The organism is Mesorhizobium sp. B2-6-2 (genome assembly GCF_006440615.1).
GTDB lineage: Bacteria > Pseudomonadota > Alphaproteobacteria > Rhizobiales > Rhizobiaceae > Mesorhizobium.
In genome coordinates, this window is the sequence record NZ_VFUG01000001.1 from 903,582 (window position 1) to 1,018,924 (window position 115,343).

Sequence of the window (115,343 nt, forward strand, 5' to 3'; positions counted from 1 at the left end):
CGCAATCAAAATCCAACCGAAAGGGAATGACCATGTCACTCCGTATCGCAGACATCGCCCCCGACTTCACCGCCGACACCACGCAAGGTCCGATCTCCTTCCACGAGTGGCTGGGCAAGGACTGGGGCATCCTGTTCTCGCATCCTAAGGACTACACGCCGGTCTGCACCACCGAGCTCGGTTACATGGCGCGCCTCAAGCCCGAATTCAACAAGCGCGGCGTCAAGGTCATCGGCCTGTCCGTCGACCCGGTCGAGAAGCATGCCGGCTGGGCGAAGGACATCGCCGAGACGCAAGGCATGGCGCCGAACTTCCCGATGATCGGCGACCCGACGCTCGCCGTCTCGCAGCTCTACGACATGCTTCCGGCGTCGGCGGGCAACAGCGCCGACGGCCGCACCGCCGCCGACAATCAGACGGTTCGCAATGTCTACGTCATCGGCCCCGACAAGAAGATCAAGCTCGTCATATCCTACCCGATGACGACGGGCCGCAACTTCGACGAGGTGCTGCGCGTCGTCGACTCCCTGCAACTGACGGCCAAGCATCGCCTGGCGACTCCGGTGAACTGGAAGCCCGGCGACGACATCATCATCGCCGGTTCGGTGTCGAACGATGAAGCAAAGCAGCTCTATCCGCAGGGCTGGAAGGAACCGAAACCCTATATCCGCATCGTGTCGCAGCCTGTGCTGACCTGACAGGTCAGGCATCGGGATCTGAGGCGACGGGCATCGGCGGCGAGGACGTGAGAGACACATCCCCGCCGCCCCACAACCGAAAGACAGTGAGCAAATTCAAATCCGGCGCTTCTGCATAGCGCCAAGACGTGGGGAACCGAGATGAGCACTGCAAACAAACCGCGCATCGTCGTCCTGGGAGCGGGCTTTGGCGGCCTGGAACTGACGACGCTGCTGTCCGAGGCAATGGGCGACGGCATCGATGTCACGCTCATCGACAAGAGCGACGCCTTCGTGTTCGGCTTTTCGAAACTCGACGTCATGTTCGGCCTGAAGGCGGCGGAGGCGGTCCGCTTGCCCTACAACCGTTACGCCAAGCCCGGCGTGAAATTGCTGAGGCGCACCATCACCGCGATCGATCCAGAAAGGCGCCGTGTCACCACCGACGACGGTGTCTACGATGCCGATTACCTGATTGTCGCGCTTGGCGCTGAATATGATTTCGACGCTACGCCTGGGCTGTCGGGCACCAACGAGTTCTATTCGGTTGCCGGCGCGGATCGGCTGCGCGGCGTGTTGCCGGGCTTCAAGAAAGGCAGGGCGATGGTCGGCGTCTGCGGCGCGCCCTACAAATGCCCGCCGGCCCCGAGCGAATGCGTGTTGATGCTGCATGACTATCTGGTGCGGCAAGGCGTGCGCGAGGCCTGTGAGATATCGCTGGTGCTCCCGCTCGGCAGCCCGGTGCCGCCGTCGCCCGATACCTCGAAGGCGCTGCTTGCGGCTTTCGCCGAGCGCGGAATCAAGTTCATTCCCAGCCGTCGCGTCGCCTCGGTCGACAATAGCCGAAACGTGGCGGTGCTCGACGACGGCACCGAAATGCCGTTCGACCTTTTCCTCGGCGTCCCCAAACATCGCGTGCCGCCGGTCGTGCTGGAAAGCGGCATGTCGGAGAACGGCTGGATCCCGGTCAACCCGCGCACGCTCGAGACGAAATACCGGAATGTCTACGCGGTCGGTGACGGCGCCAACACCGGGACGCCCAAGGCCGGCGTCTTCGCCGAAGGTGCCGCGCGCGCCGTTGCCTCAGCACTCGTCGCCAAGCTGCGTGGCAGCGGAAACGGCACGCTCTATGACGGCTTCGGCACCTGTTACATCGAATTCGGTGGCGGCCGCGTCGGCAAGGTCGAGGTCGATTTCTTTTCTGGCCCCGCGCCGACAGGCAACTACTATGAGCCTTCGGTGGCGTTGCGTGCCGACAAGGAAAAGTTCGGCTCGAGTCGACGGTCGCGCTGGTTCGGCTCGTAAGCCTGTGACAACCGCAGTGATGGGCGAGGACGCCGCCGCCAGACGGCGGCGCACCGGCAAATCCGGAGGCGGTCTGTCAGCTGCCCTCAGCCGTTTGCTGCCGACGGTAGCTCGAACAAGGTGGCGCCGTTCTCGCGCCCTCGGTCGACATAACCGATCACGCGGAACCATTTCGCGACGTCGGGCCTGTTCAGCCAACTGCGCGAATGGACGGGAAGGTTGCCGGCCAGCGCCTGGACATGGCGGATGTGGCGCTTGCAGAAGCGGACAGTCGTGGCGTTGAAGAAATCCTCCCGCGCGGCAAAGAGCGTGTCGGCGGCGTCCGCGTGCTCATGCCAGGCGATGATCGCCACCGTCCTGTCGTCCTGCACGAGCGCATGCGCCCGGCCTTCCTTCAGGTTCATCATCAGATTGTCATAGGCGCATTTGCTGTCCTTGCCGGCCGCCACATATTCGTCCGACATTCGCTTGGACAGGCCGCGGAAAACATCTTCCAGGTCTCCGACCGTCGCCGCGCGTGCTCTCATTTCTCCTCCTGACAGCCCGCTAGCAGTTTGCCCCAAGGAGCAGGGATCACCAAGAAAACCAAATTCCCGATCCGGGGTGTACGCGCAATCTTGTTCCACACGGAAGTGCCGGACCGCTGATCACGCTCGCATATCAGCGTTGGCTTGAGATCGCTTTTCCGCTGTCTGATCCCGGCGGCGGCTGCGTGCACGTTCGCAATACGGACATCTGGCTGGGCGGCCGATCTTGCCGCTGGCCTCACGCTGACGACGACGGCGAGAGAAAGCGTATCGTTGAATTCATTGCAGCCCTGCCGTAAAAGGCGCAAGTTCTCGATGGCCTGCAAGGTCTGGCTGCAGCGTTAGGGGTATGCATTGACGTCGAGCAGGCCGATCCTGGTCACCGGCGCAGCCGGCTTCATAGGTTTTCACCTTTGCCAGAGGCTGCTTGCCGAAGGCCGACCGGTTGTCGGCCTCGATTCCATGAATGAGTATTACGACGTCACCTTGAAGCAGGCGCGGCTCGAGCGGCTGAAGGCGTTCCCAGACTTTCATTTCGAGCATGTCGATCTCGCCGACCGCGATGGCATCTCGGGGGTCTTTGTGTCGGTCGCGCCGCAGATCGTCGTCAACCTCGCCGCGCAGGCGGGCGTCCGCTACTCGCTGGTCAATCCGCACGTCTATGCGCAAAGCAATCTCAACGGCTTCCTCAACATCCTGGAGGGATGCCGGCAGGCCTCGGTCGGCCACCTCGTCTATGCATCGTCAAGCTCGATCTATGGCGGCAGCACGCGCATGCCGTTCTCGGTGCATGATTCCGCCGAGCATCCCCTCAGCCTCTATGCCGCCAGCAAGAAGGCAAACGAGCTGATGGCCCACACCTACAGCCATCTGTTCGGGCTCCCAACGACGGGCCTGCGCTTCTTCACCGTCTACGGTCCGTGGGGACGGCCCGACATGGCCTTGTTCATCTTCACCAAGGCCATCCTCGCCGGCCAGCCGATCGATGTCTTCAACCATGGCAACATGCAGCGGGATTTCACCTACATCGACGACATCGTTGAGGGAGTGGCCCGCGTCATGCAGCATCCAGCGACGCCCAATCCCGATTGGACAAGCGCTGCGCCGGACCCCGCGACGAGCACCGCGCCGTTCAGGATCCATAACATCGGCGACAGCTCGCCCGTCGAGCTCAGCCGGCTGATCGACGTTCTGGAAGACGCTCTCGGGCGCAAGGCAATCCGCAACCTGATGCCGCTGCAGCCGGGCGATGTGCCTGCGACTTATGCCGACGTCGCCTCGCTCGAGGCGGTGATCGGCTTCAAGCCCAGGATCCCGATCGAGATCGGCGTCCCGCGTTTCGTGGAATGGTATCGGGATTTCTATCAGGTCTGATTGCAGGTCAGAGCAATTCCAGGAAAAGTGTGAGCGGTTGAGTTCGGCGCCTTCGCCGTAACCTTCCGTCTGGATTGCGTCAAAAACAAAGGGATAGAGCGTCGACCACCGAGCTCGCCGCTCGTTCAGTCGGCCCGGCGTGCCTGCCTGTCGATCCAAAGCGCGATCAGCGTGCAGGCGGCGCCCGAAAGCAGGTAGGCGCCGGCGGCGATGAGGCCGAAATTGCCGGCCAGGAGCAGCGCCGCGAGCGGCGCGAAGCCGGCGCCGAACATCCAGGCCAGGTCCGATGTCACCGCCGAGCCGGTATAGCGGTGCTGGCGCGAGAAGCTCGATGCGACGACGCCCGAGGATTGCCCGAAGCTCAAGCCCAGCAGGATGAAGCCGAGCACCATGAACACCGTCTCGCCAACGGTGCCGCCGTTGAGAAGTTGTGGGGCAAAGCCGCTGAAGGCTGCGATGGCGACGGCGCCGCCGCCGAGCAGGGCGCGGCGTCCGACACGGTCGGCCAGCGGACCCGATGCAACGATCGCCGCGATCCCGAACAACGCGCTCACCGCTTCGATGACCAGGAAACGTTCCGGACCCTCATTGGTGAACAGGAACACCCAGGACAGCGGGAACACCGTCACCATATGGAACAGGGCGAAGCTCGCCAGCGGCGCAAAGGCGCCGACGACGACGTTGCGTCCTTCCGTCCGAACCATCTCCCTGATGCGCGTCGGCTGCAGATCGCCGCTCTCGTAGAGTTTCGAGAATTCGGGCGTGACCACGATGCGCAGCCTGGCAAACAGCGCCACGACGTTGATGGCGAAGGCGACGAAGAAGGGATAGCGCCAGCCCCAGGCGAAGAAGTCGTCGGCCGAGAGGTTGGCGACGAAGAAGGCAAATAGCGAGCTTGCCACGATGAGTCCGATCGGCGCGCCGAGCTGCGGGATCATCGCATAGATGCCGCGCCGGTTCTGCGGCGCATTCAGCGCCAGGAGGGAGGGCAGTCCGTCCCATGTCCCGCCGAGCGCCAGGCCCTGCAGGAAGCGGGTGAGCGCCAGCAGCCAGGCGGCGACCGCGCCGACATCCTCATAGGAGGGCAGGAACGCCATGGCGACCGTCGAGGTGCCGAGCAGGAACAGCGCGATCGTCAGCTTGGCGCCGCGGCCATAGGCGCGGTCGATCGCCATGAACAGCACCGTGCCGAACGGCCGCGCGATGAAGGCCAGCGCGAAGATGGCGAAGGAGTAGAGCGTTCCGACCAGCGGGTCGTGCGTTGGGAACACAAGCTTGGGGAACACGATCACGGAAGCGATCGCATAGACGAAGAAATCGAAGAATTCCGACGTCCTGCCGATGATCACGCCGACCGCGATATCGCCCGCGCTGACCTGGCCGTGATGCGAGCCGATCAGTCTGCTGTCCGTTTCGGAAGTCGAAGTTTCAGCCATCGTTTCCGTCGAGCTAAAGTTCGGAACGCGATTGTCGTCGTCCCGATCCGATGTTGTCGTCATCCCATTATGCGTGCACACTTTCGCGAAAGCCATACCGGCTGGGCATTGGACAAATTGTCCAATGTCGTCGCCGTGCCTGCGGCAGTAGCCGTTGGTCCATATCGCATCGCAACCTGCACAGATCCTGCTGCAGGGCCATCGAGGGCAGCGTTTGATGAGACGATCCGGAGCCTTGCTTCTTTTTCCGCTCGCCGTGCTGCTGAGCGGCTGCGATCTGGTCGTGCTGGCGCCCGCGGGCGACGTGGCAGTGCAGCAGCGCGACCTGCTCGTTGTCTCGACCCTGCTGATGCTGCTCATCATCCTGCCGGTCATGGCGCTGACCGTGCTGTTCGCCTGGCGCTACCGGCAATCCAGCACCACGGCGATCTACACGCCGGACTGGGACCATTCGACCAAGCTGGAGCTGGTGATCTGGGCGGCACCCCTGCTCGTCATCATCTGCCTCGGCGCGCTAACCTGGCTCGGCTCCCATCTGCTCGATCCCTACCGGCGCATCGACCGGATCGAACCAGGACAGCCGGTCACCCAGAACCACAAGCCGCTCAGGGTCGACGTCGTCGCGCTGGATTGGAAATGGCTCTTCATCTATCCGGATTACGGCATTGCCTCCGTCAACGAGCTGGCGGCGCCGGTCAACCAGCCGATCGACTTTCGCATCACCTCCTCGACGGTGATGAACTCCTTCTACATTCCGGCCCTTGCCGGGCAGATCTACGCCATGCCCGCCATGGAGACGAAGTTGCACGCGGTCATCAACCGTCCGGGCACCTATTCCGGCTTCTCGGCCAACTACAGCGGCGCCGGCTTCTCCGGCATGCGCTTTGCGTTCCACGGGCTCTCCGATCAGGCCTTCGGCGAGTGGGTGGCGCAGACCAAGGGCGCGCAGGCCATTCTTAGCCGCGAGACCTATCTCGATCTCGAGCGTCCGAGCGAGAACGAGCCGGTCCGCCACTATGCCTCCGTCGATCCCGACCTCTATGGCGCGATCCTCAATCTGTGCGTCGAGCGCGGCAAGATGTGCATGAACGAGATGATGTCGATCGACGCCAAGGGCGGCCTTGGGCTGGCCGGCGTGCGCAACACCTTGCCGCTGCAATATGACAAGCTTGCCCGGCGCGGCGCGGTGTTCGGCAACGATCCGTCCTATGTCGCCAGCATCTGCACGGCGGAGGAAGCGGCCGCCGCCTCGCGCGCGGCCCGCGATGCCGGCGCGAAATATTGGCCCGTGCGCGATCTTTCCCCGCTGCGCGGGGCAGGGCTGCTCAGTCCAGGGGCAGGCATTCGCCGCGCCGACGCCGAGACGCCGTCGCTCGGCCTGCTGCGCTTCGAATTGTGAGGGATGGCGGATGCCTGAGACGCTGACCAAATTCATCTTCGGCCGCCTCACTTTGGAGTCGCTGCCGCTGCACGAGCCGATCGTCGTCGTCACCTTCATCGTCGTGGCGTTGGGCGGCCTCGCGGTGCTCGGCGCGGTCACCTATTTCAAGCTTTGGGGCTATCTGTGGCGCGAGTGGTTCACCAGCGTCGACCACAAGAAGATCGGCATCATGTACATGGCGCTCGGCCTCGTCATGCTGCTGCGCGGCTTCTCGGACGCCATCATGATGCGCCTGCAGCAGGCCATCGCCTTCAACGGTTCCGAGGGTTATCTCAACGCTCATCACTACGACCAGATCTTCACCGCCCATGGCGTGATCATGATCTTCTTCGTGGCGATGCCTTTTGTCACCGGGCTGATGAACTTCGTCGTGCCGCTGCAGATCGGCGCGCGCGACGTCTCGTTCCCTTTCCTCAACAATTTCAGCTTCTGGATGACGGTCGGCGGCGCCATCCTGGTCATGGCCTCGCTGTTCGTCGGCGAGTTCGCCCGCACCGGCTGGCTGGCCTATCCGCCGCTCTCCGGCATCAATTACAGTCCCGACGTCGGCGTCGATTACTACATCTGGGCGCTGCAGGTGGCCGGTGTCGGCACGACCCTGTCCGGCATCAATCTGATCTGCACGATCATCAAGATGCGCGCCCCCGGCATGACCATGATGCGCATGCCGGTCTTCACCTGGACCTCGCTCTGCACCAACGTGCTGATCGTGGCGTCCTTCCCGGTGCTGACGGCGGTGCTGATATTGCTCGCGCTTGACCGCTATGTCGGCACCAACTTCTTCACCAACGACTTCGGCGGCAACCCGATGATGTATGTGAACCTCATCTGGATATGGGGCCACCCGGAGGTCTACATCCTTATCCTGCCGCTGTTCGGCGTCTTCTCCGAGGTCACCTCGACCTTCTCCGGCAAGCGCCTGTTCGGCTACACCTCGATGGTCTACGCCACGATAGTCATCACCATCCTGTCCTATCTCGTCTGGCTGCACCACTTCTTCACCATGGGCTCCGGCGCCAGCGTCAATTCCTTCTTCGGCATCACCACGATGATCATCTCGATCCCGACCGGGGCGAAGATATTCAACTGGCTGTTCACCATGTATCGCGGCCGCATCCGCTTCGAATTGCCGATGATGTGGACGGTGGCCTTCATGCTCACCTTCGTCGTCGGCGGCATGACCGGCGTGCTGCTTGCCGTGCCGCCCGCCGACTTCGTGCTGCACAACAGCCTGTTCCTGATCGCGCATTTCCATAACGTCATCATCGGCGGCGTGCTCTTCGGCCTGTTCGCCGGCATCGCCTACTGGTGGCCCAAGGCCTTCGGCTTCAGGCTCGATCCGTTCTGGGGCAAGGTCTCGTTCTGGTGCTGGGTGCTCGGCTTCTGGCTCGCCTTCATGCCGCTCTATATTCTCGGCCTGATGGGCGTGACCCGCCGCATGCGCGTGTTCGACGATCCCTCGCTGCAGATCTGGTTCGTGATCGCCGCTTTCGGCGCCGTGCTGATCGCCTGCGGCATCGCCGCCTTCCTGGTCCAGATATTCGTCTCCATCCGCAAGCGCGAAGCGCTGGCCGATCACACCGGCGATCCGTGGGACGGCCGCACCCTCGAATGGTCGACCTCCTCGCCGCCGCCGGCCTACAACTTCGCCTTCACGCCGGTCATTCGCGACAACGACGCTTGGTTCGACATGAAGAAGGCCGGCTACCGGCGCCCGCTGTCCGGCTTCAAGCCGATCCACATGCCTCGCAACACCGGCACCGGAGTCGTCCTGGCGGTGTTCAGCGTCGCGCTCGGCTTCGGCCTGATCTGGTACATATGGTGGCTGGCGGCGCTGAGCTTCGTCTGCCTCATCGCAACCGCAATCGGCCACACCTTCAACTACCACCGCGACTTCGACATTCCGGCGGCAGAGGTCGCGCAAACGGAAGAGGCGAGAACGACGCTCCTCGCCGCCCAGGGCTAGGAATTGAGCATGGCATCGAGCGCGATCACGGCCGGCGCGGAACCGGTCTTCCACCTGGAAGAAGAGCACGAGCACGCCGAAGGCGGCAGTACCATGCTCGGCTTCTGGCTCTACTTGATGAGCGACTGCCTGATCTTCGCCATGCTGTTCGCGGCCTACGGCGTGCTCGGCGGCAATTACGCGGCGGGTCCGGCGCCGAAGGATCTGTTCGATCTTGGCCTGGTGGCGGTCAACACAACCATGCTGCTCCTGTCCTCGATCACCTATGGCTTTGCCATGCTGACCATGGACAAGGGCCGCGTCGGCGCGACGCAAGCCTGGCTCGTGGTGACCATCCTGTTCGGCCTGGCGTTCCTCTCCATCGAGCTATCCGAATTCGCGCACATGATCCATGAAGGCGCGACGCCGCAGCGCAGCGCCTTCCTGTCGTCCTTCTTCACCCTGGTCGGCACGCATGGCCTGCACGTGACCTTCGGCATCGTCTGGATGGTGACGCTGATGGTGCAGGTGGCGCGACACGGCCTCATCGAGGCCAACCGCCGCCGGCTGATGTGCCTTTCGATCTTCTGGCACTTCCTCGACGTCGTCTGGATCGGCGTCTTCACCTTCGTCTACCTGATGGGGATGCTCAGATGAGCGCTCATGATCATGCCGATCGCGACCACACCCATGGCGGCGCCGCGCACGGGTCGCTGAAGGGCTACCTGATCGGCTTCGTCCTGTCGGTGATCCTCACCGCCATCCCGTTCTGGATGGTCATGACCGGCGCCATGGACAACAAGCAGGCCGCGGCCATCATCATCATGGCCTTCGCGGTGGTGCAGATCGTGGTGCACATGGTCTTCTTCCTGCATATGACCCCTGCGTCGGAAGGCGGATGGTCGATGCTGGCGCTCATCTTCACGGTGATTCTCGTCGTCATCGTGCTGAGCGGCTCGCTCTGGGTGATGTACCACCTCAACGCCAACATGATGCCCGGGCTCCACGAGATGCGGGAGATGCCATGAGCACCATTTCGGGCGTGGGCGTGTGGCGCGCGGGGAGGGCCAAAGCCGAGGCAAAGGACATGACCGGCTCTCATGCGGCCTCGAAGGGGTCCACGTCGCGATTCTTGGCTGTGGCGCTTGGGCTTCTCGGCGTTCTGATGTTTCTCGGGCTCGGCGTCTGGCAGCTGGAAAGACGGGTCTGGAAGCTCGACCTGATCGCCCGCGTCGACCACCGCATCCATGCTCCCGTCGTCGATGCGCCCGGTCCGCAGGACTGGAGCGGGTTCAGCGCGCCGGATCATGAATATCGCCATGTGCGGCTGGCCGGGCGCTTGCAGGGCGGCGCCAACACGCTGGTGCAGGCGGTGACCGAGCTTGGCGGCGGCTATTGGGTGCTGACGCCGATGCGCGACGACCGCGGTTTCACGGTCCTCGTCAACCGCGGCTTCATCCCGCAGGAGCGCAAGGTGGAATTCGAGCGGGAGAATGCCGCGCTCGCCGCGCCGGCGACGGTCGACGGGCTGCTGCGCATCAGCGAGCCCGGCGGCGGTTTCCTGCGCAGCAACGATCCCGCAGCCGACCGCTGGTATTCGCGCGACGTCACGGCAATCGCCAAGGCGCGCGGCCTGGCGGACGTCGCGCCCTATTTCATCGATGCCGAGGCATCCGGCGCTGCTGGCTGGCCGCGCGGCGGGCTCACCGTCGTCACCTTCCGCAACAGCCATCTCGTCTATGCTTTGACCTGGTTTGCCCTGGCAGGGATGCTGGCGATGGCGCTCGCCAGGCAGGTCCTCGCCGGCCGCCGGAACTGGGATGCAGCGTGATGAATATCGCGTGGCCCTATCACGACAAGCCGTTCCTGACGCTTCCTCCGACTGGGCTGGGAGGCGCCGCCTCGGACGCCGACGTCACGAACAGGAAGAACCTGCTCCTGCTCGTCCAGCTGCGCTGGCTGGCGGTGGCGGGGCAGGTGCTGACCATCCTGGTCACGCAATACTGGTTCGCCATCCCGCTGCCGCTCGCCGAGATGGCCGGCGTGGTGCTCTTCCTGGTCGGCCTCAACATCTTCAGCCTGCTCGCCCTGCGCGGCAACCGCCGGATCTCCAACGCGCAGCTCTTCGTCGCGCTGATTTTCGACATGGCGGCGTTGACGACGCAGCTCTACCTGAGCGGCGGCGTGTCGAATCCGTTCGTGTCGCTTTACCTGCTGCAGATCACGCTCGGCGCTGCGCTGCTGGCGCCATGGTCGACCTGGCTCCTGGTGGTGGCGGCCTCTGCCTGCTTCGTCTTCCTCATCTTCGTTTTCCAGCCGATCGCCATTCCGCGTCACGGCGGCAGCGACTTCCAGGCGCTGCATCTGCGCGGCATGTTCATCTGCTTCGTGCTCGCGGCCGGCCTGATCGTGATCTTCATGACCCGAATCAACCGCAACCTGCGCGAACGCGATGCCTATCTCGCCGACCTGCGCCAGCGTTCGGCCGAGGAAGATCACATCGTGCGCATGGGCCTGCTGGCCTCGGGTGCGGCGCATGAACTGGGCACACCGCTCTCGACAATATCGGTCATCCTGTCCGACTGGCGCCAGATGCGCGGCGTCAAGCGCAACCGCGAGCTTTCCGACGACGTGGCCGAGATGCAGGCGCAGATCGAGCGCTGCAAAGGCATCGTCACGGGCATTCTCATGTCCTCCGGCCAGGCGCGGGGCGAGGGCACGATCCGCACCACGATCCGCCGCTTCCTCGACGATCTCGTCGAGGAATGGCGCGTCAGCCGCCAGCCCCTCAAGCTGGACTACAGCAACGGCTTCGAGCCGGACGAGCAGATCGTGTCCGACACGGCGCTGAAACAGGTGATCTTCAATGTGCTCGACAATGCGCAGGAAGCATCGCACGATTGGGTCGGCGTCACCGTCGAGCGGCGGGACGAGAAGCTGGTGCTCTCCGTCGAGGATCGCGGACCGGGTTTCGACAAGGATATCCTGGACACGCTCGGCCAGCCCTATATGTCGAGCAAGGGACGACCAGGCGGCGGCCTGGGCCTCTTCCTGGTGTTCAACGTGGTGCGCAAGCTTGGCGGCGACGTTTCGGCGCGCAACATGGCCGAGGGCGCCCGTGTTACCCTTTCGCTGCCGCTGGCGGCGCTGACCTATGGAGACGATCGTGAAATCTGATCGATCCTTGTTCGTCGTCGAGGACGACGCGACCTTTGCGCGCACGCTCAAACGCTCGTTTGAAAAGCGCGACTACGACGTCGTGGTCTGCCACGACCGCGAGGCGCTGCTGGTCGCGCTGGAAACGGCCGTTCCGGCCTACGCCGTCGTCGACCTCAAGCTCGGATCGGGATCGGGTCTCGAATGCGTCAAGCTTCTCAGCGCCCGCAATCCATCGATGCGCATCGTCGTGCTGACGGGATTTGCCAGCATCTCCACGGCGGTCGAGGCGATCAAGCTCGGCGCGTGCCACTATCTGGCCAAGCCCGCCAACACCGATGACATCGAAGCCGCCTTCGGCCGCGCCGAGGGGGACGTTTCGGTGCCGCTCACCAGCCGCCCCACCTCGATCAAGAACCTCGAATGGGAACGTATCCACGAAACGCTGGTCGAGACCGGCTTCAACATCTCCGAAACCGCGCGCCGGCTCGGCCTGCACCGGCGCACGCTTGCCCGCAAGCTTGAGAAGCGCGTGGTGCAGTAGGGCGCCGCATCAACCCTATTCCCGAACGGACACGGCCAGCACCGAGACGCAGTCGCCCGCCTTGACCAGGCCCGGGAAGTGACGCGCGGCGAGCAGCCCCGACATCCTTGCCCTGATCTCCTGCGGCGCTTGTCCGGTGCGCCCGACCGGATGGATGCGCGCGACAACCTGGCCGCTCTCCACAGGCTCGCCGAGGTCGAGCATCGTCTCGATCATGCCGTCATCCTCGGCGAAGGCGAAGCAATCGCCTGACGGCATGTCCAGCCACTGAGTTCTGCCCTTCTCGACCGCACCATCGACGATGCCGGCGTGGCGCAGCACGTTGAGGATGCCGCGCCGGGCGATCCGCACCGTCTCGGCGCGCGAGGTTCCGCCGCCGCCGAGCTCGGTGGTGACGAAGACCTTGCCCATCTCCTCGGCGGCCGTGTCATACATGCCGACCGCGTCGATCTCGGTCATGCGCATCGAGAACGGCGCCGAGAAAGCCTCGACGGCGGCGAAGGCCTTTTTCTCCTGGGCCTTGTCCGGCAGCGTATGCGCCGCGCAGAACGGCACGAAGTCCAGCGTTTTTCCGCCCGAATGGAAGTCGAAGACGATGTCTGCGCGCGGCAGCAGCTCGCGTTGGAAATAGTCGCCGATCTTCTCCGTCACCGTGCCGTCCGGGCGGCCGGGGAAGGAGCGGTTCATATTGCCCTTGTCGATCGGCGAGGTGCGCGTGCCGGCCCGGAAGGCCGGATAGTTCATCGCCGGCACGATGATGACCGTGCCGGAGACGTTTTTCGGATCGAGGGTGCGGGCGAGTTCGTAGAGCGCCAGCGGCCCCTCATATTCATCACCGTGATTGCCGCCGGTGAGCAGCGCCGTGGAGCCCTTGCCGTTGCGCACGACACAGACCGGAATCATCACCGATCCCCAGGCGGAATCGTCCCGGCTGTAGGGCAGGCGCAGGAAGCCGTGCTGAACGCCGTCGCGCTCGAAGTCGACGGTCGGTGCGATCGGCGAGGGACGCAAAGCGGACATCGGCTCAGTCCTTCACGAACAGTTTGCGCGGCACGTTGGCCAGGCACTCGACGCCGGTGTCGGTGATCAGGATCGACTCGGTGATCTCCAGCCCCATCGTCTCCAGCCACAGTCCGGTCATGAAATGGAAGGTCATGCCAGGCTTGAGCTCGGTGCGGTCGCCGGGACGCAGGCTCATGGTGCGCTCGCCCCAGTCCGGCGGATAGGAAAGACCGATCGAGTAGCCGGTGCGGTTGTCCTTGACGATGCCGTACTTTTTCAAGACGGCGAAGAAGGCATTGGCGATGTCCTCGCAGGCATTGCCCGGCTTGGCGGCGGCCAGACCTGCTTCCATGCCCTCAAGTGTGGCCTTCTCGGCATCGAGGAACGCCTGCGTCGGCTTGCCGAGGAACACGGTGCGCGACAGCGGACAATGGTAGCGATTGTAGCAGCCGGCGATCTCGAAGAACGTGCCTTCGTTCACCTTCATCGGCTTGTCGTCCCAGGTGAGATGCGGCGCCGAAGCGTCCGCTCCCGACGGCAAGAGCGGCACGATCGCCGGATAGTCGCCACCGATGCCGGCGACGCCGCGCGTGCCGGCATCGTAGATCTCGGCGACCAAGTCGCATTTGCGCATGCCGACCTCTATTTTGTCGACGATTCGCTGGTGCATCGCCTCGACGATACGGGCGGCGTTGCGCATATACTCGATCTCGGTCGGGCTTTTCACGGCGCGCTGCCAGTTCACCAGCGCTGTGGCATCGGCGAAGCGGGCATTGGGCAGGTGCTTCTGCAGCGCCGCGAAGGCGGCGGCCGAAAACCAGTAATTGTCCATCTCGACGCCGATGCTGAGCTTGTCCCAGCCGCGCTCGGCCAGCACGCTGGCGAGGTAATCCATCGGATGCCGCTCGGTCGACTGCACATAATGGTCGGCGTAGCCGATGATGTTGCCATGCGCGAGATAGGCGGTGCGCTTGGCGCCGTTGGCGTCCTGGCCGCGGCCGTACCAGACCGGCTCGCCGGAAGGCGGCACGATGACGGCCTGATGCACATAGAATGACCAGCCGTCATAGCCCGTCAGCCAGGCCATGTTGGAGGGATCGCTGACGATCAGCAGATCGACGCCTTTAGCCTCCATGGCTTTTCGTGTCTTGGCGAGGCGATCGGCAAATTCGCTCCGCGAGAATTTCAGGTTTGGCTGCATTTTGTTGTCCTCGTTTGTTGGGCCTGGCGGCCAGCATCAACTTTCGAAATCGAGCCCGGCATTGGCGGCGCGTGCACGGTCGCGAGCCAAAGTGGCGATCGCAGTGTCCTGCACGCCGGTGCCGGTGAGGTCGGCGATGGTGATGTCGCTGGCCGAGCGCCGTCCGGGCTTGCTGCCGGCGATGATCTGGCCGAGCTCCGTGACCTCGGCGTCGGCGGCGAAGACCGCCGCCTCGATGGCGTGATGGAGCTCGCCCAGGCGCCGCGTCTGCTTGGCGCTGTCGGCGACATAGAGATCGGCCATGCGCAGGATCGCCGGCGCGATCTCGTTCTTGTGCTCGGCATCCGAGCCCATGGCTGTGATGTGCTGGCCGGCGGTGACGAAACCAGCCTTGATCAGCGGTTCGGTCGACGGCGTGGTGGTGACGATGATGTCGGCGCCCGCTGCCGCGTTCGCCGCATCCGGCTCGGCCCGCACCAGGATACCGAGCTTCTCGCGCAGGCGCGCGGCGGTGGCTTCAGCCTTGGCGGCGTCGCGCGCCCAGATTCGTGCCTCTGCGATCGGCCGGACCAAACGCAGAGCTTCGAGCTGCAGCCCAGCCTGCAGGCCGGCGCCGAAGATCGCGGCTACGCTTGAGTCTTGGCGCGACAAATGCCTGGCCGCGACCGCGCCGGCGGCGGCCGTGCGGATATCGGTCAGATAGCCATTGTCGAGCAGCAGCGCCTCAACCACGCCGGTTTTGGCCGAAAGCAACACCATCATGCCGCCGCCGCTCGGCAGACCGAGCGTCGGATTGTCGAAGAAACCGGAGCTTATCTTGACGGCGAAACCGTCAATGCCCGGCACATAGGCGGACTTCACGTCGACCTCGCCGCGATGCTCGTGAATGTCGAGCCGCAGAATCGGCGGCATTGCCACCGGCAGCGTGGCCAAGGCGCGAAAAGCGTTCTCGACGCAGGCAACGGCGTCCAGATCGAGCGTCACGATCTTGCGAAGCTCCGCCTCGGTGAGGATTGTTATGCGGCTCATGCTGCGCGCTCCGCGATTGTCTCGCCGCAGACGATGCGACGGTGCAGGCTCATGTCGATGTTTTTGCCGGAGAGGATGAGAACAGTGGGGCCGTTCACTTTGACCTTGCCGGCAAGCAGCGCGCCTATGCCGACGGCCCCGGCGCCTTCGACAATCTCACGCTCCTCTTCATAGGCATGGCGGATGCCGGCGGCGATCTCGTCCTCGGCAAGCAGCACGACGTCGTCGAGCAGTCCCCGGCACATCGCAAAGGTCAGCCGGTTGTCGAGGCCGATGCCGCCGCCGAGCGAATCCGCCAGCGTCGGCAATTCCTCGACCTGCACCGGCCGGCCGGCGTCGAGGCTGGCCTTCATCGCAGCACCGCGCGCCATCGAGATGCCGACGATTTTGGTGCGCGGGCTCACGCCTTTGACCGCCGCCGCCACACCGGCCGCCAGCCCGCCGCCGGAGAGCGGCACCAGCACGGCCGCGGCATCCGGCACCTGCTCCATGATCTCCAATCCGAGCGTGCCTTGTCCGGCGACGATATCGGGATGGTCGAAGGGCGGCAGCATGATCAGCCCTTCTTCCGTCACCAGCCTGTCGACTTCCTGCTGGGCGTCGTCCTGGCTGTTGCCGACGATGCGGATATCCGCGCCGAGGCGACGGATGGCGTCGAGCTTGTTTTCCGGCACCAGCCTCGACATGCAGATCACCGCGCGGATGCCTTCGAGCTTTGCCGCATGCGCCAGCGCGCGGCCATGATTGCCGGTCGAGGCGGCGACGACGCCGCGCGATTTTTCTTCCGCGCTCAATGCTGCGATCGCATTGGAAGCGCCGCGCAGCTTGAACGCGCCGGTGGTCTGGTGATGCTCCAGCTTGAGATGAACAGGACGGCCCGCGCGGTCCGAGAGGCTTTGCGACAGCACGATGGGTGTCCGCTCGACCTTGCCTGCAATGCGCTCGCGCGCCGCGCGAATATGCTGAAGCCCAACAATCATTTCGATCACGGACATTTCGTTCACTGGGCCAGCGGCTTCGTCCACAGCCGGCCGAATTCGGGCCGGGGCGTTTCGTCGCCGCACAGCCGCAGGCAGTTCCAGGCGCTGGCCTGGTTGCTGGTGACGACCGGACGTCCGATCGCCTCCTCCATGCCGGGAACCGCCAGTGCGGCGCGCAACGCGGTGCATGAGACGAACAGCGCATCGGCCTGCGGATGGGTGACGTTGCGCGCCAGCTCGACCAGGGACGCCGGCGTGATGCGCGCCATCTCGCGGTCGTCCTCGAAACCGAGGCAGGTGAAGCTTTGGATATCGAAGCCGTGCGCGGCGAAATAGGCGGCCATCGGCCGGCTGGTCTCGACGGTGTAAGGAGTCAGGATGCTGATGCGCTTCACCCCAAAAGCGTTCAGGCCGCGCACGCCGGCCATCGGCGGGGTGACGACGGGCACGCCGGGCTTGGCTGCATGGATCGCCTGCTCGATCTCGGCGTCGCCGATCACCACCGACGCAGAGGTGCACGAGTAGCATATCGCATCGAGCGCCTCGTCCGGCAGGATCAGCGCCGCGCCCGCCGAAAGCGACGGCTGCATCTTGCGCAGATTATCCGGCGTCGTCGGATTGGCGTAGGGAATGCGCGCGACATAGACGCCGACCCGCTCGCTCGCCACCATGCGGCGGAAATCCACTTCGCTGGTGTGGTCGGTCGCAAGCGCGATCAGGCCGACGCGCTTTTCCAGCGGACGCGCGTCCAGCGTGGGGCGCGCCGCTTCGAGGCGAATCTCGGGCAATGCGTTCATGACTTTCATCTTTCGATCCTGCCGTAGCGATGCTCCAGCCAGCGCAACAGCACGACGGAGCAGAGGCTGATGACGAGGAAGAAGGCGCCGACCAGCGTCATCGGCTCGATGTAGCGGTAGTAAGTGTTGGCGACGCTCTTGGCCTGGTTCATCAGTTCCAGCACGGTGATCGCCGACAGCAGCGGCGTCTCCTTGAACATGGCGATGAAATAGTTGGCCAGGGCCGGGATCATCGGCGGGATCGCCTGCGGCAGGATGATATGCGTCCAGGTGTGGCGGCCGCCCAGATTGCAGGCCTTGGCAGCTTCCCACTGGCCGCGCGGCACATTGTCGATGCCGGCGCGGTAAACCTCGGCCGTGTAGGTGCCGTAGTGCAGGCCAAGCCCGATGACGCCCGCCACCAGCGGCGGCAGCAGGATGCCGATATCGGGCAGCACGTAGAAGATGAAATAGAGCTGCACCAGGAGCGGCGTGCCGCGGATGAACTCGGCGAACCAGCCGACGCTGCGCGCGACGATGCGGTTCTCCGAGCGCCGCGCCAGCGCGATCCCAAGCCCCACGATCGCCGCCAGGATCGAGCCGAGCACCGTCGCCAGGATGGTGATCTTCACCCCCTGGATCAGGGTCGGCATGATCTCCCAGACGAAGTTCCAATCCCAATCCATCAGACGCGCACTCCGTCGAGGCCGCGCGCCATGCGGCGCTCCAGCGTGCGAATGCCCCAGGAGATAATCAGCGCCAGCGCGAAATAGATGACCAGCACGGAGAGGAAGGGCATCAGCGTGCTGCCGGTCTGCGAGCGCACCACCTGCGCCTGGAAGGTCAGGTCGGCGAGCGAGATAAGCGACACGACCGAGGTTGCCTTGAGCAGCTCGATCGCGTTGTTGCCGAAGGTCGGCAGCATGACCAGCAGCGCCTGCGGCAGGATCACATGGCGCATGCCTTGCCAGCGGCCGAGATTGAGCGCCGTGCAGGCCTCGTATTGCTCGCGGCCGACCGACAGGATGGCGCCGCGCACGACTTCCGCCGCGTAGGCGCCGACATTCAAGCCCAGCGCCAGCACGCCGGCCTGCAGCGGCGTCAGCGACAGGCCGGCGAAAGGCAGCACGAAATAGGCCCAGAACAGCTGCACGAAGATCGAGGTGCCGCGGAAGAATTCGATGTAGGTCGTCGCCAACGCGCGGTTGACGAAGAAGCGCGACACGCGTCCGATGCCGGCCAGGAAGGCCATGATCAGCGCAAGCACCGACCCCATCAGCGTCAGCTCGATGGTGACAAGCGCTCCCTGCAATATCAGGCCGAGATAGCCGGACCACTGGGTCATAAAACTAGAAGTTTCCCAACATTTGATGTACTTGGCGCCTACCATCGACAGGGAGATGCCGGTTTACTCTCCGTAGCCGCAGCGCAGCTGCTGCGTAGGATGGGCAGGCAGATGAGGGGCAGCGCCAAACTTGAAATGCTGGCGCCGCCCCTCATCCGTCACTTCGTGACACCTTCTCCCCGTTAAACGGGGAGAAGGCAAAGGCCGCGTCCTACTTCGCCGCGCAGAGCTTCTCGCGCGTCGTCGACATCGCCGCCTTGGCGGAGAAGCCGTAGGGCTCGATGATCTTGGCGAACTCGCCGGACTTCTTCATTTTGGCGAGCTCGACGTCATAGGCGTCGCGCAGTGCCTCGTCGCCCTTCTTGAACGCTGCGCCATCGCAATAGACCGGCGCGCCCTGCACCGGCGCGATCACTTCGAGGTTCGGGTCGTTGGCCTTCTTCATCAGGTCGTTGATCGAGAGCACAGGCAGAGAATAGGCGTCGATACGGCCGTCCTGGACCATCTTCAGGCCGCTCTGGCCATCCGGCACGACGATGACGCGATCGCGCGGCACGCCGGCATTGAGCGCCAGCTTCTCCTCGGTGCCGCCGCCCGGCGCGCCGACCGTGGCGGAGCTGTCCTTGGCGATGTCCTCGTAGCTCTTGAAGCCCTTCGGATTGCCTTTCTTCACCAGCATCGCTTCGGCATCGCAAAGCACCGGCTCGGAATAGGCGACCGCCGCGCAACGCTCCGGCTTCATGAACAGGCCGGCGGTGACGACGTCGAAGCGGCCGGCCTGCAGGCCGGGGATCATCGCGCCGTATTCGGAGATGGAAGCGACGATGTCGTTGACGCCGAGACGCTTGAAGATCTCGCGCGCAACGTCGGGCGCCGCGCCCGATACCTTGCCGTCGGCGGCGACCGCCGTATAGGGCGGCTCGTTGGCGATGGCGACGCGGGCGAAGCCCTGCTGCTTGAGCTGCTCCAGCTTGGCGTCATCCGCCGACCGCGCGCCGGGGGCGAGCAACATCGCGGTGATCGCGAGGCCGGCGACGCCAGCCAGAATGCCAAGTTTCTTCATTGTTCCCAACTCCTTGTTTGTCTTCTTGGTTTACCTTGGTTCGGGGCGGCCTTTGGTCGCCCGTGGACGGCTTGCGCCGCCCGTTTGCATTGCGGTCAGACGCGATGTCCGGCCGCGATGATCTTCTTCAGGAAGCTCTGTGTTCTTTCCTGTTTGGGATGGCGGAAAATCTCATCGGGCTTGCCTTCCTCGACGATCCTGCCGCGGTCGAAGAACAGCACGCGGTCGGCGAAGTCGTGGGCGAAGCCCATCTCATGGGTGACCAGAAGCATCGTCATGTCGGTCTCGGCGGCGAGCTTGCGCATGACGTTGAGCACTTCCTCGACGAGCTCCGGATCGAGCGCCGAGGTGACCTCGTCGAACAGCATGATCTTGGGCGATAGCGCCAGCGCCCTGGCGATCGCCACGCGCTGCTTCTGGCCGCCGGAGAGCTGAGCCGGCATCGCCTTCGCCTTGTCCGCAAGTCCGACCATGTCGAGCAGTTCCATCGCCCGCTTCTCGGCGGCGGCGCGCGCGATGCCCTTGGTCAGCATCGGCGCCAGGGTCACATTGTCCATGACGCATTTGTGCGGGAAGAGATTGAACAGCTGGAAGACCATGCCGATCTTCTGGCGCATCCTGGCCAGGTGCCGCTCGTCGGCCGGCAGCAGCTGGCCGTTGCGCTCCATGTGGTAGAGCTGCTCGCCGTCGACCTGGATATGGCCGCCGTCGATCTTCTCCAGCGTCATCAGGATGCGCAGGATCGTCGTCTTGCCTGAACCGGACGGGCCGATCAGCGCCAGCTTCTCGCCGGGCATGACCTGCATCGATAGGCCGTCCAGCACCTTGAAGGCGCCGAAGCTCTTCGAAATCGCATCAACCTTGATGATGGGCTCGGGCAATCCATGTCCCCGTTCTGGAGAAGCCTATGCCCTTAACGATGCGAAACGCGCCAAATCATGTCAATTGAGAAAATAATATCATGACAATATTTTCGGCGCCGCACAATTTCAGGGCAATCTGGCTCCATTTGTGCATCAGATGGCGAGCAGGAGATGCTCCGGATCGCCGAGCAACAGCTTGGCGACAACGCTCAGGCCCGCCCGCAGTTCCCCCTCGGTGGTCGATCCGAGCGAGATGCGCACGGCCGGATGCCACGGCGTGTCGGCGATGCGGAACGAGGTGCCCGGCGCGATCGCCACTCCGCGCAGGCGCGCCTGCGCGACAAAGCTCTCCTCGGCCCGGTCGCCAGGCAGCTCGAGCCATAGATGCAGCCCGTCGCGGTGGACGCGGTAATCGACGCCGGCCAGCACTTCCGCAGCAATCTCCTGCCGGCGCCTCAGCGCGCCGCGCTGCCAGTTGACCAGCTCCATCGCGGTGCCGTCGGTCACCCAGCGCGTCGCGATTTCCGCCACCATCGGCGTCGCCATCCAGTTCGAGACGAGGTGGCGGTTGGCGACGGCCGCGACATAACGGTCCGGTACCGCGAGATAGCCGATGCGCAGGCCTGGCACGACGATTTTGGTGAAGGAGGTGACGTAAAGCGTCCGCTCCGGCGCAAAGGCGGCAACCGCGGGCGGCCTGCCTTCAACCAGCGGCCCGAGCACGTCGTTCTCGATGATGGCGATATCGTGCTTGCGGGCAACCGCCGCGATCTGTTCGCGCCTTGTGGCGTCCATGAGCGTCGCCGTCGGGTTGATCACAGACGGCTGGACGAACACAGCGCGGATGTCCGAGTGGCGGCAGGCCGCGTCAAGCGCTTCGGGGACCAGCCCGTTGCCGTCGATCGGCAGGCCTTCAAGGTTGAAGCCGAGATAGCGGGCGAGCGGGATCAGTGTGTGGTGGCCGATCGCTTCGGTAGCGACCGTCGAGCCGGGCGGCGCGACGCTCATCAGCGCCACCGTCATGCCGGCAGTGGCACCGTTGGTCAGGCTGATGTTCTGCGGCGAGGCTTCAAGGCCGCAAAGCTTCAGCCACTCGACCGCGACCGCGCGGTGGCGCGGGAAAACCATGTTCGGCCGGAACGACAGCGCCGAGCTCGACGGCAGGTTCTCGGAGAGCCAGCCCAGCGCCTGCTTCAGTTTCTCCAGATGCATCGGCTCGCAGACCGGCTTCAGGATGGAGAGGTCGATGACCTCGCCAAGCCGTTCCGGGATATAGGGCGGCTCGGGCTCGCGGCGCTGCGTCTGCACGAAGCTGCCGCGGCCGACCTCGCCGGAAATCAGTCCCCGGCGGATCAACTCCTCATAGGCGCGGCTGACGGTCTGCACCGAAAGCTTCAGATCGTCCGCCAGCCGGCGGTGCGTCGGCAGCCGCGTGCCGTTGGCCAGCCGCCCGTCATGGATGGCGCGTGCGAACTGGTCGGCCAGCGAGAGATAGGCCGGTCGGCGGATGAGAGCAGGATCTGGCTGCCATAATGTCATGACTTATTAGAGATCGAAATCAGTGCAATTGACAATCGAAATAATGCATCGTCATGGTGTCCGCAACGAAAGGCGGACCCCGCATGGCGGCAGCGAAACTCGACCCGATCGACCTCAGGATTCTCGACGCCATCCAGCGCGACGGGCGCATCACCAAGCTGGCGCTGGCCGAGAAGGTCGGCCTGTCGCCGACGCCGTGCTGGATGCGGCTGCGCAAGCTGGAGAAGGCCGGCATCGTCTCCGGCTATCACGCCGCGATCGCCATGCGTGCCGTCGCGCCGGTGGCGACGGTGCTGATGGAGGTGACCCTGGCCAATCATCGCCAGGCTGACTTCGACCGCTTCGAGCGGGTGGTGCGCGATATCCCGGAGATCATTGCCTGCTGGTCGGTGGGCGGCGGCGTCGACTACGTGCTGAAAGTGATGGCGCGCGACATCGACGCCTATCAACGGCTGGTCGACGGGCTGCTTGAGCGCGAGATCGGCATCGACCGCTACTTCACCTACATCGTCACCAAGACGGTCAAGGACGAAACCGTGCTGCCGGTGGCCGATCTGCTGCCGTAATAAGGGTGATGTCTCGGCGAAGGCCCCCTCATCCGGCCGCTTCGCGGCCACCTTCTCCCCGAGGGGAGAAGAGATTTGGCGCCGGGGCTCGCTTCCTCCTCTCCCCTCGGGGAGAGGTCGGATTGCCCCGAATTGCTCTTCGCAATTCGGTTGGCAATCCGGGTGAGGGGGAACTTTGCCTCAGCCGTCGAGCTAGAGAGATTGTCTGAGGCCGCCGGGCAATAGAGATAGTCTCTCTCTGTCAGCTTGCCGAAACAGCCCCTTTGTCTCGATCGTGCGACTAGTCTCTCCATATCGCCTCGGCACCGGGAGACCCGACTGATGTCCGCGCATTTTGCTCGTACCAACCACCATGACGCGCTCGACCGCCTCGCCGATCGCCGGCTGCTGCGCGCGCTCGCCTATGTCGACGGCCACTGGACGGCGAGCGAAGCGGCGGCAAGTTTTGAGGTTACCGATCCGGCCACCGGCGCTACCGTCGCCTTTGTCGCCGCGCTCGATGCTGCCCAGACGACAAAGGCGATCAATGCCGCGTCACGTGCGTTTCCCGCCTGGCGCTCGGCGCTGCCGCAGGAGCGCTCGAAAATCCTGCGAAAATGGTTCGATCTGATCATCGCCGCCAAGGACGATCTGGCGCTGCTGATGACGCTGGAACAAGGCAAGCCGCTGAAGGAATCGCTGGGCGAGATCGACTACGCCGCGTCCTTCGTCGAGTGGTATGCCGAGGAAGCGAAACGCCTCAACGCCGAAAGCGTCACCAGCCATCTGCCGAATGCGGAGATGTCGGTGCGCCGCGAACCGCTCGGTGTCGTCGGCATCGTGACGCCGTGGAATTTTCCGTCGGCCATGCTCACCCGCAAGGCGGCCGCAGCTTTGGCCGCTGGCTGCACCGTCGTGGCGCACCCGTCCTCGGAAACGCCGCTGTCGGCTTTGGCGCTGGCCGAGCTCGGCGAGCGTGCCGGGCTGCCGGCAGGCGTCTTCAACATCGTCACCGGTAATGCGCGCACCATCGTTGGCGCGATGTGCGCCGATGCGCGGGTCCGCGCCATGAGCTTCACCGGCTCGACCGAAGTCGGCCGGCTGATCGCCGCGCAGAGCGCGCCGACGATGAAACGGCTGGTGATGGAGCTCGGCGGCCACGCGCCGCTGATCGTCTTCGACGACGCCGATATCGACAAGGCCGTCAAGATCGCGCTCAATGCCAAATTCGCCACCTCCGGCCAGGATTGCCTCGCCGCCAACCGCATCTATGTGCAGCGGCCGATCTATGATCGCTTCTGCGCCGCTTTCGCCCGTCGCATCGAGCAACTCCGCACCGGCAACGGCCTATCCGCTGACGCCGATATCGGGCCGCTGATGCATGAGCGCGCGGTGAAGAAGGTCGAGGAGCAAGTCGCCGATGCGCTCACCCACGGCGCGCGCTGCCTGACCGGCGGCGAGCGCCACGCGGCCGGGCCGCTGTTCTATCAGCCGACGCTGCTCGCCGATGTGCCTGACGAAGCGCTGATCATGCGCGAAGAAACCTTCGGCCCTGTCGCCGCCGTGACGCCGTTCGACGACGAGGCGGAAGTCGTCGCCCGCGCCAATGCCACGGAATACGGCCTGGTCGCCTATGTCGTCACCGAAAACGGCGCGCGCCAGGCGCGCATGGGCCGCGCCTTGGAGTACGGCATGGTCGCGATCAACCGGGTCAAGATCACCGGCGCGCCGATCCCCTTCGGCGGCGTCAAGCAGTCCGGCATCGGCCGCGAGGGCTCGCGCCACGGCCTCGAAGCCTTCACCGATCTGAAATACCTCTGCCTCGACGTAGCCTAAGCTGCGCAGGCCTTATTCTCGTCAGGAGTCAAAAATGCTCGAACAGTCCAACGAACTCTCCGCCTGGGATCGCGACCACTTCTTCCATCCCTCGACGCATATGGGCACGCACGCGCGCGGTGAATCGCCGGCCCGCATCATGGTCGGCGGCGAAGGCGTCACCATCTGGGACAACACCGGCAAGAAGAGCATCGATGCCTTCGCCGGCCTCTATTGCGTCAATGTCGGTTACGGCCGCCAGAAGATCGCCGATGCCATCGCCGAGCAGGCGAAGAACCTCGCCTACTACCACGCCTATGTCGGGCATGGCACCGAGGCCTCTATCACGCTTGCCAAGATGATCGTCGACCGCGCGCCGAAAGGCATGAGCCGAGTCTATTTCGGCCTCTCCGGCTCCGATGCCAATGAGACCAACATCAAGCTGATCTGGTATTACAACAACGTTCTCGGCCGGCCCGAGAAGAAGAAGATCATCTCGCGCTGGCGTGGTTATCACGGCTCGGGCGTCATGACCGGGTCGCTGACCGGGCTCGAGCTGTTCCACAATGCCTTCGACTTGCCGCGCGCCCCGATCATGCATACCGAAGCGCCGTATTATTTCCGCCGCGCCGACCGCTCGATGAGCGAGGAGCAGTTCTCGCAGCATTGCGCCGACAAGCTTGAGGAGATGATCCTGGCCGAAGGCCCCGACACGGTCGCAGCCTTCATCGGCGAACCGATCCTCGGCACCGGCGGCATCGTTCCGCCGCCGGCCGGATATTGGGCAAAGATTCAGGCCGTGCTCAACAAATACGACGTGCTGCTCGTCGCCGACGAGGTGGTGACCGGCTTTGGTCGTCTCGGCACCATGTTCGGCTCCGACCATTACGGCATCAAGCCGGACCTGATCACCATCGCCAAGGGCCTGACCTCGGCCTATGCGCCGCTTTCCGGCGTGATCGTCGCCGACAAGGTCTGGCAGGTGCTGGTCAATGGCTCCGACAAGCTGGGCTCGCTTGGCCATGGCTGGACCTATTCGGCGCACCCGATCTGCGTTGCCGCCGGTGTCGCCAATCTCGAGCTGATCGACGAGATGGACCTGGTGCGGAACGCCGGCGAGACCGGTGCTTACTTCCGCGCCGAGCTCGCCAAGGCCGTAGGCGGCCACCGGAATGTCGGCGAGGTGCGTGGCGACGGCATGCTGGCCGCAATCGAGTTCGTGAAGGACCGCGACGACCGCGTCTTCTTCGATCCGGCGCTGAAGGTCGGGCCGCAGATCGCCACCGCGCTAGCGGCAAGCGGCGTCATCGGCCGCGCCATGCCGCAGGGCGACATCCTCGGTTTCGCGCCGCCGCTCTGCCTGACGCGCGAGGAAGCCGACATCATCGTCGCAAAAACCGCCGACGCGGTGAACAGCGTATTGGCGAGCATCTGAGAAGCGACATCTGAGAAGCGACATGAATGCCATGACCAGAACCGTTCCCGCCACAATGGCCGCCGTGCAGCTTACGGGCCATGGCGGCCTTGAGAAGCTCGTCTACCGCACGGATGTAAAGGTGCCGGCACCTGCCGCCGGCGAGGTGCTGGTCAAGGTCAGCGCCTGCGGCATGAACAACACCGATGTCTGGGTGCGCCAGGGCGCCTATGGCACTGAAGAGGACGCGGCTGCCGTGTCGACCTGGCGCCGGCAAGGCAACACACTGACCTTCCCGCGCATCCAAGGCACCGACACTGTTGGCACGATCGTCGCCGCCGGCGACGGCGTGCCTGCGAGCCGCATCGGCGAGCGCGTCATGGTCGACTTCTCGATCTATAACCGCGACGACGATTCGCTCGCCGACATCGACTATATGGGCCACGGCCGTGACGGCGGTTATGCCGAATACCAGGCGCTGCCGGCCGAGAACGCGCATGTCGTCGACACCGATCTGAGCGATGTCGAGCTCGCCACCTTCTGCTGTGCCTATCTCACCGGCGAGCAGATGCTGGAGCGGGCGGGCTTGAAAGCCGGCGAGCGTGTGTTGGTCACCGGCGCCTCCGGTGGTGTCGGCTCCGGCATCGTGCAACTGGCAAGGGCGCGGGGCGCCATCCCCTACGCCGTCGTCGGCAAGGGCAAGGAACAGGCCGTGCTCGACATCGGCGCCGAGAAGGTGATCACGCGCGGCGTGGCCGACCTGCTCACCGCCGTCATCGAAGCGACGGGCGGCGAGCCCGTCGATGTGGTCGCCGACCTCGTCGGCGGCGCCATCTTCAACGACCTTTTGCGCATCCTGCGCCCTGAGGGCCGCTACACGACTGCCGGCGCGATCGTCGGGCCGGTCGTGCAGCTCGACCTCCGCACCATGTATCTGAAGCAGCTCCAGCTCCACGGCTCGAGCCAGGGCACGCGGGCGGATTTCCGCCGCATCGTGCGCTACATCGAGGAAAAGAAGATCAAGCCGCTGGTCGGCGGCGTCTACAAACTGTCGGATTTCCACCGCGCCCAGACCGACTTCATGGCCAAGGACTTCGTCGGCAAGCTGGTGGTGGTGCCGGACGCGATGTGGAGCGGCGCCTGACCAGGAAAGAGGTCGGGTCGGGCTCGGCGGTTCGCCTTAGCCTTCCGTCCGGAATTGCGTAAAAGCAAGAGAAAGGATGTTTTCGCCGTTCCTGAAACGCTGTGGCGTCACAGACACGCAGCGCTGTGGAGGCGTGGCTCGCCGATGGCGATCCTGCATCGACGGACGGCGCGCGCTTACCCAGGTCATTGCGGCGCCGAGGTCTCTGCGTTATTTTAGCGGTTGATTGAATGCGCGATCTGCCTTGCCATCGCAGGCGCGTTCCTTGCCGTCTTGGCAGATTGTGAAGTCTTTAACAGACCGCGATGCCGCAAGCTGCGTTCTTGTGGCCGACGGGTGATAGCAGTTAGGGATTTTACCATGCTGCGATGCTGCGCGCTGATTGCAGCCTTTATCCTCGTGGGCCTCGCGACAGTGCAGGCGCACGCCGATCGGAGGGTTGCGCTTGTCATCGGCAATTCCGAATATCGCGAAATCCCTGCGTTGAAAAATCCGGACAAGGATGCCGACGACGTGTCGAGCACGTTCCGGCTGGCCGGCTTCGATGTGTTCGTCGCCAAGGATCTCACCAAGCTCCAGTTCGAGAAGGAATTTCGCAATTATCTCGCGGCGGCGGACGGCGCCGATCTGGCGGTCGTCTACTATTCGGGTCACGGCTTTCAGATCGGCGGCGAGAATTTCCTGATCCCGGTCGACGCGTCGCTCAAGGATGCGGCCGACATCGAGGTCCAGGCGGTCAAGCTCGACGACGTCCTGCAACAGTTGCGCGCCAAATCGAAGATCCAGGTGATCATCCTCGATGCCTGCCGCAACAACCCGTTCCCCCGCAAGGATTACTGGCTGCGCGACCAATTGATCGCGGCCGGCGGCACCGGCCTTGCGCAGGTCAAAAGCTCGCTGAACACGCTGATCGCCTTCGCCACGGAACCCGGCGCCGTCGCCTATGACGGGTCCGGCGATCTCAGCCCGTTTTCATCCGCCTTCTCCCGCCGCGCGCTGGCGCCGAACCAGGAGATACGCTCGGTCATGGCGGCCGTCCGCCGCGACGTGGTCGAGGCCACCAAGGGCGCGCAGGTCCCTTGGGAGAATTCCTCGCTGATCGACGAGGTGGTGCTGATGCGCCGCGCCAGCCGGCCGGCTTTGCCGCCGGTGCTGGAGAAGACCGTGCCGTCGGGCGTCGGTCCGGTCGCGCTTGACCTGCCGGTGCCGGTCGATGTCGATGGCGGCGCGGTCACCATCAGTATCGAAAGGCCGCCGGCGCTGGGGCGTCTGATCCTGGACGGCAAGCCGGTCGCGACGGGCGAGCCGATAGAAGGCAAGGATCTGCCGCGACTTGCGATGGATGTGCCGAAGAGCGCCGACGCCGAGGACCAGGTCGACATGCTGGCCTATGCCGCGCATGACGAATGGGGCGGCGGATCGCAGGGCATCCTGGTGTTCCGGGTCAAGAACGGCGAGGGCGCTGCAGGCAAGCAGCTTGTCGCCTCGCTGGAGTCCGAGCAGAAGCAACAGGTGCTTGAGCGCGGCATCCACATCGCCGGCGCCGCCGAGGCGATCGAGAACCGCGACGTCAAGATTCCGGTCGGTGTCGGCCCGGTGCCGCTGAAGCTGGATTTCCCGACCAAGGATCCGGCCGTAAGCGTGAAGCTTGCGAGCTATCCGGCAACCGGGACGCTGTCCCTGCCGGACCGGACCCTATCGCCGCAATCGAGCCTGATGGCCGACGAGGTCGATAAACTGCGCTACGAACCGCAGATAGGCGCGGTCAAGCCATTGATAGTCGGCGTCGAAATCAGGGCCGACAACGCACCGTCAAAGCCGGCGACGATGAAGCTGTCGCCGAGTGTCGACCCGTGCGACACGCAGGCAGGCGAACCCTTGGACCTGCAGGGCGTCGTTCCTGGCCTGTTGCCGAACGAGATCGGTGCCGGGGCGGTGGAGACCTGCCGGGCGGCGGTGAAGGCGTATCCTGATGTCGCGCGGTTCCACTACGAACTCGGGCGCGCGCTGCTCGCCGCCGGCAAGGTCGAGGAGGCCAAGAAGTCCATCCAGAAGGCCGCCGACCAGGGACATGTCGGCGCGGTGTTCGAGCTCGGCTATCTGGTCGCGTCGGGAATAGGAACGGCTGTCGATCCCACGAAAGCAAACACCTTCTATTCTGCTGCCTCCAGCAAGGGAGATCCTTACGGGATGACCGCTTGGGGCCGCGCTCTGTTCAACGGTTTCGGAGTCCAGCGCGATCCGAGCAAGGGATTGGACTTGCTGCTCAAGGGTGCGGCAATGGGGCATACCTACGCCATGAACGAGCTCGCTTCGATCTTCACAGAGGGCCGCAATGGTGTGCCTGAGGACTATGCTCGCGCGGTTGCCTTTCTCAAAGCGGGGGTAGAGCGGCAGGACATGTATTCGATGAACCTTCTCGGCCGCAACTATCTTACTGGTCGCGGCGTCGAGAAGGACCCGAAGCAGGCGCAATCGCTTTTTCAGAGAGCGATAGATCTGGGCCAGCCCTATGCACCCGCCAGTCTTGGCCGCATGTACCGCGACGGTGTCGGCGTGGTGCAGAACCTCGACGAAGCGCAAAGGCTGTTCGAATTGGCGGCCGCCCGTGGTGACTATTCCGGTGCGTATGACCGAGCAGCTCTTGAGATGCAGAAGGGCAACAAGGCCGATCAGGCTGTGGCTATCCGGTATCTCGCATACGCGGTCGGACTTGATCTTCGTGACGAGCTGCCGAGTGCAAAAACAACACTGGCGCAGTTTGGCGCAAAACCAAAGACGGCTGCCCTCAAGCAGTTGCGCTCGGAACTCAAATCGAAAATCCCCACGAGCGGGTCGGTCGACGACCAATTGATCAAGACGGCCAGAGCTGTCTGGGAGCAAGCCAACCCGCGCCGGGACTTGTTCTGATCAAAAAGGAGAAAAGGTGGTGGGTAGGGCATTGAAACAGGCAATCATCGCAACGATGCTATCCGGTGTCTTGGCGACCACTGGCTGCACCACCGTAACCCCTGAGATTGAGCCGGCACCGGCAACAAAGCACCGAACCAAGGTCGTTCGTACGACTACTGCGCCCAAGGTCATCAAACGGAAAAAGGTGACCACTAAGAAACTGATCAAGCCCGTTCAGAACGGAACGCCGCCTGTTATTACGCCTTTGGGTGGAGGTGCGGGAGGTGGTCACAGTTGGTAACGAGAGTCGATCGAGACCCTCTATCTCTCTAGATGGTGGTCCAGCTCTCATTTCCTAGAACCGCTCGCCAAGCCCGACCAATTGCTCTATGCTCCGGTCACATGCCGGTATCGAGATCGGGTTGTCCTGGCGGGGGCGTTCCATGTTCGAAGTCGTCGCATTCTGGCGAAAAATGCGAGCCAAGGCCCCGGCTTTTGGCCTAGTCGTTGCCGCGCTGCTGGTCTTCGGATCGCAGGCTGCGAGCGCCGCGCCGAACTGGACGCTCGATCCGTCCGCTTCGGTGCTCACCTACCAGTCGGTCAAGAAGAACACGATCGTCGAGACCAACAAGATCAGGAACATCACCGGCACGCTGAGTTCCGCCGGCGACGCCAGGATCAGCTTCGACCTCAATTCCGTCGACACCGGCGTCGACCTGCGCAACGTTCGCATGCGTTTCCTGTTTTTCGAGACATTCACCTATCCGACGGCCGAAGTCACGGCGAAGGTGGATCCGGCGGCGTTCGCCGATCTGCCGGCCAAGCGCCGGGTGAAGACGACATTGCCGTTCCGCCTCAGCCTGCACGGCGTCGACAAGGATCTCGAGGCAAGCGTCGTCGTCACCATGATCAGCGACACCCAGGTTTCCGTCGCTTCGGAGGCGCCCGTCGCGGTCCATGTCGAGGATTTCGGGCTCTTGCCCAACATCGACAAATTGCAGCAGGCGGCGAACGTGACCAACATCGTGCCCACGGCGTCGGTGTCCTTCGATTTCGTCTTCACCGCTGACGGCGCCAAGCCGGCCGCCGTGCAGACCGTTGCGGCCTCGACCGCCGAGGTCGGTCCCGTCGCCACCGATGCCGCGAAGGCCAATTTCAGCGACGAGGAGTGCCTCAACCGGTTTGCCGTGCTCTCGCGCACCGGCGCCATCTATTTCCGCCAGGCGAGCGCGAGGCTCGACGCCAAGAGCCGCCCGCTGCTGGCGGAGGTCGAGGGCGTCGTCGGCAAATGCCCGGCCCTCAAGGTCGAAGTGTCCGGCTACACCGATTCCGACGGATCGGCCGAGGCGAACAAGGCGCTCTCCGAGCGGCGCGCCCAGGCGGTCGCCGATGCGCTTATCGCCGACGGCGTGCCGCGCAACCAGATAAGCTCGGCCGGCTATGGCGAGGACAAGCCGGTCGCCGCCAACGACACGCCCAAGAACAAGGCGCTCAACCGGCGGATCGAATTCTCCGCCAGCAAGCTCGCCAACTGAGGTGGCGGTGGGTCCTAGTCCGATCGCCTTTTGCGGTGGCCTGCTTCGCGCTGCGGGAGCTGTGGCGCTTGCCCTGATTCTGACGATGGCCGCCGCCAATGCTGAGCGGCGCGTCGCGCTCGTACTCGGCAACTCGCAATATCAGCACGCGGCGCCGCTCGCCAATCCGGCGCGGGATGCGCAGGCCATGGCCGATCGGCTCAAGGACCTCGACTTCGAGGTGGTCTCCGGCTTCGACCTCACCAAGCAGCAGACGCAGACTACGGTGGCGCAGTTTGCCAAGCAGGTGCGGGGCGCCGACATCGCGCTTTTCTTCTATGCCGGCCATGGCCTGCAGGTCTCCGGCAAGAATTATCTGCTTCCGGTCGATGCCGCGCTCGAGGACGAGACCTCGCTAGATTTCGAGGCCGTCTCGGTCGATTTCGTCCTGCGCCAGATGTCGCGCGAGACCAGCATAAGACTGGTTTTCCTGGACGCTTGCCGCGACAATCCGCTTGCCGACGTGCTGGCGAAGACCGCCGGCATCAAGGGCGCAAGCAGCGGCCTCGCCGAAATCCCGATCGAGAATGGCGGCGCCGGCACGCTGGTCGCCTTCGCCGCAAGTCCGAACCAGCTCGCCTATGACGGTTCGGGCGACCACTCGCCGTTCACCACGGCGCTGCTCCAGCATATCGGCGAAGCCAACGTCTCCATCACCGAAGCGATGAACAGGGTGACCAGCGACGTCTTCAAGGCCACTGCCGGCAAGCAGCGCCCGTGGATCAACGTCTCGCTGACCACCGAGGTCGTCCTGCACAGGATCGATCTCAATGCGCCGCTGATCGTCGGCGAGGCGGGTACGCCGCAGGCCGAAGTGGGCTCCGGGACGCGTAACACCGGCGCGGCGTCCGGCCAGACCGACGACCAGCTTGCGCTCAATGCGCTGCGTGAAAGGATCCCGAAGCTGGCGACGGACGGCCCGATCTTCTTCGATCGCCCCGTCAAGTTCGGCGACCCGGCGATCGACGGCAAGAGCATAGCCCAACTGATCAAGGGACAACCGCTTTTCAGTCCGGTCGAAGGCCTCGACAAATCGGTCTGGCAAGGCAAGCACTGCGACGGCTGCCATGAGTGGAACGAGACCCGCCTTTGCGAGCAGGCGAAGAATTTCGCCGCCAACGACGTCTCCGTGCTGCGCCTGCAGCATCCGCTCGGTACGCGCTTCAAGGTCGCTTTGGCCAGGTGGGCGCAAGGCGGCTGCAAATGACTGTGTCCGGTAGGCCCTAGAGCAATTCCAGGAAAAGTGTGAGCGGTTTTCCGTCCGGAATTGCGTAAAAAACAAAGAGATAGGGCGTTTCGCCGTTTCCGTGAAACGGTGAAACGCACTAGTACGCGTCGACCGATTGCCGCTGCGCCTCCATCTCCACCATCTGGATGCCCATTTCGACGAAGGCCGAAAGCACGCCAAAGCGGTCCGCGGTCGAGACGCGCGCCAGCCCCGCCAGGATCCCGGCGTTGACGGCGTGGGCGGCGGGAAATCCAGTCGACAGCATATCGAAGGCCGGGTCGCGCCACGCCGCGGATAGAGCGATCCAAGCAGCCGGCGTCGTCGGCGACGGATCGACGGCGTCGCCCAGCGCCGTTCGATGGCGGGGATTGCCAGGCTCGCCGACCCAGTCGTTGACGAGCGCCAGCAATTCGAGGTCCCTATCGGCAAGGAGTTCTGAGAGATGGCTCAGGCATTCATGCCCCCACCAGACCGCGGCGCGTTCCGGCAGGAGATAGGCACAGAACGTGACAGCCTCCTCCGGCACGCGTCCGGCGAGCAGGGCGCGGCAGAACTCGAGCGGGGATTGATTGGCGGCCGGCGATTTCATGTCCCGGGCGATCGCGGGACAGGCAAGAAAGAGATCCCTTGCGGTTCTGTATCCGAGTTCGTTGGCCATGGCTGCCAAACCCCGAGAGCCAGCTGAAAACCACTCAAGCCTTTAGCCGAGAGCCGGTCAAGCCTTAGAGCCGGATGAACCCGTCTCTAAATCAAAGAGCTAGAGCATGATGTCGCCCGAAACCGCTTCACATTTTTCGGCATCATGCGCTAGCTTTTAGCAGGTGGCGGCCGTCGGCAACGTGCGCTTGTTCACAGACAATCGCTTCAAGATTTGATATGGTGCGCGTCAGCGAAACCCGCTCAAACAGGAGTGACGGTCATGCGGTGGGGCAGCTCAGCCTTGGCATTGGCGACCGTGCTTTTTTCAACGCACGTTTACGCCGATCCGCTTCAGAAATCGGAAGACATCGTGAAGTTCTTCGCCGGCCAGAGCAATCTCGGCGCGTCGCGCGGTATCTGCGTCGGCACCGAGGAAGAGTGCAAGAGCAAGGCCGACAAGAACGAGGCGCCCCAAAAGGGCAGCCTCGACATGATGATCAATTTCGCCCTGGATTCGGCCCAGCTCGACCAGACGGCGCGCACGGAGCTGGACGAGTTCGCCAAGGCGCTGAAGGACAATAGGCTGAGCACGTTCAGCTTCGTTGTCGAAGGCCACACCGACGCGACCGGTACGGATCGCTACAACCAGGACCTGTCGCAGCGAAGGGCGCAATCGGTGGCGGCCTTCCTGACGGCGAACGGCGTTCAATCTACCCGCCTCGCGCCGATCGGCATGGGCAAGTCGCATCCGCGCGTCGCCAATCCCTACGATCCGGTCAACCGCCGGGTGGAAATGCGGATCAGGACGCAATAGGCGGCCGGCCCTGTCTCCGGACGGCTCATAGCGAGACAGCCGGCCCGGCGGCCGGCCGGGCCTTTGTCCTCTGTCAGTTCTTGAGCGCGCCGCCCACCGCGATGCCGGTGCCGAAGATCAGCGCCTTGGTCATTTCCATGAAATCGGGGCAAACGCCGGGGATTGGTCGAAGCCGCCCCAACCTCGTCATTCTATGGCGGAGCAAGGAGCGCAGCGACGTGCGCAGACCATAGAATCCATTCCGTGACTTGGAAGCGTTGCTGCGATGCAGAATTCTGCTCCGTTGCACTCCATGGCGAAGGTAACGGCATGGATTCCAGGGTCTTGGCGACGGAGCTTCGCTCCTGCTCCGCCCTGGAATGACGATCGCGATGGGCGTTTCGGTCAATCTCCAACGCATGCCACCTGCCAACACAAACAGAGCCGACCGGTCAAAATCCTTTTGCAGTGCCACTAGCCGGGCTCCACCGTGTTCTGGATCGAACTTATCAGCGCAGTGATCGCCTGCTTGTATTTTTCGAATTCCGGAGACGTCTGCCGGATTTCGGTCGTGGTCGCCGCCGGCTGGCCTTGATCGGTCACCACGCGCGGCGCTTTCTGCCCCATTTTCCGCTCGGCCCAGTCTACGACATAACTGGCGGTCTTGCCGGTGAGGAACGGGTTGGCCTGGATGACGGCTGATCCGAGTACCGCAGTCAACTGCGACGAGCCCGGCGCCGCCAGCACCTGATGCGCCCCTTCCATGCCGAGGAAATGGCAAAGATAGAGGCGACCGGCGGTGATCTGGTGGCCGCGGGCGCGCAGATAGGCTTCGCCTTCGCGCGCCAGGTTGCGCACCATCTCGCGCGACAGCGTCGCGTCGTAGCGGAGCGCCAAAAGGTCGGCGGTCGAAAGCGAGCGGGCGAGATCGGGACGATACGTGTTCATCATCCGGATCCAGGTCTTGGAGATGAACTGGCCGGCGCCGGTCGCCGACGAAAGCGGGTTCTTGGCACGGGCGCTGCCGCCGCTTTCGACATGCACGATCCGGTCGGTCAGCGTCTCGACGGCGGAATCGCCTGAGCCGCCGGAGCTGACGGAAACGGCGGTGGCGACCGAAGTGACCGTGCCCAGCGGATCGATGGCCTCGCCATTCTGATAGAGTTCGAAATGCAGATGCGGGCCGGTCGAAAGCCCTGTTGTGCCGATATAGCCGATGACGTCGCCGGCCTTCACCTTGGTGCCGACCCCGCTGGCGATGGCGAATTTCTGCATATGCGCATAACGCGTCTCGCGGCCGTTGGCATGCGCGATCTTCACCAGATTGCCGTAGCTGCCGCCATCGCCCTGGAAGGAGATCGCGCCGTCGAAGGCGGCCATCACCGGCGTGCCGACCGGCGCCGCCCAGTCGACGCCCTTGTGGATTCGAACCGTGCCGAGGATCGGATGCTTGCGCGGGCCGAAGGTCGAGGTCATCACTCCGGCGACCGGCGTGACCATGCCGTTGGTGACGGTCAGCGATCGGACCTGGTCGTCGCCCGTCACGCAGGCATATTGGCCATCGCTCTGCTGGAAGACGAAGCAGTCGAGGCTCTTGTCCGTGCCCTGGACACCGACATAGAGCACCCGGCCGGAGATCTCGCCTTGGCCGCGCGGCGTCTGCGAATAGATCAGCACCAGGCGCTGGTCCTCGCTGGCAAAGGCGTCGAGGTCCTGCCCCCGCGACAGATACATGATTGCCTCGCCGATGACGCTGGTCGGCACCTTGTTGCGTGCTGCCGTCGAATAGATCGCGTCGAGCAGGCGGTACTGCCGCTTGGGCCCGCCCTGGTCGGAAGCGCCGGAATAGTTGAACAGATCCTCGCGGACCCAGGGGTCGACGCCCGACACGAATGCGCCGGCCGCATTGCGCGTCAGCGTGCCGACATAGACATTCTTGGCGTAAATCGAGACCTGCATCAGCGACATCGTCGTCGTCTCGCGGTTCGGCCGGAACCCGCGCATGGCCACCACAAAGCCGGGCTCCAGCCCGTCGCGGTTGAACAGCGTCTTCAGCGCTTCGCCCGCAAGCTTCGCATCGTCGGCGGAGAAATGCGCGTCGAGCGCCACGCTGTCCAGGCTGCGGTCGTTGAGGATCTTCACGAACGTGTCCTCGGTCGCCTCGAAGCGCTGATATTCGCTGGTGACGGTCGCAACGGTCGTGTTGTTCTCGACCGCGGTCTTCTTGAAAGCCGGGAGCGCGGCTTCGCCCTGGTCAATGGTCTCGCCCCAGCCGGCCTCGGGGTCGTCGGCGTCGGCCTTGGGCGCCGGGCCGGCGTCGCTCTCGTCCGGCGCCGCCTGGAGGTCGTTCCCGAGGTCGCCTTGCGGATCGCCCTGTTGATCGTCTGGCGCCGCGGCCGGAGCGGGCGGTGCCGGTTGCGCATCGTCGGGCGCCGTTGCCGAAGGCTTGGGAGCGGCCTGCCGCTGCGCCTGGAAGAAGGCGAAATCCTCTTGCGTCGACGGGATCGTCGTCATGAACTTCTCGCTGGCGCTCAGCATCACGTCGGACAGCGTCTCGATCTGCGGCGAAGCGCCCGAACTGTCGAGCTCGGCAGGGCGCGCGACGGTCTTGCCCTTCGTCGCGCTGTCGGCATCGGGCGCCAGCGTGATCCACATCGGATCGCCGGCGAGATCGATGATCGCCGGCACATAGACCGAGGCATCGGGGGGCACATCTTCCATGCCCTCGACGGGATGCAGCTCTTCGTCCTCGTCGCCGAACGACCAATAGTCCCTGGTCATGTAGAAGCCGGTGGCCAAAGCGACGACGGCGAGCGTTGCAGCCCCTGCAAGGATTCCGCGCCAGAGCTTGCGCCGGCGCTCGGCCAAGCGCGCCAGCTTCTTCTGTTTGAAGCTCGTGTCGATCGCGTGCGTCACGGGCTGTTTCCGGTCAGGAAATAGGTCCAGCGCACCTGCTCCTGCGTATCGACCTCGACGAAGCGCGCAGCGATATGGCCGCGCTGCCAGCACTCTTCGATGCCACGGATCGAAAAGCGCCGCCGGTCGATGCACATCTCGGTCGATCCGTTGAGGATCGCGTGGCCGAAGACGTCCGTCGCGTAGAGGTAGACGTAGCGATTGGCCAGCTCCTCGCGGATGACGTTGACGCACTGGTTGGCGCCGATGGTCCACCAGCCGTCGGTCTGGTCGGCATTGTCGACTTTCTGTCCGACCGCGAGATTGACGACGTCTAGCGTCTGGTTGCAGACGGTGAATTCGGCATGCGCCTTGCCGGGCGAAAGCATCGAGAGCAGCGCCGCGCCGAACAACGCGGCAAGCGACATGCGGCCCGGCAACAGCAATCGGAGCCGGCTACGCTGCTTGCGTGGCGAGGGCTGGTCCAAATAACGCAGGCGGCGAAGGTCCATCGGCGTTCATGCTATCCGCCGAGCCGGAAATAGGTGGCCGTGGCGGAGAACTGCGATCCATCGGCCTCGATCTCCTCGAGGATTCTCGGCAAAAGCTCCGAGGCCGGCGTCGGTCTTGAGAACATGGCGGCCTGGATGTCCTTGGGCCCGGTGATCACCAGCATGATCTGCGGCACCGCTTTGGCGGCTGCTTTGTCGGCGGCAGCGAGACCGATCGGGATGTTGAAGGTCACCTTGTCGGTCTGCGGCACCATGCGGTCGTCGAGATTGAAGGCGATGCCCTTGTGGTCGATCAGCATGATGTTCGAGACAAGCCCGCCGCCCGTATACAGCGCGCCGCTGACCGGCGATCCGTCGGGGACCGATGTCCGGTCGAGGACAAGCTGTGGCTTTGCAGCCGAGCTCCGGTCGAGGAAGCGAAGGAAGGTGGGCACGCCGCACTGGGAGAGCGTGATCAGTCGCACGCTGATGTCCGGCTCGACATGGAACCTCGCCTGGAAATCATTGAGCAATTGTTCGAAGGGCTGGACCGCGGTTCCGAATCCCTCGATCGCCGGGGAAGCGCCGGGTCCCGAGGTGACGTTCGCGTAGAAGCAACTGCCGCCGCTGAAATCGCGCACCCAGGAGCGGCGCTCCGTCCATGCTTCCGTGTCCGGTTCCGGTGACGGAACCGCCGGTTTGGGCACATTGATGGCGACGTCGGTGTTGTCCGGCTGCTTGGCCGCCGGCGGCTGCATTTGCTGCGCCGGCTGTGCCGGCGGCGTTTGCGGCGGGTTGGCCGTCGGGGTCTGTGCCTCCAGCTTGGCCGGCGGACTGACAGGTTGCGCCGGTGCCGGGCCTTCCGAACCGGGGGGTGGGGAAGCATTCGGCAGCTTGGAAAGCATGTCGACCAAGTCTTTGACGCTGTGCTTGGCTGTCGGTGGGCTTGCCTCCTGCACCGGTTTGTTTTCAGCCGTCTGGCTCGGTTCCGGCGTCTTGACCGCCGGCTCGGTTGCAGGCTGCGCCGGCTTCTGGCTTTCCACGGCCTTCGGTGCGGGAACCGGTGCAGGCGTCGGCGATTGCTCGGCTGGCGGCTGCGCGGGTTTGGTCTCGACCGGGGGGACAGGCGTCTGGTTGTTGGCCTCGCTTTGCGGCTGAGTGGCAGGCCGCGCCGGCTTCTCGAGGGGTGTCTTGGCTTCCGTATCGGATTGGACAGGTGGCTTCGCCGTCTCGATGGCGGCGGCGCTGTCAGCTTTCGGCGCCTGCGACTGAGTTGCGGACGGCATCTGCGGCTGAGGTTTCGGTTCTTCCGGCTGCTGGGCTTCTGCAACTGGTTTGGCTGGTTCCGCGATCGGCTTCGGCGTTAGCGGCCTGGATTTTTCCGCCACCGGCGGCGGCGCCAGGACGCCACTGACATAAAGGCCGCCCCCAACCAGCACAGCCAGCGCCACAACGCCGCCGGCAATGATGGGTATCCGCGAAGCTTTTCGCGGCACGGCCGGTGCAGTCGCAGGCGCCCTGGGTGAAGCGGCCGCCGGCTGAGGCCGCGGCTCCGACAGATGCGCCGGACGCACATGCTCGACGAAGCGCGGCTCGCCGGAAGGCGGCGGCGGTTTGGAATCCGGCAGTGCCGTCCAGCCGGCGCGCGGCAGGCCGGAGCGTTCGCGTGCGCCAAACGACACCGGCGGCGGCAATGTCGCCTCGAGATCCTCGCCGCGCGTCGCCCGGGCGATCTCGGCCATGCTGGCCGGCCGGTCGCGCGGATCCGGCTGCAGCATGGCTTCGATCAGCTCGCGGAAATCGGGGTCGATATCCGACAGGTCCGGCACCGTCCGGCGCTTTTCGATGACCTCGTATTGCGATCCGCTCATGTCGAGCGGCTCTCCGCGCAGCGCAGCGGCCAGCACCAGCCCGAGGCTGTAGATGTCGGATTGCTCGCTGACCTCGCCGCCATAGAGGCCGAGCTGTTCGGGCGAGACGTAATTGTATTTGCCGGCGAACTTTCCGCCGATCAGCGTTTCTCCGCCGACGGTGGCCGAACGGGCGATGCCGAAATCGATGATCTTGGCGCGCTCGACCTGCCCGCCCGGCAGAATGATGTTGTCCGGCGAGAGGTCGCGGTGCACCGCGCCAGCCTTATGCACTGCGGCGAGCCCCGAGGCCAGCCGATGGCAAAGCCGTCGCACATCTTCGCCCGGCATCGGCCCGCGCCGCATGATGTCGAACAGCGACTGGCCGTCCACGAACTCCATCGCAAGATAGGGGCGGCCGATCCCCGGGTCGATGGTGAAGACGTGGTAGCGCACCACCGCGTCATGCGACAGATGGTTGAGGATCGACGCTTCCTTGCGGAACAGCGACAGGATCGTCTGGTCGCGGGCGAATTCGGGCAGCACGATCTTGATCGCCACATGGTCGCCGGTCTGGATGTTGTGGCCGCGATAGACTTCGCCCATGCCGCCGGAGGCGATCCTCTCGTCGAGCTCGTAGATGCCGCTGAGCTGCGTGCCGACACCCGTATAGGTGACGTTCCTCGCCAGCCGTGTCTTGTCGTCGTCGCTCATCTGGCCAGGCCCTCCGCTGCGGACCGATCCGAATGGTGCGCGCCGCTCTGTCCGCCGCCGATCTTCACGAGCACGATGGTCACATTGTCGGTTCCGCCGCGCGCCAGCACGGTTTCCAAGAGATTCTCGCATGCCGTCCGCGGCGTGGCGGATCTGACCGCGACCTCGATCTCGGCGTCGCTGACATGCGCGGTCAATCCGTCGGTGCCCAGAACGAAGACATCGCCCGCCATCAGCTCGCCCTGCTGGAAATCGATCTCGAGCTCGTCGCTGACGCCGATCGCATGCGTGATCACGTTGCGGCGCGGCCAGACGCGCGCTTCCTCCGCGCTGATCATGCCGCGGTCGAGCAATTCCTGCACCTCGGTGTGATCCTTCGAAACCTGGAAGATCGAGCCGTTTCGGACGAGATAGATGCGGCTGTCGCCGGCCCACAGGCAGGCGAAGCGCCCATCCATGGCAAGCAGGGCCGCGAAAGTGGAGCCGATGGTGATGCCGCGCGAGCGCGATATGTTGCGGATCTCGGCGTTGGCGCGGCTGAGCCGGTCCTCGAAGCGGGCGCGAAGATCCGGCGCCGAGCTCGCAATGCCAATCGTCGCCAGGTGATCGACGATGCTGGCCGAGGCGACTTCGCCGGCCTCATGCCCGCCCATGCCGTCGGCCACCACCCACAGCCCGGTCAGCGGTTCGATGAGGTAGTTGTCCTCGTTGTGATCGCGCACGCAGCCCTTGTGACTCACGCCGAAGCTGTCGATGGGGAGGGCGACAGTGCTCAATTTGCCACCAAGCGCTCAGCAGGCGTCCTCTGTGACCAGCCATGGGCCGCGTGCCCAGGCCACTCTGCCACAAGCGTATGTATTAGAGTACCGAAATGAAGGCTGGGACCGACCATCTCAGAACGCCTTCGGACAGCTGAAGCCGGACAAGGCCGGCAGCAGCAACGGATTGGCGCCCGAGCCGGCCTGGATGGTGTAGGCGACATCGCGTCCGCCGATCACGAAGCGCGCTTCGGTGTTGGCGCCGTCGCCGGTGAGGGTCGCCTTGTCGAACAGCCGCTTCAATGCCCATGGCCCTTCGAACTTCAGCACCGACTCGCGGCCGGGCATTTCCGGCACGAGGCTGAGACTCGCCGATCCGGAAGCGGCGCCGCTCGGCCATGTCACGATGCTCGGCGCGTTGCCGGCCTGGGCGCTCTGGACCGTCTGCCCGTCGACGTCGAGCAAAGCGCTGTCGACTTCGCTGTTCAATGAGGTGGGCGTTATCGTGATCGACACCGAGGGCACCGAGCCACCGGATGGGAAAAAGGCGCTGCGGATTTCCGCCGCCGACTGGAACGCCTTCAAGGTTGATTTTGCAAGGTCCTTGCTGGAACGCGCATCCTGCTTCCAGGTCCATTCCTGGCCGGTCATGTCGATCAGCGGCGCGAGGTTCTGCGCGAAGAAGCGGTCCATCAGGCCGCCCGGCGCGAACAGCTTGGTGAAATCCGCCATTGAGATCTCGTCGCTGCCGTCGCGTGTGAAGGGATAGCGGCCGTTGACTGCCTCTTCGCAGACGCGCGTCACCGTCTGGTCGAGGCTCTGGTTGAGGTTGGCGACGGAGGCCTCGGCGACGTTGCCTTCGAGCTCGTCCGCCGCCGCGTTGACCATGCGCGCCAGCGGCTTGGGCAGACGCGAGACATTGGCTCTTAGCGTCGAGATCTGCAGTTGCAAATTGGCGTTGACGCGTTCGGTCTGTGTGGGGACATCGGCCGCGAGTTTCAGGCTCTGGAAGATGTCGTGGAAGTTCTGCGTCAGCGCATCGAGCGGCCGGTGCCCGGCGGCCCCGCCGACCAGCGCCTGGAACGAGCGGAACTGCGCCTCGACGCTCGCGCCGGCATTCTGCGCAAGGGCCGAGCTTGCGCCGGCGCGGCTCTGCGACTTGCCGCCGGCGATCTGCAGGCCGATGCGGGCCAAGCCCTTGGCCATGCTGGCTGGATCCTGCTGCGCCGTGCCGATATCGCCCTCGGTGCCGCTGTCCTTCGTCAATGCGGTTTCATCGCCAATCGCGGTAAAGAGCTGGTCGAGGGGCGAGTCCGGTGCCGCGAGGGCGGAGAGCGCCAGATATTGCGGCTTGTCCTTCAGCATCGCCTTGAGCCTCAGCTGGTCGAGCACGCCGTTCCAGGCGGCGGCGAACTCCTTGCCGTAGCGGTCGATGAGCTCGGGACCGAGCTTGGGCAGGTCCTGGTCGATGCCGCCCTGTTCGCCGCCGCCGCCGAGCACCCATTGGTCGTCGACGAGCATCTGCGCGATGCGCGAGAGCTGCGGCAGGAAGAAGCGATTGAAGCCGGCACGCGTGTAAAGGCCGGGGACGTGAAGATCGGCGAGCTCGCTGCCATCCGTGCGCTCGAACAGCAGCTGCGCTTCCGGACCGGCTTTCGCGGCGATGAAGAAATCCTGCAGCCTAGCGGCGTAGACCGCCGACTTGATCTGCGCCGAGGCGCGGTCGGCGAGGCTCATGCGTCCGAGCGAGCGCTGCGCGGCTTCGACCAGCGGCTGGTTGAGCGCAAAGGTTGGATCATAGGCGTCGTCAAGCGCAAGCATGGCGCGCAAATGCTTTTCGAGCTGCGCGCGGCCTTCGCGGTTGTTCTCGCCGGGGTAGCGGTTCTCTTCCCAGTCCTGCCTCATCCAGGAAACGATCAGCTCGTCGTCGACCTTCGGCGCCTTGCCGCCCAGCATCAGGTAGATCTTGAGCGGCTCGTAAAGCGCGATCGGATCGGCCATCCTGGCCTGGATCGTCCGCTCGGCCTGAACCAGCAGCCGCGAGCGGAAGGTCCGCTCCAGCGCTTGCCGATAGGCCGTCTTGGAGGCCGACAGCAGCCGCTCGCGCTGGCTAAGCCCGAACGTCTCCTCGACAGGCTTTCCCTGCTCGCCGTTCTCGAAGCCGGCCGGCAGGCTGCGCAACTGGTCGAGCGGACTGATGACGTTCTCGAGGTCGACGTCGGTCACCGTCGTGCTCTTGAGCAGGCTATCGGCGCTGTCGCGATAATGCGCCATGGCTTGGCGTGTGGAAGCGATCAGCGCCTTGTTGGCGAAGAAGCTGAGACCAAGCATGCCGAGCGTCGCCACTGCCGCCAGCGCGATCGCGGCCAGGCCGCCGAACCTGGCGAGCTTCGCGCGCCGCTCGGCCGCCCGATCGAACGACACCCAGCCCGATTCCGGGAAGATCACATTGGCAAGCAGGTCGTGCAGGAAGAAGCTCTTGCCGGCGCCGGAAAGATGCGCCTTCGAGGCACTGCCGAAACTGCGGCCGATCGCGCCCAGCACCTGGTCGAAGGGTGTGCCTTCCTGTGTGCCCGACGAGAAATAGAGGCCGCGCAGGCTGACATTGACCTGCGACCTCGAGGTGTCGAACAGGCCACCGACAAACTGCGTTATCCGGTTCTTCAACGTGCCGAACTGGGCGGGGAAGCCGAACAGCGCGATCCGCGCCACCGGGTCGGGCTCTTCTTGCAAGCGATCCGCGACTTCTTCGGCGAGCCGCTTCGCCAGTTCGTCGAAGGCCGCGGGCGCCTCGCCGGCCATGTTTTTGGTGCGGTCGGCGGTCTGGAATGTCGCGCCCCACACTTTGCGCCTGCGCGCTTCGTCGAAATCGCCGAAATAATCCATGAAACCGGCGATGAGATCGGCCTTGGTGAACAGCAGATAGACCGGGAACTGGACCTTCAGCGTCTCGTGCAGCTCGCGCAGGCGGCTCCTGATCTCGGTTACATGCGCGTCGAGCTGCCGGTCGTCGAAGCCGATCAGGTCGGCAAGGCTGATGGCGAGGATCACGCCGTTGATCGGTTGCCTGGTGCGGTGCTTCTTGAGCAGTCCCAGGAAGGCGAGCCAGCTTGCCTTGTCGTGCTCGCGGTCCGATTCCTGCGTCGTATAGCGGCCGGCCGTGTCGATCAGCACCGCTTCGTCGGTGAACCACCAGTCGCAGGACCGCGTACCGCCGACGCCGGCCAGCGGCTGCGCGCTGCCGGAGCCGGCCAGCGGGAACTTCAGTCCGGAATTGACCAGCGCCGTCGTCTTGCCGGCGCCTGGCGGGCCGATGATGATGTACCAGGGAATGTCATAGAGGAAATTGCGCTTGCCGCTCGTCCGCTTCAGCGTCGCGATCGCTTCGCTCATGCGCGCTTCGAGCACCTGGGAATCGTCGTTGCGCTCATCGCCGCGCACGATGGCCGTTTCGAGCGCCTTCTGCGCCCCGCGCCGCTGCCAAAAGCGGATCCCGTAGAACAGGACGAGCACCGCAACGCTGGCGCCGATGATCGTGGCCCTGAGCCACACCGGTCCAAGCGGGCGTGTATCGGCGAAGCGGATCAGCGGCCCGGCATACCAGACTGCCGCGGAGAAACCGGCAAGCGCAGCCAAGCTGAAGATCCGCAGCATCCAGCGCATCAGTTGCCGTTCTCCGCCGCCGCGCTCGTCTGCAAGGTCTCCTGTTTCGGGATCATCACGTCGACGCGGCGGTTCTTGGCGCGGCCTTCCGCCGTGCCATTGTCGGCGATCGGTTCGTCCTCCCCCTTGCCGTCGGCGCTCAGCCGCGACGGGTCCTTCAATTGCTTGGCCATCGTCGCCTGGACGGCCTTCGCCCGGGCAACGGAAAGATCGAAATTCGATTTGAACGTGCTCGATTTCTTCGGCTTCACATTGTCGGTGTGGCCGATGATATTGATGGAGCCCGGTTCAGCGTCGAGCGCCGTGGCGATGTCGGCCGCGACAGGCTGGAACTGCGGCTTCACCTCCGCCTGGCCGGGCGCAAACAAAAGCTGGTTGTTGATTTCGATGACGATGAACTCGCCCTTCTCGCCGACGCGCAGTCCGCCGCCGGCGATCTCCTTGGCAAGTGCGGCGCGGATGCGGTCGATCTGGGTGGTGTCCGGAACCGCGGGCGGCGGCGGGCTGGCTAGCACCGGCTCAGTGGGCGCCGCCACGCTGGCGCGCTCGATGGTGACGGGCGTCGACGGGTTGAGCGCCAGCAATTCGCCGGCGGTCGCGTCGCCTTCATCGGTGATCAGCACCCGCAATCCGAAGAAGGCCGCCGTCACCAGCGTCGCCGCGGCGGCCGCTGCCGCCCAGAGCGGCAGCCGCGCCCTTGGCTTCGGCAACGCCGCCGCCATGCTTTGCCAGCGTGGCGAGACGTCGTCGTTGGCGCGCGGCTTGAAGTAGCGCAGCGTGTCGTAGACGTCGCGCCGGACGCGTTCGAGCATGTTTCGTTCGCCCGCCAGCCCCCGATACTGGCCTTCGAAGCCAAGCGACAGGCAGGCATGCATAAGTTCGAGCAGGTCGTAATGCGCTTCCGGCCTCGCGAGAATCTTGTTCAACGCTTCGTAGAAGCCCGTGCCCGTCGGTTGGGTGTGGAAGAATTGCGCCACCAGGCTGTGCTGAAGCCAGCTGTCCTTGTCCGGCCAAGGTATATTGCCGACGAGGTCGTCGGCGGTTTCGCAAAGGGCGAATTTGGCGATGCGTGCGTCTTCCTCGGCTACGCCGGCTTTGGCGATCGCGTGGTCGAAGGTCTCGATCGCGTCGGCGATACGCTCCGCCAAGGGCGCGGCTTGCCGTTCGACCGGCATCAGCCGCAATTGGCCGAAGAGCATCAGCAGCGGCGCCGCCGAGGCAAGGATCGGATTTGTTGCGGCGTATTGCACGCCCTCGGCGGCGGCGAGCAGGGCATCCTGCGGCAGCCCCGGCGTCGCATTGGCCTCTGCTGCCGGGGTTGGGCCCTGAAACAGCACGGTTTCGGATGACCAGCCGGTTGGCATCTGTCGGCCGCCGCCGGGGTCGAACACTGTCGCTTCGCGGGTGGGCGGTGGGGCAGGACGTGCGCCTTCCGGACTGGACCTCTCGGGAGCCGCAAGCGGCTTCTGCTTCGGCCTCGGCGCGCGGATGACGGTCTTGTCCGCCGGCCTGGAGAGATCGTCCTTCGAGCTCATCGGCGGCGACCCGCCGTCGAATTGCAATGAGCAGGTTTTTGCCCGGGAAAACGCGTTCCAGCCTGAGCCTCAGCGGCGGGCCGCATGGAAAGGCTCATCTCGCCGAAACATGACATTGCTGCACACGCCCCAAGCCACGCCGCTTTGCCCGCCGGGCAAGCGTCCCTGGGCATTCTAGTCGCCCGGATACCCAATTGAAACGGCCCGCCGATTGAAATCGCAGAGCAAGATGCTCGAAGGGGCAGCTTCTTCTATGAGACCCGTCACATACGGTTGGCGGGGTCTGTGCCGTGCGGCTATTTCTGCTTGTCGGCCTTGGCGTAGGCTTCGGCGAAATAGGCGAGGAAGACATCCAGCATGCCGTTCTCGTGCTTGTCTTCCATCGTCCGCCAGGTCGCGACAAGCGCATCCCAGGCCTGGCTCTTCCTGGACGAGAAGGACGCCGGCGGGATTTTCCTGGCGATCGCCTCCGGCGACAGGTCGTCAAGCAGCCTGGACAGCGCGGCCTGCATGGCGGCATAGGTCGCGATCTCATGCGCCTTCAGGTCGCGGAACGCATCCTCGACACTGCGCCTGGCATCGAGATAGCCGGCCCTGCGCTTGGCGAACATGATCTCCAAGATGTCGTCGATGCCCGGCACGAATTTCAGCGGGTTGTTGTCCTCGGCGCCGATCATCGTGCGGTGCGCGCTCTTGGCGAGCACCTTTGCTGCCGCGCGCGCCTTGAGCAGCAGCGATAGCTGCTCGACAGTGGTCCTCAGCACGGAGCCGATCTCGGCGGCGAGATCGTGCGGGTCGCGCGATTGCAGCAAGTCAGGCGCGATGCCCGCTGCCCTGGCGATCTCCCGCAGCATCGCGTCCGCTTCGGCCGGCCGATTGGCGGGGGCCGCCGGACCGGGCTGCGGGGCCGACGATCTGGAGACGGGCGCCGCCCCGGTCGGGCGCTGCTCCGCCCGACTGAAGATCGGCTCATGGCCGGGAACCGACGGGCCGCCGGGCGAGGGCGGCAGCTCGCGCTGCGTCGATCCCGTCCTGGTCTGCGGATGTCCGGTCGGGGCCTGTTCGTCTTCGATCGAAACGCCGACGACATAGCGGCCGATCAGCAGCCGGTCGCCCTGGGCCAGCCTATGCGGCCCGCTCATGCGCTGGCTGGACCCGTTGACGAAAGTGCCGTTGCGCGAGAGATCGTAGAGCCAGAACGAGCCCGCCTGGTAGCGGACCTCGCAGTGCCGGCCCGAAATGAACTTGTCCGGGTCCGACAGCGTCCAGTCGCAATTCTCGCGGCCGATCTCGAAGCTGCGGTCGCGGGCGGCGTAGCTGGCGGCGGTGCCGGCCGGCAGCCTGTCGACATTGCTGATCTGGAGCGAGATGAACATCCGGAAGCGTCGCCCAACTTGGTCAATAAATGCTTATTTTTCCGCGCAATTCCAGGCGGAAACGCCAACGCTGCTTTCCTGGAATTGCTTTGACATTCTAGCAGCTTGCGAGCGCGGCGGGAGAGGAGCGTTTCACACCGGCGCATGGGCAGTTTAGCCACGGCTGTTATTTGGCGGCCGCCAAACATGTGCTAGGCTGAAAGCGGTCCGGTGCGGTGGGCGTGAAAAGTTCCCGAACGTGATGCGGTTAACATAGCGGGGGCTTCAATCCATCATACTGGCGGCCGCGTCCAGGAGGGGCACGACCATGCCGAACGAACGCGCCACGGTTGTGCAGACGCCGGCTGGCGCCGACCTGACCTTCACCCATCTCATCGGCCGCGATGAGATCAGCCGCTGTTTTGCCTATACGGTCGGCTTCGTCTCAAAGAACCGCGACATCGACCCGTTGAAGATGCTGGGCGGCGTCGTTTCGGTCGAGGGCGAATCCGATCCGAAGCGCTGGTTCAGCGGCCTCGTGTCGGATTTCAAGCTGACCCGCATCGAGGACCGGCTGGCCTTCTACGAGGCGACCGTCAGACCATGGCTCTGGTTCCTCGGCAACACCACCGATTGCCGCATTTTCCAGAACATGACGGCGGTGGAGATCGTCGAGAAGATATTCTCGAAATACGGCATCGCCAAATTCGAGAAGCGGCTGCAGGGGTCCTATCCCCAGCGCGAATATTGCGTTCAGTACGACGAGAGCGATCTCGATTTCGTGGAGCGACTGCTCGAGCACGAGGGCATCTTCTATTTCTTCGAGCATGACGAGGGCAAGCACACGCTCATCCTCTGCGATGCGATGAGCAAGCTGAAGCCGGCGCCCGGTTACGAGAAGGTGCTTTACAATTTCGAGGGCCAGGCCTCGCGGCGCGATGTCGAATACATCACCGAGTGGATTCCGGGCAGCGCGGTGCGCCCGGGCGCCTATGCCCATACGGATTATGATTTCGAGAAGCCTGGCGCCGATCTGATGGCGAAATCCGCCCAGCCTTTCGCCCACAAGGAAGCCTCGGGCGAGAACTATCGCCAGCCCGGCGCGCATCTCGATGTCGGGCGCGGCGACAAGATCGCCGGGATCCGTCGCGAGGAGCTTCAGGCCGTGCACCAGCACAGCACGGCGGTCGGCACGGTGCGCGGCCTTTTTTCCGGCTGCAAGTTCACGCTGGAGAGCTTTCCGCGAGACGACCAGAATCAGGACTATCTGGTGGTCAGCGCCGAATACCGGCTGTTCGACCCCGGCTATCGGACCCAGAACGAGGCCCACAACGAGAATTTCAAGGTCGTGCTTGGCGTTGCGCCCACCAAATTGCCCTATCGCCCGCCACGCATCACGCCGCGGCCGATCATGCGCGGTCCGCAGACCGCGACCGTCGTCGGCCCTTCGGGCGAGGAGATCTTCACCGACAAATATGCGCGGGTGAAAGTGCAGTTCCACTGGGACCGGCTCGGCAAGAAGGACCAGAACTCTTCCTGTTTCGTGCGCGTCTCGCAGACCTGGGCCGGCAGCAACTGGGGCTTCATCCAGATCCCTCGCATCGGCCAGGAGGTCATCGTCGATTTCATCGAAGGCAATCCGGACCTGCCGATCATCACCGGCCGCGTCTACAACGCCTCGCAGATGCCGCCCTACGGGCTGCCGAGCAACGCCACGCAATCCGGCTGGAAGTCGAATTCCTCGAAAGGCGGCGGCGGTTACAACGAGCTGATGTTCGAGGACAAGGCGGGCTCCGAGCTGGTCAATTTCCAGGCCCAGAAGGACCATCACCTGCTGATCAAGCACGACCGCAACAAGACGGTCCAGCACGACCAGTCCGACCGCATCGACCACGACGCCAAGCACTCCGTCGGCCACAACCTCGATGAAGACGTCGGCAACAACAAGACGGTCAAGATCGGCGTCGACCAGACGACGAATATCGGCAGCAACGACACCGAGACGGTGGGCAAGAATCGCTCGCTGACGGTGATGGCAAACGAGACGATCCATGTCGTCGCCAACTCGACGGAGAACATCGACGCCAACCATTCGCAGACGGTCGGGCTCAACCAGACGGTCACGGTGGCTGTCGCGCGCGTGGACACGGTGGGGGCGGCCGAAGCGAGGACAGTGGGCGCCTCGCAGACGAACACGATCGGCGCGACACGGTCGGTGAGCGTCGGTATCAGCCAAAGCCACAATATCGGTGCCGGCGACTCGTGGACCATCGGTGCGGGACAAGACATCAGCATCGGCGCCGGACAGACAGTAGCGATCGCAGCGTCACAGGCAATAGACGTGGGTGCCTCGCGCGCCGCCAACATTAAGTCGAACGACAGCACCGACGTCGGAGGCGGTTACATCCTGAAGGTGGCGAAAGGCAGCCTTACCGACGTGAAGGAGAATACCGGCATCAAGGTCGGTAAGAGTCTGTCAGTGGAAGCAGCCGACGACATTACCCTCAAGTGCGGCAGCTCCAAGATCGTGATGAAGAAGGACGGTACCATCATCATCGACGGCAAGGACATCACGGTGACGGGTTCAGGGAAAATCAACGTCAAGGCGTCGAGCGATGTCATCATCAAAGGCTCGAAGATCAACGAGAATTGAGGGACGTGATGGGCAGAGTCAAGAGCACGATCGATGGCGTTGTGATCGGAGTTTTCATGGGGTTCGGCGAAGAAGGCGTACCCCTCGTGGTCTTTGCCGGCAATCCCGAGGAAACGGCGCAGCCTGCGCGCTGCCTCAGCGAATTGTCTTCCGACATGGTCGGCAAGGCGGTGGCGTTGCTTTTCCAGGAGGGCGATCCGCGCAAGCCGCTGATCGTCGGTCGCATCGTCGAGCCGGCGCGCAGGCCCGGCGTCGAGGTTATCAGCGACGGCAAGCGTGTACGCATCCGCGCCAATGATCGGCTCGAACTGCGTTGCGGCAAGGCATCCATCGTGATGGATAGTGATGGGCAGATCGTCATCCGCGGTACATACTTGATCAGCCACTCCAGCGGGCCAAATTATATCCGTGGCGGCTCGATCAATCTGAACTGATGTCGCCCGTCGAAAGCTTCCATCGCCCCCGCATCGCTAGCCTTGTGGTCAGGCAGCACGCGGAACTGGTGGCCTTTCTTTGGGTGCAGCGCGAGAGCCTTCTTGCGCAAGAGCCGCCCGCGGCGGTGGCGGCCAAGGATATCGACGACCGTATCGAAGCCAACATGGACGGACTGCGCATCGCAGGCCAGGCCGCGTGGCCGAGCCTGCATCAGCAACTGCAAGATTATCCTGACAGCGGCGAACTGTTTGCCTTTGCCTGGACTGCGATCGAGTTCAACGATCCAGTCAGGCTGTCAGAAGCGGTGGGGCATGCCCGCGAGCTGACACCGAGCCCGGACGGGTTCATCGGCGCGCTGCGGTGGCATGCGGCCGACCGAATCGGACCACATGTGAGGGATTGGATCACCGACGCCGACGCCTTCAAGCGCTTTCTCGGCGTTTCTGCATGTCTGGCTCATTCGGTCGATCCAAAGTACCTGCTGCCGCGGCTAGCCCGCGATCCAGATCCCCGCGTTCGTGCGGCGGGCTTGCGTCTGGTGGGCGTTCTAAAACGAACTGATCTTGCCGGCGAGGCGAACGCTGCGCTCAACGATTCCGACGAAAGTGCGCGATTCTGGTCGGCATGGTCGCTGGTTGAACTGGGTCACGCCCGGTTGGCGCAAAACGCATTGAGGGCAGCGGTTGAAACGCCAGGGAAGGACAGACTGATAGCGCTTCGCGCCGCGATCAAGGGCGGGCCTGAAACGGAAGTTCGGGCATGGCTCGGCGGATTAATGCAATCGCCCCAGACCGCCTCAATCGCGGTTCGCAGCATCGGCATGTGGGGCGATCGTGGCCGGCTTGGCTGGCTTGTTGAGAGGATGCGCGAGCCGCCGGTATCGATCGCAGCGGGCGCGTCATTTGCGGAATTGTTTCCGGAAGCTCCCTGGGATGAGCTGTCTTCCGCGGACATGACGGAGGTTGGCCCGGACTTCGTCGACTACTTCAGCGACAGCATCGTACGGGTGCCGCTCGCCGATAAGGTTGCTGAATGGGGCAGAGCGGCCGGCGCCCTACGCGACTGAAACGAGGTTACAACTCTCATTTCCAGTTGGATCAGGCCCCGAGGGGATGGCCGAAAAAATACCTCTGCCCCGGGGCAAATCTTCTGACGTCGTCGCTATCCAGGAATGTCTCCAGTATTGCCGTCGCCTGAAGCGAATTGAGTTTGACTGGACTGTCAAAGAAGGCGGCACAGTTCACGCCGGTGGCGGCCTCGAAAATGAGACGGTGCCGGTGGATGCGGCCTATTTCCGGCGCTGCGCTGGCCACCCGTTCAAGCAGCTGCCTTGCGAGCTTGATCACGTCGAAAACCTTACCGCCGAGGATGGGGGTATTGGGACCCGGAAGCTGGCCTAGCATCAGCGATAACGCGTCCTCCACCTTGAGAAAGTACCTCTCCCGATTGATGATGTGAACGGTATCTCTATCCTCGGATTCGATGGACTCGTCGGCACCCCTGCTTATGGGTCCGTTGATGTCCTCAAGCAGATACGACAACTCTCTCTCGATCTGATAGCGGGTCTCTTCGTCCGATGCGTCATTGTGCAGGGTCAGCAGCATCCGGATAGCGTCCCGGTCTAGCGTCAGGCCCAAAGCCGTTGCCATGAAGTACTCCGATCCGGAGCCATCCTTCTCGAACGGCTCGAAGACGTCCTTCACAAAGCCAAAGGTGCTGGCCAAGCCAGCCAAATTAGTGACCGCTCGCCAGACGAGATAGGCATCACTGCCCTTCATGATTGCGGGAATGCGGCGCAACGCGGAAAAGTCACCCGACTCGCAGGCCAGAAAGAGGCCTGCTATCTGTTCCCAGATTTCATCGCTTCCAAGCAAACGGGATGGATCATAGGAACGCAAATCGACTCCAGGAACATAAAATCCTATCGAAAGAGTCTTGAGAGTGGATTCTGGAACTTGAATGTATTTAGACATTATAACGCCTTATGGAATGCAGTCGTTTACGTTCTCAAGAACAGACTGCGCGTCCTCGATCTCCTGGCACTCACCCGCATCCATCACATCCTGTGGACACACGTTTGATGGCTCGTTGCATCCGCCGGCCATGTGAGGTGTTAAGTGATTCAAGGAATGGTAGGACTTCTTCCCGGCGACAGCATTCGGCCCTCTTCTAATGGGCGAGCCTTTCCCCGTTTCCCAGGCAAGAATGCAGCCGTCCTTCACTCCGGTAGCTTCGAAGGCCACCTTGGCATTCTGCGCCGGTGTATCGCCCGCCGAGGTTCTCGCGCCCTTCGGAATGTCGAAGTACATCGCACAACCCTGATTGTCATTGTTGTGTACATTGGGACAAGCCGGTTTGCCGGCTTTCCGCAGTCGGCGATGCTTTGCTTTAAGTTGCAACATCCTCTTCAGCTTGGTTTCGTAAAGAGCCTTGTTAGCAATCTGCGCCGGGGTACCAGCCCTCATTTTCTTGATCTTGTTCGTCCAGAACGTCTTTTCCTTAACCACGGGATAGGCCTTGCCGGTGGCAGGATCCTTCTGCCATTCGTGCAGCGGGCCACCGCAGCACGGGCATTTCCCGGCCTTGGCGGCCGCCTTGGCATCCTTTGCATTCAGCGTCTCGAGCGCTGGCGCCGGCGGCGTCGCGCCAACATAGGACGCATGGTTGCTCGTCGTGATGTCAAAATGCCGGCAGACGTTCTTGCCTTCGAACTTCACCGACATGCACCAGGCCTGAAAATAGGTTTTGCCGGTGATCTGGTGGGTCACGACCGAAGATCCGAACGCGCGGGTTGCGGCCTCGTTTCCGAGCATCGGCTCCTTGTAGTAGGATTTCTGGGCCAGCGCGGCGGGCTTGCCGCCGATCAGCACAGTCTCGGAGCCTTCCTTCAGATTGTTGGAGAACGACGTGTCGGGGTAGGGAATTGGGATGGGCCCGGCCGGTGGGGATGGCGGCGACAGGCAGACATCCGGAAACCGCGCGATCGACTTGTTCATACCGTTCGTTCCGGCAATCTCCCATTTTTCCGCGAAGACGTTCTTGGTCATCTCTCTCGACCCTATGCGGTAACGATCGCCGCAGCGCGGCTGCCAAACGTCGAACTGCCGTAGAGCACCGCGGAAGGCCCGGGCGCATAGCCGCGCCGGAAGGCTTGCTCGGCCCACGCGAACTGGATGGAACCCGCAGCCGCTCCGCAGTCGCCGATGCAACTCGCCGCCAGCCAGACCAGTTGTTGCGGCCTGACTGTGCGCATCACCCGCATTTGCGCTAGCACCAGTTCCTCGAAAGCGTAGGATTCGCCGGCGACGTCGGATATGCGGAAGGCAACATCGTGAATCTCCACCCTGGCTTCCGCAAGGGCCGTCCGCAGCGCAGAGGCCAGGCCGTCCGCGCGGAACGGCTCCTCGTTGAGCACTGTCGCGGTCTCGCGCGCCAAGCCGAGACCATGCACCGTCACATGTGATTCGAGCAGCGGACGAGCGCTGACGACCGAGATGCTCGCCGCCTCGCCAGGAATGAGGCCGTCCGTGACGATGCTCGTCTTGAGACGGCCCGCCTTGTCGAGCCAGCCGAGGGTGCGCGTATCAATGAGCGTGTCCACGGCCAGGATGATACAGGCGGGAACTTTGCGTTCGGCGAGCAGCTTGCGTGCGTGCCAGATGCCGACGAAGGTGGACACGGCTCCTTCCGTCACATGCACGGAATGCGGTCCGGCGAGGGATGCGCCATTGGGCAGCGCCAGCCCGCCCACAATGCCGTTGAGGCGCGCGCCTGGAACCTGCGGTTCACGCGTACACAAGATGATCGGCATCTTGCCCCAAGGCAGCCGGTCCGCCTGTTTTGGGTCGACCTGGTCGGCGGCCAGACGCGTCAGGGCAGCGACGCGATCGCGGCCGCGCATCGTCGCTGGCAGGGCGTCCACTGACGCCCCACGTATTGGCTCGCCGTCGGCGTCGCGATAGGAAAGTTCAGCGAACGACGCTATGTTTGCCCGCATCGCGGCCGCCGTGCTCCCCGCCGAATAGCCGACCGGCGAGACGAGGCTAAGGCAGGAAATGACCGTCATTTCAGGCGCCTCATCTCCCTCAGAGCGGCAACTGCGACTCCCAGCCCCGCATAGTGCGGTTTTTCGCCGACGCGGGGGATGAGGTCGTTGCCGACTTGAACCTCCTCAAGTCTCACGAACTTGCGCGGCAGCTTCGAGCCTACCCGGCCCACCAGCACGATTCTGCTCTCGTGCGGAACGATGATGAGAGTATCAGGCACCATCGTCTTTCGTTCCAAATGGTCGTCGAACACGAAGCGCACCGGCACTGACAGTCTCGGCAGTCTTACCCCAAACCGACCTCGAGCGTTCATGCCGATGCAGCCGAAGACCATTCCCTCGCCCAATCTGTCGAGCCACTGGTCTTCCGGCGCCGCCTGAAAGTAGCGGTCGTCGAAATCCTGCGGCAGGAACGGCAGCACGTTCTCCATCCAGTGTTTGTCGTAGGTGCCGGCATAGCGAGCGCGCTCCTTGGCAAAACGCGGCACGGGACCAAAGCCGATCGGCTTTGGCCGGTGGTTCCAGATGCGCATTCGGGAATCCGGGTGCTCGACGCACGGCAGCGGGGTTCCATCGATGCTGCTCTGGCCGACAAGGTAGCCGCTGCCGATCGGGTTGATGGCGTCGCTGCGATGCTTCGCCGGGTCTGGATCCGTTCGATCGGTTCCGCCGAAGGCAAGGTGCCATGCCAACGGCATTGAAACGAAGGGCGTCGGTCGCGACGCCTGGATGCCCAGGCCGCCTCGGAACCAGCGCCTTTGGCCGGTAACCAACGCGCGCTTGTCCAATCCCGGGCCGACCAGACGCACTTCGACCGATTCGGCCTGCTGCCCCCGCGGTGCCATCGCCATCGCGTCGAGCAGGACCTCGCATTTGGGCTTGACGGGAGCGAAGTCGGTTTCGACGCGGATGGAGGTGAACTCCGGATCGCCGTAATGAGTATCGGCGTATACGAAAGGCGACTGCGCTTTGCTGGGCGTGCAGTTGCCTTGCTCATCGACATCGAATGTCGCGCGAACGACCGCGACGCAGAACTTCACGCAATGCTTATCCTGATAGGGAAAAGTCTCGGCGAGAAACGGGGTGGTGTTCTGGCTAACGAACATCAGCTGGTCTCCCAACTCGCGGCGAAGATCTGCTCCACCGTCTTTTGCGGTGCCTGCGGATCGACATCGAAAATATCCGTATGCGCCGCCCACATGACGAGATCGTCGATGACATCGCCCTCGCCGTCGACAGGCGGAACGGGCAGGGCAGCAAGCACCGCGTCCAGTTCATCGGGCGTCAGCTCTCCGCGTTGCGCGGCCAGGGCGGCGTTCTCGACCCCTTCGAACCACGCGTCTGCATAAGCCAGCTTGAGGGGTGCTTCCGACAGCCTTGCGACGACGCTCAACGGAAATTGCCGGCCGACCCGGTCAGCACTTTGCAGCACGATGCCCGCCGAGGTGCCGAATGCGGCGGGGCCGCTAAGGAAGCGCAGCGCCGTGTCCACCGGCCAGGTTTCTACCCCGAACAGCGGCACGATATGTTGCGCCAGCCAGCGGTCCCACACGCGCACGAAATCGCCCGGCAGCCGGCGCGTGACGAAATCGCCGGCGGCGGGCATCTTGCCGTAGAAGCCGGGCAGGATCAGATCTGCGGCGGACATGTGAACTTCTTGAACATTTCGAGCGTGTATGGGTTTTCGACGCTGGCCGCCTTGAGCTCGAAATCGGCCCACATCCCCTTGGTGCCGAGCCGCAGGCTGTAGACGTCCGTGAGCTTGGTCGCGTTGAAGCGGCCGCCGCGCAGCATTCTCAGCCACGCCCAGCTGCCAGTCTCGTTGAGCATCACTTCGGGCGAGCCGTCGACCGGCTGGAAGGCCAGCGAGATCACGCCGGTGCCGTCCTTGCCGGGCCATGTCATCGGCTGCGGCCTGGTTGCGTTGTTGTAGTAGACGAGGTTCTGGCCATCGAGGTTGAGCGTCACCCGCGCCACGTTGGGCGACAGATCCTTCGGCTCCAGCGTAAAATTCATCACCGGTCCGGTGCCGCCGGGGAAGAGATCGTCGCGAATGTGGCGCGCCTGCTCGAAGGCGGCGAGCGCCGCCGGATCGAGACCGAAATCGGCGCGCCATTTCCACGGCTCGCTGGCGGTGTCGACATAGTTGATCAGGTGGTCGTTGGTGAAGGCGTCGATCAGCCCGGTCGGCCCGAACAGGCGCTGGAAGTCGCGCACGTTGACATCTACGGCGCTGTCGGGACTGAACGGATAGCGGTTGTTGAGCGCGGCCTGGCAGAAGGGCAGGATGTCGGCGCGCCAGATGGCGTTGAGCTCGTTGGTGACGGCTTTCTGCGACAGGCCGCTTGTGTCGCCGGCAATGCCGCCCAGCCAGTCGTTGATCGGCGAGGGAAGGATCTGCGCCTGCCTGGCGACGGCGCCGGTCAGTTCGGCCAGCCCGCCTTGCTTCTTGATGGCGTCCTGCGGATTTGGGTTGGCGGTGACCGTCTGCAGCACGTTGGACAGCGCCGTCAGCGCCACGATGGCGGCGTCGAGCGCCGGCGGTTGTCCATCGACCTGCGCGATCGTGCCCTTGAGCGGCTTGAAATGCTCGGCCACCAGGCTGCCGGTCATGTCGACCTGATCGGCCGAGCCCGCGCGGGGCAGCAATTTCGCGCCCGTCTTTACCACCTTGCCCAATTTGCCGAGCTTGCTGAGCAGCTTCGAACCGGTCTTGGCGGCGCCGCTCTTGTCGTCGGCCGCCGCGTCGTCGGAGCGGGTCAGGTCCGTCTCCTGCACCACCGCCGTCAACAGGCGCTTCAACGCGGAGTCGGCGCTGGAAAGATCCTTGAGGTTCTCGCTGGCGACGTTGAGATCGGTCAGCGGTGCCAGCCGCATGTCGCGCAGGAAACTATCCCACTGCGCGATATAGTCGTCGTAATAGAGCTTCAGAATATCTTCCGACAGCGCCGAAACCGATGTCTCTGAATTCTCCGAACAGCCGCCGGCAAATACCGCGCGGTCGAGCGCGGCCTGTCCGGCGACATCCTCGACCCGGTCGAGGATCGCGTCGTGGAAGCCGGCATAGGTGTAGGGACCCGGTACGCCGACACGCAGCGTCTTGTCGGAGCGGCGCGCGAACACCTTGGCGCCGTTCGGTCCGGCGAAATTGGCCGGCACCCATTCCTTGACGGCTGCCACTTCGGGGTCGGCAAGCAACTGCTTGTAGGCGCGCTCCGGTAGCGAGATCGTGCACACCGTCTTCAGCGCCTCGGCGACCAGTTCCTTGTCCGGCGCGATGTAGCTGTCGTCGACGGCCATGCGGCGGATCGCGGCAAGCTGGTGCTCTTCGGCGTCCGCGGTCGGGAAGGGCGCGGCCGGCGCGAATTGCGGCAAACTGTTCACCCACCAGTTCTGGACGAAATCGGTGTCCATCTGCGATAGGCCGGTCATCATCCGGTAGGTCTTTAGCGCGCCGAGCATGAAATCCGGATCGCGGATCTGCCGCCACATCGTCGCCTCGAGCAGCGCGACCATATGGGGCTCCAGCACGTTGCGCAGCGCATGGTCGTAGGTATCGGTCTGCGCGCGCACCAGCTCGGCCGAGCCGGTCGGGCCGAGCAGATTGTGGACGGCATCCGGCGGTGCCGTGCGGGCCGTGGCCACCGCGTCCATCGCCGCCAGCGCGCCGTCCATTGTCGGCTGCTCGACCGCAGCCGGCATGGCGGCGACGTCCGTGAGCGGCGCCTGCAGCGCCTCGAATTGGCCGGCCTGTTCGGCGATCGCATTGCGGTTGTCGAGATAGGACCAGGTGAACAGTCCGCCGGCGAGCAGGGCGGCGAGCGCACAGGCGGCGGCGGCTCCGCGCCAGATCCAGGCGCGGCGGCGCTGCGCAAGCGGATCGAATGTGCCGAGGCCGGCTTCTTTGAAGATCATTTCGGTGAGCAGATTCCTGAGGAAGAAGCTGCGCTTCTCGACGCGCGCCGCCGGCATGGCGCGGCGCGGCGGCAGCCCGAAAGAAGAGGACAGCGCCGCGGTCAGCCGGTCGATCGGTGCGCCTTCCTGCGTCGCCGAGGTCAGATAGAGGCCGCGCAGCCAGGCGGCCTCCTCGTAGCGGCTCTCGCCGAACATCGCCTCGACCAGCACCTGGATCGGCTCGGACAGGCTGGCAAGCTGCGCCGGGAAGCGGAAGATCTCGGCGCGCTGGCCGAGCTTGTCCTCATCCTCCAGCCGCGGCACCAGCCGCCGCTCCAGTTCGGCGGCAAGCCTGGCGAGTTCCGTCTGGATCGTGCCGGCGTTGACGCGGGCCTCGAGCGGAAAAGTGGTTCCCCACACCTGCTCGCGCGCCGTGGTCGACAAGCCGCCGAAGAACGCTTCGAACCCTTTGATCAGATCGGCCTTGGTCAGCATCAGGTAGACGGGCAGGCGGATCTCCAGCCGGTCATTAAGCTCCGCCAGCCGGCGGCGGATTTTCCGGCCATGCGCCTTGATCGCGTCGTCGCCTTCCGAAAGCGCGTCGATTGACAGTGCCACAATCACCCCGTTGAGCGCGCGGCGGCCCCGATGCTTCTTCAGGAGGTCGAGGAAGCCCAGCCACTCCGCCGCGTCGACATCCGGCTGGCTTTCCTGCTGGACGTAGCGGCCCGCTGTGTCGATCAACACCGCGCTCTCGGAGAAGAACCAGTCGCAATTGCGCGTGCCGCCGACGCCCTGCAGATCGTCGGTGAGGTCGATCGGGAAATTGAGGCCGGACTGGCGCAATGCCGTGGTCTTGCCGGTGGCCGGCGGGCCGACGATCACATACCAGGGCATCTCGCGCAGGAATTTTCTGCCGCCGAGCTTGCGGCGCTTCAGCTCCGCCATCACCTCGCCGAACTTGGCGCCGACGGCCGCAACGCTTTCCTCGCCGGGTGTAAGCTGCTTTTCGGCGACCGGCGCCGCGATCTCGGCGACGAACATGCGGTTGGCGCGGATCGCGCGGCGTTGCGCGACGATCAGCCAGATCAGCCACAGGATGATCAGCCCGGCGATGATGGCGATACGCACATTGTCGGATTCGAACGGCACGTAAGGGCCGACCTGCACGATCGGGCCGAACACCCAGATCAGCAGCGAAAGCAGCGCGATGCCGATCAGCGTCCAGAGAAAACGCGATGTGATGACGGCCCAGAGGAAGCGCAGGATGAACATCTCAGAGCCTCTTCTCGACCAGAACCTCGACGCGCCGGTTGAGCGCGCGGCCCTCGCGCGTCGAGTTGTCGGCCGCCGGATCGGTTTCGGCGCGCCCCTCGGAAGAGATGCTCTCTTGCGGCACGCCGGCTTGCACCAGAAGCTTGGCTATGGTTTCGGCGCGCGCTTCCGACAGACGCTGGTTGCTGGCCAGCGGGTTGGACTTTTGCAGGCGCACATTATCGGTATGGCCGACGACGGTGATTTTTCCGATCAGCTCCTTATTGTCCAGGATCACCTTGGCGATCGCCGCGATCAGCGGTTCGTAGCCTTCCGTCAGCGTCGGCCGGGAGGACTGGAAGAGCTCGGGATTGGAGGACTGGATGACCAGCTTGGCCAGCGAGACGCTCTCGGTGCCGCTGAGCGCCCCCTTGAGGTTGTCCGGCGCCTCGGCCTTGAATTCCGGCAGCAGCGCGAAATCGACCGGCTGCGGCTCGGGTGCGGGCGCATCCTGCTTGGGCGCCGCGCGGGTGATGTCGCCGCGCGAGGCCGGCGGCAGCGTGCGCACCAGCGCGGAAAGCTCGACCGCCTGGCTGCTCAGGCCCATCGACAGGCCGATATAGGCGGCCGCGGCAACGACGATCGCGGCAAGCGCCATCACCCAGATCGGCACGATGAAGCGCTGCGGCTCGTCGGAGGCGATCACGCCTTTCCAGTTCGGCGACAGCGGTGCGTCCTCGGCGTCCGCATTGCGCAGGAAGCGCGCCGCCGCTACGCGCACGGCATTGAGCGAGCGGTCGCCGGCGCGGCCGGGTACCCGGTATTTGCCGCGGAAGCCGAGCGCCAGGCAATAATATTGCAGCTCCAGCATCTCGCGGTCGCGGTTGGGATGCCGCTCCAGCTCGTCGAGGCGGGTGAAGAACTGGGTGCCGGCATCGACGTCGCCGCGCAGCATGACCACCAGCGGCTGGCGCGGCCAGGCGCTGGCTCCGCCCCACGGCGTGTTGAGCGCGAGATCGTCGAGCAGCGCCGCCACCGCCCAGGCTGCCTGGTCGGCGCGCTCCAGCGATGAGCCAGCGGCGACAGCGGCATCGCGCGCCCGCACCAGCTCGTCGAGCAGGCGCGTGCGCATCACTTCCGGGTTCTCCGGCGCAAGCGCGCTTTCGAGTTCCGGCGCGAATTCAAGCAGCGGCGCGAAGATGTTGATCAGTGTGTTTGGATGGGCGCGCGCCCGCTTGACCGGCGCGCCCGGCGCCAGCGGCGCCATCGGCCGGGGCGCCGCACCTGTCAGGCGGATGCGGGTGCGCTCGCGATCCTCCGACAGTCCGAAAGGATCATCCCGGCTCATGGCCTCACCTGTTCACCGAATAGCAGTCGACCTGCGGCTCGCTCGGCAGCACACCGGAAACGCCGATGACGAAGCCGGGGGCGTCGAGCAGCGAAGCCCAATGCTCGCTCTTCTGGTCGAGCTCCAGGCACAGCCTGTCGCCGTCATAAGGGATCTCGCGCGGTTGCGAATGCAGCGGTTTCAACGGAATGCCCGGCAGGCGCGACTTCCACAGTCCTTCGAACTGATCGGCGGAGCCGACCGTCGCCTGGTTGACGAAGATCTTGCGCAGCGCATCTTCCGAAAGCTCGGAGCCGACGCGGATGACGATGCGGCTGGCGACCAAAAGCTTCGGGTTGTCGATGCGCACCTTCCAGACATTGGTCGCGTGCCGCATGACCGGCAGCGCGCGCGATTTCGGCTCGATGTAGCGCAGGCTGAGGATGAGCGAACGCAAGGCGTCGGCCAGCGCCATATAGGCGGGTCCTGGCGCCATGTGGTCGTAGGCCGGCAATTCGCCGAGCCGCCTGGAACTCGAGCCATAGGTCGCCATCTCGCCGGCGAGGCCGGCAAGCTCAAGATAGAGCTCGGCCGGATGGAAGACATCCTGCGCCAGCATGTGCGCAAGGCGCGGCCGCGCGGCGTTGGCGAGATGCAGCATCAAAAGGTCCTCGATGCTGCGGCCGGCGCCGCCCATCACCATCTTGCCATGCGCCTCGGCGATCTGGTCGAGGCCGGTGACGACCTCCTGCAGCAATTGCCGATACCAATGAACGGCGCCGGTGATCAGCGTCGGCGGCAAAAAGGCCTGGTCGAGCGAGACGCCGCCATCGGCGCGCAGGCCCTTGATGTCGGCGATCGGCAGCGCCGTGTAGCCGCCGACCGATTTGTCGGGCGCCAGCAGCACCGCTTGCGGTCGGGCGATCTCGATCTCCTCCGGATCGGCGCCGCCCTGCACGGCATCGCGCACCGCAACGATCTTGCCGTGGTAGCGCGCGCCCGTCGATGCGGCATGCGCCGGATCGAAGCCGACGCCGCCGGGCGGCTCCAGCGGCAGCGCTACCAGCACCGGCCCGGCGCCGGTGTCGGCGGTGACCGGCAGCGGCTTCGGCGCGTCCATCAGCTCCGGGATGGAGAAGGGCGTGCCGTCCGGGAAGATGCCCCGGGCGGAGACGATCGACACTTGGCCAGCATCGAGCAGCGACTGGTCGAGCGTCAGCTGCTGGAACCCGAACGTATGGAGCTGGCCGGCCTGCAAGGCGCCGCGCACCATCCCCTCAAAGAACCGGTCCTGCTGCTGGAAGTGCTGGGTCCTCAAGAAGAGTCCCTCGGACCACAGCACCCTGTTTGCGTCGCTCATGCCACTGCTCTCTGCACTGCCTTGTCGTCAGTCTGCTAGGCGGAAATGCCGCCCTTGCCGAGGCTGACGTTGATGGTGAATTTCGACCCCGGCGATACCGACTTGGTCGTGCGCCAGTTGCGTCCGCCGGGCTCGCGGATCAGCGCGACAAAGCCGAGCGCCGTCGCGTTCGGTTCGACCGTGATGGTCTTGGCCGCCGTCTTGCCCGGAGCGACCGAGATCGCGTCCGATCCGATGAGGTCGGCGCCTAGCGCCGAGCCGGCATCGCCCTGCAGCGCGAAATAATCGGCCGAGTTGAACTTGCCTGTGCTGGCAAGCCGCATCACAAGCACGGTCACCGGCCTGTCGCCGCCGCCCGGTCCCGGATTCATGCCGGCGCCACCGGTCACGTTGACCGAGATGACCGATGGTTTCGGCGGGCCGCTCTGGCAAGCCGCAAGCAGCCCCGTCGCGCCAATGGCGACGATGAATTCACGTCTGTCGATCATGTCCCTACTCCTCTTCATATGCATCCCTGAAATCTGCGCCGATCTCGCCCAGGAAGCTCGATTCCGCGCTCTGGGCGATGTCGCGATGGCGTTTCTGGTAAAGCTCCCACAGCTTGGCATTGCGCCCGCCGGCAAGCAGATTGCCGATCGCGGAATTGGACTTGAGCTCTTCCTCGATCGCGGCCGGATCGAAGCGGTCGATCATGCGCCGCAGCGCCGCCTGCACGCCGCGCCAGGCGCGCACGTGGTGCTGCGCGAGGTCCTTCACCGCGTCGCCGATCGCCGCCTCGCCGGAGAGAAAGCCGGGACTGCGTTCCGCGATGATGGTGACGATGACGTCCTCGACCGTCGGCAGGAATTTGAGCGGGTTGACCTCGGAGGCGCCGACCATGGTCTGGGCGACGCGCGCGCTGCCCTTTTCCTCGGCGCGCTTGCGCAGGAGTTGCATCAGGCCGTCGAGCATCAGCCGGTATTCGCGCCCGAACTTCTCCATTTCGGCGATCGCGTCGCGTCCGGGGAAATCGGCCTCCTCGACGCCGATGCCGCGCAGGAACGCCGCGCGCAATGCCATGTCGCTGGGCGCCGGTTGCGTCGGACGTGACGGTTTGGGAGAGGGACGCGGCGGCGCAGCGGGTTCGGCCCGCACCGGCGTCTCCCATGGGCGGGCGGCCTGCGGCTTCTCGGCGGCCTTTTCGACGCGGCCAGCTGGATCGGCACTGTTGCCGGAAGCGGGCGTCGCGGCTGGCCCGAAGCTGAAATCGTCGAAGCCGGACGGTTTCGCCGCGGGTTCGGGCATATCGCTGCGCAACGGCATGTTGCCGAAGCCGAACGGATCCGACCTGCCGACGACAGGCTCGTCGTTCGAGGCCGGCGTCGCCACCGGGTCGAGGCTGAACGGATCGTCGAAGGCGGGCGAGCTACGCTGATTGGAAGCGCGATCGTAAGCCCCCGGCACAGGCTGCTCGAACGGATCCGGCAGCCCGGCCGGGCGCGGCCGCTGCGGCTCCTCCTCGACCTTGGCCGAGAAGAAGTCGTCGCCGCCGATGCTGGCTGGCGTCCGCGATTGTGGCGACCATGCCGGCGCGGCGTTGGCGATCGGCGCCTGGCCGATCGAGGTGCGGCCGGCGCCGGGTTGAACCTCGACATGAAGCACATAGTCGCCCATGCGCAGCCGCATGCCGCTCTGCAAGCGCGCCGACCTGCCGGTGCCGAGCGGGCTGTCGGAATCGTCGATGAACAGTCCGCTGCTCGACATGTCGGTGACGTAATAGCCTTCGCGGCCGCCGCTGATCTTGCAGTGCGCGCGCGAGACGAACATGTCCGGGTCGTCGATCTGCCAGCCGGCATCGGCGCTGCGGCCGATCACCAGTTCGCCCTCGTCCAGCCGGGCCTGCCTGACCGCCTGCGAGCGCGGGCCTTGTTCCAGGGTCAGCAGCAGACTCATCAGGCTGCCTCCGCCATGTCCGGCCGCCAGCCGACGATGGTGCGCAGCCTGAGATCGTCGGCGTCGCCCTTTTCGGCGGGGCGCGAAAGCCAGGAGGTCCGGCCGAGCTGGATGGTTCCCATCTTCGGCGCCGGCACGGCGTCGCGCGCGAGCACGATGCGCAGGTCGACGTCGAGCGCTTCGCCGATCATGTCGCGCACAGCCTTCTTGAACAGGGCCAGGCGCCGTTCTCCGGGCAAGAAGGATTTGAAGTCGTCGAGGCTCAGCGGGCCGACGCGCAATTCGATCCGGCTCTGCCGGCTGAAGACGCGCGGGCCGATCGTCGCTCCGCCGCCGAGCGCGGCATAGGCCTTGCCGACGCGGCTCTGCAGCGCGGCGGGAATCGTGATCCAGGCGGCGACGAATTCCTTGATCTCAACCGGCACCTTGAAGGCCGTGGCGAGAAACAGCGTCAGCCGCTCCGCGCCGTCGACCTGGTTGGCCAGCGACCCGGCCTGGCGCAGCCGCACGGTGTCGAGCTCGGGATCCTGCGTGCCGGGAAGGCCGATGCCGGCCATCGCCTCCAGCATGGCGCGCACGCGCCCGCCGACCGAACGTTCGATCTGCACCGCCGGATGCGCATCGGCCCATGCGCGGTAGTAGAGCGCGATCATGCGATGCTGCAGGATGTTGACGAAATCGACGAAGGTCGTGTCGCTGGTCTGCTGGGCGTCGGCGCCGGTGAACCAGCGCTGCGACAGCCGGTCGAGCACCCAGCGCGTCAGATGCAGCGGCATCGGTCCTTCCGGCCCGAGCAGGCCGAGATTGGCGACGGTCACCCGCGCCGGAGCCTTTTCGCCAGCGTCCTGGAATTTGATCACGTCCCTGGCCGAGAAGCTCAGCCGCACATGCTGGCCGAGCCTTGCCGGCTCGCGGTCGGCGGTTCCGGAATGACCGAACAGTCCGCGCCGCTGCTCCAGGCGGCGCAGCAGCTCAAAGAAGTCGAAGCTCTCCGACAGCGCGTCGGCTTCGGCTGGGGCGGGCTGCGCTAGATCAGGTAGCGATTGCCGGGCGTCATCGGCCATGGCACATCCTCCTGCTTCTGCAGCAGCCGCGTACGGGTCCGCACGAAACCGTTTATCCCGGCATGGCGGGCGAACAGCCGCGCAAGCAGGGCCGAAAGCAGCAGCGTGCTCTGGCCCGCCAGCACCGACTGGTCGACATGCAGCGTGACTTCGGTGCCGCGACCGAAACACATCGGTCCGTCGATCTTGAGCCGCTCGATCACCGGGCGCGAGTCGACGCGGGTGATCGAATGCACGTTGCGGGCAAGGCTCGGATCGCCGCGATCGGCATAGAGGTCGAGCAAGGCATGCAGCGGATCGACGCCGCGGCCTTCCTTGGCGAGACTGAGGAAATTGAGCGAGAGCTGCGCCACCAGCCGCCAGGCGAGGTTGTCCGCGCGGGATTCGCCTTCGGCGCCGGCCGGCAGCGCCGCCGGGATCGCCGGCTGCGGCGGCCGCAGCGCGCCGAGCAACCGCACCGCTTCCACAGGGTCGGCGGTCTCCAGCGTCAGCGACGGCGTATCGTCCAGGATCGGCAGGTCGCGGTTGGTACAGAGCGCCATCACGTCGAGCCGCTTGAGCGCCCGGTTGGGTTGGCTGCCCGCCGGCCGCGAGATGGCGAGGAAGACGTCGTCGCCGGTGTAGGAGGTGCGGGTCAGGCCGTCGCGCCGCTCATCCTCCGTGGCCCGGCGCGGACGCCGCTCCGTCGAATAGACCCAGCCGTTGCCGCGGTTCTGCCCCAGGCTGAACAGTTCGGGGATTGTCGCCTCGCTGCCTTCGGCGTCGGCATCTTCCACCCGGGTGACCCGGAATATCTCGAAGTCGCGCGCCCGCGTGCGGTCGGCGTGCAGCACCTGGCGCGTCCGCCGCGGATCGATCTCGATGACGTTGCACTCGCGTTCGAACAGATTGATGATCGGCGTTGCGAACAGCTCGAAATCGGCCGCTGTCACATCGGCGAGTTCCGGCACCGGACGTCGGAACAGGAAGATGATCTCCATTCCCCCGTCGCATTTGCGCACCACCGGCTGCAGGCCGGCGACGCGCATATAGTGGAAGCGTTCGGGGATCATGAAATATTCGCGCAGCAGCCGGTATCCCTCGAAGGTCGGCCGCGTGCGCGGCATCAGCGCTTCATCGTCGTGGATCCCGACCATTTCTGGCTCGTGCAGCGCGGTGAGCGGATTGGTCTTGCCTTCCGCCCGCGCGCCGACGGCCGAACAGGCGCCGAAGATCGCGTCGAAGATGAGCGGCGCCTTGGCGCGCCCGGCGAAATAGAGATCGAGGCGGTCGAGCGACAATTCGCTGAGCTTGCCCTTTCCGGTCCGGGTAAGCGCGATGCGGAACGCCGCTTCGCCGCGCACGCCGCCGACCGGCGCGATGCCGGCGGCGGCCAGCGCACTGCGGTCCTGGAAATAGCTGACCGAATTGATCGCGATCGGCCACAGCGTGACCTCTTGCGCGGTGGTGAAGGTTGAGCGCGTCGAGAGCCCAGGATGCAGGCCGGAAACCAGCCGCGTGCCGCGCGCCACGGGGTGACCGGCGATCATCGATTGCACCTGCTGTCCAGGTTTCAGCACGGCCATCGCCGTCGCCGGCGCTGGCGTCACAAGGTCGGGATAGAGCACGTCGAGCACGGCGCGCGAGAAGCGCGAGCGCTCGGCGTCGACCTTCAGCCGCGTGCGCGCCGCCAGGAAGGCCACGCCGTCGAGCAGCCGTTCGACATAGGGGTCCGGACAGGGGACGGTGTCGAGGGAAAGATTGCGGGCCACCGCCGGATGCATGTCGGCGAATTCCGCGGCCAGCGCGCGGATATGGGTCAGTTCCTCTTCGTAATACTCCACGAAGACCCGATCCATCTCAGGTCTCCCGGAATTCGGTTCGCGCCAAGCCGTTGTCGAGATTGATCGTGGTGCGCAACCGCATGCGTTCCGGCGTCGGCGTCATGATCAGCACGGCGTCGATCTCGATCTTGAGACCGACGGTCTTGTCGCCAAGCGTGACGTTGACGGTCGTGGCGCTCTCCTTGAGACGCGGCTCGAAGGTGGCGAGCACCGCGCGGATCTCGCGCGCTAAAGTATCGCGGTCGAAATCCCGCGACGAGCGGCCCGAAAAGGACGGCACGCCGTAATTGACGACGCTGCGGCGCACTTCCGGAAAGTCGGCGAGCGGCGGCAATTCGTCCAAAGGCTGTTCATGCTCGGCGTCGGAAAGCATCGGCACGGACTCGAAACGCTCGGTGTTGAACAGGGCCTCGATGTCGCGTCGGACCGCTTCCCTGAGCACGCGCGCCGACACCACCACGCCGCGGCTTTCGATCTCGGTGCGGTGCTCGGTCTGGAAGACCAGCCTGTGCAGTCGTCGTTTCTGCTCGGATGTCAACTCGGCATCGGCATCGATGGCGCGCGCGCTGCCGGCAAGAAGAGCCTCGACGCGCTCGGCGCCGAGTTCTTCGTCCAGCCGGCGGCGCAGCCCGTCGATTTCCGACGTCAGCCCGGGCAGATCGTTGACGAGGCGGTCCCAGAGGGAGGGCTGGACCGCCTCGCGTTTTGCCCGCGAGCTGCCCGCGAGCTGCGCTTTCGAGCCAGGCCGCTTGGCCTCACTTGCCGACATAGACGTCCATTTCGATCTCGTCGTCCTTGTCGTAGACGAATTTGATCTTCTTGTAGGCGAAGCTGACTTCTTCCTCGATCAGGTCCGCCTCGTCGCGGGCCTGCCGCATGTCGTATTCCATGATCGAGGCGTCGGTGAGCGTGACCACCAGATAGTCGCTGGTCTCGCCGTCGATGGTGCGGCGCGCCGAAAACACCACCTCGTCGAGCGCCTTGTTCTCGAACAGCGCCTTTTTCAGGTAGGGCGACGACTTGTCGTAATGCTTGAAGAATTTGATCATTCCCATCGACACGCGGCCGCGCCGCGACAGCGAATTGGGGTCGTAAGGCGCGATCATCTTGTAGTCGACGCCATGAATCTCGATTTCGTCTTCATGGCCGTCGCGCTTGCTAGGGCCCTTGATGTCCGGGACTTTCAGGAAGCCGTCGATCTTCATCGAAGGCGCATCGGTTCTTTCTGGCATTGTCTTTCTCCACCGCTACGAAACAAGATGACTTTGCTTGCGATTTCAGCCCTTCACTGACGGCAATTCCGACACCAGCCGGAGCGAGGCATTGATGCCTTCCAGCTGGTAGTGCGGACGCAGGTAGAAACGGGCATTGTAGTAACCGGGCCGGCCCTCGACGCTGTCGACCTGGACCTCGGCCGCAGCGAGCGGGCGCTTGGCGCGCGCCTTGTCGTCGGCGAAGGCTGGATTGGCCAGCACGTACCGGTTGATCCATTCGGTCAACCAGATCTGCATGTCGGTGCGTTCCTTGAACGAGCCGATCTTGTCGCGCGCGATCGCCTTCAGGTAATGCGCGAAGCGCGACACCGGGAAGAGGTAGGGCAGGTTGGCGCTCAGCCGTTCGTTCGACTGGGCGTCGGGGTCGACCAGGCGCCCGGCGCGCGTCTCGTCGTCCTGCAGCGAATGCGCGCCGATGAAGGCCGCCAGGTCGGTATTCTTGCGGTGCAGGATCGGCATCAGGCCGAGCTTGGCCAGTTCCGCCTCGCGCCGGTCGTCGATGGCGACCTCGGTCGGGCATTTCATCGCGATCGAGCCGTCGTCTGTCGGGAAGGCGTGCACCGGAAGGTTGAGCACCGTGCCGCCGTTCTCGACGCCGCGGATCTGGGTGCCCCAGCCATAGAGCTTGTGGCTGCGGTTGATGTTGACGCCCATCGGGAAGGCGGCATTCATCCAGACATATTTGTTATGGTCGCCGCCCACCTCCTCCTCGAAGGTGAAGCCCTTAACCGGAACGGTCTCCGAGCCGTAGGGCAGGCGTGCCAGCACGCGCGGCATGGTGAGCCCGATATAGCGGGCGTCCTCGCTCTCGCGCAGCGACTGCCATGAGGCATAGGCCGGGTTGTTCACGATCATCTGCAGGTCTTGCGGGTTCGGCAGTTCCTGCCAGCTGTCCATGCGGAACAGCCGCGGCGAGGCGGCGGCGATGAACGGCGTGTGCGCGGACGCGCACACGCCGGAGATGTTGCGCAGCAGACCGACGTCGCGCGGGTGGTTCGAGAACTCGTAGGCGCCGATGATGCAGCCGATCGGCTCGCCGCCCAGCATCGAATACTCGTCCGTGTAGACTTTCTTGAAGATCGGGCTCTGGTCCCACATCTGGCCTTCATAATCCTCGAGCGTGTCGGCCAGCTGCTCCTTGGAGATGTTCATCACCCGGATCTTCAGCTTGGTATCGGTCTCGGTGTTGTTGATCAGGTACCAGAGACCGCGCCACGTGCCTTCCATCTCGCGCACTTCCGGCGCATGCAGGATCTCGTTGACCTGCGTCGTCAGCATCTTGTCGATGCCGGCGATCAGCGACTTGATCGACTTGATCGCATTGGAAGAGATGGTTGTGGTCTCGGAGCGCGACTGTGCGGCCAAAGCCAGGTTGCGCACCAGTTGCTGCAGCTTCTCGCTGTCGTCCTTCTTGACCTTGAAGTCCTTTTCCAGAAGTCCGCTGAATTCGCCAAGATCTATGGCTTCCGCCTCGGCGGTGGCGGCTGCGGTCTTTTGCTGTTCGGCCATGACTTACTCCTCGCCCTTGCCGTCATCCATCGCCTGGCTGGCGATCTTGCTCAGCAGCGGCTCGTTGTTCAAAAGCTGCGCGATGCGCTTCTCCGCGTCGACCCGGCCGTCCATGAAGCCGAGCAGCTCCTCGAGCTGACGGCGCATCTTCAGGATCTCGGCCAGTTGCGGGACCTGCTCGGCGATCTTGTCCGGCGCGAAATCCCCCATCTTGGAGAAGGTGAGATCGACCATGAGCTCTTCGTCCCGCTCCTGGCCCTCGGCCTGCGGCAGGGTGTTCTTCACCCGCGCCTTCACGCGCGGCCCCATCGCCTCCATGAATTTCGGGAAGCGGTTGGCGTCGGTTTCGACGAAGTTGCGGTCGAGCACCGACTTCGACGCTTCCTTGGTCTGCGAAGCGCCCGCAAGGTCGGCCATCACGGCCATGACGAACGGCAGTTCGATCGTCGTCGGGCTGCCGTACGTTTCGACGTCGTAGGCGATCTGCACGCGCGGCGCGCGGTTTCTTTCGATGACCTTCGCTTTGCTCTCTGCTGGCATGCTTTTCTACCTTTCATCCTTCTGGGCCGGCTTCTTGGGATCGGGAACGCCGGCAAGCAGCCGGAACTCCTTCAGCCCCGACGGGGCGAGATCTTCCATCAGTTCCACGAAATCCATGTGCACCATCCGGCGCACGCGCCGCGCCAGATGCGGAATGGGGCTGGATGGTTCGGTGCGGTCGTAGAAGGCGACCACGAGGTCGAGGCATTTGACGACCTCGTCACGCGAGTTGATCCGGTCCGGCAGACCGGCGCTCGCGTCCACAGGGCTTGCCACACTTGCCATCGTCTCGGCTCCATGACCGTTGCGGGCGGGCATTGCTGGTTCCGCCGCCTGCGGAGCGGCCTTCGCGGCGCCATTCGCCGTGGCGCCGGCACCGGAATTCCGCTCCAGCGTCGTCAGCAAACGCTGCAGGAACTTCTTCAATTCCGGGACCGTGGCGCCATGGCCGTCGATGCGGGCATTGAGCGCGGCGTCCACCGCGTCGAGGGCGGCGATCGCGGCCCGCGCGTCGGCGAGCAGCGACGTCATCACATCCGCTGCTTGATCGATTTGCGCCGCGCATCCGGTGCGCACGCGGTTCAACAGCTGATTGTGGGCGCTCGTCAGCGCCGCCTTTTCGGCGGTCCCAAGGCCAGAGGCTGCTTCCTGGAGCATGACGCGTTCGTCGAGCGCAGCCTGTTCGAGGTCCCGGCCGCTGATCGGTCCGATCGCGCGCGGGGAGAAGAAGGCCATCTGCCTGAGGTTCGCCAGCAAGCCTTCCTGGCCGTTCTGCAGATCGAGCAGCGCGTTGATGCGCCGCAAGGCAGCATCGCGCGGCGCGCCCGTCCGCAGCGACGGGTGCATGGTGTCCCAATACTGCTCGAAGGTTCGCGCAATCAGCGTCAGGCCTTGGGCGAGGCCGGCCAGCCCTTCCTCGTTGGCCAAGGCCCGCGCGACGATGACCAGCAGGCGCAGGTCCCGGCCGCGGGCGCGCAACTCTTCGGCCCTTTCGAGCACCGCCGCCCAGTCGACAGGACTGGGTTGCGAGGTGGGCTTGCTGTTGCCGTCATGGACAACTTTGAGCTGAGGCTCGGCCAGGCGCTCCAGCTCATGAAAGGCCGGGTCGTTGCGCAAGTCCTCTCCCGACGGATTCTCACCGTTCAGAGGATTCAGCCAGAGTGCGAGATCAATCACACCAACCCCCAGCCAGCGGCCCTGAGACCCCTATGTGACGTAACGTTATCACCGGCCTCATGCGACGACAATTGAGCAACTGCGCAAAAACTAACGGAAGCTAAACGCCACCGTTTTTTCTTCGGCCAAACCCATTGCGCGATTGCCGGACCCGGTATGTGAAATGGCTCGCATAGCCCGGGCAGCATTCGTGTTTGTTGGCCACGAGTTTGCAAGGCTTGTGTAACCGGGCGGTGCCGCCCGGGTAGATTCGAAAAACCTTATCCGGCATGCGGCTTTGTCAAGCCGCCGCTTATATGGCAGGGTACGATCGATGGGTTGCGGGAGCAGGTTCGATGGAACAGCGCCGGTCATCGCAGAGCTTCAAGCGTAAGGAACTGGTCGCCAAGCTGAACGCCACCGGGGTGCGCGCCTTCAAGGCCGCGGCCGACACGGCCAAGCTGCGCGGCAATCCTTATGTCGAGCTTGTCCATTTCATCCAGCAACTGGTGCTGTCAGAGCGCTCGGATGTGCAGATGATCATCGCCGACGCCGGACTGGATGCCAGCCGGCTGACGGCCGACATGACCCGAGCCATCGACAAGCTGCCCTACGGCGCCACCTCGGTGGAGGAATTTTCCGACCACATCTTCCACGCCATCCAGGAAGGATGGAATCTTGCGACGCTGGAGTTCGGCGTCGAGGAAGTGCGCAGCGCCCATATCCTGCTTGCCTGCCTGAAGACGCCGGTGCTGGAGGGTCTGGTCTCCAAGATCAGCGCCGAATTCGACAAGATCGACGCCGATGGGGTCATCTCCCGCTTCGCCGATGTCACCGAAGGCTCGCTCGAGGCCGGCTCACCGCCCGCCGAGCGCGCTGCCGAGACACCGATGAAGCGCGGTCCGGGTGGGGATTCGGCGCTGGCGAAATACGCCACCGACCTCACCCAGCGCGCCCGCGACGGCAAGATCGACCCTGTCGTCGGTCGCGACCCGGAGATCAGGCAGATCGTCGATATCCTCATGCGCCGTCGGCAAAACAACCCGATCCTGACTGGCGAGGCCGGCGTCGGCAAGACCGCGGTCGTCGAGGGTTTTGCGTTGCGCATCGCCCAGGGCGACGTGCCGCCGACGCTGCAGAATGTCAGCGTGCGCATGCTCGATGTCGGACTGATGCAGGCCGGCGCCAGCGTCAAGGGCGAGTTCGAGAAGCGGCTGAAGGCGGTGATCGACGAGGTGCAGGCCTCAGAGGTGCCGATCATCCTGTTCATCGACGAGGCGCATACGCTGATCGGCGCCGGCGGCGCGGCCGGGACCGGCGATGCCGCCAATCTCTTGAAACCGGCATTGGCGCGCGGCGAGCTTCGCACCATCGCGGCCACGACCTGGGCTGAGTACAAGCAGCATATCGAGAAGGACCCGGCGCTCACCCGCCGTTTCCAGGTGGTCAGGATCGATGAGCCCTCGGAAGCGGTGGCCGTGCTGATGTTGCGCGGCGTTGCCGGCGTGCTGGAGCAGCACCACAAGGTGCAGATCCTAGACGAGGCGATCGAGGCTGCGGTCTCGCTGTCGCACCGCTACATCCCGGCCAGGCAATTGCCGGACAAGGCGGTCAGCCTGCTCGACACCGCCTGCGCGCGCGTCGCGGTCTCGCAGCATGCGACGCCGGCCGAGGTCGAGGACATTCTGCGCCGCCGGCAGGCGCTCGAGGTCGAGAGCGGCATCATCGGCCGCGAGGCCGCGATCGGCATCGACGTCGCCGACCGGCAGGCCCGTGTCGACGCCGGGCTGGCGGAAACCGAGACAAGTCTGGCCGCCGCCCAGGCGCGCTGGGACCGGGAAAAGGCCTTGGTGGCCGAGATACTCGACCTGCGCGCAAAATTGCGCGGCGAGGGCGTGCCGCTCGATGCGGCGCCGGACGAAGGGGCCGCTGCGGAGGCAGAGAGCGCGGAGAGCGCGGAGAGCGCGGCGAGAGCGCCTGAACAAAGGGCTCCCGAGAGCAAGATCGGCGAGAGCAAGACTGGCGACGGCAAGGCTGCGAAGGCCGAAGCGATGTCCGCCGAGCCGGCAGACGAAGCCGCTGCCAACCTGGCGCGGCTGCGCGAATTGATGGCCGAGCTTGCCGCGGCGCAGGGGGAGACACCGCTCATCCTGCCATCGGTCGACCGCAATGCGGTCGCCGCCGTGGTGCAGGACTGGACCGGCATCCCGACCGGACGCATGCTGTCCAGCCAGACTGAAAAGGCGCTCAGGCTCGCCGCGACCCTGTCCGAGCGCGTGGTCGGTCAGGATCACGCCATGGAGATGATCGCCAGGCGCGTGCAGACCAGCCGCGCCGGGCTCGGCGCGCCGGAAAAACCGGTCGGCGTGTTCCTGCTTTGCGGCCCCTCCGGCGTCGGCAAGACCGAGACCGCGCTGGCGCTTGCCGAGACGCTTTACGGCGGCGAGCAGAACCTGATCTCGATCAACATGTCGGAGTTCCAGGAAGCGCATACGGTCTCGACGCTCAAGGGCGCGCCGCCCGGCTATGTCGGCTACGGCAAGGGCGGCATCCTGACTGAGGCGGTGCGCAGGAAACCCTATTCGGTGATCCTGCTCGACGAGGTCGAGAAGGCGCATCCCGACGTGCACGAGATATTCTTCCAGGTCTTCGACAAGGGCATGATGGACGACAGCGAAGGCCGCCGCATCGACTTCAAGAACACGCTGATCCTGCTCACCTCAAATGTCGGATCCGACGTCATCATGGATCGCACCAGGAACGGCACAGTGCGCACCGGCATCGACGATCTCGATACCGCGCTGCGCGCCCCGCTGCTTAAGGTCTTCCCGGCGGCCTTCCTCGGCCGCGTCGTCACGATACCCTATTACCCGTTGTCGGATTCCATGATCGAGGCGATCGCCCGTCACCAGTTCGGCAAGATCGCCAAGCGCCTCAAGGACACCAACGACGCCGAGCTGGTGATCGGCGACGGCGTCATGGACCTGGTCAAGGCGCGCTGCACGGAGATCGAGTCCGGCGGCCGCATGATCGACGCCATCCTCACCAACACGCTGCTGCCGGAACTCAGCCGCGGCGTCCTCAACCGCTCGCTCGAGGGCAAGAAGATGGCGAAAGTCATCGTCGGCGCGTCGCCGGAAGGATTTACCTACTCGTTCGAATAGGCCTTCATGGCGAGGGAAGCCGCCTTTGCGCGACGGGATGGTCGATGCCTCGTGCCGCCGGGCTGGGAGCCCGCTTGCCAACTCAAAGGCGTCTTGTCCTGCGCCACTCCTCATACTCTGTGCGGGCATCGTCGTGCAGCGGATAGTATCGTTGCAAGGGAGCGCCCTGCATCAGCTTCTCACGTGAAAACTCTTCCCAATCGTGATGCTTCTGTGCCTCTTCGATGACCTTGGCGGCCATTGCGACGGGAACCACCACCGCGCCGTCATCGTCGGCGACGATGATGTCGCCGGGGATCACCGTGACGCCGCCGCAGGCAATCGGAACATTGACCGCGTTGGGATAGATGCTGGTCTGCACATGATAGTTTGGCGTCCAGCCGCGCAGCCACAGGGGCAGATCGAGCTTTTCGACATTGGGCCGGTCGCGCATGCATCCATCGATGACGATGCCCGCGCCGCCTCTGCCCTTGAAATAGGTCGACATCATATCGCCGAAGACCCCCGAGCTCATATTGCCGCGGGCGTCGACCACGACCACGTCGCCCTCCTGCGCATGGTAGAGCACGTGCCGGTGCAGTTGCGTCTCGGGATCGGCATATTCTCCCTCGTCGAACAGGTCCGGCCGTTGCGGCAGGAATTGCAGCGTCAGCGCCGGCCCGACGATCGACTTGCCATGGTTCTGCGCCACCGGGCCGACCATGTGCGGACTGCGGAAGCCCATGTGGCCGAGCGTGCCGGCCACCGTCGCGGCGCCGATCTCTTTCAGCGCGTCGATCAGGTCCTTGGGCGGACGCGTGATGTCGGGAATATGCGTCATTGTCGAACTCCGGATGAGTTGGAACTACCAGTTGGTGACGGAACCGTCGCGGCGTTTGAGATGCGGCGCTTCCCAGAAGCGGAAACTCTGCGCCTTGATCGCCTCCTCGTTGACCTCGACGCCGAGCCCCGGCAGATCGCCGACCGGATAATCGGTCCCGTCGAGCCGCGGCTGCACAGGGAAGAAGTCGGAATTGTCGAAGCCCAGCTTCCTTTCGGGCGCCCTGGTTTCGAGCCAGGCGAAGTTGGGCACCGCGGCGGCCAGATGCACGGTCGCGGCGGTGCACACCGGACCGAGCGGATTGTGCGGCATCAGGTCCACATAATGCGCCTCGCTCCAGCCCGCGACCTTCATCGCTTCGGTGAGCCCGCCGACATTGCAGACATCGAGCCGGTTGAACTGATGAATGCCGCGCTCGATGTAGGGCAGGAACTGCCACTTGCTGGCAAATTCCTCGCCGATGGCAAAGGGGATGTCGGTCATCCTGCGCAGGGACTTGTAGGCCTCCGGCGTCTCGTCGCGTATCGGCTCCTCGAGGAAATCGAGCACGCCGCGGCCGAGCTTGTTGCAGAAGCTCGCGGCCTCCGCCACCGACAGCCGATGATGATAGTCGATGCCGAGCACCACGTCCTCGCCCAGCGCTTCGCGCGCCTTGTTCAGCATGCTCGCCGTAGCGCCTATCGAACCGCGCGGCTCGAAGATGTCCTTGCTGCTTTGGCCGGAGGGAAAGAAGCGGATCGCCTGCCATCCCTGCGCGCGCAACTCATTGGCGCGTTCGATGGCAGCATCGCCCTCGGCCTCGTCTCCGGTCGAGGCGAAGGTGGGGATGCGGTCGCGCTGCTTGCCGCCGAGCAGTTCGTAGACCGGCACTCCCAGCGCCTTGCCCTTGATGTCGTGAAGGGCGATGTCGATGGCGGAAATCGCCGCCTGCAGAACCCGCCCGCCTTCGAAATACTGGCTGCGATAAAGCTCCTGCCAGATCCGGCCGGTCTGCATGGCGTCGCGGCCGACGAGGAACTCGCGATAATGCTCGACGGCGCCGGCCACGGCCTTCTCGCGGCCGCTCAAGCCGCTCTCGCCCCAGCCGAAGATGCCCTGGTCGGTCTCGACCTTGACAAGCATCTGGTTGCGCGTTCCCACCCACACTGGGTAGGGCTTGATCGCGGTGATCTTAAGTTTCGTCGTCATTCGCGCCACGTCCACGCGTCCGCCGCGTCAATCGGCCCTGAGGGCCATTTCGGTTTCGCTGTCGAACAGATGCATCCGTTCCTGGTCGAACTCGAGCCAGATCCGCTCATCGGGCGCGACGGCAATGCTCGGCGGCACGCTGACATTGACGATGGCGCCGGACAGGAACGCCTGAACGAATGTCACGTCTCCGGTCGGTTCCACCGTATAGGCCTTGGCCCGAATGGTGCCGGGGACAGAACTCTTGTGCAGCTTGATCGTCGAATGTCGCGCGCCGAGCACGACTTTCCGGGTCGTTGCTGTCGCGACCTTCCGCGCATTGGGCGGCGACAGCTCAAGGCTCCAGCCCTCCGCGCTGGTCAACACCGTGCTGCCGTTCGCCGTCGATGCCTCGAGCGGAATAAGGCTCATCGCCGGGCTGCCCACGAAGCTCGCGACGAACATGTTCACGGGATGCGCGAAAACCTGCGCCGGCGAATCATATTGCTGCAGATAGCCGCCGTTCATCACCGCCATCCTGTCCGCCATAGTCACGGCCTCCAGCTGGTCGTGCGTCACATAGATGATCGTTGCCTTCAGGTCCTGATGGAACCGCTTGATCTCGGAGCGCATCTGCACGCGCAGCTTTGCGTCCAGATTGGAGAGCGGTTCGTCCATCAGGAACACCGCCGGATCTCGAACGAGGGCGCGGCCCAGGGCCACGCGCTGCTGCTGACCACCCGAAAGCTCGCGCGGCTTGCGCTCGAGCAACTGCGTCATATCGAGCACGCGCGCCGCTTCCCTGACCTTCTTGTCGATCTCGTCCCTGGGCAGCCTGCGCATCTGCAGCGGGAAGGCCAGGTTCTTGTAGACCGATTTCTGCGGGTAGAGCGCATAGTTCTGGAACACCATCGCGATGTCCCGGTCCTTGGGATCGAGGCCGTTGACCACGCGGTCCCCGATGACGATGTCGCCCGATGTTGCCGAGGTCAGTCCCGCGACGAGATTGAGCGTGGTTGTCTTGCCGCAGCCTGAAGGGCCGACGAGAGCGACGAACTCGCCGTCATTGACCGTCAGCGAGACGTCGTTGACAGCTTTGAAGCCGCCATAGGTCTTGACGAGATCTTTGAGGACTACGTGGGCCATCGGCAGCGACTCCTAGTGCTTGACCGCGCCTTCCGTCAGGGCGCGTACGAAGTATCGTTGCAGGACGAGAAACAGTACGACGACGGGCACGCTCATCATGAAGCTTGCCGCCATCAGGCCCGGGAAATCCGTCGTATTTTCCGAGAAGAAGCGCTGGATGCCGACCGGCAGGGTCAACTGCTCGTTCTTGGAGAGGAAGGTGTAGGCGTAGATGTACTCGTTCCAGGCGCCGATGAAGGAATAGATCGCGGTGGCGATGATCCCCGGCGTCGAGAGCGGCATCACGATCAGGATGAAGGCCTGGAACCGTGTAGCGCCGTCGATGCGCGCCGCCTGCTCGAGCTGCACCGGGATGTTGTCGTAAAAGCCCTTGAGCAGCCAGATCGCCAGCGGCAGGCCGAAGGTCAGATAGGTGAGGATGAGCGAACCATGCGTGTTCACCAGCCCGAGCGCGCGCATCAGGATGAACAGCGGCACGAGAAAGATCACCGCCGGGAACATGTTTCGGAGCAGCACTGCGAAGAACAGGAAGTTCCGGCCCGGGAAAGTGAAGCGCGAAAACGCGTAGGCCGCGGGAACCGCCACGATCACCGAAAGGATGGTCGTGGCAGTGGAAACGTAAAGGCTGTTCCAGAAGAAGCGCAGGAAATCCTGGCCGACGCTGTTCTGCGGATCGAGCAGCTTCTGGTAGCTGGCAAGGGTAGGCTGGTCCGGCCACCATTGCGGCGGAAATTGCATCGCCGCGAAGCCGGACTTGATCGAGGTCAGCAGCATCCAGATCATCGGCAAGGCGGTGTAAAGCAGCATGAACACCAGGAATATGCGCCCGCCCCACCGCCATCCGTCGATCCGCATCCGGCGACGGGTCTGGCCTCGAGGGGCCGTCTCGGCAATCGTGCTCATGCGCTGCCATCCTTCCGCTCATTGCCGCTCAGCGCACGGACATAGAAATAGCCGAGTGTCATCAGGATGAAGAACAGCAGCACCGAATAGGCCGACGCCACGCCCCAGCGCTGCCGGCCGAAGGCAAGCTCATAAATGTGGGTGATCCAGATATGCGACGCGTTGGACGGCCCGCCTCCGGTCATGATCCATGGGATGATGAAGGAGTTGAAGTTGGCTACCGCGAGCAGCAGGATCGTCACCGTCGAGACGTTTCTCAAATGCGGGAAGGTGACGTGCCAAAAACGCTGCCATGCATTGGCCCCGTCGACTGTCGCGGCGCGCAGCAACTGGTCGGGAACCGTCTGCAGGCCGGCCATCATCATGATCATGGCAAACGGAAACTCGCGCCAGATATTGACGACGATCAGGGAGGGCAGCACCGTGCTGACATTGTCGATGAAATTCGGCGGCCCTCCGGCCAATCCGAGGCCAACCAGCACCGCGCCGATGACCCCGAAATCCGAATGGTAGATCCACTTCCAGATATAGGAAGCGGCGACCGCGCTGATGACCCAGGGAATGATCAGGATGGCGCGCAGGATACCGCGGCCGACAAAGTCGCGGTGGAGCGCCAGCGCGGCGCAAAAGCCAAGGACGAAGGAAATGAAAGTAGAGGCCGCTGTCCAGATAAGCGTATTCCAGGTGACCTTCCAGAACACCTCGCTTGTGAGGATGGCCGTGTAGTTGTTGATGCCGACGAAGATCTTGTCGCGGAGCTGCAGGCCGGGCGGGGTGTTGAAGAAGGATAATTCGATTGTGTAGTAGATCGGATAGGCGATGACGATGAGCATCACGGCAATCGCGGGAAGCACATACGCGTAGTCGGCGCGATGCTCCCAGATGCTGCGGAGCAAGCCCGACCCGGCGGGTTGCAATCTGCGGCGAGCCTCGGCCTTGCCGGTCGCGATCGTCACTGTAGCGCGCCCTTGTTCTTGGGGAAGTATCGGCCGCGCTCGCGGCGCAGCCGATCGGATCGTCGGTCAGGCCCGCATTAGAGCCCGCCTCCCATCAGGTCTTTCACCTTCTTGGCCGCGTCGTCCGCCGCCTGGTCGACGGTCATCGCTCCGGTCAGGGCATTCTGCAGCATGTCCGGGACGATGATGTTCATGATTTCGGGCGACTGCGGCAGCGCCGGGAACGGGATGCCGTATGGCAGCATCGAGGTCGTGACGTCGAGGAACTTGATGTTGTCCAGACGTTCCTTCATCCATTTGGTCTTGAAGCCGTTGAGGTTGCCCGGGTTCGATCCGGCATAGGCCATCTTCAGCGACCATTCCGGGCTCGTCCACATGCAGATGATGGCCTTTGCGGCCGGCTCGTCCACCTTGCCCCCCTCGACATATTCGGGCTTCAGGATGTGGATGTTCGAGCCGCCGAACACGACGGCGCGCTTGCCGTCCGGGCCGGTCGGAATCAGGCCGTAGCGCATGTTGTCGATGACCGTCTGTGCCTTGTCCTTGTCGGTGCCCGTCGCCTTCTTCTGCAGGTCGAGCATGACGTTGTAGTCGGACGGATGCGAGATCATCATGCCGAGTTGGCCGGCGAGAAACAGGGGCTGGTTGTCGGCCTGCTGGTTGGTGAGCGCCGAGACCGGAACCGATTTGTCGCGAACATACATGTCGTAGGAGGCCTGCAGCGCCGCCTTGCTCTGCGGGCTGTCGAGCTCGATCTGCTTGTAGGTGGGGTTGGGGGTAGCCTCGTCGAAGACGCCGCCGCCATAGGCCCACAGCTGCGGCATGAAGCGGTAAGGCGTGTTGCCGGCATTCTTGCGCGCCACCAGGCCGTAGCCGGCAATGCCAAGCTTGTCGTGGATTTGCTTGGAATATTTGACGACGTCGTCCCAGGTCGAAGGGGGCTTGTTCGGATCGAGGCCCGCGCGCTTGAAGATGTCGGCGTTCCAGATGAACGCCATCGTCTCGTTGTTGGTCGGAATGCCGTAGGTCACGCCGTCCCAGGTGACGGCCTTCATGGCGCCGGGCCAGAAGTCCTCGGTCGAATACCCCACATCCTCAGGCTTGAGCGGCTGCAGATAGCCCTTCGAGGCGAACTCGGTGCCGCCCAGAATTTGCAGGCGGACCGCCATCGGCGCCGCGTTGCCGAGCAGCGCCGTGCGGAACTTGTCGAGAAGGTCGTTGTAGGTGAGGGCTTGTTCCTCGAGCTGGATGTTCGGATAGGTCTTGCGGAAGGTCGCGAAGAAATCCTTGTAGTACTGGCGCAAAAGGTCCGGGTCGCCCTCGAACACGCCCTGATACCAGAAGGTCAGTCGTCCCTTGTAGTCGAGCGGGGTGACCTTGGCGCAATCGCCCGCAGTGTCAAAATCCTGCGTGCCCGCAATGGAGCGCACATATTCCGGCGACCACTTGTTCAGGTCGACCGGCGGCGCGCCCAGCGCCGGCACGGCCATCAACGATGCCAGTAACGCAGTGGAGACAGTGCCGCGCAGGACGGCACCGCCGAGCGTAATCCTCGTCATAGGTATCCTCCAGGTTTCTCTCCCGTGCCGCTCTGCGTCGAGGCAAGCGGTCGTTGCTCGTTCGATCGCGGGATATTTGCCGGTTCTAATGTATCCCTTCGACGACTTTGTACGTTTTCAGATCACAGATTATCTGTCAACGCGAAGAATCGTACATTGTTTTATCGAAACCGAGCGTGATATAGGGCGGAGGGTGTATTCACTTGGGGGAGATGGGCCTTGGCCGAGACAAGCGATTTCAAAGCGGAGCCACCTGCGGGAATTGACCCCATCGGGGCTTCCAGCGAGGGCGCCTCGCTTTATGAACTGATCAGGGATGACATCATCGAGGGACGGCTAGCCGCCAACGAACGGCTTGTGGTCGCCGATCTTGCCCGGCGTCACGGCACCTCGACCAACCCGGTGCGCGAGGCCCTGCAATTGTTGCGCGGAGAGGGCTTTGTCATCTTCAGCCCCAATCGCGGGGCGCGCGTGCGACCCATAGATCAGGACTTTGTCCGGGATGTCTACGAGATCGGCGTGCTGATCGAACCCGCCCTGACGCGATGGTTCGTGAACATGGCCACCGACGAGGATATCGCCGAGCTCGAACGTCTCCAGGACCTGATCGAGGAGAACAATTTTGTCGACACGTTCAGGCACAGCGAGCTCGATACCGCCTTCCACACCGTGATGTACCAGCGGCATTATAACCGCCATGCGGCCGAGCTCTGGTGGAAGCATCGCGAGGTGCTGAGGGCGGTCAGCCGACGGTTCAATTTCACGCTTGCCAGACGCGCCGCGATCATCCGCGAGCACCGCGAGCTCATCGCGCTGGTTAAATCGGGAGACGCCGAGAAGGCTGCCGAACTCATTGCCCGCCATGTCGAGGGCTCCGGCCGGCATGTGCTCGAACACATGCGCGCGCGCATTGCGGCTCGAGCCGGATAGCCGATCGGCAACATCATCCTGGCCACTTCAAAAAGGGTAGTTGAGATGAAAATCACCAGCATTCGGCCATGGCTGATCAAGTCCGACGCGTCCTATTGGGGCGAGTATCTGTTCGTCGAAGTGACGACCGACGAGGGGGTGAGCGGCTGGGGGGAGATCACCACCACGACAAAGCTCGCCAACCGCGCGCTCTGCACGATCCTGCGGCAGATCGGCATCGCCGTCACGGGCGAGGACCCGGCCCGTATCGAATATCTCTGGCACAAGATGTTCCGCAGCTTCACCTATATGGGCAGCCGCGGCGCCGCCGTCGAATGCGTGAGCGCCATCGACATAGCCCTCTGGGACATCCGCGGCAAAGTCCTCGGCAAGCCGATCTATGAGCTGCTGGGCGGACCGGTGCGCGATGAAATCGCGCTTTACACTCATCCCAACCAGGCCAAATTCACCAGCAAGGAAGCGGTGGTCCGCGAGATCCGAGATATCGTCGAGTCCGGGCACACCGGTCTAAAGTTCGACCCTTTTCCCCATCAGGGCCCCAGCGTCGATGGGATGGCCCGCGAAGGGCGTGACGGCTACCTCGACGGCGGCATGACCCGCAGGGACGAGCGCGAGGCCGCCGAACTGACGGCGCTGATCCGTGAGACGGCGGGTCCCGACGTCGACATCCTCATCGATGCGCATGGCCGCTTCGATGTTCCGACCGCCATTCGCCTCTGCCGCAGCCTCGAAGAGGCGGGCCAGATCGACTGGTTCGAGGAGCCCTGTCCGCCCGAGAGCCTCAATGCCCTCAAGCAGGTGCGCGACAAGGTCAGGGCCGCCATCTCGTGGGGCGAGCGCGGCCACACGAAGTGGGATTTCGTGCCGGTGCTCGAGAACAAGCTCGCCGACTACATCATGCCGGACGTCACCTGGACCGGCGGCATCACCGAGCTCAAGAAGATTTCTGCCCTTTGCGAAGCCTACTATGTGCCGGTTTCGCCGCATGACGCCGCCGGACCGATCAACGTGGTCGCGGGGGCGCAAGTGATGATGACCGTTCCCAACTTCTACAAGCTCGAAACCTCGGAGTGGGACCTCTCCAAATACGATCACCTCATCGACAGGCCGCTCGACGTTTCGAACGGCAGCCTCAGGCTGACCTCGAAGCCGGGTCTCGGTGTCGAGATGAATCGCGACTACCTGCAGGCCCACGAGATCGAGTTGGGCTAGCAACGACCTGTGCGGGCCAGGCGAGGGGCATAACCATCGACGAGAACGAGGATAAGTCATGCCGAAGACGGATGCAGCCGACGAGGCCCTCAATCGGGTGAACACCAATTCCAAGCCGTCCGAGCTCCGCATCACCGATATGCGGGTGGCCGAGATCGTCGGCGCGCCGTTCACCTCGGCGCTGCTCAAGATCTACACCAACCAGGGCATCGTCGGGCTTGGCGAGGTGCGCGACGGCGCCAGCGCCACTTATGCGCTGATGTTGAAGAGCCGGCTGCTCGGCGAAAACCCCTGCGATGTCGACCGCCTGTTCCGACGCATCAAGCAGTTCGGCGGCCACGGGCGGCAAGGCGGCGGTGTGTCGGCGGTCGAGATCGCGCTATGGGATATCGCCGGCAAGGCCTATGGCGTGCCAATCTACCAGATGCTGGGCGGCAAGTTCCGCGATCACGTGCGCGTCTATTGCGATACCGATGCCGAGAAACCGAGCGGCACCGAGACCGGCAAGCGCCTCAAGGAACGCATGGACCGCGGGTTCACCTTCCTGAAGATGGATCTCGGCTTGATGCAGATCGCCCACATTCCGGGCGCCGTGGTCGCGCCCGCCAGCACGCTCGAAGGGTTTCGCGCCAATCCGCGCGGCCGTGGCGGCACGCTCGAGGAGCGCAAGGCCCGCAACCTCGCCTATGACGCGCAGAACGTGCGGCACCCGTTCACCGGTCTGCATTTCACCGAGAAGGGCATCGACCTTCTCGAGCGGTACATCCACGAGGTTCGCGAGGTCATCGGCTATGAGGTCCCTTTGGCCATCGACCATGTCGGCCACATCTCTCTGCGGGACGGCATACGCCTGTCGCGCCGCATCGAGAAATATGTCCCGGCGTGGCTCGAGGATGTCATCCCCTGGCAGTACACCGAGCAATACCGGCAATTGCAGCAGGCGACCTCGGTGCCGATCTGCACCGGCGAGGACATCTACCTGAAGGAAGGTTTCGAGCCTCTGCTGAAGAGCGGCGGCCTCTCCATAGTCCATCCTGATCTGCTCACCAGCGGCGGTATCCTCGAGACCAAGAAGATCGGCGACATGGCGCAGGACCACGGCGTCGCCATGGCGATCCACATGGCCGAAAGCCCGATCGCTGCGATGGCCGCTGCACATGTCGCGGCCGCGACCGAGAACTTCTTGGCGCTTGAATATCATTCCGCCGATGTCGACTGGTGGGACGATATTGTTACCGGCCTGCCCAAACCGCTGGTGAAGGACGGCTTCATCACTGTTCCGGACAGACCGGGCTTGGGAATCGACGACGTCGTCGATGAAGTAATCGCGCAGCATCTGCAGCCCGGTGTCAGGGGGATATGGCAATCCACCGAGCATTGGGACAATGAATATAGCTGGGACCGGACCTGGAGTTAGCCAGACCGCCCGCTCTCATTCCCCAGGTTCACAGGACCAACGACCGACCATTCGTGTCGACCTCTCCTAAGGCGGAGATGAAGAAGGAAACGGACGAAATCATGATCTACGAACTGCGTATCTATGACTGCCTGCCGGGCAGGCTGCCGGCTTTGCTCAAGCGCTTTTCCGACCAAACTCTGGCCATCTGGGAGAGGCATGGCATCCGCCAGGCCGGTTTTTTCACCACGGCGATCGGCGAAAACAGCAATCGCCTCACCTATTTCCTCGCCTGGGAAACGCTGGCCGAGCGTGAGGCGAAATGGGCGGCTTTCGTCACCGATCCGGCATGGCACAGGGCCCGGGACGAGTCTGAGCGCGACGGCCAGATCATCGCCAATATCAGCAGCCAGATGCTCACGCCGACGGCTTTCTCGTCTGTGAACTAGGACTGCGCCATGAAGATCACCGACCTGCGCTGCGCCGTCATCGGCCAGCACCCCATCGTGCGCATCGTGACCGACGAGGGTCTTTACGGCCTTGGCGAGGTCGAGTTCACCAAGACCTACCTCAAGCCCTTCGTGCTGCATTTCCGCGAGGCGCTGATCGGCGAGGATCCGACCGACGTCGAGCGGGTGATGCTGAAGATCCGCCAGCGCGGCTCGTTCAAGCCCTATGGCGCGGCGGTAAGCGCGATCGAGCATGCGCTGTGGGACATTGCCGGCAAGGCCGCCGGCGTTCCCGTCTATAAGCTGCTCGGCGGCAAGGTGCGCGACAAGGTGCGCGTCTATAACGGCTCGATCCGCCGCAAGCGCGCCGGCGACCGGCCGGAGGACTACGCCGCCGACGTCAAATGGATGATGGAGCAGCCGCAGAACTTCTTCATGATCAAGCAGGGCATCTCGTTCCATTCCAATATGAAGGACACCATCGAGGGCTTCCATTACGGCGTGACGCAGAACAAGGCCGGCTATCACGGCGCCATGGATCAGGGCGTTATCAGTGAGCGCGGCTTCAATCACATGCTCGACTGCGTGATCGCGATGAAGGAGGTGCTGGGCGACAAGGTGAGCCTGGCGCTCGACTGCGGTCCGGGCTGGATGTTGCCCGACGCGATCAAATTCGCCCGCGCGGTCGAGAAGTACAATTTGATGTGGCTGGAGGACATGCTGACCGGCGACTATGTGCCGTGGGTCAATCCGCAAGCCTATCGGGAGCTGACCACCTCCACCTCGACGCCGATCCATACCGGCGAGCAGATCTACCTGCGGCACAATTTCAAGGAGCTGATCGAGACGCAGGCGGTGCGCGTCATCGGCCCCGATCCGGCCGATATCGGCGGCATCGCCGAGCTCAAATGGGTGGCCGAGCACGCCTACATGCATTCCATCCTGATGGCGCCGCACGGCGTCGCGAACGGCCTGCTCGGCCTCGGCGCGCTGATCAATGTCTGCGCCACCTTGCCCGCCAACTACATCGCCTTCGAATATCCGAGCGCCTCCGATCCCTGGTGGGAAGACATCGTCATCGGCCTGCCGTCGCAGATCGTGAAGGACAGCATGGTGGACCTGCTGGAAGCGCCGGGGCTGGGGCTCGATATCGACGCCGAGGCGGCCCGGAAGTATCTCAGGGAAGAGGATGCGGGCTTCTTCGACTGAGCGTAGAAGCGTCGGCGAAAGGGACTATCGTGGGAGAGGGGATGGTGCCCAGAGGCGGAATCCAAGCAGAGAAAATAGCACTTGGTTTCTCAATTGCATAGTTATGAAGCAGCAGCAGCGCTGACCAACAAAAATACCAACAAAATATTTCTGTGGATTGGTTCGGTTCCCGAACATTGCCTTTCGGTCCGACGCCGCCGCACCCTAGATGCAGTCGAGCATCGCAGCGACTTATCACCTATCCATCGACAATCAAGTCACATGTATTTGCCATGCGATGTTTGCAACTTGGACAGAGTGTCCCCTGCGGACAAAATTCCTGAACGACTGCTTCGCCCTCATCGCAGCCATTAAAGTGAGTTTTGGTCACCTGGACGCGGACACTTAGACCAAATTCGGCAATGGAGGGCTCTTACCTGGGATGTCGAAGTGCCTAACGCCTCACTCGAGCCGTACTTTCCCTGACGGTCAACCTGATCGCCAACTCGCATTGCGATGGTGATGTGATCGGCAGCAATTCGGCCCATGTCGCGTGCCGCACTGGACTCTGTTGCTGGGCCACAGACCCGATCGACACTCGGAGTATGACCGTTTTCTGTTCGACTACCATCAAATCACGGGCGAACTGCCAACCGCATGCTCGAACTGTTTGAACGCCACGGTCGCGTGACCAATCGTTTCTCGGTGCTAAGCACGGACGATCATAATCAGATACACGCGGCGTTTTCGCCCGAGGACCTGATGGGGTCGAATTCATCCTGCGGGGCAAGGACGGGCCGATCGCAAAGGCTTTCACCGGGCGCGCACGCGCGCGGAGGAGGGCGTCCGGCAAAGATGCCGCAATCGCCGTGCCGGAGGGCTGTCCCACGACTATCGCCTGTGTTTCTGGCTCTCTGGCAAATATGCGGCAGGGACGTTTACAACTGGTGACGCCGGTAACGAACGCTGGCCTCTCGGGTACCGAATAATGTCTCAACGTGTCTTCAGCACGCCCGACGAGTTCCGGGAGGGTCTCGATGGCATCGTCGACGAATATGCTCGAAAACCCGCCTCCCAACCGGCCAATTCGCTTCCGCGGAGACCTGCAACACGAGGCGGGGGACCACTGCTTCCATCTCCGCTCACGGAACATTCAGCATCGAGTGCTCGACGGGGTGGTTCCGATTTCCATTGTCATCTAATCGCGAGCGGGAACTGTACAGCCTCGGAGCTGATTATGGGGGTCACGGATGCAGCGAGCGTCCTTGCCATCGCCGACCTGCTCGATCAGCTATACGCGGCTGGGGTGATCGAAGAGGATCTCGACGACATTTCGCTTGGCAGAACGGGATGACGGGCGCGGGCCGCAGGCCGCGAGCTTTTTTGTCGCAACGCCACTGCCCTGCGTTCCACTCCGATAAAGCGGGCTATCGCGGCCGGTCCTCGACGAAATCGTGGTGCTCGCCGACGGCTTCGCCAATGACAATGGCGCCAAGCTTACCGGACCCCTCTATGCCGTGGGTTGGCATTGAAGTCATTGGCAAGCCAAGCCGGCGTGGCGTTTCCCCTCGCAGATCATCTGGTCGCACCGTCCGTTGCGCTGTCACGTCATGGTTATCGTGCGCGATGCCGTCCGGCGACAGGGGCAGACTATCTGCCAGGCCTTGCCGCGGGCTTCCAATTGTAGATCGTCGCTTCGGAGATCCCATGCTTGCGAGCCGGTCCAGCATGTCCGATCTATCCACATTACGAATGTAACCCGTTTCGACGTTGACCCTTCAGAACTTTGGATCTTCATTGCAGGACACGCTCCAATCGGCGCATTCGATGTTGAACGAAGGTCCATTTGCCGCTGGCAAAACTTACATCATCTAACTCGGGCTCAGTCAAAGTGGAAACAGCGTTCGGCTAAGCCGGAAACCGTCACATTTGATTCAACAATTCTTCGGTCAAAGGAGCAGCCATGGCTACCGTGAAAGTCGATATCGATAACTTCCAGTCGGAAGTTCTGGAATCCGCAGCACCCGTCGTCGTCGATTTCTGGGCCGAATGGTGCGATCCCTGCAAGATGATTGCTCCGAGCCTCGAGGAAATCTCCGTCGAGATGGAAGGCAAGATCAAGATCGCCAAGCTTAACATCGATGAAAACCCGGAACTCGCCGCCCAATTGGGCGTGCGCTCCATTCCGACGCTTGCGATCTTCAAAGGCGGCGAAGTGGCCGATTTCTCGGTCGGCGCCAAACCGAAGACAGCTCTTTTGAACTGGATTTCGAACGCTGCCTGATCGAGGTCGCTCAAATGAAGAAACCGTAGATCCGCCCCGTGGGTTCATAGTGATTTATTGGCATTTGTACAGGGCTCAGCCCTTTGTGCTTCCGCTTTATGCCGGAACGAACGAGTGGCGAGGAAGCTTTTCACTGGGGCGTTGTCGAGGCAGTTGCCGTTGCGTGAATGCCGCAGCTTTCACGCATGCCGTTGCAGGTTCGCGTGACCGCACTCAACCAATGACGCCCTGTTGTTGACAGGCTTAGGCGATGCGTCTTGCTGGATCGGAGAGGGAATATGGGCAGTACCGGAGAGTTGGTCGGACAAGCAGGGCGTCCTGATAGCGAAGAAGGCCCGCACCGCGTCTCCGACGCAATGTCGGACCAGCAGGAGACGCGCGAAGCGACGCTTGCCATCGCCGGCGCGGTGGTTGCCCGCGACGGCAATCTCGACGGATTCTCTGATTCAGAATTGGCCAATCTGGTGAACGGTTTCGGCAAGTGGCCGGAAGAAGAAAAAGCACGCAAGGCGATCGTTGCCATCGCCAGCGAGCTCGGTTCCAAGGGCCGTCGCTTCAGTGCTTTCGGCACGCCCGCACTAGTCAGGATCGCCAATGGCCTGTCGCGGGGTATCGAGGCGGGAGAGACCGCCGGCGAGGTCGCCGAACCGGCCTTGCTGAAGGACCGGCTGCATCAGCTGGCGCACTACCTGCAATATGCCGAGGATCGGCTCCAGCAGGCCGATGTCCATGCCGTCGCGGGTATATTCAAGGCGTTGGGCAAGGCGCAGTTGTTGGATGATCTGGGTATGCTGGCACAGCCGGGGCTGGACAGGCTCGAGGTGTTACGTGCCGCTCCCGGGTTTAAGCTCGACAACAACCTCGAGACGATGGGCAATCTTTGCAGCTCCCTGCTGCCACTAGCTCGCAGCCCGAAGCCGGCGTTGCGCTGGCACCGCAAGTCGACGCTGAACCTGCTCAACGCCATCCAGCCGGTGGTGGAACACAAGATAGATGCCTATCTCGCAGCAGGCCAGGCCGAGCGTACCAGCGGCGCCAATGCAAGCCGCCGCCCGGCGCTTTCGATCCATCAGGTGCTCAAGACCCGGGCGGTGCTGGAGACGCTCTACCGGCGGCCCTATGTCGACGGCGACGAGCTCGCCTTGCGGGCCAGGCAGGAAGAGCTGCATGGCAAGACTAGGCAGATACTGAAGAGCGCCCGCACCCTCATCGACGCCGACCTTTCCTACAAGAGCTGGAACGTGATCGCCTCTATCGAGGCGAAGGAACCGCTCGAAGCGCTCGACACCTTCATGGCGCAGAACGCATCGATGATCCAGGCCCAGCATGCAGCCGCCAGCTTCGATGTTCATCGGGTGCTTCAGGCCATGGACCAAGAGCCGAGACCGCCGCAAGGCGATGCCGGACTAATGCGGCTGCCGGTGGTCGACATGCAAGGCCAGCCGCTGGCCAGCGAAGCCGAGTTGCGCTATTCCATTTTCCATCGCTTGACCTCGGGCGCGGTGAACGTGGTGGCGGTGCAGCTAAAGGGAACTCCGACTGGCGCCATGTTGACACGCACGGTGGCCGTGGAGGGCGTGCCCTACCGCATGGACCTGTTCGGCGGCAGCAAACTGAAGCCGCCGCAAAGGAGCCTTAACCAGCTTGCCTCTGACCTGCCCTTCACGGCCGCAGAGGCCCCAAGCGGCAAGCTTTTGGCGATCCCCTATGCCGAGACGGCTCCGGGTACGGCCTTTGAGCAGCTGTCGCGGGCCTGGGCGCCGTTCAAGGAAGCCTATTACTATACCCAGCGCCGCGGATTTGCCGCGCCGCCGGGCATCCCCGACGTTGGCCCGCATGATTATGCGCTGGAAGGGTGCTTCAAGCTGTCCCTTCTGCCCGACCGCCCCGCAGGCGCGGTGCATCCCTTCCGGTTCGAGGGGCGAGACGGCGAGATCGCCTTGCGGCCGCATGACGGCTGCGGCTTCATCAGGGCGTCGCTGGCCGAGCGCATGCCGTCCGTTGCCCGGGCTCGCCACGACGCTCCCGAGCGGATGCCTGCCTTTGCCGATAAAAGGCAATCGGCGGTACCGCCCACGGCGCTGCAACATTATCCGCGCAGCGTCGAGGTGGCACAGGAGACCCGCGAGAAGGCTCTGGCGTGGCTCGAAACCCATCAAAGCCTCACCACCGAGGAGCTGTTTCGGACGGTCACGGGCGGGCATATCGAGGGTTCGAACGCTATCGCCGTGCCGTCCAGTGACGAATGCCTGTATGTGCCGACGGGCAAGAGCAAGACCTTGACCCGTGACGCTGGCGTACTTGTCGGACGCTCCCCCTATGACAAGCCCAACCTGCGCCCGTTCGCCGCCGACCGGGTCAGGTCGGCGCGCGATGGCGACCGCACCGCGGCGTTCCTGGATCGGTGCGTGGCCTTCCAATACAGCTTCAACGTCGCGCACAGATCGGGGGCTAGGCTTGCCGCCGACGATCCGACCTTCTTTGCCAAAGGCGTCTTGATCGTTGTGCCCGACGAAATGTGGCCGGCGGACTTCGCCGACCGCGGGATGGTGATGTCTGCCGAGGACGTAAAGTGCCATTCGCGCTGGCTGGAGGAAAAGGACCGGGTTAAGACCGACACCGCGCTCGAGTGCGTCGGCATCCTGCAGGCGACGGAGGTGTTCGCGCCCGGCTCTTTGGTTGCGGTTCCGACCGTCCAACAAAAAATGCTCGACGGCGATTTTGATGGCGATGCCGTCATCATCATCGGCGACCAGCCTCGCCTTTACGAGCATGTGCGCCAGTTCGACGCGCAGCTGCAGGCGCGCGGCATCGCCTCGATGAAGCCGCCGAAGTCGCACACGCCGGCCATTGAGAAAGGCGGCTACCAGTTCAGCCGGTCCAAGCAGATCCTGTCGGCCACCGGGCTGGTGCTGGAGACCTACAGCTGCCTGCAGCGCAACGTGCTGGCGCAGCCGCTGGAGGCGCAACGCTGGTTTGCTGAGCGTGCCATCTTCGGCACCTACGAGGGCATTCATCAAGAGCTCAAGGCCGACATCCGTGCATTGTTGCAGGAAGATCGGCCGAATGGCCAGACCCTCCATGAGCTGATCGCCAGGGCGGGGGAAGACAGCAAGACCGCCCGGCATCCGGTGGCCTGCGAACTGGCCGCGTTGCTAGTGGCCGAGCTCCAGGACTGGAACCTGCAGCTCAATAGCGAGCCGGCTCATGAGCAGTCGGACGTCAAGCAGAAGTTTGCGCGATCCGTGGCCTCAACCGGCGCGAAGCCTGCCGTCAGCGCCGAGGCCGCCGCGCTCTTCCCGAAACTCAGCGAATCCTATCCGGCAACCGCTGATGCCAGGAAACGCGTCGACTTCCTGCTCAACCGCTATCAGGCGCGCATTGATCCGCGGCCCGACGGCTACAACCCGGTCGATCTGCATGAAAGCGCGATCAATCTGTTGAGCGTCGGCATCAAGGTCGGCACGGACGCCTACAAGTCCGAAACCGGTGCGCGAGTGTTCATGCAAAAAACCACCGAATTGCAGCGGCTCATAGAGCAGAGGCCGGGCTTCAAGTCGGCGCCCTATGTCAAGTCGCAGGCGGCAAAGCTCCAACAGGGCCGGTTCGACGTCGATGGCAGCCTGGCGGATCTGAAGGACAACCCCACGCTGGCGGCGTCGGTCATGGAGGCCTCGATCAGACTCGCCGTCGAAAACCGAATACTGCCCAGCGCCTTAGCAATTCCGGCCTACGACGACCCCGCCAGCAGGATAGCGCCGAACAGCGAACAGGCCCTGGAGCGCGCCAGGCTCGAAGCCGCCCTCGCCCAAGCGCAAGAAAGCGCGATTACCGAAACTGTGCATGCGGTTGCCGAGCTTTTGCGGCAGGACGGCATCGAGGTGCAGGTGCCGCATCTTGATCAACGGTCGCGTGGGCAGATCGGGACAGCCAACGAGTTGACCGGCCAGGGCGTGAGCGCGGCGCCGGATGCCCAACTGGTCACCAGTGCAGTGCGCCATGTCTTTGAGATCCCGGACGAGGCTTTTACGCGCGCCTTCAGGAAGGCGGCACTGGCCTTCGAGGAGCGTGACTGCAGCGAGGTCGAGACCACCAACTGGTTCATCAGGATGGACACGCAGGGGTTACGCGGCGTTCACACGGCGTTCAGAACCGCACAGAACTATCGCTTCGAGGTCGAGTTCCATACGCCGGCCAGTTACCGGGCCGAGCTCGCGCAGCGCGCGCAGAGCGAATGCGAGCTGGTCCCCATTCCCCGTGGTGCCTGGGACATATTACACTGGGGCTCGTCAGGAGAAAGCAGGTCGAGGGCGGCAGGGACCTCCAGGTCGCCCACCGTCGCAAGACAACAGAGTGCGGTCATTCTCTCGCCGCATGCCGGCAAGATCGTCGCGGCCCTCGGTACGAGGCCGGTCGTGCTCGTCGGCATGCCGGCGAGCGGCAAGTCGAGCATCGGCCCCCGCCTTGCCAGGGAGCTGGGGGTGGAGTTTGTCGACATCGATAAACTTATCATCAAAGGGCACGGCGATATTAAGGATATATTCGAGCGCCGTGGCGAGCCCTACTTCAGGGAGCTGGAGACTAGAGAGCTCGCCGAGCAGTTGAAGAAAGGCCCCATGGTCATCGCAACCGGCGGCGGCGGCTTTGTCAAGCAGCCCAATCGAGACCTGATCCGCGAGAAGGCGGTGTCAATCTGGCTCAACACCGACCTGGATGAGATCGGCAGGCGCCTCCACCTGCAGCAGCGCTCCACGGGCGACACCGGCCGGCCGCTGCTGCAAGGCCCCGACATCAAGCAGCAGCTCGAAAACATGTTAGAAAAGCGCGGGCCAGACTACCAACAGGCCGATATCAAGGTGGTCCCGACCTTTAGAAAAGACAAGAAGAACGCCGGCATTTGCGTGGAGGCGCTCCACGATTTTCTGTGCAGCAGGGAGAGAGAAGCCGCCCTGACGCCCGCTGCCGAGATGTCACATGTCTCCGGTGCTTCCGGCACAGTCGTGGAAACCATCCAGGCGCCGGCGGCACCAATGAGTCAAGGTGAACTGCCGCCTCTCGACACCCTCACCGCCGACCCGCAGCCTTTGCTGGCCGGCAATAACGCACGAGCGGATTTAGCATCTTCCATGAGAAGCAGAGAACGCTCAAGTCGATGACAACAAGCTTTAGGCGACAACGATCAGGTCCTTTCGCAGGTTTGGTGCAGGGGGCGGGTTCGCGCCGAATGCTAACAAAAGTGGGAATCGCATGCATAAAGTCGTCAGAAGCCTCTGGCCGAGTCGATCTGGTCCTAGATGACACAGGAGATTCGTTGACCGCCCAATGGCCCGCCCTTCACAGCAGTGATGCGGCAGCAGGGCTTCGTTCGCGGTCTGGCAAGGTCTCGAGATGACAGGCTGCTTGTGCTTGGGATCGAGGTCATGGCCGAGGGCGTGGAGACAGAGGCAGACCGACAAATTCTGCACAGCTTGGCTGCAGAACCGCTCAGGGCTTCCTGTCCCTATGCCCCAATCACTTGAATTTGCAGTAAAAGAGTACGCGAAAGAGTTGTGACCGGTACCAGCTGTTGCTGACTGCATCAAGAAGAGCGTCAAAGGACGAGATGGGTGCTGGAAATGGACATGAGGTAATAGGCGGTATCAAGCGGCCAGTACGACGATGTAGCTGTGGTTCCGCGAAGTTGTGCAAAAAAAGGGCGGCATCGCTGCCGCCCTTTCCGTATTGCGCAGGTAGCGTGGATTAGAAATCCATGCCGCCCATGCCGCCCATGCCGCCCATGCCGCCGCCGCCCATGCCGCCAGGCATGCCGCCGCCAGCCGACTCCTTCTTGGGAGCCTCCGCGATCATGGCTTCGGTGGTGACCAGCAGGCCGGCGACCGAGGCCGCGTCCTGAAGAGCCGTACGGACAACCTTGACCGGATCGACGATACCCATGGCGATCATGTCGCCATATTCGCCCGTCTGGGCGTTGTAGCCGAAGGTCGCGCCCTTGTTCTCAAGGATCTTGCCGGCAACGATCGAGGCTTCCGCACCGGCGTTGGCCGCGATCTGGCGGGCCGGAGCCTGCAGCGCGCGACGAACGATGTTGATGCCGGCGGCCTGGTCGGAGTTGACGCCGACAGCGTTGATGCTCAGCGAAGCGCGCAGCAGCGCGACGCCACCACCAGCAACGATGCCTTCTTCGACGGCCGCGCGGGTCGCGTTGAGGGCGTCATCGACGCGGTCCTTCTTTTCCTTGACTTCGACTTCCGTCGCACCGCCGACGCGGATCACCGCAACGCCGCCGGCGAGCTTCGCCAGACGTTCCTGCAGCTTCTCCTTGTCGTAGTCCGAAGTGGTCTCTTCGATCTGCTGCTTGATCTGGGCAACGCGGCCCTGGATCTCGGCCTTCTTGCCGGCGCCGTCGACGATGGTGGTGTTCTCCTTGGAGATCGACACCTTCTTGGCGCGGCCGAGCATGTTGAGGCCGACGTTCTCGAGCTTGATGCCGAGGTCTTCCGAGATGACCTGGCCACCGGTGAGGATGGCGATGTCTTCCAGCATGGCCTTGCGGCGATCACCAAAGCCCGGCGCCTTGACGGCAGCGATCTTCAGGCCGCCACGCAGCTTGTTGACGACCAGCGTGGCCAGGGCCTCGCCTTCGACGTCTTCCGAGATGATGAGCAGCGGCTTGGAGGTCTGCACGACGGCTTCGAGAACCGGCAGCATGGCCTGCAGGTTGGAGAGCTTCTTCTCGTGGAGCAGGATGTAGACGTCCTCGAGCTCGGCAACCATCTTGTCGGCGTTGGTGACGAAGTAGGGCGAGAGATAGCCGCGGTCGAACTGCATGCCTTCGACGACTTCGAGTTCGGTCTCGGCGGTCTTGGCTTCTTCAACCGTGATGACGCCTTCGTTGCCGACCTTCTGCATCGCTTCCGCGATCATCTTGCCGACCGACTCGTCGCCATTACCGGCGATCGTGCCGACCTGAGCAACTTCCTCGGAGGTCTTGATCTTCTTGGCGTTCTTGATCAGCGTCGCGACGACTTCGGTCACAGCCAGATCGATGCCGCGCTTCAGGTCCATCGGGTTCATGCCGGCGGCAACGGCCTTGTGGCCTTCCTGGACGATCGACTGCGCCAGAACCGTCGCGGTCGTGGTGCCGTCGCCGGCGATGTCGTTGGTCTTCGAAGCGACTTCGCGGACCATCTGCGCGCCCATGTTCTCGAACTTGTCTTCAAGCTCGATTTCCTTGGCGACGGTGACGCCGTCCTTGGTGATGCGCGGGGCGCCGAACGACTTGTCGATGACGACGTTGCGGCCCTTCGGGCCGAGCGTGACCTTCACCGCGTCGGCGAGGATGTTGACGCCGCGCAGCATGCGTTCGCGGGCATCACGGGAGAATTTGACGAGCTTCACAGCCATTTTTTTGCTCCTGGGCAATTCGGCCTAAATTCAGATTGGATGTGATGAAAGGCGACGGCGGTCAGCCGATGATGCCCATCACGTCGGATTCCTTCATGATCAGAAGGTCTTCGCCATTGAGCTTGACTTCGGTGCCCGACCACTTGCCGAACAGGATGCGGTCGCCAGCCTTGACGTCCAGCGGGACCAGCTTGCCGGTTTCGTCACGAGCACCGGAGCCGACAGCGATGATCTCGCCTTCCTGCGGCTTTTCCTTTGCCGTATCCGGGATGATGATCCCGCCCGCGGTCTTGGATTCGGATTCGACCCGCCGAACGACCACGCGGTCATGAAGCGGGCGGAACTTCGACTTTGCCATTTTTTCTTCCTCGGTGAGAGCGGTGAGAAACACCGTCCGGCCACGCCGGACAAACTGCAAAGCCCGGCTTTGCCGGACCGTTGTTAGCACTCACCGCGAGCGAGTGCTAACAACGGGAGGATTAAGGGGTAAGCCGGAGATAGTCAAGACGAAAGGGCAGGCGCATGAGCAAAATCTTGATCCAAAGCTCTCAGGCAAGGCGACCACTTTGAACACTCCTGCTGACTTCGTCATTTGGCATTCTCGGCAGCGCGTTTCGACAATTTATGTTCGCCTACCATTCCCAGCGGCTTTGGAGTGCTAAGAGCCTGTGAATTTCTTTGAAGATCCGTTGCAACGCCTGCGCGCTGCGGGGAGTGCTGATCAGGCAGCGAGACTTGCGAACTTCTTGTGCCAGGAGGCATTCGGATTGAAGGCCGTATCTCGCTTGTGGTTTGCTCAAACCCAGGACGCAGGGGTTGCTGCCGCTTACTTACATTTTGTCGGCCAGCCCGCTACGGCTGTCGCCGCATCACCGCACCTGCACACGGGTGCGCCTCGCGAGGAAGTTCATTCGGGAACAAACCCACTCGGAGTGCTGGTAGTCGGCAAGTGGTTTTGTTGCTGCCAAGCTCATCAGGTGCGCTCAATCCGCCGCGGCACCCCCCGTCTCACAATGGACTATGGCGCGTTTGATCCACACCAGAGCCGCCCCGGTAGGATCGGCTCCGTCGGTCAGACCAGACGGTGGCTGACTTTTCTAAACTCCAACCAATCAGGGGCGCCTCTAAACTCCAACCAATCAGGGGCGCCAGGAACAGGTCTGGGAGTGGGTCGCGAGTGACATCCGTACGCGAGGCAGCGCGCCTCCTCCAAGGGTGAAGATGCTCGCAGCCGAACTTGATCTGCCACATGCCGGCTTTGAAGTTCGTCGAAGCGAGAATAACCGTTGCTGGCGAAGTGACCCTGCATTACACCTGTGTAGCTTGGCATAGGTTGGGGACAGATTGTCTAAATAGTCCTGCGGGGCCGAGGGCCGACTTCCTCGAACCCGTCCGAGTAGAAATCGACGTGCGTTTCCATTTTGGTTGCGCGGGTGCTCCAACCTCAAGTCGCTTCCAACCACGAGCGCGGCTTTCCCGCACAGCGACCTCGAGCAGACAAGGGGCAATCATTGGAGCGCATCTCGGGTCGAACATACAGCTCCGAAATCTGGCCGGACTTGCCTCCTGCATAGATCGCCGTGCACTCATTCAGTACGACTATGCCGGCCGGCTCGCCACATTCATTTCGTTGGCAAGCACTGTCGCCGCGCTTTGTTTGACGAAGTCGGGCGTGGGCGCTTTCCCGCCAGAGAGTTCATCGAGTAGCGCGTGAATGAAACGGGCGCCCGTTTCTGCGTCCAATAAGTTGGCCCGTCCAGTAGATACGGAAGGCATGGTTTCTCCCCCTCCTAGGGGGCGGCGTCCCGATTCGTGCTGCCAATCGCAAGGTGCGCTGGCAAAAAATGGAACTGCGAATCCGGCTATGATGGAGGGCTGCTCTCCTGTATGCAAGCCATTCTTGGGATTTGCAAAAACCGTCGCCCGCTCGTCCAAGCCAGGGATCTCTACACCATCTGACCGCGCGCGAAGCAAGATTCTGCTTAGCTGCTAGCGAGGACCGAGCTTGCGGACCCCACAGACCCCATGGTCAGCGTCGGGCGATTTCCCCAATCAGCCGAACATATTCGCCTTCTGGTTGCCCATAGATACCAGCTGCTTGGGCAACGAGGCCTTGGCGGTCTCGAATGACGATTTCACCTCGTCGCGAACGGATGAGGCCACGGCCCTCGAGCACTTGGAGCCCAACGGTGACCCCCGGCCGCCTTACGCCGAGCATAACAGACAAAAACTCGTGAGTGATCGTAATGCGTTTGTCGTGCATCCGGTCGTCACACATCAACAGCCATCGCGCCAGACGCTCTTCAAGGCTCGCTCGTGCGTTCATTAGGGCCGTATACGTAGCCTGAATGTGGAGATAGTGGACATAGCGCAAAAGGAAGGGATGCAACGTAGGGCTGTCCACTAGAGCCGCCTTGAATGGCTGAACTCCGATTCGCACTGCATTGCCTGCCAATTGCACGTAACAATCGTGCGCGGCATAGTCGGCACCCATCACCAGCGCGGGACCAGTCATTCCCTCTAAGCCAATGAGGCCAACTTCGGCATCCTTGCCGTCCGGAGTCATCGCGACAACAGAGCCGATGCCTTCCTCAAGGAAGTAAACGGCCTCTATCCTTGAACCGGCAGTCTCCAACGGCATTCTCAGATCAAGGGCACGTCGCTCAAAATGCGGCTCCAAACGCGCGAGGTCATCCGCGCTAAGCCGTCGCAGCAATTCATTTTTGTAGGAAGCATTCACTGGATTGGTCATGGCTCAATCCCACTTGGGGCAAGAGCATTCCAATCTCCTTGCCGTCCGCGCCCGTAAAAACGTGCAGACGATCTCGTGACAATACGCCCCTTGGTACGACAATGACAGCGGAATGCGAATCGATGCACGGCGAGCCCCCGCCGCGTGATTACAAAAGACGCGAAAAGTATGTCAGAGTGGGAAACGTACCAAACTCAGCTTTGTACGAAACCGACATTCTGAGGTCCCAGCTCTTTCCCGTTACCTGTCGTCCTAGCGCGCCGATTCCCTTGAGCTTCGTGAGAATCGCACGAACTCCTGATTTAGAGCCGGCGCGCTTTCAAATCGTAACTGTTCACTGAGAACGACACCTCGCGCTCGGGGATGCCGCTAGATGTAACCGCTCCCCAATGCCGCAGCGCGTCCGGTCGGCCGCGGTGGGGGGCGGAGGATTTTTGTTGTCCTTCGCCGATCGCTCGGATCTACGATTGCTCGGAAAGTTGCGTCGGCGGGACGTCAGCAACACTCAGCGTGTCCGATCGAAATGCCCTAGTGGCGGCTGTCGGATTTATTCTGTACGGGGACACGTTTGAGGATCGACTGATGTCAGCCCGGGGCCGTCTGGTCCAATGTCGCGCGGATAGCGCCGATTCCCAACTCGTCGATGATCATGTTGTGGTGACTGGCCGTCACCACATCCTGCAGGATGGGCGGCCGTTCGGACTTGCCTTTGTTCGAGCTCAGGTTCCGCTGATGACGGAGCATGAGGTACTTTGGCGAATTCTCCCGGCCAATCTACATTCGCGCTGCCGCGAGACTGTTGTGCAGGCTCGGCCTCAATGTGCCGCACCGCACTTCCGTGGTTATCGGGCGTCCGCGACGCATGGGCACGGTCCGAGATCACGAGTGCTGTAGGCACTGGCTAGCATGCCGCGCCCGGCTGTGAACGAGGCGACATGACATTGCCGTGTATACGCAGGTGCGCGCGCCGGGGTCGCTTGCTTTTAGCGAACTTGCATGGCTGTATGGTTTATGAAAATGGCCGGGGGGCTATATGACCATATACCTGTTTCTCAATAGTGTCGCTGCATTCGGCTTGGTTATCCCACTCTATTTTATTCAGCGCGAACCGACCATTCTCGAGACTTTACGGCCAGGCAGGGGGTCGCCTGGGACCGAAAATTAGCTGCGGTGATTCAGGCGGATTTCGGTTGAGGAAAACAGTGCGGCCTGTCGTCGCCGGGTGGAGGGGAGCGTGGCGATGGGCTTAAGCAGATTTGAGAGACCAGTCGTCGTTCAGGTCAACCGTAACAGCTCTGAACGCATCGTGCTTGAGGTGAATGACGCGGCAACTATTTTGATGCGGGATCTTCGTTCTCAGACCAAGAAGCGGAATGCAGCGATGGATGCCTGTCTGCACGTGTTGCGTGGTGAGGCTCATCCGCCAACTGCAAGGCGGGCATTCGTTGCGGCCGCGCTCGAGGCGAAGATTCTACGCGGCGATTAGACCAGCGCGAAGGTCGGCCGGATATCCATTCAGGTTCAATCCTCCTCCCGATCGAAGCATAGAATGGGAAGTCCCTCTGCGTGATCATGGCGCGACCAAGCAGGGTGGCGCGGAGCATGCCTCCGGTGATCTAGGTTTAACAGCTTCCAACGCCCGCAGACTTGGCTCAGCTATTGAACAGAAATGCCGCCTGGAACTCCCGAAGGGCGCCTCGAGCGGTGCAGAGGGTTCATTTGAGGATCACCTGGACGCATGGTGGACACCCTCGCGCCCGACACCGCCTGCTTCATACCACCAACGGAGTTGCTTTGAAGCATTCGCTCGGTGTTGATCCCAACTTCCCTTGTTCCAAAGCTTCCGCCACAGGACAGATACGGTTCTTGGGCGGCAACCCCGTAAATCGTGCAATTTGGCGTGACGCACGACCTGCTCCCCATCCTCGAAGCGAATGACGGGAGCTGAGCGGCCTTGAATTTCTCTTCCTGAGCCACTGTCATGTCACTGGCTATCTGTGGAAGAAAGTACCGTCCCTGCTTAAGCGGCGAACGATAGACGGGCAAGGCGGGTCGCGAACTGATCCAGGGCAGGGTGATCCACCGCCACCCCAGATAAGTAGACGGCCAGACTGCTGCTAGGAAGTCGAACGCTGGACACGCGTGGCCACCGACGGAGCGTCACGCGCCTTCGTGCGCCTTCTTCGGATGGATCCTGATGTCAGCCTGCTGGCGCGGGCCCCGGACGGTCTGATCGCCGTCTTCAACCTCGAAAACGGAGAGCAGTCGTGGCAATCCCTCCTTACACAGCCCCTTCGCGCAATGCCTATGATATCGTGATCATTGGTGGCGCGGTAGTCGGCTCGCCGATGGCGTATTGGCTGAGCCAGGATTTTTCTGAGTACAGTCACAACCAAAGAGGCTCGTGACGGTACTTTTTTGCCCTTTAAGGCACTGGAAAAAGGGATTTCCTGCTGCCGAGCCTTGAAATTGTACTGACGGTACTTTTTCAGGAGACCATTGGGCTGCTGACGGACGCCGCCCTTAAAGCGCTGAAAGCAAAAGAAAAGGGCGCACGTCGTCGGTAGCGGCTGACGCCGGCAGCGCGGCGACGAAGAGTTTCATCTGCGAGACCGCGTTGATCGGATCGGCGTCGGAGAATTGCGTCCCGTCGGTCGAAAAGCTGATGTCCTTGAAGTGCCAGTAGCGATGCATGTTCTTGTCGGCATAGCCGATGTTCTGCCCCGTTGGCGTGTCGTCGTCCTTGGTGTAGCCGTGGGCAGGGTCTTTGATGTCATCAGCCCAAACCGCCGCATGAACGAAAGCATACTGCGCCTTCTTGTCGTCCGGCACGCCGGCGACCCAGCTCTGATAGTCGGGGTTCAGTTTGATCGGGGCACCGGCCTTGGCCTTCGCCTGTGCGCTCAGCTTTGATTAGGCCACGGCGGCGATCTGCATGGGGCCGCCGTCCCACCAGGCCAAGGCGGGAGCCGATGATAGGATCAATGAAAGAACGGAACCAAAGACGAGCGCGCCACGCATGTATTCCTCCCCAGAGCCAACATCGCTGAGACGACACGGCAATGACGACAATGGTGCCTTCACGGAAGGCCGAAACCTCTTCTGGATTCGACAGCAAGAGACAAATAGCGCATGATCCTTCTTGGGTTGGGGAATTCATTCATGCATGTGCACGAATTTTCGTGCGTGTTGTCCGTGGTACTTATCTCGGGCTGCGCAGCCGACTATTTGAACAATTACGATTTCGGTGACGCTCGCCGCTGGCGATGCGTACCACGCCAACATGCTTTTGCAGACGGTCGATCCATTCAATCCCAACAGCAACAACACCCATATCGAGGGCGACGGCGTACGCGCCGCAGCAATCGTCAACAGGTATCGAGGCGTGGCCGCAACTGCCGCAGCTGTGCCATCTGGCGGTGCTGATTTGGACTGCGCAGGCGGCAAGGGAAACAATCCGGTCGCACCCCATGGGGTGAAAATCACCAACGGTGATCCTAACGGACTAGATCGCGATCGCGACGGCATCGGGTGCGAGTGAAAGCGGCCAGGACGGTGGAACGATCTCGCTACGACAATCGGTCCGACAAGTGGCTGAAACGCACCGGAGCCAAGCAATATCGCCCGCGCCGGTGGGCTGGCATGCCTTTGCGAGTGATCTACGTGACGGTAGCCGCGGCTTCGGCTTTGGTGGCGCAGTTCTTCATGCAACACAGCGGCTCATTGCCCGAGGTCACCTACTGAATCTGACCAAGCCGGCTCCAGCGCCGATTGCCGGTGTCGCCTCCATCATCGATGGCGACACGATCGAGATCCATGGGCAGCGTGTCCGCTTCAATGGCATCGACGCGCCCGAGAGCCGGCAATACTGCGACGACGCCAAGGGATTCGAATATCCATGCGGGCGCCGTTCCGCCGAAGCGCTGGACGGCTTCCTAGCAGCCTCGAGGCCGGTCAAGTGTACGTTCGGGACTTGGTCGCTACGGCCGGTTTGTTGGTGACTGCAGGCGCGCCGACGGTCGAGCGTCGCCGCCTGGATGCTCGAGCACGGCCAAGCGCTCGATTGGCCAAAATACAGCGATGGCGCCTATGCAAAACAACAGACCAAAGCGAAGGCGTCGAAGACCGGTCTTTGGGTCGGAACGCTTCTGCCGCCATGGGACTGGCGGGCGCAGCATGGCGACGATGCGCAAGCGCCGCCGGCACCGCTTTTGCGATTGGCAACGGCAACTCCGGCTGCAATATCAAAGGCAACATATCAGCAAACGGCGGCGCATCTATCACGTGCCTGGACAGAAGTACTACAACGTCACCAAAATCACCGAAGCCAAAGGCGAAAGATGGTTCTGTTCAGAAGCGGAGGCCATGACAGCGGGCTGGCGGCGATCGAAGCGCTGATCGGTTTGCGGAAGCATATTCCGTTCGTTTGACTGATTTGGTTGGCGTCTCGACGGAACGGCGGAAACGTCTATGTTGCAGACCTATTTGTGGACTGCACTCGCTGACGCATATGATTGCCGCTTGTTTGATGGGCGGCACCGCTGTCTATGCAAGTTCGCCCTCGCGACCGAATACACTCAATCCGTAAAGCCTTGGTGCATCACCTGTTGATAATTGCTCCAAAAACGAGTCGCTGGAGTGCCTACCGCAAAAAAATGTTACGATGGGACAAATCACGAACAAGGAGATGAAAATGTCTGAATTTGCAGCGGGTGATGTTGTTCAACTGAAATCCGGGGGTCCTCAAATGACTGTTGAGCAAGTAGGCAAGACGAGCATGACGGACGAGGACGGCGTGTGGTGCGTGTGGTTTGAAAAAATCGGAAACAAGCAAGTCGTTCAAAGAGAAACTTTTCCGCCCGTGGCGCTGAAAAAATACGAACGCCCCGCCACCGGATCGATTGCGGTGCACAGAGCCTAACCATGATCCGCGCAGCGTTTATCGGAATCAACAAACATCTTGATCCGCTTGCGCGGGAACTGAGCGGCGCTGTGGGTGATGCTTCGACTATGTGCGCGGTGCTGTCGGATTCTATTGACCGGTTTCAGCCAACGCTTATCACTGACCACGACGCGACTTATGCGAGGGTTTCGGCCATCTTTGACGATGTGCTCGACGGTGCATCAGAAGATGACGTCGTCATCCTGTTTTTTGCCGGCCACGGCACGCAAGACCACCGATTAGTTTTAACGGATACGCGCTCTGACGACGTTCCGGGAACGACAATAGACATGACGGAGATTGCCGCGAAGTTTCGGACTTCGCGAGCGCGCGCTGTCCTGCTTTTGCTAGATTGCTGCTTTAGCGGTGGCGCGCCGGCACGCGTTCTGGATGTCGGATACATTCCGCGCGCAGCGGGGATGCCGCTCGCCGAAGTTGGTGGACAGGGCCGTATTCTTTTCGCTGCATGCAATCCAAACGAGGAGGCCCTCGAAGACCCCCAAACACGCCACGGTCTTTTTACGAAGGCGATTTTGGATTGCATACTGGAGAGTGATGGGCCGGTGAGCGTGGTTGCGATGGTGGACCGCGTTGTGCAAATGGTCCGCGCCAACGCAGCCCGATTCGGTTACGAACAGACTCCGGTGATGTTCGGTCATGTCGAAGGAGAGCTAACCCTGCCGAAAGGTATGCGCGGTAAATGCTACCGCGCGCTCTATCCCGAAAGGGGCACGGTCACTGTTTCAGGTCCAATTGGGGAGCTTTCGGCCTACGGAATTCCTCAGAATGCGCTGAACGCTTGGAGCGATCGTTTCCCCGCCGGTCTGAATTCATTGCAGATCGCCACTGTGAATAGCCATGGCGTGCTCGATGGAAAATCTCTTCTCGTCGTAGCGCCGACAAGTGCCGGCAAAACGTTTGTCGGCGAGATGGCAGCACTGAAAGCAATCGGCGAGGGAAAGAAGGCGGTTTTCCTCCTCCCTTACAAAGCGCTGGTCAATGAAAAATTCGAAGATTTCTCTGCGCTCTATGGCGACCTTTTGAATCTGCGCATCGCCCGATGCAGCGGCGATTGGCAAGATCAGGTTGGCGACGTTCTAAGGGGCAAGTACGACATAGCCTTCTTCACTTATGAGAAGTTTTTGGCTCTGTCAGTTTCCTCTCCGCACATCCTTCACCAAATCGGTCTGGTGGTGATTGACGAAGGACAGTTTATCACAGAGCCGGGTCGTGGGATGGTTGTGGAGCTAATCCTCACCAATCTTTTGAGCGCACGCGAGCGGGGGATTGCACCTCAGTTGGTGACCCTGAGTGCGGTAATCGGCGACACAAACAACTTTGAGCGCTGGCTTGATTGTGAACTTCTCCTTACGACCGAGCGTCCGGTTCCCTTGACAGAAGGTGTCATTGATCGGAGCGGCGTGTGGAAGTTGCAGCGTCCTAATGGTGAGGTGGAGGTCGCGCAGTTGTTCGCACGCTGCGAGATACGGCAGCGCCGGGATAAGCCATCTTCCCAAGACGTTCTCGTACCGCTGGTTCGGCATCTCGCCGGTCAGGGCGAAAAGGTCATCGTCTTTCGTAACGCGAGAGGACCATCCGCCGGTTGCGCGGAATATCTCGCGGCCGAGTTGGGTTTGCCGCCAGCACAAACAATCGCGGACATGCTGCCGGGAATGGATCGTTCGGATATGTCCGAACGCCTTCGCCGCGCGCTCAACGGCGGCGTTGCCTTTCACAACGGTGATCTTAATCGCGAAGAACGCATGATCGTGGAGAGAGGCTTTCGCGACCCAAACGGTGGGATTCAGGTTTTGGTGGCGACAAGCACCGTAGCTGCCGGCGTAAACACGCCGGCTTCGACCGTCATCGTGGCGGAAACGGAATTTCGCGGAGTGGAGCCGCAGCCTTACACTGTCGCTCAGTATAAGAACATGGCGGGCCGTGCAGGTCGCCTGGGCTACGAGACAGAAGGCAAAGCCATAGTTCTCGCCGACACCGGCATGGAGCGAGAGAATCTCTTCCGGCGCTACGTTCAGGGACGTCCCGAACGCATCCAGTCTTCCTTCGACGAAAGAAGCCCGGGCACGTGGGTCGTTAGACTTCTGGCGCAGGTAAAGGATATTCCAAGCAATGCAGTTGTCGATCTGGTGGCAAACACCTATGGAGGATTTCTTGCCTCGCTGAGAGATCCCGCCTGGCGCGGCAGCATGTCAACCCGGCTCCTCAATTTGATGACGAGGATGCAGCACGATGGGTTGATTGATGAGCGCGATGGAAGGCTGAGGCTAACGCCTCTAGGGCGCGCCTGCGGCGAGTCACCCCTCAGCTTGGAATCCAGTATGCAGGCTGTTGAGCTGCTACGCCAATTGCCGCCGGATTCGATAGGACTAGAGACGGTTCTCGTTTTATTGGAAGCGCTGCCCGAACGCGATGAAGACTACACGCCTCAAACAAGACGCGGTGAGCCGCAACGGCAGCAACAAGTTTCGCAACGCTTTGGCCAACATGTGGCGCGTGCCCTATGGCATCGTGCGGAAAGCGATGTGAAATATTACGGTCGCTGCAAACGTGCGCTCATCGTTTCGGACTGGATCGAAGGCGTTACAATCACGGATATTGAGACTGGCTACACCACCAATCCGTTTTCGCCCATTCGTCATGGCGACATAAGGGGTTTTGCTGACGGTACCCGCTTCCTGTTGGACTCGGTGCTCCGAATAGCTGCGATCGTTCTTGGTCGAGCTGATGATCCCGATGAGGTGAGTACTTTGCTTAAACGCCTTGACCTTGGAATACCCGGCGCAGCCTTCTCCTTGACTGAATTACCTATCGTCTTAGCGCGCGGCGAAATCCTCGAGTTGTGGAAAAACGGATATGGAAGTCGAGAGCAAGTCGAACATGCAACCGAAGCCGAACTCGTATCCTTGTTGAACGCGAGAGGGAATATGTTGTACGCCGCATTGCACGAGGAACTTGCTATCACTGGGTCCTGAACAGCCTTCGTATGGCTGCGGTCGATAGGAAGGCAGGGGTTGCGATGGCTTTTTCACGCCCGCTCCAACCTCATTTGGCCAACAGATCGCGATGCGGCAACATGGCATGTAATGATCATCACAAGACCGATGACCGTGCCCAGATTTTGCCCTGAGGAAGAGAACGCGACCACTCCCCTCAGATAGAAATGACCAAGCCCTGCTCGCCTTGGGCAGGAAACACGCAGTGGTAATTGAAGCGGCGCATTGTCTCGGGGTCGTTCCAGATCGTGGTGTTCTCTTGCGCATAATTGAAATAGAGAACCTTTTGACGCACCGGGTCATTCACAAGGATTCTTGCGATAGTTTCGGGATCGGGGTGGTTGTGGCGCGAGCCATCCGTCGAAAAGGCGAATGCCGTGCAATCGAGAATCCTAAGAATCTCTGGCGAGGTATTGGCCTTGCTGCCGTGATGGGAGACTTTGAAGCAAGCGAGGGGATAGGGTTCGGCCTCGCTCGCTCCGAGCTCCCGCAAAGCGCGCTCCATGATGCCCGGATGGGCATCGGCGCCCAAAAGGACGCGGCGACCGCCGAACTCGGCAATGAAGGCGATGCTGCTGCGATTAGGCGCGGCGGTGTCTTCCTTGAAGCGTTTGGAGGCGAGTTGCTCGACGTCCAGCCCGGACAAGGGCTCGCGGCCTGAGCCAGGTTCGCCCATTCCGTGGTCAGGGTCGAATGGGCGGAGTCCATTGGCTTCAAGTTCGTCCATCCAACGCGGGATCAGCGCGGCAAGATCTGCATCGTTGGGCGAGAGTAGGCGAATCGCGAGCCCGGCGAAGCTAATTTCGCCACTTGCCTCCGGGCTCCCACGTGAGGCTATGCGGCTGGCGAAGCGGGAGTTCCATTTCCAATTGAACTTATCGATGCCGGACGAAAGCTTTTCGCCCTGCTCGGCGTTGAGTGGCTCGGTTTCGAGACCCGCTGTAATGCGGTCACGCGCTTCGACAAGCTGATGGTAGGCATTGAACCACACCTCTTTGGGATTGAACGGCGCCGCCGCCTCGCGCACCAAAGGCATGGCTCCTTCGATGTGATCGGCATCGATGTGGCTGATTACGAAGAGTTCGCAGTTGCTCATCTCCTTTAGCGCAGGCCGGGCAGTGCCGTAGTCCTTTGTGCGGCCGAGATCGACCAGGGCGTGATACGAATGGTCCTCATCGCCCCAGGCGAGGACAAGCGCATCGCCCTCAGACGCCGGATTCATGGTGAGTGTGAACATTGAGCTACCTCATGGAGTAAGCTTGACCACTGTGAAGGCCTGTTGCGGATCGACGCGAGCCGCGACCCGCCGGACCAGCCCTCGCTCCTCTGAAGACTCCTCCTGCGACCCAGGAACCGATTCAAGACCGCGGGCCAGCCAGTCGCAGGTGAGCGAGAAAAATGGCACGCCGCGGCTGAACCCTTGTTCGAGCAATTCGGAGATACGATCGAAGTCGGGCGACCTCTCGGTCATCAGGCGACGCGCCAGGATAATAGGCCCGTCGGGGATTTGCGGAAACCGGTTGGTGATGTTCTCGAGCCATTGCCGTGGCACAAGCTCCGATGCTCCGGCTCCCACTGCGATTAGAGCACCCGCCACGGCCGCAAGCGGGTTGGTCATCTTGCTGCGGACGGCCTCGCGGACCTCTCCTTGCATGACCTTGAGAACCTCGGAGCCACGCTCGAAGTCGCGCGAAGCGAGGAACGCCAGCAGGCCGGACCATCGGTATGACTCGACGATGCCCGACGTCGCGGCTCGCCCTTCTGCTGGAGCGGCGGCGACGATTAGGTGAGCGGACCATTCGTTTGGGTCGCTCGGCCGGCCCAACTGCGGCAGAAAGGCCGCTTCGATGCGGGTACCGAATCCAAGGACGGCCCAGAGCGGCCCGCTGCGCTGCGTGTAGGCGTCCTCGAAGACCAGAGGATTGTGCTCGGGCACATCAAAGCGAAGAAAGTCCCGATCGCCCGCTGCCTCCCGCAAGGCGGGTGTTCGCGGGCCTGCCGCACCTAGGCGGGCTGCGTCGCGCGGCTTGGCCATTACCCCGACGAGTTCGGAGAACGAGGGGGCCGGCATTGAACGGGCGACACTGGTGACCGTCGGTCCCCTAGGGTTGAGAGGCTGCTGTGGAAATCGAGGTGCGCTGACCGCGTCTGGCCCCTGGGATATTGAGGTGCTGGCAAGAAGCGCGCCGGCTAAGGTCGCATACCCCAGCCATTCATGCAGGGAAGGGCCGCTGACAATCAGGCTATGGACACTCGCGCCTTGCTCGGCTTGGAGTTCCCTGCTGACGCTCGTCCCGTCGGGAAGCGTAATGACGGCGCTGTAGGCACCCGGCTCGACGTCAAGGCGCAGCTTTTCGCGAGTGCCGCCGACTACTGGTTTCAGTGGACCGGGGTTGTTGCCGTCGCGCCGCGACAATGCGACGACGAAGCCGGCCCCTACCTCCGCTGCGGCAGTAAACTCAAAAACCAATTCGGCGCCGGGGCCGCGACGCGGGACTGGCGAGGCGGTTTCGACGGTCGGTACCGCTCCGATTTCGACGAATGCCACGGGAGCGCGAGGGGTAAGTATCTCTGACCCAAGAGCCTTGCCGTCCCGATCAATTGAAATCGTCACTGTCTTCAGTTCTTCGAGGTCAAACTCCGCGAAGAAGGGCGCGGCCTCGCCCGCAGTTTTCGTAGACACGACCTCCCGATGGTCTGAGATGACGGTGCGACAGCGTGGCCATCGGGCTCGATCGGAAAGACTGACATAGGTTTTCACCCGATCAAGGCCGCCAGGATAGGTGATCGCAAAGCTTCCAGCGGCTCGGCCCGCCGGCGTCTGCAACGACCCGTCTGGTCGAGCAAAGAGCCTTAGAAACTGAGTGAGCCGGTCAACGAGAATGCCGGGTCGAACCGGCCAGCGTGCCCCCGACACGTCGGCCGCGGCACCGTTGAGCGCTCGGAGCAAACTGTCGGTGAAGACAGTTGTCTTATCGCGCCGACCGTCGGCCTCCTCATAGAGGCTAGTTGAGCAGAGCGCCCATTGGTGGCGCGTTCCACCGTGGTCGTCCCGCGCTCGTGAAAGCGAGATCAGCTTGGTGCCGAACTCCTCTTCGGCAGGCAGCCCCAACGAGGTCTTCAAACGGCAGCAATCGAACAATAACAGCTGCGACGTCGGCACAGCGTTCTCGAGCGCTGTAATGAACTGCTCGATCTCGGTCATTCCGGCGGTCTGCTCAAGCGGGTCTGTGTCGTAGTCTTCAAGTAAGAAGGCTGTCCTCCGACCGAAGCTCTCGCCGTGGCTTGAAAGGAACAGCACCATCACGTTGTCCTTGTGCGTATTGGCCCGCTTGACCCAGTCCTTCACTGCAGCCTTCACCTCGGCAAACGTCGCTCGTGGCACGGTTACGCTTGCATATTGGGCGCCAGCCTGCCCAGGGGGCGTTTCAGAGAGGGCCAGTGCAAGGCTCCCGAGCGGCCGCTCCGGGTTGGTGAATCCGGCCTTCTGATCGAGAAACCAGTCGGCGATAGCGCGTGCCGAGATCGGCGGTGAAGTAACCGGCTTCAGCTTCTTGCTCTGAAACGCGCCGACGCCAATGATCATCACATGGGTCGCGGGCCGTCGGTCGAAAGCGGTATCCACAAAGACGAGACCCTTGTCGCGTTCAGCGTTGTCGTCGCTACTCATCAGTCCCCCAGTTCCATTTTGGTCCGGACGCGCCGGCACGAACTATCAGTCTCAGGCGGCTGGCGTTTGCCCCTTCACCAACACAACCTGATCAAGGTCTATCCCCGATCGTGACAACGACTCGAGCAAGGAGGCGTCGTCCAGCAGCAAGGCGTCCTTGAGGCCAAGTCTGGCCTGCTGCAAAGCCATCCCCGCCGGCTGTCCCTCAGCGATCGCTGCATAAAAACGCACTGCGAATACCCTGGCGCCAATATCCCCGACTTCACCACGCATTCCGATAATAACAGGGACCGTTTCGAGCAGCGCTTCGGCGCCGACGAGACTGTCGCACGCATTGAGGACAACGAGAATCGGTGGCGTTGTCGTTGCCGCCAGCAGATCGGCAATCCACTGCAGCGGTATCGGTCGTGCTTGAGTACTGTGGACAAGCCCGTCGTCAAATAGCAAGGCGCCCTCGGCGGCATGACCCGAAAAATGGATAACATGCGGACGTCGTTCGTTTGTCCCATCGATCAGATCGGCGAACGTCGCTGCCGGAAGATGCTCGAGATCGATGAGATCGCGATGCAGCGCACTCTTGAGTGCCTTGAGAACGTCCCGCACCTCACGGTCGGTCTGGAGCCAGCGGCCCTCCTCGACGACTGACCCGTCGTCGCGCTGGTAGATGCGTTCGGTCGCTTCGGGATTGGCTGTGACGTAGAGGACTCGGAGCCGTTCGGGTTTGGGCTCGGGGATACGCGCGAGATGCGGGGCCGACTGCAGGAGCCCGTGAACCTGACGCGCGTGAGTGAGTTCCTCACGTCGGCGCTTCTTGTCGGCGCGCTCGCGTTCCTTGCGCAGGTCTTCTTCCGCGCTAGCGATCGCTGCCTGCTTCCTCGCTTGGTCCTTGGCGTTGCGACCGATTTTCTCGGCGACCGCGGCAGCCTTCTTACCGGTTTCGGTGGCCTTGTGGTCGAGTGACACAGCCGAGCGGAGATAGGAATTGATCGACGACGCATTGCGGGACCGCGCCGCCGACTGACGCTTCGAACCGGCATCTTTCCGCGCCAAAGCAACTGTTGCCTCGTGCCCGGCGAGTTCCTTCCGAAGCCGCCCTTCCGATTGCTTAAGCCGAGCGAGTTCGCTGCGCAGGCTATCGATGCGCGACATTGTCTACTCCGAAATCAGAATGGGTGCGGTCGAGCCAAGAGCAAGGGCTGGCCGGGGGCAATCAAACCGTGGCGCCTGAAACATCGGACCTAGGCCTCCTCGCTTCCCTGGCTCGCGTTTCTGAGGACAAAGTTCAAGTAATTCCGCTCAGAAGGCGGCAGAGTTGGCTGGTTCATGCAATTCTCCATCACTGCTCTTGAACTGGAAGCTAAACCGTATGAACTTGCCTACCAATTGTCGACCCACGAGGCGACGTATGGTCGATCAAGGCGACGGGGTATTCTGCTGAAAGTTCGTGGCGACCGAACAGCGTTCGAGCGGGCCGCGGCATTGGCGCTAGGAAGCGCAGCTCCGCCGAGAAGATCCCAGCGATCCCATCGGCAGGTGGTGGCGGCAGCGGATCGCAAGAGACGTCGGCTCGAATCGGTTCAGGCGAACACAGCTCGCTTTAAGGTTAAGCTCGCGCCTCACGACGGGTACATTGCTCGGCATGCGCTGCATTGGGGATTAGCGTGGCTAAGACGGAAATCGACGCGAACGGAAGTGGGCTAAAAAGCCTTATTGGCTCGCTCAAGGCCAGGGCGAAGCGTACCGCTGGACACTACCGTAAGGAAGACACGGGTATCACGCCCGAAGAATGGCCCAGGGACGCGGAGGTCGAGCTGATTGAAAGCCTTGTGCGGGAGAAGGCCAGACGGGTGACCGGAGGGGATTCCAGCCAGCAGTGGAAGGGGTGCCGTGAGTTCGCGCAGGCGATCAGAGATTCGCGCAACCCAACTGTCTCGCGTGAACATTTCGGGACGGAGGAAGCGCAGCGTCGCTACGAACGCGCAGAAGCCGATTTCTTCGATGGTATCGCGCTCTGGGCCGACAGTACAATGGACTATGTGACCTATCTGAGCGCACTAGCTGTCGAGACGGCTACGAAGCTCCGGATACTCTTTCTAGCGGCCAATCCCTCGGACAGAACTCGGTTGCGGCTCGACAGGGAATTGCGGGACATTCGAGAAGAGCTGGCAACGGCAGGATACCGCGAGCGGTTTGACCTCCAAGCACGCGGAGCAGTCCGTGCCAAGGACATGGTGCGGGCACTGCTTGAGCTCGAACCGGCCTATGTGCACTTCTCCGGCCACGGTACTGCTGATGGTGCAATCTGTGTGGAAGCATCCGATGGCACGAGCCACGAAATCGACCCCGACGCGTTGGCCGCGCTGTTCGCGGCGGCGGGCGAGAAAGTCCGGTGTGTCCTGCTCAACGCTTGCTTTTCTGAAAACCAGGCTCTTGCGATTGCCCGGCATGTCCCCTTCGTCATCGGCATGCGCACGACAATCAGTGACGAGGCGGCGATCGCGTTCGCCACCGGTTTCTACCGAGCACTTGGTGCCGGAAAGGGCGTCCCGGTCGCATTCGAATTGGGGATTGTCGAATTGAAACTGTTTGGCATCGCGGAGCACGAAACGCCTGTTATCGTGCAGTGTCCTTAGCCGGGTGTTCGCTTCTACAAGCCGCTTGAGCTCCCACTTGCGCAACACGATTTGAATGACCTCCGACCGCCCACTTTCATCTCTGCAGCAATGCTGATGAGCGCATCCTCAGTTGCGAGGCGCTTTCTAGCTCTTCAGCAAAGGATTTGCGCGTCACTGTCGGGTTTGGAGCCGTTCTCTGCGCAGTTTTGCTCTCTCCAACTCAGCGGCGATGAAGGGTGTAGCGTGTCTATCGCGCGCCTAGTGTTCTCACGCATCTCGAGGACGGTCGCGGCGCAGCGACAGTCAATGGCGGCTTTCAGTCAACCGCAGCGGCGGGCTTTTGGCCCAACCGAACTGTTGCCAGCGCAAAGCAATACGCGAAAGTCGCATCCTGTCAGGATTGCGGAAACCAAGAGGAAGCGCAAGCTTCGGGATATCGAACCTCGTTCATCCGTCCAACGTTGCTAAAGTGGCTTACGTCGGCCTTCGGCGCATCGGGAGGCGTCGGATGCTCACCCCTGAGGTATGGCGGGCAACGAACCTGACCGGTCAGTTCTTCCATTGAACGTTATTGATGCATCCGCGGCGGGTTTCAGACACTGGACCTGTCGCCATTTTCCTACGAGCGATTTCGTGCAACGAACCGTTCCTCGATGAGGCTGTGATCTAGACCATTCAGGCCGCCGGATACTCTTGCGATGACGCCAACTACGACGTTGAAATGATCGGTCGCATGTCACCCCGGCGGCTCAGGAAGGAGACGGCACGCTAGCCTGTGTGCCCACGTGACCTTATGTGGTGATCGACGCCAGCCAAGGAACAGCTCCATGGATGTGCGACCCGATGATTGTCGCAGCCGCGCTCAACGCCGGCGATGCAGGAACCTTGGCTGCGGCTCGGTCAGCCCTCGAATTGACTTGTCTTGGTCAAAAGCAACCCATCGCACCAAACGTGGTCTACGCAGCCCCACTCACAGGCGGCAGCAGCATCCGGAAAAAAACCACGTCCATTGAGATTTGCACTCGTGTTGCAGAGCAGCGAAATGCCCGTGAGTTTCTCGTACTCTATGAGAAGTTCTGCAAATTGGGTGTTCGGAAGCTCTTGAAACCGTCTGAAGTCGCGCAGTTCCGTCGAGATGGACGACCGCCGGGATTATTTCTTTCCACTCTGAACGGGTTCGGTGGTCGAACAGCATGTAAGGATCCGGCGTGCCGGGGTCAAACATGTCAGGTGCACGATCCTCCAAGCATATTGGCGCTACCGGCCGGAAGTGCTCTCGCACTTTGATCTTGTTGAGATGGTCCTTCATTTCCGGCGAAGTCGCAGCCGCCAGAATGCTTCTGCCTCCCAAGGCACGCGGACCAAGCTCTGCGCGGCCTGCAAGGAACACCACAGGCTTGTTGTCGGCGAGCAAACGGGCAAGATCTTTCAGACTGAAAGCAGCAGATTGCCAACCGGGGGGAATCTTGCCACGGCCCACATTCGGCCCGCTGTAGACTGACCAGTCTGACATCGAGAATTACGGCTTGGGGGGTACTGCCGCGCGATGTCGGCAATGCCCCCCCCCGTGTCCGCCGTTAGCACACGAAACCCGTAACCCGTCAGATATTCCGCGAGCATGGCGGACAGCCGCCTGTCTTCATCGACGATGAGGACCTGGTCCGCCATGCTCGTTTGTCCGCTCCGTTCGAACCTGTGCTCGTACAGAGCTTATCCGCGATCTTCGAGATCCCCGAAATCGTCGAGCAACTGCTCAAGCTGCTCGGCCGTCAACACCTCGGTGGCATCCAGCAGATCGGTCGTCAGCGCGCGCAAAGCCTCGCCGGCCCACTCGACAATCTCGGCGCGCACCTCCTCCACTGCGTCGGGATCGAGGGTTGACGCGCTGAGCAGCTCGGCGAGATCATTGTGCGCCTGGATTAAGCCCTGCTTGATGAGGCGAATATGGTTATGGACCTGGTCGGTGATCGCCGCCAACTCTTCTTCCTGCTCGGGCGTG

88 protein-coding genes and 1 pseudogene (1 of these 89 only partly in view) are annotated in these 115,343 nt (G+C 63.1%); 35 read left to right on the plus strand and 54 right to left on the minus strand.

What is annotated here, in order from left to right; all coding sequences use genetic code 11:
- Positions 1 to 32: 32 nt before the first annotated feature.
- Together FJ419_RS04425 and FJ419_RS04430 are read left to right on the plus strand one after the other, a co-directional pair.
- Positions 33 to 698, plus strand: coding sequence for a peroxiredoxin (locus FJ419_RS04425; protein ID WP_140687883.1), 666 nt, complete (start codon positions 33 to 35; stop codon positions 696 to 698).
- A 141-nt stretch (positions 699 to 839) separates the two neighbouring features.
- On the plus strand, positions 840 to 1,982 hold the full coding sequence (locus tag FJ419_RS04430; protein ID WP_140687885.1) for an FAD/NAD(P)-binding oxidoreductase: 1,143 nt from the start codon (positions 840 to 842) through the stop codon (positions 1,980 to 1,982).
- Between the two features lie 86 nt (positions 1,983 to 2,068).
- Here FJ419_RS04430 and FJ419_RS04435 read toward each other — a convergent pair whose 3' ends face one another.
- Positions 2,069 to 2,509 carry a hypothetical protein gene (locus FJ419_RS04435; RefSeq protein WP_140687887.1) on the minus strand — a complete coding sequence of 147 codons (441 nt, stop codon included), beginning with the start codon at positions 2,507 to 2,509 and terminating at the stop codon, positions 2,069 to 2,071.
- Positions 2,506 to 2,835, minus strand: a complete 330-nt coding sequence (locus tag FJ419_RS04440) for a hypothetical protein (RefSeq protein WP_140687889.1) — start codon at positions 2,833 to 2,835, stop codon at positions 2,506 to 2,508. The genes FJ419_RS04435 and FJ419_RS04440 overlap by 4 nt, the downstream gene beginning before the upstream one ends.
- 28 nt (positions 2,836 to 2,863) lie before the next feature.
- Between FJ419_RS04440 and FJ419_RS04445 the strand changes: the two genes are divergently transcribed.
- Entirely contained in the window at positions 2,864 to 3,883 is a 1,020-nt protein-coding gene (locus FJ419_RS04445) for an NAD-dependent epimerase (RefSeq protein WP_140687891.1), read from the plus strand.
- Between the two features lie 125 nt (positions 3,884 to 4,008).
- Here the strand turns inward: FJ419_RS04445 and FJ419_RS04450 are convergent, their stop codons facing one another.
- The gene (locus FJ419_RS04450) at positions 4,009 to 5,319 is read right to left on the minus strand and encodes an MFS transporter (protein ID WP_140687893.1); all 1,311 of its coding nucleotides are present in this window, start codon (positions 5,317 to 5,319) and stop codon (positions 4,009 to 4,011) included.
- A gap of 217 nt (positions 5,320 to 5,536) precedes the next feature.
- Here FJ419_RS04450 and cyoA point away from each other — a divergent pair, with 217 nt between their 5' ends.
- The 7 genes from cyoA to FJ419_RS04485 are packed head-to-tail and all read left to right on the plus strand — an operon-like array spanning position 5,537 to position 12,405.
- The gene (gene cyoA, locus FJ419_RS04455) at positions 5,537 to 6,718 is read left to right on the plus strand and encodes a ubiquinol oxidase subunit II (RefSeq protein WP_140687895.1); all 1,182 of its coding nucleotides are present in this window, start codon (positions 5,537 to 5,539) and stop codon (positions 6,716 to 6,718) included.
- A gap of 10 nt (positions 6,719 to 6,728) precedes the next feature.
- Positions 6,729 to 8,726, plus strand: a complete 1,998-nt coding sequence (gene cyoB / locus FJ419_RS04460) for a cytochrome o ubiquinol oxidase subunit I (protein WP_140687898.1) — start codon at positions 6,729 to 6,731, stop codon at positions 8,724 to 8,726.
- 9 nt (positions 8,727 to 8,735) lie between these two features.
- Positions 8,736 to 9,362 carry a cytochrome o ubiquinol oxidase subunit III gene (cyoC, locus tag FJ419_RS04465; protein WP_140687900.1) on the plus strand — a complete coding sequence of 209 codons (627 nt, stop codon included), beginning with the start codon at positions 8,736 to 8,738 and terminating at the stop codon, positions 9,360 to 9,362.
- Positions 9,359 to 9,733: a cytochrome o ubiquinol oxidase subunit IV gene (gene cyoD / locus FJ419_RS04470; RefSeq protein ID WP_140687902.1), complete on the plus strand. Its 375-nt coding sequence runs from the start codon at positions 9,359 to 9,361 to the stop codon at positions 9,731 to 9,733. The genes cyoC and cyoD overlap by 4 nt, the downstream gene beginning before the upstream one ends.
- Before the next feature lie 59 nt (positions 9,734 to 9,792).
- Positions 9,793 to 10,536: an SURF1 family protein gene (locus FJ419_RS04475; RefSeq protein ID WP_140688156.1), complete on the plus strand. Its 744-nt coding sequence runs from the start codon at positions 9,793 to 9,795 to the stop codon at positions 10,534 to 10,536.
- Entirely contained in the window at positions 10,536 to 11,882 is a 1,347-nt protein-coding gene (locus FJ419_RS04480; protein ID WP_140687904.1) for an ATP-binding protein, read from the plus strand. Before FJ419_RS04475 ends, FJ419_RS04480 begins: the two co-directional genes overlap by 1 nt.
- Positions 11,872 to 12,405, plus strand: coding sequence for a response regulator transcription factor (locus FJ419_RS04485; RefSeq protein ID WP_181170597.1), 534 nt, complete (start codon positions 11,872 to 11,874; stop codon positions 12,403 to 12,405). The genes FJ419_RS04480 and FJ419_RS04485 overlap by 11 nt, the downstream gene beginning before the upstream one ends.
- Positions 12,406 to 12,420: 15 nt before the next feature.
- On the opposite strand, the gene doeB is transcribed toward FJ419_RS04485, so the two are convergent.
- From doeB to FJ419_RS04535, 10 genes are all read right to left on the minus strand, one after another.
- Positions 12,421 to 13,425, minus strand: coding sequence for a N(2)-acetyl-L-2,4-diaminobutanoate deacetylase DoeB (doeB, locus tag FJ419_RS04490; protein WP_140687908.1), 1,005 nt, complete (start codon positions 13,423 to 13,425; stop codon positions 12,421 to 12,423).
- A gap of 4 nt (positions 13,426 to 13,429) precedes the next feature.
- The gene (gene doeA, locus FJ419_RS04495; RefSeq protein WP_140687910.1) at positions 13,430 to 14,608 is read right to left on the minus strand and encodes an ectoine hydrolase DoeA; all 1,179 of its coding nucleotides are present in this window, start codon (positions 14,606 to 14,608) and stop codon (positions 13,430 to 13,432) included.
- A gap of 36 nt (positions 14,609 to 14,644) precedes the next feature.
- Positions 14,645 to 15,637, minus strand: coding sequence for a cyclodeaminase (locus FJ419_RS04500; RefSeq protein ID WP_140687912.1), 993 nt, complete (start codon positions 15,635 to 15,637; stop codon positions 14,645 to 14,647).
- Positions 15,634 to 16,617, minus strand: coding sequence for a hydroxyectoine utilization dehydratase EutB (eutB, locus tag FJ419_RS04505; protein ID WP_140688158.1), 984 nt, complete (start codon positions 16,615 to 16,617; stop codon positions 15,634 to 15,636). Before eutB ends, FJ419_RS04500 begins: the two co-directional genes overlap by 4 nt.
- A gap of 20 nt (positions 16,618 to 16,637) precedes the next feature.
- Positions 16,638 to 17,414: an ectoine utilization protein EutA gene (gene eutA / locus FJ419_RS04510; protein ID WP_140688161.1), complete on the minus strand. Its 777-nt coding sequence runs from the start codon at positions 17,412 to 17,414 to the stop codon at positions 16,638 to 16,640.
- Positions 17,415 to 17,419: 5 nt separating this feature from the next.
- The gene (gene ehuD, locus FJ419_RS04515; protein ID WP_140687915.1) at positions 17,420 to 18,079 is read right to left on the minus strand and encodes an ectoine/hydroxyectoine ABC transporter permease subunit EhuD; all 660 of its coding nucleotides are present in this window, start codon (positions 18,077 to 18,079) and stop codon (positions 17,420 to 17,422) included.
- Positions 18,079 to 18,738: an ectoine/hydroxyectoine ABC transporter permease subunit EhuC gene (gene ehuC, locus FJ419_RS04520; RefSeq protein WP_140687918.1), complete on the minus strand. Its 660-nt coding sequence runs from the start codon at positions 18,736 to 18,738 to the stop codon at positions 18,079 to 18,081. Before ehuC ends, ehuD begins: the two co-directional genes overlap by 1 nt.
- Positions 18,739 to 18,949: 211 nt before the next feature.
- Positions 18,950 to 19,801: an ectoine/hydroxyectoine ABC transporter substrate-binding protein EhuB gene (ehuB, locus tag FJ419_RS04525; protein WP_140687920.1), complete on the minus strand. Its 852-nt coding sequence runs from the start codon at positions 19,799 to 19,801 to the stop codon at positions 18,950 to 18,952.
- A gap of 95 nt (positions 19,802 to 19,896) precedes the next feature.
- Positions 19,897 to 20,682, minus strand: coding sequence for an ectoine/hydroxyectoine ABC transporter ATP-binding protein EhuA (gene ehuA / locus FJ419_RS04530; protein WP_140687922.1), 786 nt, complete (start codon positions 20,680 to 20,682; stop codon positions 19,897 to 19,899).
- A 135-nt stretch (positions 20,683 to 20,817) separates the two neighbouring features.
- Positions 20,818 to 22,203: a PLP-dependent aminotransferase family protein gene (locus tag FJ419_RS04535; protein ID WP_140687925.1), complete on the minus strand. Its 1,386-nt coding sequence runs from the start codon at positions 22,201 to 22,203 to the stop codon at positions 20,818 to 20,820.
- Between the two features lie 83 nt (positions 22,204 to 22,286).
- Here FJ419_RS04535 and FJ419_RS04540 point away from each other — a divergent pair, with 83 nt between their 5' ends.
- The 7 genes from FJ419_RS04540 (at position 22,287) to FJ419_RS04575 (ending at position 32,794) form a co-directional block, all read left to right on the plus strand.
- Positions 22,287 to 22,769: an Lrp/AsnC family transcriptional regulator gene (locus FJ419_RS04540; protein ID WP_140687927.1), complete on the plus strand. Its 483-nt coding sequence runs from the start codon at positions 22,287 to 22,289 to the stop codon at positions 22,767 to 22,769.
- Between the two features lie 321 nt (positions 22,770 to 23,090).
- Positions 23,091 to 24,584 (plus strand): NAD-dependent succinate-semialdehyde dehydrogenase, encoded by a 1,494-nt coding sequence (locus FJ419_RS04545; protein ID WP_140687929.1) that lies wholly within the window; start codon positions 23,091 to 23,093, stop codon positions 24,582 to 24,584.
- A gap of 34 nt (positions 24,585 to 24,618) precedes the next feature.
- A complete protein-coding gene (locus FJ419_RS04550; protein ID WP_140687931.1) occupies positions 24,619 to 25,998 on the plus strand; it encodes an aspartate aminotransferase family protein in 1,380 nt (459 codons plus the stop codon).
- Between the two features lie 22 nt (positions 25,999 to 26,020).
- Entirely contained in the window at positions 26,021 to 27,121 is a 1,101-nt protein-coding gene (locus FJ419_RS04555) for an alcohol dehydrogenase family protein (protein ID WP_140687933.1), read from the plus strand.
- Positions 27,122 to 27,481: 360 nt separating this feature from the next.
- Positions 27,482 to 30,031, plus strand: a complete 2,550-nt coding sequence (locus FJ419_RS04560; protein ID WP_140687935.1) for a caspase family protein — start codon at positions 27,482 to 27,484, stop codon at positions 30,029 to 30,031.
- Between the two features lie 425 nt (positions 30,032 to 30,456).
- A complete protein-coding gene (locus tag FJ419_RS04570; RefSeq protein WP_140687942.1) occupies positions 30,457 to 31,548 on the plus strand; it encodes an OmpA family protein in 1,092 nt (363 codons plus the stop codon).
- Positions 31,549 to 31,609: 61 nt separating this feature from the next.
- Entirely contained in the window at positions 31,610 to 32,794 is a 1,185-nt protein-coding gene (locus FJ419_RS04575; RefSeq protein WP_246679117.1) for a caspase domain-containing protein, read from the plus strand.
- Between the two features lie 118 nt (positions 32,795 to 32,912).
- On the opposite strand, the gene FJ419_RS04580 is transcribed toward FJ419_RS04575, so the two are convergent.
- Positions 32,913 to 33,404, minus strand: a complete 492-nt coding sequence (locus FJ419_RS04580) for a hypothetical protein (protein ID WP_246679118.1) — start codon at positions 33,402 to 33,404, stop codon at positions 32,913 to 32,915.
- Between the two features lie 330 nt (positions 33,405 to 33,734).
- Between FJ419_RS04580 and FJ419_RS04585 the strand changes: the two genes are divergently transcribed.
- Positions 33,735 to 34,268: an OmpA family protein gene (locus FJ419_RS04585; protein ID WP_181170598.1), complete on the plus strand. Its 534-nt coding sequence runs from the start codon at positions 33,735 to 33,737 to the stop codon at positions 34,266 to 34,268.
- A gap of 73 nt (positions 34,269 to 34,341) precedes the next feature.
- On the opposite strand, the gene FJ419_RS04590 is transcribed toward FJ419_RS04585, so the two are convergent.
- The 8 genes from FJ419_RS04590 to tagH (FJ419_RS04625) all read right to left on the minus strand — a co-directional run bounded on the left by FJ419_RS04590 (position 34,342) and on the right by tagH (FJ419_RS04625) (position 47,529).
- Positions 34,342 to 34,722 carry a hypothetical protein gene (locus FJ419_RS04590; protein ID WP_140687949.1) on the minus strand — a complete coding sequence of 127 codons (381 nt, stop codon included), beginning with the start codon at positions 34,720 to 34,722 and terminating at the stop codon, positions 34,342 to 34,344.
- Positions 34,722 to 37,163, minus strand: a complete 2,442-nt coding sequence (locus tag FJ419_RS04595; protein WP_140687951.1) for a M23 family metallopeptidase — start codon at positions 37,161 to 37,163, stop codon at positions 34,722 to 34,724. Before FJ419_RS04595 ends, FJ419_RS04590 begins: the two co-directional genes overlap by 1 nt.
- Complete coding sequence (locus tag FJ419_RS04600) at positions 37,160 to 37,654, minus strand: DUF1036 domain-containing protein (RefSeq protein WP_181170599.1); 495 nt, start codon at positions 37,652 to 37,654, stop codon at positions 37,160 to 37,162. Before FJ419_RS04600 ends, FJ419_RS04595 begins: the two co-directional genes overlap by 4 nt.
- An 11-nt stretch (positions 37,655 to 37,665) precedes the next feature.
- On the minus strand, positions 37,666 to 40,197 hold the full coding sequence (locus FJ419_RS04605; RefSeq protein ID WP_140687954.1) for a serine/threonine-protein kinase: 2,532 nt from the start codon (positions 40,195 to 40,197) through the stop codon (positions 37,666 to 37,668).
- Positions 40,194 to 40,973, minus strand: coding sequence for a PP2C family serine/threonine-protein phosphatase (locus FJ419_RS04610; RefSeq protein ID WP_140687956.1), 780 nt, complete (start codon positions 40,971 to 40,973; stop codon positions 40,194 to 40,196). The genes FJ419_RS04605 and FJ419_RS04610 overlap by 4 nt, the downstream gene beginning before the upstream one ends.
- A gap of 117 nt (positions 40,974 to 41,090) precedes the next feature.
- On the minus strand, positions 41,091 to 44,618 hold the full coding sequence (gene tssM, locus FJ419_RS04615) for a type VI secretion system membrane subunit TssM (protein ID WP_181170600.1): 3,528 nt from the start codon (positions 44,616 to 44,618) through the stop codon (positions 41,091 to 41,093).
- Positions 44,618 to 46,153, minus strand: a complete 1,536-nt coding sequence (gene tssL, locus FJ419_RS04620; protein WP_140687960.1) for a type VI secretion system protein TssL, long form — start codon at positions 46,151 to 46,153, stop codon at positions 44,618 to 44,620. Before tssL ends, tssM (FJ419_RS04615) begins: the two co-directional genes overlap by 1 nt.
- A gap of 296 nt (positions 46,154 to 46,449) precedes the next feature.
- Positions 46,450 to 47,529, minus strand: a complete 1,080-nt coding sequence (gene tagH / locus FJ419_RS04625; protein ID WP_140687963.1) for a type VI secretion system-associated FHA domain protein TagH — start codon at positions 47,527 to 47,529, stop codon at positions 46,450 to 46,452.
- A gap of 307 nt (positions 47,530 to 47,836) precedes the next feature.
- On the opposite strand from tagH (FJ419_RS04625), the gene tssI reads away from it, so the two are divergent.
- From tssI to FJ419_RS04640, 3 genes are read left to right on the plus strand one after another with little or no spacing between them, the layout of a single operon-like run.
- The gene (gene tssI, locus FJ419_RS04630; RefSeq protein WP_140687965.1) at positions 47,837 to 50,161 is read left to right on the plus strand and encodes a type VI secretion system tip protein TssI/VgrG; all 2,325 of its coding nucleotides are present in this window, start codon (positions 47,837 to 47,839) and stop codon (positions 50,159 to 50,161) included.
- An 8-nt stretch (positions 50,162 to 50,169) separates the two neighbouring features.
- On the plus strand, positions 50,170 to 50,595 hold the full coding sequence (locus FJ419_RS04635) for a DUF6484 domain-containing protein (protein WP_140687967.1): 426 nt from the start codon (positions 50,170 to 50,172) through the stop codon (positions 50,593 to 50,595).
- A complete protein-coding gene (locus tag FJ419_RS04640; RefSeq protein WP_140687969.1) occupies positions 50,595 to 51,662 on the plus strand; it encodes a HEAT repeat domain-containing protein in 1,068 nt (355 codons plus the stop codon). Before FJ419_RS04635 ends, FJ419_RS04640 begins: the two co-directional genes overlap by 1 nt.
- A gap of 31 nt (positions 51,663 to 51,693) precedes the next feature.
- Here FJ419_RS04640 and FJ419_RS04645 read toward each other — a convergent pair whose 3' ends face one another.
- From FJ419_RS04645 to tssA, 17 genes are all read right to left on the minus strand, one after another.
- A complete protein-coding gene (locus tag FJ419_RS04645) occupies positions 51,694 to 52,569 on the minus strand; it encodes a hypothetical protein (RefSeq protein WP_140687971.1) in 876 nt (291 codons plus the stop codon).
- 9 nt (positions 52,570 to 52,578) lie between these two features.
- Positions 52,579 to 53,643, minus strand: coding sequence for a PAAR-like domain-containing protein (locus tag FJ419_RS04650; RefSeq protein WP_140687973.1), 1,065 nt, complete (start codon positions 53,641 to 53,643; stop codon positions 52,579 to 52,581).
- Between the two features lie 11 nt (positions 53,644 to 53,654).
- The gene (locus FJ419_RS04655; protein WP_140687977.1) at positions 53,655 to 54,662 is read right to left on the minus strand and encodes a hypothetical protein; all 1,008 of its coding nucleotides are present in this window, start codon (positions 54,660 to 54,662) and stop codon (positions 53,655 to 53,657) included.
- A complete protein-coding gene (locus FJ419_RS04660) occupies positions 54,659 to 55,747 on the minus strand; it encodes a DUF2169 domain-containing protein (protein ID WP_140687980.1) in 1,089 nt (362 codons plus the stop codon). The genes FJ419_RS04655 and FJ419_RS04660 overlap by 4 nt, the downstream gene beginning before the upstream one ends.
- A complete protein-coding gene (gene tagF / locus FJ419_RS04665; RefSeq protein WP_181170601.1) occupies positions 55,747 to 56,289 on the minus strand; it encodes a type VI secretion system-associated protein TagF in 543 nt (180 codons plus the stop codon). Before tagF ends, FJ419_RS04660 begins: the two co-directional genes overlap by 1 nt.
- The gene (gene tssM / locus FJ419_RS04670; protein WP_140687983.1) at positions 56,271 to 59,810 is read right to left on the minus strand and encodes a type VI secretion system membrane subunit TssM; all 3,540 of its coding nucleotides are present in this window, start codon (positions 59,808 to 59,810) and stop codon (positions 56,271 to 56,273) included. The genes tagF and tssM (FJ419_RS04670) overlap by 19 nt, the downstream gene beginning before the upstream one ends.
- 1 nt (position 59,811) lies before the next feature.
- Positions 59,812 to 61,137 (minus strand): type IVB secretion system protein IcmH/DotU, encoded by a 1,326-nt coding sequence (gene icmH, locus FJ419_RS04675; RefSeq protein WP_140687985.1) that lies wholly within the window; start codon positions 61,135 to 61,137, stop codon positions 59,812 to 59,814.
- A gap of 4 nt (positions 61,138 to 61,141) precedes the next feature.
- A complete protein-coding gene (gene tssK / locus FJ419_RS04680) occupies positions 61,142 to 62,476 on the minus strand; it encodes a type VI secretion system baseplate subunit TssK (protein ID WP_140687987.1) in 1,335 nt (444 codons plus the stop codon).
- A 35-nt stretch (positions 62,477 to 62,511) separates the two neighbouring features.
- Positions 62,512 to 62,964: a type VI secretion system lipoprotein TssJ gene (tssJ, locus tag FJ419_RS04685; protein ID WP_095765815.1), complete on the minus strand. Its 453-nt coding sequence runs from the start codon at positions 62,962 to 62,964 to the stop codon at positions 62,512 to 62,514.
- 4 nt (positions 62,965 to 62,968) lie between these two features.
- A complete protein-coding gene (gene tagH, locus FJ419_RS04690) occupies positions 62,969 to 64,408 on the minus strand; it encodes a type VI secretion system-associated FHA domain protein TagH (protein ID WP_140687989.1) in 1,440 nt (479 codons plus the stop codon).
- The gene (gene tssG, locus FJ419_RS04695; protein ID WP_140687992.1) at positions 64,408 to 65,472 is read right to left on the minus strand and encodes a type VI secretion system baseplate subunit TssG; all 1,065 of its coding nucleotides are present in this window, start codon (positions 65,470 to 65,472) and stop codon (positions 64,408 to 64,410) included. Before tssG ends, tagH (FJ419_RS04690) begins: the two co-directional genes overlap by 1 nt.
- On the minus strand, positions 65,436 to 67,310 hold the full coding sequence (tssF, locus tag FJ419_RS04700) for a type VI secretion system baseplate subunit TssF (RefSeq protein ID WP_140687994.1): 1,875 nt from the start codon (positions 67,308 to 67,310) through the stop codon (positions 65,436 to 65,438). Before tssF ends, tssG begins: the two co-directional genes overlap by 37 nt.
- A gap of 1 nt (position 67,311) precedes the next feature.
- Positions 67,312 to 68,064, minus strand: a complete 753-nt coding sequence (tssE, locus tag FJ419_RS04705; protein ID WP_140687996.1) for a type VI secretion system baseplate subunit TssE — start codon at positions 68,062 to 68,064, stop codon at positions 67,312 to 67,314.
- Positions 68,051 to 68,500 (minus strand): Hcp family type VI secretion system effector, encoded by a 450-nt coding sequence (locus FJ419_RS04710; RefSeq protein ID WP_164772067.1) that lies wholly within the window; start codon positions 68,498 to 68,500, stop codon positions 68,051 to 68,053. Before FJ419_RS04710 ends, tssE begins: the two co-directional genes overlap by 14 nt.
- Positions 68,501 to 68,572: 72 nt before the next feature.
- A complete protein-coding gene (gene tssC / locus FJ419_RS04715; protein WP_140636303.1) occupies positions 68,573 to 70,078 on the minus strand; it encodes a type VI secretion system contractile sheath large subunit in 1,506 nt (501 codons plus the stop codon).
- Positions 70,079 to 70,081: 3 nt separating this feature from the next.
- Positions 70,082 to 70,618 carry a type VI secretion system contractile sheath small subunit gene (gene tssB / locus FJ419_RS04720; RefSeq protein WP_140542130.1) on the minus strand — a complete coding sequence of 179 codons (537 nt, stop codon included), beginning with the start codon at positions 70,616 to 70,618 and terminating at the stop codon, positions 70,082 to 70,084.
- A gap of 6 nt (positions 70,619 to 70,624) precedes the next feature.
- The gene (gene tssA / locus FJ419_RS04725) at positions 70,625 to 71,794 is read right to left on the minus strand and encodes a type VI secretion system protein TssA (protein WP_140687999.1); all 1,170 of its coding nucleotides are present in this window, start codon (positions 71,792 to 71,794) and stop codon (positions 70,625 to 70,627) included.
- Positions 71,795 to 72,129: 335 nt separating this feature from the next.
- Here tssA and tssH point away from each other — a divergent pair, with 335 nt between their 5' ends.
- Positions 72,130 to 74,937, plus strand: coding sequence for a type VI secretion system ATPase TssH (gene tssH / locus FJ419_RS04730; protein WP_140688002.1), 2,808 nt, complete (start codon positions 72,130 to 72,132; stop codon positions 74,935 to 74,937).
- Positions 74,938 to 75,019: 82 nt separating this feature from the next.
- On the opposite strand, the gene FJ419_RS04735 is transcribed toward tssH, so the two are convergent.
- From FJ419_RS04735 to FJ419_RS04760, 6 genes are all read right to left on the minus strand, one after another.
- Positions 75,020 to 75,757, minus strand: a complete 738-nt coding sequence (locus FJ419_RS04735) for a ribonuclease activity regulator RraA (protein WP_140688004.1) — start codon at positions 75,755 to 75,757, stop codon at positions 75,020 to 75,022.
- 24 nt (positions 75,758 to 75,781) lie between these two features.
- The gene (locus FJ419_RS04740) at positions 75,782 to 76,945 is read right to left on the minus strand and encodes a mandelate racemase/muconate lactonizing enzyme family protein (protein WP_140688006.1); all 1,164 of its coding nucleotides are present in this window, start codon (positions 76,943 to 76,945) and stop codon (positions 75,782 to 75,784) included.
- Between the two features lie 27 nt (positions 76,946 to 76,972).
- A complete protein-coding gene (locus FJ419_RS04745) occupies positions 76,973 to 78,070 on the minus strand; it encodes an ABC transporter ATP-binding protein (protein WP_140688010.1) in 1,098 nt (365 codons plus the stop codon).
- Positions 78,071 to 78,082: 12 nt separating this feature from the next.
- The gene (locus FJ419_RS04750) at positions 78,083 to 78,973 is read right to left on the minus strand and encodes a carbohydrate ABC transporter permease (RefSeq protein WP_140636295.1); all 891 of its coding nucleotides are present in this window, start codon (positions 78,971 to 78,973) and stop codon (positions 78,083 to 78,085) included.
- The gene (locus FJ419_RS04755) at positions 78,970 to 79,929 is read right to left on the minus strand and encodes a sugar ABC transporter permease (RefSeq protein WP_140542123.1); all 960 of its coding nucleotides are present in this window, start codon (positions 79,927 to 79,929) and stop codon (positions 78,970 to 78,972) included. The genes FJ419_RS04750 and FJ419_RS04755 overlap by 4 nt, the downstream gene beginning before the upstream one ends.
- Before the next feature lie 77 nt (positions 79,930 to 80,006).
- On the minus strand, positions 80,007 to 81,488 hold the full coding sequence (locus FJ419_RS04760; protein ID WP_140688012.1) for a sugar ABC transporter substrate-binding protein: 1,482 nt from the start codon (positions 81,486 to 81,488) through the stop codon (positions 80,007 to 80,009).
- Positions 81,489 to 81,707: 219 nt separating this feature from the next.
- Here FJ419_RS04760 and FJ419_RS04765 point away from each other — a divergent pair, with 219 nt between their 5' ends.
- From FJ419_RS04765 to FJ419_RS04800, 7 genes are all read left to right on the plus strand, one after another.
- Positions 81,708 to 82,418 carry a GntR family transcriptional regulator gene (locus tag FJ419_RS04765; RefSeq protein ID WP_140688014.1) on the plus strand — a complete coding sequence of 237 codons (711 nt, stop codon included), beginning with the start codon at positions 81,708 to 81,710 and terminating at the stop codon, positions 82,416 to 82,418.
- A 45-nt stretch (positions 82,419 to 82,463) separates the two neighbouring features.
- Positions 82,464 to 83,630 (plus strand): mandelate racemase/muconate lactonizing enzyme family protein, encoded by a 1,167-nt coding sequence (locus FJ419_RS04770; RefSeq protein WP_140688017.1) that lies wholly within the window; start codon positions 82,464 to 82,466, stop codon positions 83,628 to 83,630.
- Between the two features lie 58 nt (positions 83,631 to 83,688).
- Entirely contained in the window at positions 83,689 to 85,047 is a 1,359-nt protein-coding gene (locus tag FJ419_RS04775) for a mandelate racemase/muconate lactonizing enzyme family protein (protein ID WP_140688019.1), read from the plus strand.
- Between the two features lie 101 nt (positions 85,048 to 85,148).
- Positions 85,149 to 85,475 carry an NIPSNAP family protein gene (locus FJ419_RS04780; RefSeq protein WP_140688021.1) on the plus strand — a complete coding sequence of 109 codons (327 nt, stop codon included), beginning with the start codon at positions 85,149 to 85,151 and terminating at the stop codon, positions 85,473 to 85,475.
- Between the two features lie 9 nt (positions 85,476 to 85,484).
- Entirely contained in the window at positions 85,485 to 86,684 is a 1,200-nt protein-coding gene (locus tag FJ419_RS04785) for a mandelate racemase/muconate lactonizing enzyme family protein (protein WP_140688023.1), read from the plus strand.
- 1,942 nt (positions 86,685 to 88,626) lie between these two features.
- Positions 88,627 to 88,947: a thioredoxin gene (gene trxA, locus FJ419_RS04795; RefSeq protein WP_064995677.1), complete on the plus strand. Its 321-nt coding sequence runs from the start codon at positions 88,627 to 88,629 to the stop codon at positions 88,945 to 88,947.
- Between the two features lie 278 nt (positions 88,948 to 89,225).
- Complete coding sequence (locus FJ419_RS04800; protein ID WP_140688026.1) at positions 89,226 to 94,103, plus strand: shikimate kinase; 4,878 nt, start codon at positions 89,226 to 89,228, stop codon at positions 94,101 to 94,103.
- Between the two features lie 583 nt (positions 94,104 to 94,686).
- Here FJ419_RS04800 and groL read toward each other — a convergent pair.
- The 3 genes from groL to FJ419_RS04825 form a co-directional block, all read right to left on the minus strand.
- A complete protein-coding gene (gene groL / locus FJ419_RS04810) occupies positions 94,687 to 96,351 on the minus strand; it encodes a chaperonin GroEL (RefSeq protein ID WP_086081374.1) in 1,665 nt (554 codons plus the stop codon).
- Between the two features lie 61 nt (positions 96,352 to 96,412).
- The gene (gene groES, locus FJ419_RS04815) at positions 96,413 to 96,709 is read right to left on the minus strand and encodes a co-chaperone GroES (protein ID WP_064994876.1); all 297 of its coding nucleotides are present in this window, start codon (positions 96,707 to 96,709) and stop codon (positions 96,413 to 96,415) included.
- Between the two features lie 1,671 nt (positions 96,710 to 98,380).
- Positions 98,381 to 99,103: a Crp/Fnr family transcriptional regulator gene (locus tag FJ419_RS04825; RefSeq protein ID WP_064994871.1), complete on the minus strand. Its 723-nt coding sequence runs from the start codon at positions 99,101 to 99,103 to the stop codon at positions 98,381 to 98,383.
- A gap of 1,240 nt (positions 99,104 to 100,343) precedes the next feature.
- On the opposite strand from FJ419_RS04825, the gene FJ419_RS04830 reads away from it, so the two are divergent.
- Positions 100,344 to 100,589, plus strand: a complete 246-nt coding sequence (locus tag FJ419_RS04830; protein WP_041163934.1) for a DUF982 domain-containing protein — start codon at positions 100,344 to 100,346, stop codon at positions 100,587 to 100,589.
- A gap of 1,037 nt (positions 100,590 to 101,626) precedes the next feature.
- Here the strand turns inward: FJ419_RS04830 and FJ419_RS04835 are convergent.
- The gene (locus tag FJ419_RS04835; protein ID WP_064994870.1) at positions 101,627 to 101,935 is read right to left on the minus strand and encodes a hypothetical protein; all 309 of its coding nucleotides are present in this window, start codon (positions 101,933 to 101,935) and stop codon (positions 101,627 to 101,629) included.
- A gap of 415 nt (positions 101,936 to 102,350) precedes the next feature.
- Here FJ419_RS04835 and FJ419_RS04840 point away from each other — a divergent pair, with 415 nt between their 5' ends.
- The 4 genes from FJ419_RS04840 (at position 102,351) to FJ419_RS04855 (ending at position 107,038) form a co-directional block, all read left to right on the plus strand.
- Positions 102,351 to 102,644: a calcium-binding protein gene (locus tag FJ419_RS04840; RefSeq protein ID WP_224655969.1), complete on the plus strand. Its 294-nt coding sequence runs from the start codon at positions 102,351 to 102,353 to the stop codon at positions 102,642 to 102,644.
- Positions 102,645 to 103,140: 496 nt separating this feature from the next.
- Positions 103,141 to 103,533, plus strand: coding sequence for a hypothetical protein (locus tag FJ419_RS31540; RefSeq protein ID WP_318013159.1), 393 nt, complete (start codon positions 103,141 to 103,143; stop codon positions 103,531 to 103,533).
- Positions 103,534 to 103,796: 263 nt separating this feature from the next.
- A complete protein-coding gene (locus tag FJ419_RS04850) occupies positions 103,797 to 104,024 on the plus strand; it encodes a DUF2158 domain-containing protein (RefSeq protein ID WP_084016088.1) in 228 nt (75 codons plus the stop codon).
- A gap of 2 nt (positions 104,025 to 104,026) precedes the next feature.
- A complete protein-coding gene (locus FJ419_RS04855; protein ID WP_064994868.1) occupies positions 104,027 to 107,038 on the plus strand; it encodes a DEAD/DEAH box helicase in 3,012 nt (1,003 codons plus the stop codon).
- Between the two features lie 178 nt (positions 107,039 to 107,216).
- Here FJ419_RS04855 and FJ419_RS04860 read toward each other — a convergent pair whose 3' ends face one another.
- From FJ419_RS04860 to FJ419_RS04870, 3 genes are read right to left on the minus strand one after another with little or no spacing between them, the layout of a single operon-like run.
- Positions 107,217 to 108,296, minus strand: a complete 1,080-nt coding sequence (locus FJ419_RS04860; protein WP_064994867.1) for a hypothetical protein — start codon at positions 108,294 to 108,296, stop codon at positions 107,217 to 107,219.
- Positions 108,297 to 108,305: 9 nt separating this feature from the next.
- Positions 108,306 to 110,729 carry a caspase family protein gene (locus tag FJ419_RS04865; protein ID WP_064994866.1) on the minus strand — a complete coding sequence of 808 codons (2,424 nt, stop codon included), beginning with the start codon at positions 110,727 to 110,729 and terminating at the stop codon, positions 108,306 to 108,308.
- Positions 110,730 to 110,780: 51 nt separating this feature from the next.
- Positions 110,781 to 111,878, minus strand: a complete 1,098-nt coding sequence (locus tag FJ419_RS04870; RefSeq protein ID WP_064994865.1) for a CHAT domain-containing protein — start codon at positions 111,876 to 111,878, stop codon at positions 110,781 to 110,783.
- Between the two features lie 512 nt (positions 111,879 to 112,390).
- On the opposite strand from FJ419_RS04870, the gene FJ419_RS04875 reads away from it, so the two are divergent.
- The gene (locus FJ419_RS04875; RefSeq protein WP_064994875.1) at positions 112,391 to 113,362 is read left to right on the plus strand and encodes a CHAT domain-containing protein; all 972 of its coding nucleotides are present in this window, start codon (positions 112,391 to 112,393) and stop codon (positions 113,360 to 113,362) included.
- A gap of 882 nt (positions 113,363 to 114,244) precedes the next feature.
- On the opposite strand, the pseudogene FJ419_RS04880 reads toward FJ419_RS04875, so the two are convergent.
- A pseudogene (locus tag FJ419_RS04880) lies at positions 114,245 to 114,851 on the minus strand (carbamoyltransferase C-terminal domain-containing protein); the annotation flags it as partial.
- 203 nt (positions 114,852 to 115,054) lie between these two features.
- On the minus strand, positions 115,055 to 115,343 hold the 3' portion of the coding sequence (locus FJ419_RS04885; protein ID WP_064994874.1) for a periplasmic heavy metal sensor. It continues 284 nt past the right edge of the window; the window shows 289 of its 573 coding nt (coding positions 285–573); the start codon falls outside the window, past its right edge — the gene reads right to left on this strand; its stop codon occupies positions 115,055 to 115,057.

Coding starts and splice junctions, on each gene's coding strand:
- FJ419_RS04425 (WP_140687883.1), top strand. CDS start 33: ATGTCACTCCGTATCGCAGACATCGCCCCCGACTTCACCGCCGACACC.
- FJ419_RS04430 (WP_140687885.1), top strand. CDS start 840: ATGAGCACTGCAAACAAACCGCGCATCGTCGTCCTGGGAGCGGGCTTT.
- FJ419_RS04435 (WP_140687887.1), bottom strand. CDS start 2,509: ATGAGAGCACGCGCGGCGACGGTCGGAGACCTGGAAGATGTTTTCCGC.
- FJ419_RS04450 (WP_140687893.1), bottom strand. CDS start 5,319: ATGGCTGAAACTTCGACTTCCGAAACGGACAGCAGACTGATCGGCTCG.
- cyoA (WP_140687895.1), top strand. CDS start 5,537: ATGAGACGATCCGGAGCCTTGCTTCTTTTTCCGCTCGCCGTGCTGCTG.
- cyoB (WP_140687898.1), top strand. CDS start 6,729: ATGCCTGAGACGCTGACCAAATTCATCTTCGGCCGCCTCACTTTGGAG.
- cyoC (WP_140687900.1), top strand. CDS start 8,736: ATGGCATCGAGCGCGATCACGGCCGGCGCGGAACCGGTCTTCCACCTG.
- cyoD (WP_140687902.1), top strand. CDS start 9,359: ATGAGCGCTCATGATCATGCCGATCGCGACCACACCCATGGCGGCGCC.
- FJ419_RS04475 (WP_140688156.1), top strand. CDS start 9,793: ATGACCGGCTCTCATGCGGCCTCGAAGGGGTCCACGTCGCGATTCTTG.
- FJ419_RS04480 (WP_140687904.1), top strand. CDS start 10,536: ATGAATATCGCGTGGCCCTATCACGACAAGCCGTTCCTGACGCTTCCT.
- doeB (WP_140687908.1), bottom strand. CDS start 13,425: ATGTCCGCTTTGCGTCCCTCGCCGATCGCACCGACCGTCGACTTCGAG.
- doeA (WP_140687910.1), bottom strand. CDS start 14,608: ATGCAGCCAAACCTGAAATTCTCGCGGAGCGAATTTGCCGATCGCCTC.
- FJ419_RS04500 (WP_140687912.1), bottom strand. CDS start 15,637: ATGAGCCGCATAACAATCCTCACCGAGGCGGAGCTTCGCAAGATCGTG.
- eutB (WP_140688158.1), bottom strand. CDS start 16,617: ATGATTGTTGGGCTTCAGCATATTCGCGCGGCGCGCGAGCGCATTGCA.
- eutA (WP_140688161.1), bottom strand. CDS start 17,414: ATGAACGCATTGCCCGAGATTCGCCTCGAAGCGGCGCGCCCCACGCTG.
- ehuD (WP_140687915.1), bottom strand. CDS start 18,079: ATGGATTGGGATTGGAACTTCGTCTGGGAGATCATGCCGACCCTGATC.
- ehuC (WP_140687918.1), bottom strand. CDS start 18,738: ATGACCCAGTGGTCCGGCTATCTCGGCCTGATATTGCAGGGAGCGCTT.
- ehuB (WP_140687920.1), bottom strand. CDS start 19,801: ATGAAGAAACTTGGCATTCTGGCTGGCGTCGCCGGCCTCGCGATCACC.
- FJ419_RS04535 (WP_140687925.1), bottom strand. CDS start 22,203: ATGACATTATGGCAGCCAGATCCTGCTCTCATCCGCCGACCGGCCTAT.
- FJ419_RS04540 (WP_140687927.1), top strand. CDS start 22,287: ATGGCGGCAGCGAAACTCGACCCGATCGACCTCAGGATTCTCGACGCC.
- FJ419_RS04545 (WP_140687929.1), top strand. CDS start 23,091: ATGTCCGCGCATTTTGCTCGTACCAACCACCATGACGCGCTCGACCGC.
- FJ419_RS04550 (WP_140687931.1), top strand. CDS start 24,619: ATGCTCGAACAGTCCAACGAACTCTCCGCCTGGGATCGCGACCACTTC.
- FJ419_RS04555 (WP_140687933.1), top strand. CDS start 26,021: ATGAATGCCATGACCAGAACCGTTCCCGCCACAATGGCCGCCGTGCAG.
- FJ419_RS04560 (WP_140687935.1), top strand. CDS start 27,482: ATGCTGCGATGCTGCGCGCTGATTGCAGCCTTTATCCTCGTGGGCCTC.
- FJ419_RS04570 (WP_140687942.1), top strand. CDS start 30,457: ATGTTCGAAGTCGTCGCATTCTGGCGAAAAATGCGAGCCAAGGCCCCG.
- FJ419_RS04580 (WP_246679118.1), bottom strand. CDS start 33,404: ATGAAATCGCCGGCCGCCAATCAATCCCCGCTCGAGTTCTGCCGCGCC.
- FJ419_RS04585 (WP_181170598.1), top strand. CDS start 33,735: ATGCGGTGGGGCAGCTCAGCCTTGGCATTGGCGACCGTGCTTTTTTCA.
- FJ419_RS04600 (WP_181170599.1), bottom strand. CDS start 37,654: ATGGACCTTCGCCGCCTGCGTTATTTGGACCAGCCCTCGCCACGCAAG.
- FJ419_RS04605 (WP_140687954.1), bottom strand. CDS start 40,197: ATGAGCGACGACGACAAGACACGGCTGGCGAGGAACGTCACCTATACG.
- tssM (WP_181170600.1), bottom strand. CDS start 44,618: ATGCGCTGGATGCTGCGGATCTTCAGCTTGGCTGCGCTTGCCGGTTTC.
- tssL (WP_140687960.1), bottom strand. CDS start 46,153: ATGAGCTCGAAGGACGATCTCTCCAGGCCGGCGGACAAGACCGTCATC.
- tagH (WP_140687963.1), bottom strand. CDS start 47,529: ATGTTCATCTCGCTCCAGATCAGCAATGTCGACAGGCTGCCGGCCGGC.
- tssI (WP_140687965.1), top strand. CDS start 47,837: ATGCCGAACGAACGCGCCACGGTTGTGCAGACGCCGGCTGGCGCCGAC.
- FJ419_RS04635 (WP_140687967.1), top strand. CDS start 50,170: ATGGGCAGAGTCAAGAGCACGATCGATGGCGTTGTGATCGGAGTTTTC.
- FJ419_RS04640 (WP_140687969.1), top strand. CDS start 50,595: ATGTCGCCCGTCGAAAGCTTCCATCGCCCCCGCATCGCTAGCCTTGTG.
- FJ419_RS04645 (WP_140687971.1), bottom strand. CDS start 52,569: ATGTCTAAATACATTCAAGTTCCAGAATCCACTCTCAAGACTCTTTCG.
- FJ419_RS04650 (WP_140687973.1), bottom strand. CDS start 53,643: ATGACCAAGAACGTCTTCGCGGAAAAATGGGAGATTGCCGGAACGAAC.
- FJ419_RS04655 (WP_140687977.1), bottom strand. CDS start 54,662: ATGACGGTCATTTCCTGCCTTAGCCTCGTCTCGCCGGTCGGCTATTCG.
- FJ419_RS04660 (WP_140687980.1), bottom strand. CDS start 55,747: ATGTTCGTTAGCCAGAACACCACCCCGTTTCTCGCCGAGACTTTTCCC.
- tagF (WP_181170601.1), bottom strand. CDS start 56,289: ATGTCCGCCGCAGATCTGATCCTGCCCGGCTTCTACGGCAAGATGCCC.
- tssM (WP_140687983.1), bottom strand. CDS start 59,810: ATGTTCATCCTGCGCTTCCTCTGGGCCGTCATCACATCGCGTTTTCTC.
- icmH (WP_140687985.1), bottom strand. CDS start 61,137: ATGAGCCGGGATGATCCTTTCGGACTGTCGGAGGATCGCGAGCGCACC.
- tssK (WP_140687987.1), bottom strand. CDS start 62,476: ATGAGCGACGCAAACAGGGTGCTGTGGTCCGAGGGACTCTTCTTGAGG.
- tssJ (WP_095765815.1), bottom strand. CDS start 62,964: ATGATCGACAGACGTGAATTCATCGTCGCCATTGGCGCGACGGGGCTG.
- tagH (WP_140687989.1), bottom strand. CDS start 64,408: ATGAGTCTGCTGCTGACCCTGGAACAAGGCCCGCGCTCGCAGGCGGTC.
- tssG (WP_140687992.1), bottom strand. CDS start 65,472: ATGGCCGATGACGCCCGGCAATCGCTACCTGATCTAGCGCAGCCCGCC.
- tssF (WP_140687994.1), bottom strand. CDS start 67,310: ATGGATCGGGTCTTCGTGGAGTATTACGAAGAGGAACTGACCCATATC.
- tssE (WP_140687996.1), bottom strand. CDS start 68,064: ATGTCGGCAAGTGAGGCCAAGCGGCCTGGCTCGAAAGCGCAGCTCGCG.
- FJ419_RS04710 (WP_164772067.1), bottom strand. CDS start 68,500: ATGAAGATCGACGGCTTCCTGAAAGTCCCGGACATCAAGGGCCCTAGC.
- tssC (WP_140636303.1), bottom strand. CDS start 70,078: ATGGCCGAACAGCAAAAGACCGCAGCCGCCACCGCCGAGGCGGAAGCC.
- tssB (WP_140542130.1), bottom strand. CDS start 70,618: ATGCCAGCAGAGAGCAAAGCGAAGGTCATCGAAAGAAACCGCGCGCCG.
- tssH (WP_140688002.1), top strand. CDS start 72,130: ATGGAACAGCGCCGGTCATCGCAGAGCTTCAAGCGTAAGGAACTGGTC.
- FJ419_RS04735 (WP_140688004.1), bottom strand. CDS start 75,757: ATGACGCATATTCCCGACATCACGCGTCCGCCCAAGGACCTGATCGAC.
- FJ419_RS04740 (WP_140688006.1), bottom strand. CDS start 76,945: ATGACGACGAAACTTAAGATCACCGCGATCAAGCCCTACCCAGTGTGG.
- FJ419_RS04745 (WP_140688010.1), bottom strand. CDS start 78,070: ATGGCCCACGTAGTCCTCAAAGATCTCGTCAAGACCTATGGCGGCTTC.
- FJ419_RS04750 (WP_140636295.1), bottom strand. CDS start 78,973: ATGAGCACGATTGCCGAGACGGCCCCTCGAGGCCAGACCCGTCGCCGG.
- FJ419_RS04760 (WP_140688012.1), bottom strand. CDS start 81,488: ATGACGAGGATTACGCTCGGCGGTGCCGTCCTGCGCGGCACTGTCTCC.
- FJ419_RS04770 (WP_140688017.1), top strand. CDS start 82,464: ATGAAAATCACCAGCATTCGGCCATGGCTGATCAAGTCCGACGCGTCC.
- FJ419_RS04775 (WP_140688019.1), top strand. CDS start 83,689: ATGCCGAAGACGGATGCAGCCGACGAGGCCCTCAATCGGGTGAACACC.
- FJ419_RS04780 (WP_140688021.1), top strand. CDS start 85,149: ATGATCTACGAACTGCGTATCTATGACTGCCTGCCGGGCAGGCTGCCG.
- FJ419_RS04785 (WP_140688023.1), top strand. CDS start 85,485: ATGAAGATCACCGACCTGCGCTGCGCCGTCATCGGCCAGCACCCCATC.
- trxA (WP_064995677.1), top strand. CDS start 88,627: ATGGCTACCGTGAAAGTCGATATCGATAACTTCCAGTCGGAAGTTCTG.
- FJ419_RS04800 (WP_140688026.1), top strand. CDS start 89,226: ATGGGCAGTACCGGAGAGTTGGTCGGACAAGCAGGGCGTCCTGATAGC.
- groL (WP_086081374.1), bottom strand. CDS start 96,351: ATGGCTGTGAAGCTCGTCAAATTCTCCCGTGATGCCCGCGAACGCATG.
- groES (WP_064994876.1), bottom strand. CDS start 96,709: ATGGCAAAGTCGAAGTTCCGCCCGCTTCATGACCGCGTGGTCGTTCGG.
- FJ419_RS04825 (WP_064994871.1), bottom strand. CDS start 99,103: ATGACCAATCCAGTGAATGCTTCCTACAAAAATGAATTGCTGCGACGG.
- FJ419_RS04830 (WP_041163934.1), top strand. CDS start 100,344: ATGGGCTTAAGCAGATTTGAGAGACCAGTCGTCGTTCAGGTCAACCGT.
- FJ419_RS31540 (WP_318013159.1), top strand. CDS start 103,141: ATGCTCGAGCACGGCCAAGCGCTCGATTGGCCAAAATACAGCGATGGC.
- FJ419_RS04850 (WP_084016088.1), top strand. CDS start 103,797: ATGTCTGAATTTGCAGCGGGTGATGTTGTTCAACTGAAATCCGGGGGT.
- FJ419_RS04855 (WP_064994868.1), top strand. CDS start 104,027: ATGATCCGCGCAGCGTTTATCGGAATCAACAAACATCTTGATCCGCTT.
- FJ419_RS04860 (WP_064994867.1), bottom strand. CDS start 108,296: ATGTTCACACTCACCATGAATCCGGCGTCTGAGGGCGATGCGCTTGTC.
- FJ419_RS04865 (WP_064994866.1), bottom strand. CDS start 110,729: ATGAGTAGCGACGACAACGCTGAACGCGACAAGGGTCTCGTCTTTGTG.
- FJ419_RS04870 (WP_064994865.1), bottom strand. CDS start 111,878: ATGTCGCGCATCGATAGCCTGCGCAGCGAACTCGCTCGGCTTAAGCAA.